This is a genomic window from Pseudomonas sp. JR33AA (assembly GCF_021378985.1).
Lineage (GTDB): Bacteria > Pseudomonadota > Gammaproteobacteria > Pseudomonadales > Pseudomonadaceae > Aquipseudomonas > Aquipseudomonas alloputida.
The window spans coordinates 169,948-285,290 of record NZ_JAJSAW010000005.1 but is presented as its reverse complement, the minus strand read 5'-3'; the positions used below and the strand labels follow the sequence as shown (position 1 = coordinate 285,290).

Below are 115,343 nucleotides of genomic sequence, written 5' to 3'. Positions count from 1 at the left end.
GAACACCGGCTGCTCGCCTGCCCGACGCACGAACGTACCGCTGCCGAAACCTTCGATCGGCTGGCTCAGACGGCACTCGAACTGGTCGCCCTCGACCTTCCAGGCAATGTTCTCCATGCGCGTCTGGAAAGTCAGTGCGCCGGCCGGCAGGCTGGCGAACAGGGTCAATAGGGCTAGGTAACGCTGGCGCACGGGCGGCTCCACAAATTCTGACGGCTTACCAGCAGGCTATCGGACGCCGCCCGGAAAACTTGATAGCCGTGCTCGCCCCAGGGTTTTCCGGTAGGATTGGGGCTTGAGTTCGACCCGCCTGGAATCCCCAATGTCCGATCGCCTGACCCTCCTGCGCCCCGACGACTGGCACATCCATCTGCGCGATGGTGCCGTCCTGCCCCACACCGTTGGCGACGTGGCGCGTACCTTCGCCCGTGCCATCATCATGCCCAACCTGGTTCCGCCGGTGCGCAACGCCGCCGAGGCCGGCGCCTACCGTGAGCGCATTCTGGCTGCCCGCCCGGCCGGCAGCCGCTTCGAGCCGCTGATGGTGCTGTACCTCACCGACCGCACCAGCCCCGAGGACGTCCGCGCGGCCAAGGCCAGCGGTTTCGTGTACGCCGCCAAGTTGTACCCGGCCGGCGCCACCACCAACTCCGATTCCGGCGTGACCAGCATCGACAACATTTTCCCGGCCATAGAGGCACTGGCGGAAGTGGGCATGCCGCTGCTGGTGCATGGCGAAGTGACCCGCAGCGAGATCGACGTGTTCGACCGCGAAAAGCGCTTCATCGACGAGCACATGCGCCGTGTGGTCGAGCGCTTCCCGACGCTGAAAGTGGTGTTCGAACACATCACCACCAGCGACGCCGCGCAGTTCGTCACCGAGGCCCCGGCCAACGTCGGTGCGACCATCACCGCCCAACACCTGCTGTACAACCGCAACCACATGCTGGTTGGGGGCATTCGCCCGCACTTCTACTGCCTGCCGATCCTAAAGCGCAACACCCACCAGGTGGCCTTGCTGGACGCAGCCACCAGCGGCAATCCGAAGTTCTTCCTGGGCACCGACTCGGCCCCTCATGCCCGTCACGCCAAGGAAGCAGCCTGCGGTTGCGCGGGTTGCTACACCGCCTATGCGGCCATCGAGATGTACGCCGAAGCGTTCGAGCAGCGTAACGCGCTGGACAAGCTGGAAGGCTTCGCCAGCCTGCACGGCCCGGCCTTCTATGGCCTGCCGGCGAACACCGACACCATTACCCTGGTCCGTGAAGAATGGACCGCTCCGGAAAGCCTGCCATTTGGCGAGCAAACCGTAGTCCCGCTGCGCGCTGGCGAAAAACTGCGCTGGCGCCTGCTGGAGAAAAACGCGTGAGCGAAGACCTTTACGAAGACGACCTGGAGACCCAAGGCAGCAGCGGTCCTCGTCACCCGATGGCCGAGCGCTTCCGCGGCTATCTACCGGTCGTGGTGGATGTTGAAACCGGTGGTTTCAACAGCGCCACCGATGCATTGCTGGAAATTGCCGCCGTCACCATCGGCATGGACGAGAAAGGGTTCCTGTTCCCCGAACATACCTACTTCCACCGAGTGGAGCCGTTCGAGGGCGCCAACATCGAGCCGGCCGCGCTTGAGTTCACCGGGATCAAGCTGGACCACCCGCTGCGCATGGCGGTCAGCGAGGAAAGCGCGATGACCGACATCTTCCGTGGCGTGCGCAAGGCGCTCAAGGCCAACGGCTGCAAGCGCGCGATTCTGGTCGGGCACAACAGCAGCTTCGACCTGGGCTTCCTCAATGCGGCAGTGGCGCGCAATGACCTGAAGCGCAACCCGTTCCACCCGTTCTCCAGCTTCGACACCGCAACCCTTGCGGGCTTGGCGTATGGCCAGACCGTGCTGGCGCGGGCCTGCCAGAGCGCTGACATCGACTTCGACGGGCGTGAGGCACACTCGGCACGCTACGACACCGAGAAGACGGCTGAGCTGTTCTGCGGCATCGTCAACCGCTGGAAAGAAATGGGCGGCTGGCGCGATTTCAACGATTGATCTGCCAAAAGCATTCGCGGGCACGCCCGCCAAGAGCCCGGCACAGGAAGGCATAAAAAAACCGGCCACGAAGGCCGGTTTTTTCATGCACGCAGCAATTACAGCTTGCCAGCGTTCTCGCTCAGGTAGGCAGCAACGCCTTCAGGCGAGGCGTTCATGCCCTTGTCGCCTTTTTTCCAGTTGGCAGGGCACACTTCGCCGTGCTCTTCGTGGAACTGCAGAGCGTCTACCAGGCGCAGCAGCTCGTCCATGTTACGGCCCAGTGGCAGGTCGTTGACGATCTGCGAACGGACAACACCGTTGGTATCGATCAGGAACGCACCACGGAAGGCCACGCCGCCTTCGGACTCGACGTCGTAGGCTTTGCAGATTTCGTGGGTCATGTCGGCAGCCAGGGTGTACTTCACCTGACCGATGCCGCCGTTGTTGACCGGGGTGTTACGCCAGGCGTTATGGGTGAAGTGCGAGTCGATCGACACGCCGATCACTTCCACGTTGCGCGCCTGGAAGTCAGGGATGCGGTTGTCCAGGGCGATCAGCTCGGACGGGCAGACGAAGGTGAAGTCCAGCGGGTAGAAGAACACCAGGCCGTACTTGCCCTTGATGGCCGAGGCCAGGTTGAAGCTATCGACGATCTCGCCATTGCCCAGCACGGCCGGAACGGTGAAATCGGGGGCTTTCTTACCAACGAGTACGCTCATTGTAATCTCCTGATGAGGGTGAAAAACCGTTTGCCGGGCCAGACGGGCTTGCCCGACATCCAACAAAGGCCAACCATCATACACGGCTTCTCATGACAGGCCGACTCCATCGACAAAGCAACCACCGGTCGCTCAGGCACAGCCCTTCCAGAAAGATCTTTGACAAGCATTCTCATTAACATTAAGCTCCAACCCATCGACCCAACCAGCGATGGTCAGCCCTTATGTATGTGTGTCTTTGTGTCGGCGTTACCGACGGACAGATCCGCGATGCGATCTATGAAGGATGCTGCAGTTACAAGGAAGTGCGTGCCGCCACCAATGTCGCCAGCCAGTGTGGGAAATGCGCCTGTGTGGCCAAGCAGGTGGTCCGCGAGACCCTGACCGAGCTGCAGGTCAGCCAGGCAGCCTTGCCCTACCCCGTCGAATTTACCGCCGCCTGAACGCAGAATTCCAAGAACCGGACCTGGTGTCCGGTTTTTTTATGCCCGAAATTCAACAAGTTAGCGTTGCAACGCGGTTCACAAACATTCTTATTCCTATTAATTTTCACTTAGTATTCAAGAACTTAGGTTTGACACACCTAAGTATCGGGCTCAAACTTCAGTGGATTGACACACTTCTACAGGGCAGGAACCCGGCATGAAAGGCGACGTAAGCGTCATCCAGCATCTCAACAAGATCCTCGGAAACGAGCTGGTCGCGATCAACCAGTACTTCCTGCACGCACGCATGTACGAAGATTGGGGGCTGAACAAACTCGGCAAGCACGAGTACAAAGAATCCATTGATGAAATGAAGCACGCTGACAAACTGATCAAGCGTATTTTGTTCCTCGAAGGCATTCCTAACGTTCAGGACCTGGGCAAACTGCTGATCGGCGAGCACACCAAGGAAATGCTCGAGTGCGATCTGAAGATCGAACAGCAAGGCCTGGTCGACCTGAAGGCAGCCATCGCCCATTGTGAAACCGCTGGCGACTTCGGCTCGCGTGACGTGCTCGAAGATATCCTCGAGTCCGAGGAAGAACACATCGACTGGCTGGAAACCCAACTGGGGCTGATCGACAAGATCGGTATCGAGAACTACCTGCAGTCGCAGATGGGCGAAGAGTAACTATTCACCCCATAAAAAAACCCGCGATCAGCGGGTTTTTTATATTTGCCGGAAAATCAGGCTTCAGAAGTCTTGGCCTTGGCAGCCGCTTCCTTGATCAGGGTTTGCAGCTCACCCTTCTCGAACATTTCCAGCATGATGTCGCTGCCGCCAACCAGCTCACCGGCTACCCACAATTGCGGGAAGGTCGGCCAGTTGGCGTATTTTGGCAGGTTGGCGCGAATTTCCGGGTTCTGCAGGATGTCGACGTAGGCGAACTTTTCGCCACAACCCATCACGGCCTGCGATGCACGCGCAGAGAAGCCGCACTGCGGGGTATTCGGCGAGCCTTTCATGTAAAGCAGAATGGTGTTGTTGGCAATCTGCTCTTTGATCGTTTCGATGATATCCATGTAGCACCTCGGCTGAACTATCCGACACAGTCGTCGGCACGGTGTCGCATTGTATCGGAAAGCCGAGCGCCGTGCTCGGCCTTGCCGTTCCTCAAGCGGCCTCGACCTGCACGGGTACGCCATTGAGCGCAGCGTTTCCGGAAACCTCGTCCCGAAAGCGTTCATCGGTCAGGTCATTGGCACTCACGCCAGGTTGCGCCTGGGCGATCTGCATGTGCACGCCCTGACGGCCATGACCATAACCATGGGGCAAGCTGACCACACCGGGCATCATGTCCTCGCAGGCCTGCACCTCGACCTCCAGTGAGCCCGTACGCGAACGTATGCGCACGCGCTGGCCATCCTGCAGTTGACGCTGCTGCAAATCTTGCGGGTGCATCAACAACTGATGCCGTGGTTTGCCTTTCACCAGGCGATGGAAGTTGTGCATCCACGAGTTGTTGCTGCGCACATGGCGGCGCCCGATCAGCAGCAGTTCGCCCGGCACGGGAGGCGTCATTTGCGCCAGACGGCGCAGGTCGTCCAGCAACACCTGAGGGGCAGCTTCGACAACCTTGCTGGCGGTCGCCAGGCGCCCAGCGAGGTTGCTGCGTAAAGGCCCCAGGTCAAGCCCGTGCGGGTGATCGTCCAGGGTTGCCAGGGAGAGCTGCCAAGGCGTTACTTCACCATAGCGCCCTTTGCGCAGGGCTTGATCAATCATCTGCGCAGGTGACCAGGTCGGCTTCAATTCCAACCCGGCACGCTTGGCAAACGCCTGGGCCAGGCCGACGAAGATTTCCCAGTCATGCAGTGCCCCCTCCGGCTTTGCCAGGATCGCCCGGTTGAAGCGCGTGACATTGCGCACTGCCAGCAAGTTGAAGGTGCTGTCGTAATGGTCGTTCTCCAGCGCTGAGGTGGAGGGCAGGATCAAGTCGGCATGGCGGGTGGTTTCGTTGATGTAGAGATCGATACTGAGCATGAACTCCAAACCCTCCAGCGCCGTATCCAGCTGGCGGCCGTTAGGCGTGGACAGCACGGGGTTGCCGGCAACGGTCACCAGGGCACGCACCTGCCCATCGCCCGGTGTTTGCATTTCCTCGGCCAGGGCCGCCACGGGCAGCTCGCCGCCGTACTCGGGCAAGCCCGACACACGGCTCTGCCAGGCGTTGAAATGGCCCCCCGAGGTGGTCGCCACCAGGTCGACGGCAGGCTCCGTGCACAATGCGCCGCCTGTGCGGTCCAGGTTGCCGGTCACCAGGTTCACAAGCTGCACCAGCCAGTGGCAAAGGGTACCGAATGCTTGGGTCGAGACGCCCATGCGGCCGTAGCACACTGCCTGCCCGGCAGCGGCAAAGTCGCGTGCCAGCTGGCGAATGTCCGCTGCAGCAATACCACAGTGGGCGCTCACGGCCTCGGCACTGAACGGCGCAATGGCCTCGCGCACCTGCTGCAGGCCGCTGACCGGCAAGTGCGAGCCCCGTGCCAGGCCTTCTTCGAACAATGTGTTGAGCAAGCCGCACAACAGGGCTGCATCACCACCAGGGCGTATGAACAAATGACTGTCAGCCATTGACGCCGTTTCGCTACGCCGCGGGTCAACCACCACCAGGCGTCCACCACGCGCCCGCAGGGCCTTCAGGCGCTTCTCCACGTCCGGAACGGTCATGATGCTGCCATTGGAGGCCAGCGGGTTGCCGCCAAGAATCAGCATGAACCCTGTATGGTCGATGTCCGGAATCGGCAGCAGCAGCCCATGCCCATACATCAAGTGGCTGACCAGGTGTTGGGGCAACTGGTCCACTGAAGTGGCAGAGAAACGGTTACGGGTCTTGAGCAGGCCCAGGAAGTAGTTGCTGTGGGTCATCAAGCCGTAATTGTGCACGCTCGGGTTGCCTTGGTACACCGCCACGGCATTTCGCCCATGGGCTTGCTGGACCGCCCACAATTTTTCGGCAGCCAGTGCGAAGGCCTCATCCCAGCCAATGGCCTGCCAATGCTCGCCTACTCGCTTGTGGGGCTGGCGCAGGCGATCGGGGTCGTTCTGGATGTCCTGCAACGCCACGGCCTTGGGGCAGACATGGCCACGGCTGAACGGGTCCAGGGGGTCGCCCTTGATCGAGCTGATCAGGGCCCGCCCGTCCTCCTCATGGCTGACTTCGATGTTGAGCCCGCAGATTGCTTCGCACAGGTGACAGGCACGGTGATGCAGGGTCTTGGTCATGGTCATGGCCGCCTCTGCCTTTAGTTGTTATCCGAAGCCGACTATGCGCCCTGCCCTTGCCCCCTGCCAGCGCGCTTCGTGGTGTGAATCCCTCGTCATCAGGCATACGATTTGCGACAGCCATTTGCCAAATCGTCTGCAAGCCGTGTACAACCCTCTGTAGCAAATAAAAAACAGCGCAGGCTTAAGGGTTAATTACACCCTTTGCAACAGACCCGCTGTTTCCCCTCTTGGTTTCAGGCGACATTTAATTATAGTATTGCGCCTTTCCCTATTTCGTCCGCCCCGTGCGGCTTACGCCGCAGGTCACTCCCGTTGTCAAAAAAAACCATACGGTCGACCTGCATACCGTTGCAGATAAGGTAGTCAATCATGAGCGCTAGGCACTTTCTCTCCCTGCTGGATTTCACCACCGACGAATTGCTCGGGGTGATCCGCCGAGGCATCGAGCTGAAGGACCTGCGCAAGCGCGGCGTGCTGTTCGAACCCCTGAAAAACCGCGTTCTGGGCATGATCTTCGAAAAATCTTCGACCCGCACCCGGGTGTCGTTCGAGGCTGGCATGATCCAACTCGGCGGCCAGGCGATCTTCCTGTCCCCGCGCGACACCCAGCTGGGCCGAGGCGAGCCGATCAGTGACAGCGCCATCGTGTTGTCGAGCATGGTCGATGCGGTGATGATCCGCACCCACGCCCACAGCACCCTCACCGAATTCGCCGCCAACTCGCGCGTGCCGCTGATCAACGGCCTGTCCGACGAGTCGCACCCTTGCCAGTTGCTGGCCGACATGCAGACCTTCCATGAGCACCGCGGCTCAATCCAGGGCAAGACCGTTGCCTGGATCGGCGACGGCTTCAACATGTGCAACTCGTACATCGAAGCTGCCCAGCAGTTCGACTTTCAGCTGCGCATCGCCTGCCCGGAAGGCTACGACCCCGATCCACGCTTCATGGCACTGGGCGGTGATCGCGTGCAGCTCATCCGTGACCCGCGTGAAGCCGTCCGCGGTGCGCACCTGGTAACCACCGATGTCTGGACTTCCATGGGGCAAGAGGAGGAAACTGCACGGCGCCTGGCGCATTTCGCGCCTTACCAGGTCACCCGCGCTCTGCTCGACCTGGCGGCACCCGACGCCCTGTTCATGCACTGCCTGCCCGCCCATCGCGGTGAGGAAATCAGCCATGACCTGCTCGACGACCCTCGTTCGGTCGCCTGGGACCAGGCTGAAAACCGCCTGCATGCACAGAAGGCCCTTCTCGAATTCCTTGTCGAACCGGCTTACCACCACGCATGAGTCAACCTCTACTGCTCAACCTGCGCGACCTCGCCTGCGGCTACGGCGACCAGCGCATCGTCCAGAACCTCAACCTGCACTTGAACGCAGGCGACATCGGTTGCCTGCTGGGCTCGTCGGGTTGCGGCAAGACCACCACCCTGCGTGCGATCGCCGGCTTCGAGCCGGTGCACGAGGGTGAGATCCAGCTGGCCGGCGAGGTTATTTCCCGCGCCGGTTTCACCCTGTCCCCGGAAAAACGCCGGATCGGCATGGTGTTTCAGGACTACGCACTGTTCCCGCACCTGACCGTGGCGCAGAACATCGCTTTCGGCATCGCCAAGCACCCTGAACAGGCGCAGGTGGTGGAAGAAATGCTCGAGCTGGTCAAGCTGGGTGGCCTGGGCGGGCGGTACCCGCACGAGCTTTCCGGTGGCCAGCAGCAGCGCGTTGCCCTGGCCCGGGCGCTGGCCCCCGAACCGCAACTGCTACTGCTCGACGAGCCGTTTTCCAACCTCGATGTGGAGCTGCGCCGGCGCCTCAGCCATGAGGTCCGCGACATCCTGAAAAGCCGCGGTACCAGCGCGATCCTGGTCACCCATGACCAGGAAGAAGCCTTTGCGGTCAGCGACCACGTGGGCGTATTCAAGGAAGGCCGCCTGGAGCAGTGGGACACGCCCTACAACCTTTACCATGAGCCGCAAACCCCGTTCGTTGCGAGCTTCATCGGCCAGGGTTACTTCATCCGCGGCCAGATGAGCAGCCACGAATCGGTCAATACCGAACTCGGCGAGCTGCGTGGCAACCGCGCCTACATCATGGCACCGGGCAGCTCGGTGGACGTGCTGCTGCGCCCAGACGACATCGTGCCTGCCGCAGACAGCGCGCTTCGGGCGAACATCGTCGGCAAGAGTTTCCTCGGCGCATCGACCCTGTACCGCCTGCAACTGCCCACCGGTAGCCAGTTGGAAGCGATATTCCCAAGCCATATCGACCACCAGGTCGGTGAAGCTGTCGGGATTGCCGTGAAGGCTGATCACCTGGTGCTGTTCCCGGTGCCGGGCAGTGTTGCGGCGCAATTGCCGCGCCAGGAGAACGGGGTTCGTCGGTACAGCTCGGCGACCTGATCATGAAACGGGGGCCGCTTTCGCGGCCCATCGCCGGCAAGCCGGCTCCCACAGGTACAGTGGTCTGCTTGAGAAAACGCACGCTTTGTGGAATCAGCCCCGGCCGATTCCGGCAAACGTGCCCTGGGTATGTGCGGCCAACACCGCAGCTGCCAACTCCACTTCCAATCCACGGCGCCCAGCGCTGACATGGATAGTTGCAAAGTTCTGCGCCGAATCATCGATGAAGGTGCGCAGGCGCTTCTTCTGCCCCAACGGGCTGATGCCCCCGACCAAGTAGCCTGTGGCCCGCTGCGCTGCTGCGGGGTCTGCCATCTCGCACCTCTTCACACCCGCGGCGTGGGCTAACGCCTTGAGGTCCAGCGTGCCCACTACCGGCACCACCGCAACCAGTAATTCGCCCCTTTCGCTACTGGCCAGCAAGGTCTTGAAAACCTGCTGCGGATCCAGCCCTAGCTTCTCCGCTGCCTCCAGGCCGTATGACGCCGATTTGGGGTCATGTTCGTAACTGTGCACGCGGTGCTCGGCGCGGGCTTTTTTCAGTAAATCGAGGGCGGGGGTCATGCAGGGCTCCGGTCTAGGACAGATCGGCTACTTTAGGACAATTCCCACAACCCAGCCAATTTATGCCCTACCCACCTGTCTAGCACGCGGACTCAGCGGCGCATATACCGTCCAGAACGTGACCGACCGTTCACTTTCGACCTTTGACATAAGCGTTTCTTGTCTATATTTTTTCGTTTCCGAATAAATGGTGCACTTATAAGGTGCGTTCCTACATCTGCCTGGGGTCAACGGGGATAGACACCAGGCTTTGCTGTCGAGCGCCCACGCGCCTCACAACAAAAAAAACGAGGTCATAATGACGACTGCTCTACGCGAACCCACGCTGTCCAGCCAATGCCTGGCCGAGTTCCTCGGCACGGCGCTGCTCATATTTTTCGGCACCGGTTGTGTCGCCGCGCTCAAGGTAGCGGGCGCCAGCTTCGGGCTGTGGGAGATCAGTATCATCTGGGGCGTCGGTGTGAGCATGGCGATCTACCTCACCGCCGGCATTTCCGGCGCGCACCTGAACCCGGCCGTGAGTATCGCACTGGCGCTGTTCGCCGGTTTCGACAAGCGCAAACTGCCGTTCTACATGCTGGCCCAGGTGTGCGGTGCGTTCTGCGGCGCGGCGCTGGTCTACACCTTGTACAGCAGCCTCTTCTTCGATTTCGAACAAACCCACGCCATGCTGCGCGGCAGCACTGAAAGCCTTGAACTGGCCTCGGTGTTTTCCACGTATCCACACCCTTCCCTCACCACGGGCCAGGCCTTTCTGGTCGAAGTGGTGATCACCGCGATCCTGATGGCGGTGATCATGGCCCTGACCGACGACAATAACGGCTTGCCCCGCGGAGCCATGGCACCGCTGCTGATCGGCCTGCTGATCGCCGTGATTGGTAGTGCCATGGGCCCGCTGACCGGCTTCGCGATGAACCCGGCCCGTGATTTCGGGCCAAAACTGATGACCTTCCTGGCCGGCTGGGGCGAAATCGCCTTCACTGGCGGCCGGGACATCCCGTATTTCCTGGTTCCGGTGTGTGCACCGATACTGGGCGCTTGCCTGGGCGCCGCGACTTATCGCGGCCTGATCGCCCGCAACCTGCCGGTGACGCAAAACGCGAACCCTGAGACAAACGACAATCGCCAGGGCGATACTCAAGCCAACTGATGCTTGCGCCCTGACCCCCTCTTTTTGCAAGGCCTACGACCATGACAGACACCCAGGATAAGAACTACATCATCGCCCTGGACCAGGGCACCACCAGTTCGCGGGCGATCATTTTCGACCGCGACGCCAATGTGGTCGGCACCTCGCAGCGCGAATTCGCCCAGCACTATCCGCAAGCGGGCTGGGTCGAGCATGACCCGATGGAAATCTTCGCCACGCAGAGCGCGACCATGGTCGAGGCGCTCGCCCAGGCCGGCATCAGCCATGCCCAGGTGGCCGCCATCGGTATCACCAACCAGCGTGAAACGACCGTGGTATGGGACAAAGAGACCGGCCGCCCGGTGTACAACGCCATCGTCTGGCAGTGCCGCCGCAGCACCGAAATCTGCGCCCAGCTCAAGCGTGACGGCCACGAAGCGTACATCCGCGAAACCACTGGCCTGGTCACCGACCCGTACTTCTCCGGCACCAAGCTCAAGTGGATCCTCGACAACGTCGAAGGCGCCCGTGAGCGCGCCGAGCGCGGCGAACTGCTGTTCGGCACCATCGATACCTGGCTGATCTGGAAGTTCTCCGGTGGCAAGGTGCATGTCACTGATTACACCAACGCCTCGCGTACGCTGATGTTCAACATCCACAGCCTGCAGTGGGACGAAAAGCTGCTGGAAATCCTCGGCATCCCACGCCAGATGCTGCCCGAGGTGCGTCCGTCTTCCGAAGTCTATGGGCACACCAAGAGCGGCATCGCCATCGCCGGTATCGCCGGTGACCAGCAGTCCGCGCTGTTCGGTCAGATGTGTGTGGAGCCGGGCCAGGCCAAGAATACCTATGGCACCGGTTGCTTCCTGCTGATGAACACCGGCAACAAGGCGGTCAACTCGTCCCACGGCCTGCTCACCACCATTGCCTGCGGCCCGCGTGGCGAAGTGGCCTATGCCCTGGAAGGCGCCGTGTTCAATGGCGGTTCAACCGTGCAATGGCTGCGCGACGAACTGAAGATCGTCAACGACGCCCTGGACACCGAGTACTTCGCCAGCAAGGTCAAGGACAGCAACGGCGTCTATCTGGTACCTGCCTTCACCGGCCTCGGCGCCCCTTACTGGGACCCGTACGCCCGTGGCGCGCTGTTCGGCCTGACCCGTGGGGTCAAGGTCGACCACATCATCCGCGCCGCGCTGGAGTCGATCGCCTACCAGACCCGCGACGTGCTCGACGCCATGCAACAGGACTGTGGCCAACGCCTGTCCGAATTGCGCGTCGACGGTGGCGCGGTGGCCAACAACTTCCTCATGCAGTTCCAGGCCGATATCCTCGGTACCTGCGTGGAGCGGCCGCAAATGCGCGAAACCACAGCATTGGGTGCTGCCTACCTCGCGGGCCTGGCCTGTGGTTTCTGGAGTGGCCTGGACGAGCTGCGCGACAAGGCGATCATCGAGCGCGAATTCAGCCCACAGCTGGACGAAACGCAGAAAGAGCAGCTTTACCGCGGCTGGCGCAAGGCCGTCGACCGTACGCGTGACTGGGAAGATCACGACGCCTGATCCAGCGTCAGGGCAGCCAATCGCCGGCGAGCCGGCTCTCACATTCACTGCATGCGGCTTGAAGCCGATGCGGTCGAAGTGGAACTGGCATGCGATGGGCCGCCTGGCGGCCCCATCGTCCACTGGCCGTCATCCGCTTCCTGCGGCATCATTGCAGAATTTGTCCGGCAGCCCATAAGGACCGCCCATGAATCTGCCCCCACGCCAACAACAAATCCTCGAGCTGGTGCGCGAACGCGGCTACGTCAGCATCGAAGAAATGGCGCAGTTGTTCATCGTCACCCCGCAAACGATCCGCCGCGACATCAACCAGCTCGCCGAACTCAACCTGCTACGCCGCTACCACGGTGGCGCGGCCTATGACTCGAGCATCGAGAACACCGCCTATGCCATGCGCGCCGACCAGATGCGCGACGAAAAGCAACGCATCGCAGATGCCGTGGCGCGGCAGATCCCCGACCATGCTTCGCTGTTCATCAACATCGGCACCACCACCGAATCCATCGCCAGGGCTTTGCTTAACCACAGCCACCTCAAAGTGATCACCAACAACCTGCACGTGGCCGCCATTCTCGCTGCCAAGGATGATTTCGAAGTGTTGGTGGCCGGTGGCACGGTGCGCCGCGATGGGGGTGTGGTCGGCCAGGCGAGTGTCGACTTCATCAGCCAATTCAAGGTCGACTTCGCCCTGGTCGGTATCAGCGGCATCGATGAAGATGGCAGCCTGCTGGACTTCGACTACCAGGAAGTACGAGTATCCCAGGCCATCATCACCAACGCCCGCCAGGTCATTCTGGCTGCCGACTCCAGCAAGTTCGGGCGCAATGCCATGGTGCGCCTGGGTTCGATCAGCCTGGTCGACTGCCTGGTGACCGACCAGCCGCCCACGCCCGCCCTGCATCAATTGCTCAACCAGTACAAGATCCGCCTGGACGTGGTTTGAGTCGCAAACGGGCCGTTTAAGCGGCCCCATATTTTCGAAATTGTTCACTTAATTGCCATATGATCAGTTTTTTCTATGAAGACTGACTGGCGACTGGCTTTCTGTTGCGTTAGTATTTTCGAAAACGAACATCAATGTTCATATTCGATGTGAACAGCCCCAGGAGGCCTTGCCCGTGTCCCAGTCCGTTTCGTCCCAGCCACCACTCGCCGACTGCTATGACCTCGCCGTGATCGGCGGTGGCATCAATGGCGTGGGTATTGCTGCCGACGCCGCCGGGCGTGGCCTGAAAGTGTTCCTGTGTGAAAAGGACGACCTTGCGCAACACACCTCGTCGGCCAGCAGCAAGCTGATCCACGGTGGCCTGCGCTACCTGGAGCACTATGAATTCCGCCTGGTGCGCGAGGCGCTGGCCGAGCGCGAGGTGTTGCTGGCCAAGGCGCCGCATATCGTCAAGCCAATGCGTTTCGTGCTGCCGCATCGGCCGCACCTGCGTCCGGCCTGGATGATCCGTGCCGGCCTGTTCCTCTACGACCACCTAGGCAAGCGCAAGCGCCTGGGGGCCTCCCGCAGCCTGCGCTTTGGCCCGGGCTACCCGCTCAAACCGGCCATTACGCGCGGCTTCGAATATGCCGACTGCGCCGTCGATGACGCCCGCCTGGTAGTGCTCAACGCCATGGCTGCGCGTGAACACGGGGCCGACATTCTCACCCGTACCCGCTGCTTGCGTGCCGAACGAGTCGACGGCCTCTGGCAGGTAGACTTGCAGCATGCCGATGGCAGCCTGCAGAGCATACGTGCGCGCGCCCTGGTCAACGCCGCTGGCCCTTGGGTGGCCAGCTTCATCAAGGATGACCTGAAGCTCCACGCGCCGTACGGCGTTCGCTTGATCCAGGGCAGCCACCTGATCGTGCCACGGCTTTACGAAGGGGATCACGCCTATATTCTGCAGAACGAGGACCAGCGCATCGTCTTCTGCATTCCTTACCTGGATCGTTTCACCCTGATCGGCACCACAGACCGGGAGTACAGCGGCGACCCGGCGAAGGTGGCGATCACCGAGCAGGAAACCGACTACCTGCTGAACGTGGTGAACGAGCACTTCAATCATCAGCTGAGCCGCGGCGATATCCTGCACACCTACTCCGGCGTGCGGCCGCTGTGCAACGACGAGTCGGACAACCCATCGGCGGTTACGCGTGACTACACCCTTGCGCTGTCTGCCGCACAGGGCGAGGCGCCGTTGCTGTCGGTATTCGGTGGCAAGCTGACGACCTATCGCAAGCTTGCAGAATCAGCCATGGTGCAACTCAAACCTTTCTTCAACCAGATGGGCCAAAGCTGGACCGCCAGTGCCACGCTGCCCGGTGGCGAGGGCATGAGCACCCCGCTGGCATTGGTCGAAGCGCTGCTTGCCCGGCATCCGTGGCTGGCACCGGCCATCGCCCAGCGCTGGGCCTCGACCTACGGTAGCCGCACCTGGCAACTGCTGGAAGGCGCGAACGGCCCGAACGATCTGGGCCAGGCAATCGGCGGCGGCTTGTTCACCCGCGAAGTCGATTACCTTCGGGCCAACGAGTGGGCTGTCAGTGCGCAGGACATCCTTTGGCGGCGCAGCAAGCTCGGTCTGTTCACCAGCACCAGCGAGCAGCAGGCGCTGGCGGATTATCTGGCGCAAGGCGACGCCCAGATCAACGCCGCCTGAGGCGGTGTTGGCGACTGCATGGGCGGTCGCCAGTCGCTCAGTTTTGGCGCAGGTAGGCAGCTCTCGCCAGTTCCAGGTACAGTGCCCGTTCCTCTGCGCTGAGCGCCTCCATCAAGGTTGCTGCCCGGTCAAGGTAATGCTGCTCGCCCCGGCTGCCCGCCTCCTGCTCGGCTTGCTCGAGCTGTTCATGATAGGGCGCGGCCAACGCCTCGAAGCGCTGCGGATAACGGTTACGCACAAAACCTTGCCAAAATTCGCGCTGGGCCAGCGACCGGCTGAGCTCTTCGGGGTTTTCGCCTGCAAGCACTTGTGCACCAGCGCGTCTTATCTGATCGGCCGTCACTCGGCTGTATTCGGCGTAATGCATATGCCGCGGTTGTGCCGGTAGGTCCAGCCGGTCCGCCAGGTTGACTCGGTAGACGAGATAGACCTCGATATCGTCCACCACGATATGAGGGTCGCGACGCATCTCCTCTATGTGCCGGGCAGCGATGGTATCCACCTGATCCAGGCGGTACAGCGACCGCCCCAGGCGTAACAAGGTCTGTTCGGCCTGCGCCATGCCGGCGCCTGCCGAATGCAGGGCAATATGCGCCCTGACCTCCAGGTTGCTGAGGATGATCAACAGCCGGTCCTCACAGGTCCGTGGCCCCTGGGTCTGCCAGTACACCGCTTCGCGTACATCGGTGTTGTCGGTACACAGCTCGAGAATTTGCCAGATCCTTGATCGGTAGTAGCGCGGGTGCCCTTGGAAATCCTCAGAACCGGCGAAATCTGCGAGAAATCGAAACAAGTCTGTCGACTGCGGGTCTTCAGACAGCTGCGTCCAGATTTGCATGCGCCGGTTGCGCAGCCCCTCTGGGGCTTCGCCCAGCCATTGTTCGCGCACATCGCCGTCCGCAATGGCATGTCGATAAGAGTTGCTGCGGGTGGCTGACGATTCACTGCGGCTTGCGTCAATCGACGCCTCACTGGCCTGATCTAGCGGATTGTCATGCAGCGACATGCGACGCAGCCGCGCATCCAGGGTGCGCAACTCGCCATTGATCTGGCGAATACGGTTCTCGCGCACGTCTATCAGGCCCCTCCACGGCATGTGGTCCTGTGCTGGCAAGCCATCCAGCCCGGTTGCCCGCAGCGTCACCTCACGCAAATGGCGCAAACCCGACAGATCGGGCACCTGGCCCAAGGGGTTGTAGTTCAGATCGAGCACCTGAAGCATCGAGAGGCTGGCGAGCCTGCCATTGGCTGCGCTGTCGATGGTGATCCGGTTACCGGACAGGCGCAGGCTTCGCAGTCCGCTCAGATGTTCGATGCCGGCCGGCAGGCGAGTCAGCTGGTTGCCGCGCAGGTCGAGCTCGCGAATAGAGCCGAACCGGCGCAGGAAGTTTTCGTCCACCTGCTCGAGCGCCATGTTACGCAGCGTCAAACGCCGAATATGGTTGAAGTCGATAGCAGCCGGCAACGTTGGCAAGCTGCCGACCTGTTCGCCCTCTATATGCAGAACGTACTCGTCGCCGGTGAGGTCTTCGGTTTTGCGGCGCCAGGCGCGGCGAATCTGGTTGGCCACACGTCGGCGCCTGAAACCGTCCAGCATACTTACACGCTGCTGCTGCCAGGTATCGAGTGCTGTGCGCAAGCTCTCCAGCTGCCGCTGCAGATCGCTCAGGTGGCGCCAGAGCCCGATTCCGCGGCCGCGGAGCTCATGCAGATAAGCGTCCAGCTCAGCTTCGGTGAAAGTCGGGAAGATCTCATGGATACCGCGCCGAATCGCCTGGCGGCTGCTTTCGCCACCACCACTGAGCGGATAGCCGACGCGGCCGTCGGCAATCCGTGGCGGCGGGCGATAGCGCCCCGCCAGGGGTGGTAGCCCGATCAACTGAGCCGTTTTTTCCCGATCTGCGCAGGCCAGGCGCGCCAGCTGCTCACCCATACTGCGGACATCAAGCTGGGGGCCGCCCAAAATAGCCCGCTGGTCCGCTTCAAACGTCTGGATCAGGCAGGGCAAAAAGCCCTGCCCCAGCACTGGCGAAGGGCTGTCTGCCAGTTGGTACCCCTGTTCGGTCTGGATGATGACTTTCGTCTGGGCGGCGTCCATGGCCCCGCTGCCTGCCACCAGACGACCCCGTACCTCACCCTGACGTAACTCGATACGCATTGAGGCCGGCCACGGGGCCTGTTGGGTGACCCACCCCAGTACCAGGCGCATGGTATCGTCATTCACCGCACCATCATGCTCGAACCCCATCAGCGCCCTGTCCAGCCGACGCTCGCGCAGGAACCAACGCGCACGCTCGGCCATGGCCAGGGGTACCCTGCCAGTGTCCAGCAGCGTTTCGACCTGCTCACCCGTGGCTTGCGCAATGATTTCTTCAGCGCCTGCCACGGGCAAGCCCGGGAAATCCCTGATCAGCAAGGCGCCTGCGGCAGAAGCGGGGGCCTGGCGAGCGGCCAGTGTTCGTTCGAACGCCGACCCGCTCAGTTCGGGATAAAGCTCATGGCACGTGTATCGAGCCAGAGCATCACGCAACCGTGCAGGCGCCTGCGCTTCTTGCACGTGCAGATGTCGTAAATGGTTCTGTTCCAGCCCGGTAATGCGCAAAACTCTGTCTGCGCAGTGGTCGGAAACCTGCGCCAGGTCTCCGCCAAACTTGCGCATCAGCGCCCCGCCACCGTCGATGTGATGGGCCGAGGCTGGCAATTGTCCCAGCCGGAATCGGCCTTCGCCTTTGTGCACAGGCGTGAGCGCATCGACGAAAGGTATCCGCTTGAGCAATCGGCCCACCCCGACCTGCCCCACCCCCACGACTACGCCGAGGGCAACGTTTTCCGCGACCCCGAACACATGTTCCAACGCTGCCTCTCGGTCACCCAACTTCCAGGCAGCGTAGCCTTCGTACACTTCGCTGACGATGTCCACCGCTGCCACGGCAAACATCACCTCCCCTACCACCGGAACGAACAGCGCTGCCAGGGTCAGCGCGTCGAGCCCCGCGCTTTTAACGATTTCCCACCACTGACGGCGTTCATCCGCGTCTTCATCGGCGGTAGGTACTGCCAGCACCCGTGCATCATCAAGCAACTTGTCGACCTGCAAGGCGCGCAGGTAGGTGAATACAGGCGTATCGATCGGGAAGTTGCGGCCATCCAGTTCCACTGGCGCCTGGTGACTGCCCGCTTCGAGCAAACGGCCAAGCGTCACTGTAAAGGCGGGCTTGTCTCGTTCACTCAGGAACCGGTTGAAAAAAGATCGGTAGTGCGGCGCGCGCAGCCTCTTGGCCGTCGACCGGTAGAGGCTATCCCAGGAGGCGTGCCTGGTGACTGGCTGATAAGGGTCCTGCGGGATCCAGCAGACGATTCCCTGCAGCGGCCCTCCGGGGTGGTCACGCATTTCCCAAGCCACAACGCCATGGATGCGCTTGCCCAGGAGGAACAATTGACGAGGTGTGGCGAGGCCGGTGACAGCCGGCACCACAGGCTTGGCTGCAAACACCGGCAGCAAACGCAGATAGTCGAGCTCATCAAGTTCGGACTTGAGCCTGGCCATGCGCAATGCAACCTCCATGTTGGCACGCAGATTTTCTTCCACCAAACGTTTGACCGCTTCGTGAGCGTACCCTTCAGGCGCTGGAGGCCGGCTTTTCGGGAACAGCTGCGCGTGGAGTAATCGCTGGTACTGCCCGCCAATATCCAATCGCCTGCAACAACGGGCAAACGCTTCGAACGACAGTGGCAAGGTGTTCCCCTGCGCATCACGCAGATGGGCGCGACGGTGGATGGTGGGCGCGATATCGATCTCGCGGAAGTTATGCAGTGCCGCCGTCAACAAAGGCAGTTGGCGGTGGACGGTCCGCCAGGGTGTATGCACGCGCGGCGCGGCGCTGGGCATGGGTAAGTCATCTTCGATGTAGACCTGCATGGTGCGCACATCCACCTGCGCCAGGCCTTCGGCTCGCAACGCCGGTACGAGCAGATCAGTGGCAAAGTTCACAAGGCTCGGAACTCCCGCCATCGCCGTTTTTACGCGTTCGGCAGCGGCCTGCTGATTGTGCAATGCCCGGTGGAAGGTCAGTAGCAGATCGACATTGGCCGCCTTCAACCAGCCCTTCAGCTGGCCGGCGATGAAGGCATCGATGGAGTCGGCGGGTATGGGAATCACGGACATGGCAGGCGCTCCTGAAAAAGAAGCAGCAAGCTCAACAGCTTCGTCTCAGGGGATGGCAGTATTTAAAGCTGGCGTGTCAGGCTCAAGCTCGCTCGCACTCGTTCGGATAACCGAACGCATGAGAAGCCTTCATTCGGAGTTCCGACGTAAAAAGGTGTGCAATAACCTTCACACAAGCGTAGATACCGCGGCTCTGCGGGAGGTTATGATCCGAAACAGAGCTTGGCACGACTCATGCTCTACACTTGGTAGCCGAATACACTCGCTTCATCCTGTATTCGTTGAACGAAAGAGTCCGCCAACGGCTCCATAAAAAAAACAAACACGTCGAGGAAAATTTGATGCGTATCGTTCGTCAATTGCTGGGCGCAGCCATCGCGGCTGCAGTCATCGCTTCGCCGGCCATGGCCGAGGAGCTCACCGGCACCCTGAAGAAGATCAAGGAATCGGGCACCATCACCCTGGGGCACCGCGACTCCTCCATTCCATTTTCCTACCTGGCCGGTAAACCCGAGCCCGTCGGTTACTCGCATGACATCCAGCTGGCCGTCGTCGACGCGCTGAAAAAACAACTGGGCACGGACATCAAGGTCCGTTACAACCTGGTCACCTCGCAAACCCGTATTCCGCTGGTGCAGAACGGCACCGTCGACCTGGAGTGCGGCTCCACCACCAACAACGTCGAGCGCCAGCAACAGGTCGGCTTCTCGGTCGGCATCTTCGAAGTCGGTACCCGCCTGTTGACCAAGGTCAAGGACGGTCAGCCTGCATACAAAGACTTCCCGGACCTGGCCGGCAAGAACGTGGTGACCACCGCCGGTACCACCTCCGAGCGCATCCTCAAGGCGATGAACGCCGACAAGCAGATGAAGATGAACGTGATTTCCGCCAAGGACCACGGTGAAGCCTTCAACATGCTCGAAAGCGGCCGCGCCGTGGCCTTCATGATGGACGACGCCCTGCTCGCCGGTGAAATGGCCAAGGCGCGCAAGCCTGCGGACTGGGTCATCACCGGTACCCCTCAGTCGTACGAAATCTACGGCTGCATGGTGCGCAAGGATGACGCTGCGTTCAAGAAAGCGGTCGACGACGCCATCGTTGCCTACTTCAAGTCGGGCGAAGTCAACAAGAGCTACGACAAGTGGTTCCAACAGCCGATTCCACCAAAAGGCCTTAACCTTCAGTTCCCGATGAGCGACGAGCTGAAAAAACTGATCGCCGAGCCGACCGACAAGGCTGCGGACGAGAAGAAGTCCTGATCCTCAGCAAATAGTGGCCTGCTGCTCACAAACACGAATCAATTCTGCAGGCCACTCATTAGTGTCTAACCTTTCATCCGAGGGCGCCTTGCGCCCCCGGATGTTCGAAGGTGCCCGTGAAACAACCGTCTGAGGGGAAATCCCGATGAATTACAACTGGGACTGGGGCGTGTTCTTCAAGTCCACCGGCGTGGGCAGCGAAACCTATCTGGACTGGTACATCACCGGCCTGGGCTGGACCATCGCCATCGCCATCACCGCCTGGATCATCGCGCTGCTGCTGGGGTCAGTCCTCGGTGTCATGCGCACCGTACCGAACCGTCTGGTATCGGGTATCGCCACCGCCTACGTGGAACTGTTCCGCAACGTGCCACTGCTGGTGCAACTGTTCATCTGGTACTTCCTGGTACCGGACCTGCTGCCAGAAGGTTTGCAGGAATGGTTCAAGCAAGACCTCAACCCGACCACTTCGGCGCTGATCAGCGTGGTCATCTGCCTGGGACTGTTCACCGCCGCACGCGTCTGTGAGCAAGTACGTACCGGTATCCAGGCGCTGCCCAAAGGCCAGGAAGCTGCCGCCCGCGCCATGGGCTTCAGCCTCCCGCAGATCTATAACAATGTGCTGCTGCCTCAGGCCTACCGGATCATCATTCCGCCGCTCACCTCCGAGTTCCTCAACGTGTTCAAGAACTCCTCGGTGGCGTCGCTGATCGGCCTGATGGAGCTGCTGGCGCAGACCAAACAGACCGCTGAGTTTTCCGCCAACCTGTTCGAGGCGTTTACCCTGGCCACCTTGATCTATTTCACCCTGAACATGGGCCTGATGCTGCTCATGCGCATGGTCGAGAAGAAAGTCGCCGTGCCTGGCCTGATCTCCGTGGGGGGCAAGTAAATGGAAATGGATTTCAGCGAAATCATCCCCGCACTGCCTGCCCTCTGGGAGGGCATGGTCATGACCCTTCAACTGATGGTCATGGGAGTCATCGGTGGTATCGTGCTAGGCACCATCCTGGCCCTGATGCGCCTGTCGTCGAGCAAACTGTTGGCGAACCTGGCCGGCGCCTACGTCAACTACTTCCGCTCGATCCCGCTGCTGCTGGTGATCACCTGGTTCTACCTGGCGGTACCGTTCGTGCTGCGCTGGATCACCGGCGAAGATACCCCGGTGGGTGCCTTCACCTCCTGTGTGGTCGCCTTCATGATGTTCGAGGCCGCGTATTTCTGCGAAATCGTCCGCGCCGGCGTGCAGTCGATCTCCAAGGGCCAGATGGGCGCCGCACAAGCGCTGGGCATGAACTACGCGCAGACCATGCGCCTGATCATCCTGCCCCAGGCCTTCCGCAAGATGACCCCGCTGCTGCTGCAGCAGAGCATCATCCTGTTCCAGGACACCTCGCTGGTATACACCGTGGGCCTGGTCGACTTCCTCAACTCGGCACGCTCCAACGGCGACATCATCGGGCGCTCCCATGAGTTCCTGATCTTCGCCGGCGTCATCTACTTCCTCATCAGCTTCTCCGCTTCGTGGCTGGTCAAGCGCCTGCAAAAAAGGATCACCGTATGATTTCCATCAAGAACGTCAACAAGTGGTACGGCGACTTCCAGGTACTGACCGACTGCAGCACCGAGGTCAAGAAAGGTGAGGTGGTGGTGGTCTGTGGCCCGTCGGGCTCGGGCAAGTCCACCCTGATCAAGTGCGTCAACGCGCTGGAGCCGTTCCAGAAAGGTGACATCGTGGTCGATGGCACTTCGATTGCCGACCCGAAGACCAACCTGCCCAAGCTGCGCTCGCGTGTGGGCATGGTGTTCCAGCACTTCGAGCTGTTCCCGCACCTGACCATCACCGAGAACCTGACCATTGCCCAGCGCAAGGTACTGGGCCGCAGCGAGGCGGAAGCCACCAAGAAGGGCCTGGCGCTGCTCGAACGTGTAGGCCTCAGCGCCCATGCCAAGAAGCACCCCGGCCAGCTCTCCGGTGGCCAGCAGCAGCGCGTGGCAATCGCCCGCGCCCTGGCGATGGACCCGATCGTCATGCTGTTCGACGAACCCACCTCGGCACTGGACCCGGAAATGGTCAGCGAGGTACTGGACGTCATGGTGCAACTGGCCCATGAAGGCATGACCATGATGTGCGTAACCCACGAGATGGGCTTTGCTCGCAAAGTCGCCAACCGGGTCATCTTCATGGACAAGGGCAGTATCATCGAAGACTGCACCAAGGAAGAGTTTTTCGGTGACCAGAGCGCCCGCGACCAGCGCACCCAGCACTTCCTCAGCAAGATCCTGCAGCACTGACCCGGCCACTGCATCCGCTGCCACGGGACCCACCGGGCAGCGGATGCTGGTCGTGACAAGGCCACTGTGATGAAATGCGACCCCTCGCTACTTCGCCCTGCCAAGCCTGCCGTGAAATCCCGCCTGATCCGCCAATTGCTGTTACCACCACTGATCATCCTGCTGATGGTCGGCTTAGGGCTGGCTGGCTACCTGATCAGCGAGAGCAATGGTATCCGCACCCTCAGCGAAAACGGCGAACGCCAGCTGGAGCTGCACGCACGCACGGTCGAAAGCGAAATCAGCAAGTACACCTACTTGCCGAGCCTGCTGGAGCTGGAAGACAGCGTCTCGCACCTGCTCACCGACCCGGACGGCGCCTCACGCCAGACAGTCAACGAATACCTTGAAGGCCTGAACCGTCGCAGTCGCAGTCGGGCCATCTTCGTCCTCGACACCAATGGCCGGGTGCAGGCCACCAGCAACTGGCGCGATGCCGACTCGTTCCTGGGGGAAGACCTGTCTTTCCGCGCCTACTTCCAGACTGCCGTGCGCGGCGAGCCCGGGCGTTTCTATGGCATCGGCAGTACCACGGGCGAGGCGGGCTATTACCTGGCCCATGGGCTTGAGGAGCACGGCAAGATCATCGGCGTTGCGGTGATCAAGGTACGCCTGGACACCCTCGAGGAGCGCTGGCAGCGTGCCCGCCTGGAGGCGTTCGTCAGCGACGAGAATGGCATCATCATCCTCTCCAGTGACCCGGCCCGGCGCCTTAAGTCGGTGCGCCCGCTGACCCCGCAAATCAAGGAGCGTCTGGCGCGAAGCCTGCAGTACTACTGGTGGCCGCTGAACGAATTGCAGCCTCTGGCCCGGGAAACCCTGGCCGATGGTGTGGAAAAGCTGACCTTCCCGGCCAACACCGAAACCGCTCATGGCACACCGCACGAGGTGGCGTACCTGGCGCAAACCAGGCGCCTGGTCGACACGCCCTGGCATTTCACCCTGCTGACCCCACTGCAAGACCTGCGTCGCGAATCCATGGTGCAGGGCATTCTGGTGGGCGTGGCCTTTGCCCTGCTGGCGATCCTCGGCATTGCCTGGAACGAACGGCGTAAAGTGATCGCCACCCGCCTGGCGGCCCGCGAAGCCCTTGAAGAAGCCAACAGTCAGCTGGAGCGGCGGATTGCCGAACGCACCGCCGACCTGCGCGCCAGCAACGAACGCCTCAAGGGCCAGATTCGCGAGCGCCGGCATGCCGAGCAGACCTTGCGCCACGCCCAGGATGAACTGGTCCAAGCAGGCAAGCTGGCCGCCATCGGGCAAATGTCCACCAGCATTGCCCACGAGCTGAACCAACCCTTGGCGGCACTGCGCACCTTGTCTGGCAATACGGTGCGCTTCCTTGAGCGCGGGGCGCTGGAAACCGCCAGCACCAACCTGCGCACCATGAATGACCTGATTGACCGCATGGGCCGCATCACCGCCAGCCTGCGCTCGTTCGCCCGGCGCGGCGATGACAGCGGCCAGGCTTCACTGGCCAAGGCGGTGGAGGCTACCCTGCAGGTGCTGGCCAACCGCGTCAGTGCCTGTCACTTGCAATTGCACCACCAGTTCGAGGACCAGCAACTGGCCATCGACCAGACCCGCCTGGAGCAGATTCTGGTCAACCTGATCGGCAATGCCCTTGACGCGATGGCCGCGCAACCGCAGCCTGAGCTGTGGCTGGAGGGCGAGTTGCAGGGCGACAAGTACCGTTTGCAGGTGCGCGACAACGGCCACGGTATCGACGCCGAAGCGCGCAAGCACCTGTTCGAACCCTTCTTTACCACCAAACCGGGCGAGCATGGCCTGGGCCTGGGCCTGACCTTGTCGGCTTCCCTTGCCGCCGCCGCCAAGGGCAGCCTCAACGTCGAGCATCCCGCCACCGGCGGCACCGCCTTCGTCCTGGCCTTGCCCCTGGTTTCTCCCCCTAGCGAATCGGCAGAGCATCCATGAACCAAGCGCCTCTTACCGTCCTGATCGTCGAAGACGACCCGCATGTGCTGCTCGGCTGCCAGCAGGCGCTGGCCCTGGAGGATATCGCCTGCGAGGGCGTGGGCAGCGCCGAACAGGCGCTGGAACGCATCGGCGACGATTTCGCCGGCATTGTCGTCAGCGATATCCGCCTGCCGGGCATCGATGGCCTGGAGCTGCTCAATCGCCTCAAGGCACGTGACCGCAGCCTGCCAGTGGTGCTGATCACGGGCCATGGCGATATCGACATGGCCGTCGGCGCCATGCGTAACGGCGCCTACGACTTCATGGAAAAGCCGTTCTCCCCCGAGCGCCTGGTCGATGTGGTACGCCGCGCGCTGGAACAGCGCGGGTTGTCACGCGAAGTGGTGGCCCTGCGCCGCCAACTGGCCGAACAGAGCAGCCTGGAGGGGCGCATCATTGGTCGCTCACCGGCCATGGACCACTTGCGCGAACTGATCGCCAACGTCGCCGACACCTCAGCCAACGTGTTGATCGAAGGTGAGACCGGCACCGGCAAAGAGCTGGTCGCGCGCTGCCTGCACGACTTCAGCCGTCGCCAGAGCCACCCGTTCGTGGCGCTGAACTGTGGAGGCCTGCCGGAAAACCTGTTTGAAAGCGAGATATTCGGCCACGAGGCCAACGCCTTCACCGGTGCCGGCAAACGCCGCATCGGCAAGATCGAACACGCCAATGGCGGCACGCTGTTCCTCGATGAAGTGGAGAGCATGCCAATCAACCTGCAGATCAAGCTGCTGCGCGTGTTGCAGGAGCGCACCCTGGAGCGACTGGGCTCGAACCAGAGCATCCCGGTGGACTGCCGGGTGATCGCCGCGACAAAGGCCGACCTCGATGCCTTGGGCCAGAGCGGCCAGTTCCGCAGCGACCTGTATTACCGGCTGAACGTGGTCACCCTGGAGCTGCCGCCGCTGCGTGAGCGCCGTGAAGATATCCTGCAGTTGTTCGAACATTTCCTGCAGCAGTCGGCCCTGCGCTTCGACCGCGAAACACCGACACTGGACAGCCAGACCCTGTCACGCCTGATGGCCCATGACTGGCCGGGTAACGTGCGCGAGTTGCGCAACGTGGCCGAACGTTATGCCCTCGGCCTGCCAGCGTTCAAGAAAGGCCCCAGCGGTGGTGCCAACCAAGGCCTGCTGTTTGCCGAAGCGGTGGAAGCGTTCGAACGCAACCTGCTCACCGATGCCCTGCAACGCACGGGCGGCAACCTGAGCCAGGCCAGCCAGGAGCTGGGCATGGCCAAGACCACGCTGTTCGACAAAGTGAAAAAATACGGCCTCGGCTGACTTGATCCCGAACTGGCAAGCCTGAGATCAGTGCAACCCCTGTGGCAGCGGGCAAGCCCGCGACGAAGCCAGCGCAGATTCAGAGCCCTGCAATGTGCGTGACTGCTTGCCTGTGCGCCTGCAAATAAGGCAACACCGCACCCAGCAACGGCGCCTTGAACGGTTCCTGGAAACGGTGCGCCAGCCCCGGGATCAAGCGCAACTGGCTGCCCTGGATATGCGCCGCCAGGTGCACGCCATGCATCACCGGCAGTAACGGATCAGCGGTGCCGTGTACCACCAGGGTCGGCACTCGCAACTGGTTGAGCAACGCGACGCGGCTCGGCTCGGCCAGTATCGCCATGATCTGGCGCTTGGCCCCGTCAGGGTTGAACGCCCGGTCGTAGGCCTGCGCCGCCTGGTGTAGCAACACTTCACGGTCGTCTCGTACCTCAGGGCTGCCCAGGGCCGCCAGCAGGTCGGCCTGCTGCTCGATAGCCACTTCACGGTTCGGTGCGCTGCGCCGGGCCAGCAACTGCACCAACGCCGGGGCCGGCGCCGGCAGCCCCGCTGCCCCTGAACTGGACATGATCAGCGTCAGGCTGCGCACACGCTCAGGCGCCATCGCCGCCAGGTGCTGGGCAATCATGCCACCCATGCTCACCCCCAATACATGAAACTGGCGCACGCCCAACGCGTCCATCAGGCGCAAGCCGTCATCTGCCATATCAGTCAGCGTATAGGGCGCCGACACGGGCAGGCCCAGCTTGTAACGCAACAGTTCGAGCGTCAGGTTGGCGTGCGGTGGCACCTGGTTCCAACGTGATAGGCCGACATCGCGGTTGTCATAGCGGACCACCCGAAAACCTTGGCGGCACAATGCCTCGACCACGTCGTCCGGCCAATGAATCAGCTGCCCGCCCAAGCCCATGACCAGCAGCAAAGCCGGGTCGCGGGGTGCACCGACGCTCTGGTACACCAGGCTGACGCCACCGAGTTCGGCACGCTGCACAGGCACCTGGGCGTCACAGCGCTGTTCGGCAAAACTCGCCGGTACGCTGAACAGGAAGAAAAGACAAAGCCAAAAAGCCCGCATGAAAGAAACACCAGAATGCAGATCCCCAGTAGAGCGCGAGTCTGATGAATTCTGTTCGGGCGCGCTGCCACAGTTCGGTGACAGTTTCATGACTCCCGCCAGGCGGTACGACGATCGCCCAGTCGACAGATGTCGCATCATGAGGGAAACTCAACTTATTTCCTGTTTCTTCAATTCCACACCCCGGAGTCATCTGTGCTGGAGATCCGTCACCTGAAAACCCTTCATGCCCTGCGCGAAGCCGACAGCCTGGTGGAGGCTGCCGAACGCCTGCACCTGACCCAGTCGGCGTTGTCGCACCAGTTCAAGGAGCTGGAAGAGCGCCTGGGCCTGCCGATTTTCGTGCGCAAGACCAAGCCGATCCGCTTCACCAGCGCCGGGCTGCGTCTGCTGCAACTGGCTGATGCCACCCTGCCGTTGCTGCGCAGTGCCGAACGCGACATCGCGCGCCTGGCCGGAGGCACAGCCGGACGCCTGCACATGGCTATCGAATGCCACAGCTGCTTCCAGTGGCTGATGCCAACCATCGACCAGTTCCGTGATGCCTGGCCGGAAGTGGAACTGGACCTGGCCTCAGGGTTTGCCTTCGCCCCGCTACCGGCCCTTGCCCGCGGCGACCTGGACCTGGTGGTGACCTCCGACCCGGTGGACCTGGCAGGAATCACTTATGTGCCGCTGTTCACCTACGAGGCGATGCTGGCAGTGGCCAACCAGCACCCGTTGGCCAGCAAGCCTTACATCGTGCCGCAAGACTTGCTCGACCAGACGCTGATCACCTACCCGGTGGAGCGCGATCGCCTGGACATCTTCACCCGCTTCCTGGAGCCGGCCGATATCGAGCCAGCCGCCGTGCGTACCTCGGAGCTGACGGTGATGATGATGCAGTTGGTAGCCAGCGGCCGTGGCGTATGCGGCATGCCGCATTGGGCGCTGCACGAGTACAGCTCGCGCGGCTATGTGAAGGGCAAACGCCTGGGCGAAAAAGGCCTGTTTGCCACGCTTTATGCCGCCGTACGCACCGACATGCTCGATGCCCCGTACATGCGCGACTTTTTGCTGACGGCCAAGGACACCTCGTTCGCCACCCTCGACGGTGTCAGCGCGGTGCGTTGAGCGCCTGGCGGTACAGCGGCAGGATCAAGTCGCGGGTCAGGGGTGCCAGTTGCACGACGGGTGCCTGATCTGCAGCCAGCCAGAGCACCTCCTCGATCTCTGCGGCCGGGACCACGGCTGCGGCGCTGTCGACACGGAACAGTTCAGCTTGCACTTCGAAGCCTGGCTCGTTGGCGGCGGGGGCACTGAACTGGCCCAGGTGCATGGCCTGAGCCGGGTCGATGCGCAGGCCCAGTTCCTCCTGCAACTCGCGCACCAGCGCCTGTACCGGCGTTTCACCGGCGTCGATCTTGCCGCCTGGCTGCATGAAGGCCTCGGTGCCACGCTTGCGCACCAGCAGCGTGCGGCCCTGAGGATCGATCAGCAAGGCGGCGGCGATGCGGATGATGTTGGGCATGAAGTGGGCTCCCTGAATAAAATGACCCGCGAGGATCCCATGGGGGCATTGGCCTGACAAGGCCGGTCATTGCTGTGTCGCCCTGACAGACGAGCGGCCCCTTGCCAACCTGCTGCACACCCTCCATAAACAACACATGAACCTGCCCGCCAAACACCACCGGGTGCTCGAGCTGTTCCACCCTGCCGTCAGCACCTGGTTCCGCCGCCACTTCGCCACGGTTACCGATGCCCAGGCACAGGCCTGGCCGTTGATCCACGCCGGGCAATCCATGCTGCTGGCCGCGCCGACCGGCTCAGGCAAGACCCTGAGCGCATTTCTGGCCGTGCTTGATGAGCTGCTGCGTGAAGGCATGAAGCACCAGGGCGAACTGCCCGCACAGACCCTGGTGGTCTACGTTTCACCTCTGAAGGCCCTGTCCAATGACATTCGTCTGAACCTGCAGGCCCCGCTCGAAGGCATCAGCCAAGCCATTGCAGAGCAAGGCCTGAACGCCCCACGCATCACCACGGCGGTCCGCACCGGCGATACACCGCAGAAGGAACGCGCCGCCATGCGCAAGCTGGCCCCGCACATTCTGGTGACGACCCCCGAATCGCTTTACGTGCTGATGGGCTCGGCGTCCGGCCGTGAAGGCCTGGCCCATGTGCACACGGTAATCGTCGATGAAATCCATGCCTTGGCCGGTAACAAGCGTGGCGCCCATCTGGCCCTGACCCTGGAACGCCTGCAAGCCTTGTGCAACAAGCCACTGCGGCGTATCGGCCTGTCCGCTACACAACGCCCGGTCGAACGGGTGGCACAGTTTCTGGTGGGCAGCGGGCGCCCCTGTGCCATTGTCGATATCGGCCATGCCCGCAAGCGTGACCTGGCCATCGAAGTGCCGCCGGTACCGCTGGGGGCGGTGATGGCCACTGATGTCTGGGGCCTGGTGTATGACCGCTTGGCCACCCTTGCCCGTGAACACCGCACCACGCTGGTTTTCGTCAACACCCGGCGTCTGGCCGAACGTATCACCCGCCACCTCAGCGACCGGCTGGGCAAGGAGGCGGTTGCCGCGCACCATGGCAGCCTGTCCAAGGCGCTGCGCCTGGACGCAGAGCAGCGGCTCAAGAGCGGCCAGCTCCAGGTGCTGGTAGCGACCGCTTCGCTGGAGCTTGGCATTGATATCGGCGATATCGACCTGGTCTGCCAGATCGCCTCGCCGGGCTCGATTGCCGCCTTTCTGCAACGGGTTGGCCGCGCTGGACACCAGGTCGATGGTGTGCCCAAGGGGCGCCTGTTCGCCACCTCACGCGATGACCTGATCGAATGCGTTGCCCTGCTTGACTGCGTTCGACAGGGCGAACTGGACGCACTGCACATCCCCCGGGCACCGCTGGATGTGCTGGCCCAGCAGATCGTCGCAGAAGCCAGCAACCAGGCCTGGCACGAACAGGATCTGCTGGATTGCCTGCGCCAGGCCACACCTTATGCCGAGCTTGACCAGCACCATTACCAGGCCCTGCTGCGCATGCTCGCCGAGGGCTACAACGGCCGCCAGGGTGTGCGCAGTGCCTACTTGCACCGTGACGCAGTGAGCGGCACGCTGCGTGGCCGACGTGGCAGCCAACTGACTGCGCTGACCAGCGGCGGCACTATCCCCGACAACGCCGACTACGCCGTGGTGCTGGAACCGCAGGCGCTGAACATCGGCAGCGTCAATGAAGACTTTGCCGTGGAAAGCATTGCCGGCGATATTTTCCAGCTGGGCAATGCCTCCTATCGCATTCTGCGCGTCGAGCCGGGCCGCGTGCGGGTAGAGGATGCTCATGGCCTGCCTCCGACCATTCCGTTCTGGCTGGGTGAAGCGCCGGGGCGCAGTGACGAGCTGTCGGCCGCCGTGGCCCGGCTGCAGGCACGAATCGACCAGCAACTGGCGCAGGCAGGCGGTGACACGGTCGAGGTGCTGGCCTGGTTGCAGGCAACCTTCGAACTGGACGAGGCCTGTGCGGGCCAGTTGCTCGACTACCTGGCCCGCACCCGTGAAGTGCTTGGCGCCCTGCCCTCGCAGGAAACGCTGGTGATGGAACGTTTTTTCGATGAGTCCGGCGGGACGCAACTGATCATTCACTCTCCCTACGGTAGCCGCATCAACCGCGCCTGGGGCCTGGCCCTGCGCAAGCGCTTCTGCCGCACCTTCAACTTCGAGCTGCAAGCTGCCGCCAGCGAGGACGCCATTGTGCTGTCACTGTCGACCAGCCACAGTTTCGAGCTGGACGAAGTGTGGCGTTACCTGAACAGCCGCAGCGCCGAGCCGATTCTCATCCAGGCCCTGCTCGATGCACCGCTGTTTGGCGTGCGCTGGCGCTGGAATGCCGGCGTGGCCATGGCACTGCCGCGCTTTGTGGGGGGACGCAAGGTGGCGCCACAAATCCAGCGCATGAAGAGTGAGGACCTGGTTGCCGCCGTGTTCCCCGACCAGATCGCCTGCCTGGAGAACATCGTCGGCGAGCGGCAGATTCCCGACCACCCGCTGGTCGAGCAAACCCTCGACGACTGCCTGCACGAGGCGATGGACAGCGAAGGCTGGCTGGCTCTGCTGCGGCGCATGGAAAGCGGTGCAGTGCGCTTGCTGTGCCGCGACTTGCCCGCCCCCTCGCCGCTGGCTTCAGCGATTCTCAACGCACGGCCTTATGCCTTTCTGGACGATGCGCCACTGGAAGAACGACGTACCCAGGCGGTACTCAACCGGCGCTGGAAGGACGTGCACAGTAGCGATGACCTGGGTGCGCTGGACGCTGATGCCATTGCTGCCGTCGCGGCCGAGGCCTGGCCACAGCCGGCCAATTCCGACGAAATGCACGAAGCATTGATGAGCCTGGGCGCCATCGGTCAGGCCGAGGTAGATGCCAACCCTGGCTGGGATTTGCTGCTAAGGCAGCTGGCCAAGGCCGGGCGTGCCTTGCGCCTGCCCGATGCCAAGCTCTGGTTGGCCCGCGAACGCCTGAGCCTGCTGCTGGCGCTGTACCCCACAGCGCACAGGGAGCCAGCGCTCGAACGGCTCGCTGGCTTCGACCAGCCCATCGAGCCCGACAACGCACTGAGCGAACTGCTGCGTGCCCGCCTGAGCGGCCATGGCCCGCAGACCCTGGCGCAGATCGCTGCGCTATTGGGCAAACCGGCCATCGATATCGAGCAGGCTCTGGCCCGCCTGGAAGCCGAAGGCTATTTGCTGCGCGGGCATTTCAGCCCAGGTGCAACTGACCTGCAATGGTGCGAACGCCACTTGCTGGCGCGCATCCACCGCTACACGGTCAAACGCCTGCGCCGCGAGATAGAACCGGTCAGCCTGCAAGACTTCATGCGCTTTCTGTTCGATTGGCAGCACCTGGCGCCTGACGAGCGCCTGCGTGGTCCGCAGGCGGTGGCCGAAGTGCTGGGCCAGTTACAAGGGTTCCCCAGCGCCGCAGCGGCCTGGGAGGCGGAACTGCTGCCGGCGCGTATCAAAGACTACAGCCCGCACTGGCTCGACGAAGCCTGCCGCAGCGGCCAGTTTGCCTGGAGCCGGCTGGCGGCAACAGTGGCGAGCAGCACGTTGACCAGTACCCCACTGGTGCTGCTGCCGCGTGACCAGTTGAACACGTGGCGCAGCCTGGCGCCGGCACCTGCTATCGACGCCCTTGGCCTACGTGCACAGCGTGTGCACGAAGCGCTGAAAACCCAGGGTGCGCTGTTCTTCGATGAACTGGCACATGAGGCACACCTGCTGCCCAGTGAACTGGAAACTGCACTGCAGGAGCTGGTGGGCTCGGGCCTGGCCGGAGCGGACAGCTTCACTGGCTTGCGCAGCCTGATCACGCCTGCAACCAAGCGCAGCTCACGTAACAGCCGCCGAGGTCACCCGCCGCTTTCCAGCAGCATGGCGCATGCCGGACGTTGGGCCCTGCTGCGCCGCAGCGATGCGCCACCGGATCACGACCAGCGCCTGGAGCACATTGCCCGCACGCTGCTGCGCCGCTATGGCGTGATCTGCTGGCGGCTGTTGGCGCGCGAGAGTGATGTACTGCCGCCCTGGCGTGAGCTGCTGCGCTGCTATCACCGATTGGAAGCGCGTGGCGAAATCCGGGGCGGGCGCTTCATTGCCGGGCTGGCCGGTGAACAGTTCGCCTTGCCCGAGGCGGTAGTATTGTTGCGGCAAGTGAGACGACGTGAACCGGACGGCACACTGCAGGTGGTGAGCGCCGGTGACCCGCTGAACCTGATCGGCTCGTTGCTGCCCGGAGCGAAAGTGCCGGCAGTGATTGGCAACCGACTTCTGTATCGCGACGGGGTACCGGTGGCGGTGCGGATGGCCGGGCGTTACGCGTATCTGGTCGAGGCGTGCGCACAGGAGCAGGAAAGCTGGCGGCAGAAACTGCTGCGCGCCCCCCTGTAGGAGCGGGTTCACCCGCGAATACGGTAGCGGCAGCAAAGGTGCACGGCGGGTGGAAAATTGGCCAGCAGGGCCGGCCCTTTCGCGGGTGAACCCGCTCCCACGCTCGAGAATGATTTTCGCTACCCCGATTTAATTTTGCAGTGCCCGGCAACTTGGCTATGGTCGGGGTTTGCCCCCAGGCCCTGAGCCTGACCGCGCCATCGCAAGGACCCTGTATGAGCCTGTCACTTCTCAGTCGTTATGCCTTCTTCGCCGCCTGTGTGCTGTTCACCCTGGCGAGCCTCCCCTTCAGCCACCACGAATGGTTGTGGCCGTTCACCCTGACCACAGGCATCCTCAGCCTGGTCGGCCTGTTCGACCTGCTGCAGCAGCGCCACGCCGTACGCCGCAACTACCCGGTTCTTGGCAATATCCGCTATCTGGTCGAGGCCATTCGCCCGGAAATCCGCCAGTACCTGCTAGAGTCCGACAGCGATGCCCTGCCCTTCTCTCGCGCTCAGCGCTCGCTAGTGTATGCCCGGGCGAAGAACGAGGCCTCGGACAAACCTTTCGGCACCCTGATCGACGTATATGAATCCGGTTTTGAATTCATCGGCCACTCCATGCGCCCGGCTCCGCTGGCCGACCCGGCCAGCTTCCGCGTCATCGTCGGTGGGCCGCAGTGCAGCCAGCCGTATTCCGCGTCGATCTTCAACATTTCGGCCATGAGTTTCGGCTCGCTCAGCGCCAACGCCATCCGTGCGCTCAACCAGGGCGCCAAGCTGGGCAATTTCCACCATGACACCGGCGAGGGAAGCATCAGCCCCTACCATCGCGAGCACGGTGGTGACCTGGTGTGGGAACTGGGCAGCGGCTACTTCGGGTGCCGCACGCCAGATGGGCGCTTCGATCCCGAACGCTTCGCCGCCCAGGCGCGCAGCCCTCAGGTGCGCATGATCGAGATCAAGATGAGCCAGGGTGCCAAGCCTGGCCATGGCGGCATATTGCCCAAACACAAGGTCACCCAGGAAATTGCCGAAACCCGTGGCGTGCTGATGGGCGAGGATTGCATCTCGCCGTCGCGCCACAGCGCCTTCTCGACACCGATCGAAATGATGCAGTTCATCGCCCAGTTGCGTGAGCTGTCCGGCGGCAAGCCAGTGGGGTTCAAGTTCTGCCTGGGCCACCCGTGGGAATTCATGGGCATCGCCAAGGCCATGCTGGAAACCGGCATCCTGCCCGACTTCATCGTCGTCGATGGCAAGGAAGGCGGCACCGGCGCAGCGCCCGTGGAGTTCACCGACCATATCGGCGTGCCACTGCGTGAAGGCCTGCTGTTCGTGCACAACACCCTGGTCGGCCTGAACCTGCGCGACAAGATCAAGCTGGGCGCCAGCGGCAAGATTGTCAGCGCCTTCGACATCGCCAGCGTGCTGGCCATTGGCGCCGACTGGGCCAACTCGGCACGCGGCTTCATGTTCGCCATCGGCTGCATCCAGTCGCAAAGCTGCCACACCAACAAGTGCCCAACCGGCGTGGCCACGCAAGATCCGCTTCGCCAGCGTGCGCTGGTGGTGCCCGACAAAGCCCAGCGGGTACTGAACTTCCATCACAACACGTTGCGTGCCTTGGCAGAAATGCTGGCGGCGGCCGGCCTGGAGCATCCGGCACAACTGGAGGCCAAGCACTTGGTACGGCGCATTTCAGCCACCGAAATCAAGCTGTTCTCGCAGATGCATGTGTTCTTGAAGCCAGGAGAGCTGCTGACCGGCGAGGTGAACGGACAGTTCTATTCGCGGATGTGGCAACTGGCGCGAGCGGACAGTTTCGAGCCGCACAGCGAAGTGGCGGCCTGAGAGAACGCTGGGGCCGCAACGCGGCCCCACGTCAGGTCAGGAGGCTGTACTGGCCACACCTTGAGCGTCTTTCGGCGCCAGGCGGAAGGTGTAATACAGCACCGTCAGCAGCACCAGGAACGCCGGGCCGATGTACAGGGCCACACGCGTATCCTCGAAGTACGCCATCAGCCCCACCACCAGCACCAGGAAGGCCAGTGCCAGATACGAGCTCAGCGGCCACAGCCACATACGGTACTTCAGTGCCTTGCGCTCGGCAGCGGTAAGGCCGGCACGGAACTTCAGCTGTGCCAGCAAGATCATCACCCAGGTCCAGATCGCACCGAAGGTGGCGATCGAGGTCACCCAGACGAAGACCTTTTCTGGCACCAGGTAGTTGGCCAGCACGCCCAACAGCAACGCGCCGATCGACAACAGCAGCGCATTGCGTGGCACGCCGTTCTTCGAGGTGCGGGCGAAGGCCGCCGGCGCCTGGCCGTTCTGTGCCAGGCTATAGAGCATGCGCCCGGTGCTGAAGATGCCGCCGTTGCACGACGACAGCGCCGCAGTGATGACCACGAAGTTGATGATGCCGGCGGCGGTCTTGATGCCGAGGCGCTCGAAGGTCATGACGAACGGGCTGCCCTGGCTACCGATTTCGTTCCACGGGTAAATCGACAGGATCACGAACAACGCGCCGACGTAGAACAGCAGGATGCGCCAGAACACCGAGCCGATGGCCTGGGGAATGGTCTTTTGCGGGTTGCGTGCTTCACCGGCAGTAAGACCGATCATTTCCACGCCCAGATAGGCGAACATCACCATCTGCAGCGACATCAGCACGCCAGTCACGCCATTGGGCATGAAGCCGCCGTTGCTCCACAGGTTGGAGATCCCGACAGCCACACCGTCATTGCCAAAACCGAAGGCAATGATGCCAATGCCGCCAAGCACCATGGCGATGATGGTGACGATCTTGATCAGCGCGAACCAGAACTCGAACTCACCAAAAGCCTTCACCGCCACCAGGTTGACCGCGCCCATGCTGCCCAACGCCGCCAGGGCCCAGATCCAGCGTGGTACGTCGGGGAACCAGATGCCCATGTAGATGGCCACTGCGGTGATTTCGGCAACACAGGTCACCAGCCACAGGAACCAGTAGTTCCAGCCGGTCAGGAAGCCCGCCAATGGGCCGAGGTAATCCTGGGCATAACGGCTGAAAGAGCCGGCGACAGGGTTGTGCACGGCCATTTCACCCAGCGCGCGCATGATCACCAGGATGGCCAGGCCACCGATGATGTAGGACAACATGATGGCCGGGCCGGCCATTTCGATCGCCTTGGCCGAACCGAGGAAAAGACCGACACCGATACAGGCGCCCAGCGCCATCAGGCGGATGTGCCGTTCGCCAAGTTCACGCTTGAGCGGGCCGCCTTCTGTGGCTTGGCCATGGGCAGAGTGGTTGCCGACTGGCATAGCAATACAACCTCATTTTGTTATTGGATTTGACCTTCGTGCAGCCGCGACCATGCCGATAGGCGTGGCGTTGGCTTGCCAGGCTGGCCTTGTGGACCGGCCCATGTGCCGGGGTAGAGCGCCCGGCAAGGCGAAGGGGGCGAGCAGTATAGGAAGACCGCTGTAGGAGTTTTCACTGTATATAGGCAGAAATTTGGCTAGAACTCTGGGGCAGCTACGCGCCCCGAAATCGCCAAGGCACCCTAGCAACTTCGTCCGTTGAAGGAACCCACACCAAAGCCGCATAGCCACACACCACTTTCCTTCTTCTTACAAATTTTTCACCCTTTCCTCTCACCGTCTAAGCTTCAGACAAGCAAGACGAAAACACTTGGCCGGATAGAAGACTATGGGCGCACTGTGGCAATCGGAACCCAGCAGAACGGAAGCACCCGAGATACCTCAGGCCGAGACGCCACAACCCAAGTCCCCCCGTCAGCGTCGGCTATGGTGGCGGCTGATCATCCTCATCCTGCTGGTGGCACTGGTAGCCATCGGTGTTGCCGCGTATGACGAATTCCGTACCTCCGAACTGCAATCGCGCGAGTTCAGCAAACTGGCCGGTACACTGACCTATTCACTGCAACCCGGTCCCAGCGATGCCATCATCTACCCCGGTGATGGGCCGTTCGACAAACGCCTGGGCTACAGTGCCCTGGGTGAATTCCTGCCACGCCTGCTCAAGCGCGACTACGTCATCAGCGAACAGGTGAAGTTTTCACCTGCCTTGATGAACTACGTCGATCACGGGCTGTTCGCGCCTTATATCGAGAAAATCCAGGCTGGCCTGTCGATCACCGACTGCCGTGGCGACACGCTGTACCAGTACAACTACCCCCAGCACCTGTACCCGGACTTTGCAGCGATCCCTCCCGTGATGGTCAACAGCTTGCTGTTCATCGAAAACCGCGACCTGTTGGATACCCAGGACCCACGTAACAACCCGGCAGTGGACTGGCCACGCTTTGCCAAGGCCGCCTACAGCCAGATCGCCAAGTACCTGGCCCTGCCCGGCCAGTCTGCCGGCGGCAGCACCCTGGCCACACAGCTGGAGAAATATCGTCACTCACCCGACGGCCTGACGGTGTCGGGCGCGGAGAAAATCCGGCAGATGATTTCTGCCAGCGTGCGTGCCTACCAGGGCGGCCCCGACACCACCGAGGCACGCCAGCGCATCGTGCGTGACTACCTCAACAGCGTACCGCTGTCGGCTGTACCCGGGCATGGTGAGGTACATGGCATGGCCGAGGGCCTACGGGTGTGGTACGGCGCCGACTTCGACCAGGTCAACCAGGCCCTGAACGCCACCACCACCGACCCCGAGAGCATGGCCGCACGTGGCCTGGCCCTGCGCCAGGTGCTGTCGCTGATGATTGCCCAGCGCCGCCCCTCGCATTACTTGTCCAAGGGCCGGATCGAGCTGGCCGAACTCACCGATTCGCACATTCGGCTGCTTGCCGCCAACAAAGTAATCGATCAGCCGCTGGCCGATGCCGCGCTGGCCAGCAAGGCGGTGTACCGCGACTGGGTCGCGCAGCCGACCATCGTGCCGATCATCACCAACAAGGGCATCAGCCTGGCGCGCAACCGCCTGTCGGCCATGCTCAATCGCCCGCTGTACGACCTCGACCGCCTCGACCTGTCAGCCACCAGTACCCTGCAGGCCGACCTGCAACTGCAGGTCAGCCAGTACCTGAAAAACCTTGCCGACCCGGAGTTTGCCGCACAGATCGGCCTGATTGGCGAGCGGCTGCTCACTGCCAAGACCACCGACCAGGTGAGCTACAGCTTCACCTTGTTCGAGCGCACCGCAGATGGCTCGCGGGTACGGGTGCAGACCGACAGCACCAACCAGCCCTTCGACATCAACGAAGGCAGCAAGCTGGAGCTGGGCTCAACCGCCAAGCTGCGGGTATTGACCACCTACCTTGAAATTATCGCCGAGCTGCACGACAAGTACGCCGGCAAACCTGCCGCCGAGCTGAAGAAGGTCGAAGTGGCCGAACTCGACCGCATCACGCAATGGTCGCTGGAATGGCTGGTGCAAAACAGCAAGAACCAGAGCCTTGACGCCATGCTCGACGCCGCGCTCGAGCGCAAGTATTCGGCCAACACCGGCGAAGCGTTTTTCACCGGTGGCGGGATGCATGTGTTCAACAACTTCCGCAAGGAAGACAACAGCCGCAACCCGACCCTCAAGGATGCACTGCGTGAGTCGATCAACCTGCCATTCATCCGTCTGATGCGAGACCTGGTGCGCTACGTGACTTACCAGCAGCCGTACAATCGCGTGCCGCTGCTCAAGGACGATGCCGACCCACGCCGCCAGGAATATCTTGCACGCTTTGCCGACAAGGAAGGCACCAACTACCTGATGCGCTTCTGGAAGAAGTATCAGCGTAAAACCTCGCAACAACGCCTGGACACCTTCCTCGACAGCATGCGCGTGACCCCACAGCGGTTGGCGGCGGTACACCGCTACCTGTTCCCCGAGGCAAGCCAAGAAACCTTCAACGCGTTCGTGCGTGCCCACCTCAAGGGCGACAAGGCCGTGTTGGGCAAACTCACCGATGGCCGTCTGTCAGAGATGTACGCAGCCTACGGCCCCGGCAAGTACGACCTGCCCGACCAGGGTTACATCGCCAAGGTCCACCCGCTGGACCTGTGGCTGCTTGGCTACCTGCTGAAGAACCCAAGCTCGACACTGCCCGAGATGATCAACGCCAGTCGTTTCGAACGCCAGGAGGTATATGGCTGGCTGTTCAAGAGCCGCCACCAGGGCGCCCGTGACAGCCGCATCCGCACCATGGTCGAGATCGAAGCCTTCCTCGATATCCACCAGCGCTGGAAACGCGTGGGCTATCCATTCGACCACCTGGTGCCCTCATTGGCCACCGCCATCGGCAGCTCCGGCGACCGCCCCGCTGCCCTCTCCGAACTGGTCGGGATCATCCAGAACGACGGTGTTCGCCTGCCTACCCTGCGCATCGACACCCTGCACTTCGCAGCCAACACACCCTACGAGACCAAGTTGATCACAGACCCGGACCGGGGCGTGCGAATTCTGCCGGTCGAAGTGGCGCGTGCGCTCAAAGGCGCCATGTCACAAGTGGTCGATGCAGGCACCGCGCGGCGTATTTCCGGCAGCTTCAAGCTGCAGGACGGCACGCCACTGGTGATGGGCGGCAAGACCGGTACCGGCGACAACCGCATCGAGAGCTTCGGCGCCGGCGGCCGGCTGATCGGCTCGCGCTCGCTGAACCGCACCGCCACCTTCGTGTTCTTCCTCGGCGACAACCATTTCGGCACGCTGACCGCCTTCGTGCCGGGCCGTACGGCAGAAGCGTTCAAATTTACCTCGGCGCTGCCGGTACAGGTGCTCAAGGGCATGGCACCGATCCTCATGCCATACCTGCAGCCGGGCAATCCGAATGAGTGCAAGCCGCCGCAGGTTGCCCTGCATACTCCGCCAGCGGCAGGGAACATATCGACGCATTAGATGATAATCATCCGCATTGAAGGGCTTGTCTTTAGATATATCTTGAGTAATATCTTACGATATATCGCAAACGACGGAGCCCTATCCTTATGCGCGAACATCCCCCTCATGATCCCTTCGAGCGGCGCCCCGCCCGCGGTGAGCGCGGCCCGCGTGTCTTCGCCCCAGGTGACCTCAAGCTGCTGATGCTGGACTTGCTGGCCGAGCAGCCCGGCCACGGTTACGACCTGATCCGCCAGATCGAAAACCTGTTCGACGGCAGCTACAGCCCAAGCCCCGGGGTGATCTACCCCACGCTGAACTTCCTTGAAGAGGCCGAACTGATCAGCGGCCAGGTACAGGGCAGCAAACGCCTCTATGCCATCACCGATGCCGGCCGCAGCGCGCTGGCCGATCAGGCAGTAGCCCTGGATGGCGTGCGCATGCGCATCGAGGTCAGCAAACGCGCCCTGCGCGGCCACGACCGCCCGCCAGAGATTCATGAAGCGGTCGGCAACCTGCGCCATGCACTGCACATGCACAGCGGCCACTGGACAGCGGAAGAAATCGCACGCGTGCGTGACCTGCTCAACCATACCGCCAAGGCCATCGCCTCCGGGCCCACCGAACCTGTCAGGGAGACGCCCCATGAGTGACACCATTCACCGCGTAAACCACGAGATCCGCCAGCGCCGTCTGCAGGTGCTGCGGGTCACCGAGCTAACCCCGCGCATGCGCCGCATCACCTTGGGGGGTGCCGAGCTGCAAGGCTTTACCAGCGTGGGCAGCGACGACCATATCAAGCTGCTGTTTGCCGAAACGCCGGAGCAACAACAGGCCATCGAGGCCCGTAATCTGGGTAAGGACGGTGGCGCGCGGCCCACCATGCGCGAGTACACACCCCGGCGCATCGACCTGGTGGCCAATGAGCTGGACATCGACTTCGTGCTGCACGGCGACGGCCCTGCCTCTACCTGGGCCGCGCAAGCCACGCCTGGGCAAACCCTGGACATCGCCGGGCCACGGGCCTCGCTGGTGGTGCCGGACATTTTCGACAACTACCTGCTGATCGGGGATGAAACGGCCATCCCGGCAATCGGCCGTCGGCTGGAGGAATTGCCGGCGGGCCGCCAGGTGCTGGCAGTGATCCAGATCGAAGACGAGCACGAGCGCCAGCCGCTGCCAAGCAAGGCGCAGGTGGAAGTGATCTGGGTACGTCGCCAAGAGGAAGACGTGTTGGAGCGGGTGCGGAACCTGAGCTTGCCGCAAGGCCGGCTGTATGCCTGGGTGGCGCTGGAAAAAGCCCTGACTCGCCAGGCCAAGGCGTTGTTGCTGGAGAAAGGGGTGCCGGAAGATGCGCTAAAGGCTGCAGCCTACTGGCGGGCCAACGGGACTGCGGACGACGAGTGATCGTGATCGCCTGATTTGCCGTCCTCGCGGGCAAGTCCGCGCCTACAGCGGCCGCGACACGTTGTTGCTTACCAACGAAGGTCTCGCTGCCCCGCCAGGGCCTGCGGCCCGAGCCATTGGGCGCCGCGCAACAAGGGCGTCAACTGCGCTTCAGGCTGCAGCTGGAACACCACCTGCGCGCGACGCCCTGGCAGGTCGGCATCCACGGCCAGTTGATGTTGCCCTTGCTGCGCCAACTGCCCGCGCAGGTGCCAGCCACTGCGGCAATCCATTTCCAGCCAGCCGTGCCCAAGGCCTAGGGACCAAGGGTCGCTCAAGGCAAGGTCGGTTACGATCACGCGGCCTTCACTGGCCTGGCATTGGCGCCCTGCCCCTTGCATCTTCAACACACCCTGCCACTGGCCGGCCAGGCGGTAGTCCGTCGAGATCGTCACCAAAGCCCCCTTGGCTGCTGCCTCCAGCCGCCAATGCCAGGGCCAGCCTTCTGCACGCAACTGCCAGGCCTGGCCCTGGAACCCCACTTGCGCAGTTGCCTGCAGGCGCCAGGGCTGCACCGTCCAGCGCAACGGCCCAACCGGCCCCCATTGCTGTGCCTGCCCTTGCCACAGGCTTCCACCGACATCGCGTACCGGCAGGCCCAACGCACGCACCAACCAATTGGCCGGTAGCTCGATAAACAGCGTGAGCACGAATACCACGAGCACCCAGGCCATTGCTGCACTGCGGCTCATGGCTGCACCACCAGATCAAATCGCAAACCCTTGCCCTGGTGTTCCAGCCCCCATTGCAACGGCAGTGCGCCTTCTGCGCGCAGGCTCTGCACCCAGCCTGGCAGGCTGCGCTCATCGGCCACCTGCCCGCGCAGTTGCCAGGCCATCCCTTGCGTATTGACTTCGGTCAGTTCGACCCCACGGGCCTGGGCCGACTGACGTAGCCGTTCCAGGTTCAAACCGGGCCCGCCTTGCAGGCTGGCCGCCTGTTCGGCCAGCACACGCCATTGGCCAAGGACACGCCATTGCGCAACGCCTTCGCGCAGGGCCAGGAAGGCCAGCAGCAGGCCGATCAGTGCCCAGGCGAACGTGAAGCGATGACGCTGTAGCCAGTTCCGGTTCATGAGGCTGCTCCCAGGTCGAAGATCACTTGGCCATCTTGAACCTGCACTGTGGCGCCAGCGGCAGCCGCCATATCACGCCATGGCGGCGCAGTGCCCTCGCCCTCCAGGCGCAAGTGCCAACGCTGACCATCGAAGCGCACCGCCTGCAGGCGCAAGCCGGGGTTGTCGCGCAGCCAGGTCTGCAAGCGAGCCTGCAGGTCGTCTAGCTGACGCGTGTGCAGTTGCTGCTGCAGTACACGCTCGCGCAGGCGCTTGAGGGCCTGTGCCGCGTGTCGAGGGCTGGCCTGCTCGCCGGTCACGGCAATGACCTGGCTGCGCCAGAGTTGCGCCTGACGCCATTGCTGGCCCACCCACAGGCCACCCCAAACGGTGGTCAGCACCAGGCAAGCTGCCAGCAGCCGCTGCTGCTGCCGGGAGGCCACCGGCAACGCACGCACCTTGCGGGCGCGGTCGAACAGGCCGGGCAATGTGTCGAGCGGCGCAAATACGGTTGGCCAACTGCCGCTCAGCAACGCCTTGTGCAGCCCTGCCCAGGGGGGCTGCGGCACTCCACCCAAGGCATCAGGCCACGCCAGCCAGTGCTCCTGTCCGTCTTCGGCCAAACCTTTGTAGAAGGACAGGCCGGGGGTGCGTTGCCATTGCCAGGCGCCTCCTGGCTCGGGCGATGGCAGCAGCTGTAGCTCCGCCCAGCAACGCACCGGCAGCAAGCCCCATTCGGCACATTGGCCACGCCAGTCATCCAGCTGCTGACGCGCCACTACCACCAGACGCAGGTACCCAGGTTCACGGGCCAGGCAGGCACAGGCCACCTCATGCGGGGCCTGCAGCAAGCAGTCCTCAAGCAGCAAAGGCCACTCTTCACGCTTGAGCCCGGGCGGGGCCGGCACGCGAAAATGGCTGCACGCCTCGGCAGGCAGAACCAGCGCAACATGGGCCTGCGGGTTGACCGGTGGCTCGCCCTGCCCCTGGCTTTGCAAAATACCGCCCTGGACCAGCGCCCAGTGCCAGATAGCACCCGGGCGCAGCAACAGCCACGTCTGGGCCGGCGTACGCCGCCGCCATTCAAATTTCATGAGCGCCCCCATGGGAGGGCGAAGGTGCAGACATAGGGGGCTCCATCACGTAGCAGTTCCAGACGCACCCCACGGCCTGGGTGCACCGGTTGGTCAGAAGGCCAGGCAAGCCACCGGCCGCCCTGGTAGTACAGAACGTTCATGGCACTGACCTGGTCGAGTCGTTCGCGCTGTACCCACCGCGGGGCGACGGCGGCGTACAAGTCCGCCGAGCTTTCCAGCAGCAGGCGTTGCTCGCGGGCTTCGAACCGCAGGCGCTGGCGTTGCAGGCGCGAGCCACCTTCGGCTGCCGGCAGGCCGGTGCTGGCGATCCACAGCAACTGGTTGCTGGCGGGCTGCCAGTCCAGCCACCGGCTGGCCAGCGGCAGACGCTGGTCGTAGACACGGCGCAGCACCGGGCTGTCGAAACGCCGCTCCAGGGCCAGGCAAAAGTCCAGCACCGAGGTTTGTCGAGTGGTGTCCTGCAGGCGTTCGCGCACCTTCAGCCAGCCGTTGACCAGGGCGGCCAGCATGATGCCGAGCACGGCAGTCAGGGCCATAGCAACCATCAGTTCGATCAGGGTCAAGCCCGCCTGCCGGTGTTTCATGGGCGCTCCAGAAACACGGTGTACTGGCCCAGTGGCAGGCGTTGGTCGCGGTCAGCGAACAGTTGCAGTTCGCCACGGCGCAGGTCGCGCACGCCGGTGCGGCGCAGTTGCAGTTGCCAGTGGCACAGCTGGCCGCCCTGGCTCAGCGCCCCACCGACCTGGTTTTCGGCCGGCCAGTACTGCTCGACGGCAAAGCGGGCTTGCAGCTCACGCGCGCATAACAAGCCAAGACGGTGTTGTTGCAGGTTGTCCTGTACTGCCAGCCGCTGGCGCAGCACCTGGCTAGTGATCACCGCCAGCACGGCAGCGATCGCCAGGGCTACGGTCACCTCCAGCAGCGTGAAACCACGCTGTGCTTGCTTCATGGCACTACCCACATGCCATCGGTGGGGCTCCAGGCCCATTGCTGACTGCCATCGGCCCAGCGCCAGCGCACACTGCCCGCCTGCGCCCAGCCATGCGGCGTGAACAGCACGCGCGGTTGCGGGCTGGCCGACCAGTCCGGGTGCAAGCCCTTGGGCCAGTCGCCGAGCGGGACCGCTTCGACCACCCAGGCATTGCCCTCGCGGCGCACGAACTCCGGGCGTTGGCCATTCCAGCGCAGCCCGCGCAGTTGCCCCGCATGCCGAGCCAGCGCGGCCTGGCCGCGGACCTCGGCCGCCAACCGTTGCAGGGCTTGGTCGACACTGACCTGGCCGTTGCCAAGGCCGGCCACCACCAGCCCGGTCATCAGCCCGGCAATGGCCAGTACCACCAACAGTTCGATCAGGCTGAAGCCGCGCTGACGACGCACCGTTACAGCGCCCAGTTACCCAGGTCGGCATCCTGGCCTTCTCCACCCGGCAGGCCATCGGCACCCAGCGAGTACACATCGACCCGGCCGTGTTCCCCGGGCATGCGGTACTGGTACGGGGTGCCCCACGGGTCCTCCGGCAGACGACGCACATAGCCATCACTGCGCCAGGCCCGAGGAAGCGGCTCCTGAGCCGGCTTTTTCACCAGCGCGGCCAGGCCCTGTTCGCTGCTGGGGAAGCGCAGGTTGTCCAGCCGGTACATGTCCAGCGCCTGCTCCAAAGTGGCCAGGTCGGCCATCACCTTCTGCTTCATGGCCTTGTCCTGGTTGCCGAGCACGCTGGGCGCGACCACGGCGATCAGCAGGCCGATGATGAAGATCACCACCATGATCTCCATGAGGGTGAAGCCGCGTTGGCGGTTACGTCGATGCTGCATGGCAATACTCCTTGTCGTCACAATTGCAGGCCCTGGTTGAGTTGCATGATCGGCAACAGCACCGCCAGCACGATGAACAGCACCACGGCGCCCATCACCAGGATCATCAGGGGTTCAAACAGCGCCATGGCGGTATCGACCTGGCGGGCAAAGCCGCGCTCCTGGTCGTCGGCCACTCGCTCGAGCATGTCCGCCAGGGTGCCGCTGGCCTCGCCGCTGCCGACCATGTTCACCAGCAGCGGCGGGAATTGCTGGCTGGCATCCAGAGCACGGTGCAGGCTGGTGCCGCCCTGCACCTGTTGGCGCACCTGCTCCATGGCCAGGCGGATACGCCGGTTGCCGATGGTTTCGGTGGCCACTTGCAAGGCTTCGAGCAGGGCCACGCCACTGCCACAGAGAATCGCCAGGCTGCGCGCCAGGCGCGCGCTTTCCAGCACCTGTAGCAGGCCGCCAATACGCGGCAGGCGCAGCAGCAGTTGGTCGCGACGCAGGCACCAGTGCGGTTTGCGCAGCAGCCAGCCGCCCAGCCCCCCGAGCAACAGCGCGCCCCCTGACAACCAGGGCCCGGCGTGCACCAGCCCCTGGCTCAGGCCGATCAGCAACGAAGTGATCAGCGGCAGGCTTTGCCCGGCGTGGGCGAATTGCTCGGTGAGTTTGGGTACGACGAACGTCATCAGGCCAATCACCACTGCCAGCGATACACCCATCAGCACAGCGGGGTAGATCAGCGCTGTGCGGGCCTTGTGTTGCTGGCGTTGCACCTGCTCCAGGTGGTCGGCCAAGCGGGTCAGCACCTGGGCCAGGTGCCCGGAACGTTCGCCGGCCTCGACCAGCGCGCAGTAAAGGCCGGTGAACGGTGCCCCCTGCCGGGCCAGGCTGCGGGCCAGGCCCAGGCCTTCGGCCAGTGAGCCGCGCAAGGTCACCAGCACACTGTGCAAGGCAGGCTGACGCAGTTGCCGTTCAAGGGTGGCAAGGGCATCGACCAAGGGAATGCCGGCCCCGGTCAAGGTGGCCAACTGACGGGTCAGCTCACACAGCTGGGCGCGGCTCAGGCGCTGGCGTCGGGGTTGCCGGCTGCCGGCTTCATGGCGCTGCAACTGGCGGGCGAACAGGCCCTGCTCGCGCAGCAGCTGGCGGGCGTGGCGCTCACTGTCAGCCTGCAGGCTGGCCTTGTGCGATTTACCGGCGAGGTCAACGGCCTGGTAGCGATAGGTCGGCATGCCTTAGCCCTGCACCACACGCAGCACTTCGGCCAGGCTGGTCTCGCCGCGGGCCAGGCAATCGCTGGCCATCGCCACCAGGCTCTGGCGCCGATCAGCCAGGTAATCCTGCATGGCCAGCTCGCTGGCGCCGTCGTACAACAGGCCGATAAGCCCGGCGTCCAGCTCGATAAATTCGTAAAGCCCCAGTCGCCCGATATAACCGCTGCCTTGGCACTGCTCGCACCCCACGGCATGATGACTGCTGCCCAGCGCCGCCAGCTCGGGCCATAGCTCGCGCTCGGCAGCCTGTAGCGGGTGCGCCACGGCACAGCCGCACAAACGCCGCACCAGGCGCTGGGCCAGGACGCCGCGCAGGCACGAGGCGATCAGGAATGGCTCGATGCCCATGTCGCGCAGGCGAGTCACTGCGCCTACCGCGCTGTTGGTGTGCAAGGTCGACAGCACCAGGTGGCCGGTGAGGCTGGCCTGCACGGCGATCTGTGCAGTCTCCTGGTCGCGGATTTCACCGAGCATGATCACGTCAGGGTCCTGACGCAGGATGGCGCGCAGGCCACTGGCAAACGTTAGGCCCGCACGCGGGTTGATGGCGGTCTGGCCGATGCCGGCGATGGCGTACTCCACCGGATCCTCGACGGTGAGGATGTTGCGGCTGCCATCGTTGAGGCTGTTCAAGCTGGCGTACAGGGTCGTGGTCTTGCCCGAACCGGTCGGGCCGGTGGACAACACGATGCCGTTGGGCCGCGCCAGGCAACTGCGCAGGCCCTGCAATACCGCTGCCGGCATGCCCAGGTTATCCAGCGCCAGCAGGCTGGCCTGCTTGTCGAGCACACGCATCACCACCCGCTCGCCGTGGATGCCGGGCAAGGTGGAGACCCGTACGTCCACCTCGCGCCCCGCCGCGCGCAAGGTGATGCGGCCGTCCTGGGGCTGACGCTTTTCAGCGATGTCCAGCCGGGCCATGACCTTGATCCGTGATACCAGCATGGCCGACAACGCACGCGGAGGGCGCAGCACCTCGCGCAGATGGCCATCGACCCGCAGGCGCACCACCAGGCTCTGCTCGAAGGTCTCGATATGGATGTCCGAGGCGCGCAGCCGCAGCGCCTGGCCGAACAGGCCGTTGATCAGGCGGATTACCGGGGCTTCGTCATCGCTTTCAAGCAGGTCTTCGATGCGCGGCATCTCGCTCATCAGGCTATCCAGGTCAACCTGGTCGCCAATGCCTTCGATCAGCGCTTCGGTGGCGGCATCGCCGGCCTGGTACAGCTGGCCAAGGCGCTCGTCGAACAGCGCAGGTTCCAGGTATTCGAGCAGGCTTGGCTGGCCATGCACACGCAGCAGCTCCTGCAACTGGGCATTGTCGGCGTCGGGCCGCAGCCATAGCTGCCAGCCCTGCTCTGCCGGGGCCATGGCCACTCCGCTCTGCCGTGCCTGGCGATAGGGCAGCATCACCAGTCACCGCCTTCCAGGCGTGCGCGGCTGGAGGGGAATACCTGCAACAGCCGTGAGCCTTCTGCAAGGTCCGGCAATTGCAGCGGTGTGGTCTGCTGCAGGGTGCGGTACTTGTCTTCACTGAGGCCCGCCAGGCTCGGCCCGTCACGCAGGATGCGCGGGCGGATGAACACCATCAGGTTCTGCTTGGTGTTCCGGGTGGCATCGGAGCGGAACAACCGGCCAAGATAAGGAATGTCGCCGAGCAGCGGTACACGCTGGTTGCTGGTACTCAACTCGTCGCTGATCAGGCCGCCAAGTATCACCAGGCCGTTGTCCTCGACCATGACCTTGGTCTTGATCTCGCGCTTGTTGGTGATTACGTCGCTGGCCGAGCGGGTGTCGGCAATCGACGACACCTCCTGGACGATGTCCAGGCGCACGCTGTTGTCGATATTGATCTGCGGCTTGATGCGCAGCTTCACCCCGACTTCCTTGCGCTCGATGGTCTGGTACGGGTTGGCGTTGTTCTGCGTCACGGAGCCGGTGACGAAGGGGACTTCCTGGCCGACCAGGATCGACGCCTCGGCGTTGTCCAGGGTCAGCAAGGTGGGCGTGGACAGCAGGTTGAAGCCGCTCTTGTCCTTCAGCGCGTTGACCAGCATGGCGAAATTGAAGCCACCGCCGAAATGGCCGATGCCCGCCGTGGCACCGGTGGTGGTGGACAACAAATCGCCCAGGGCCTCGTTATCGCCACTGGCGGCGGCCCCGGCGATGCTGGCGATATTCACCCCGTTACTGCCGAAGTTGACGATACCGGCACCGAACTTCTCGTCGGCGAAGAGCCACTGCACGCCCAGCTCCTGGGCGCTGCTGTCGGACACCTCGGCGATGATCGCTTCGACCACCACCTGGGCACGGCGAATGTCCAGTTGCTCGACAATGGCGCGGTACGCTGCCAGCTCGCTGTCGGGGCCGACCATGACCACGGCATTGGTACCTTCTTCGTACTCCAGGCGGATACCCGGGCCACCGGAGGCTGGCATCACCGGCCGGTCCTTGCCCTCTGCCTCACCCGCGCCTTCAGCCGGCACCGCACCTTCCTGGCTGAGCCCTCGCAGCACCTTGACCACTTCACCGGCATTGGCATGGCGCAGGTAGATCACCTGGGTGCTGCCGCTGCCCGGTGCCTCTTGAGGCCGGTCGAGCTGGCGCAGCAGGCTGGCGATGCGTTCGAGGTTGCTGCGCCAGTCAGTCACCACCAACTGGTGCGCCGCCGGGTACGGTGTAATAACCCCCACCCGTGGGTCGATCAGCGGTTTGAGGATACCCAGTACCTGTTCGCTGGCGGCGTTGCGCACGCTGAATACGCGGGTGGCCACGCTGTCGCTACCCTCACCCTGCTGCCCGCCCGCCTCCACTGGCACCGGCTCCAGGCGCGCGGCCTGGTCGGGCACGATTTTCACGCTGCCGTTGGGCAGGTCGACGGTGGCATAGCCCTGGGCGCGCAGTTGGGCGAGGAAGATGTCGTAGATGGCGTCGGCATCGTGCAGGTCGACGGTGCGCACGGTGACCTTGCCCTTGACCCGGGGGTCGACGATGAAGGTGGTGCCGGTGATGCGCGACACGCTGTCGATGAACTCGCCGAGTTCGGTATCGACGAAATTCACTTCATACATCGGCGTACCGTTGTCATCGAACACCGGCTCTTGGGCATAGGCCATGGACAAGGCCAGGCTCAGCGCTGCCGCCATGCAGTATCTAACAGGCATCGTTCATCCTTGCCGCTTGAAGCCGGTCACGGCGGGGCGTGGCGGCCAGGGCAGGCGTTCGCGCCGCCCCTGGTTGTTGAAAATCAGGCCATCGCTGTCGATGTCCTGCAGCACGATCCCTGGCGCCAGGCGCTGACCGCGGGCCAGGGTGCGCACTTGCTCGCCGTAGCGCAGCACCACCACACTGGCGGCCAAAGGCTGGGCCTTGAGGCCGCCGAGGTATTGCAGCGGCAGACGGGTGATGGCGATGACGCTGTCGTCGGGCGGCGGCTGCCAGTGACCCACCATCAGCCCAGGCAGCGCGCTGTCGGCCACCGCGGGCGCCGTGGCCGGTTGTGGCTGCCGGCTCAACTGCAGCACACACTGCGCAGACAACCAGCCGGCCAGGGTCAGGCCTGCGGCGGTGAGCAGACGCGAGGTGAGCATCACGAGGCCAACTGCCGTGGGTGCCAGCCTGGGTGCCCCTGCACGTAACGCACTTCGGGCAGTTGCAGCGGCGCCAGTTGCCAGTTGTCAGGCTGGCGGGCCAGCCAGGCTTCGACCCGTTGCCACAGGGGCTCGCCGGCCTGGCTTTCGAATTGCAGGCCAAAGGTGCGGCACAGGCCCGGCACCGGCTCCAGCCCGGTGATGCGTTTGCCTTGCGGGCTGTAGCTGACGCTCCAGGCCTGACCTTGCCAGCGCGGCAGGTCCTGGCTGTTGTCCAGCAGCAGTGGGTCACCGAACAGTTGTTCAGCGGCGTTTTCCAGCACTTGCTCGACCTGCCTGGCCGGTGCCTCGACCACTGGTGCCGGGTAGCCACCGGTAAGGCTGATCAGGTGTTCGCGGGTAATGGGCGCCCCCGCTGCCAGCGGGTAGTCATAACGCAGGCCCGGCAGCAACACGGGCATGCTGCTATCGTCGGCCAAGGCTTGATGCAGCAGGCGGTCCCAGCTGCCGCCACGGGTATCGCGGCGCCACAAGGCCTGGGGCGCGCGGGCCAGCGGCTGGTCGAGCCAGGCCGCGTGGCCGGCCCGTTGTTGGCGCAGTTGCGCCTGCAGTTGCGCGACACGCAGCTGCGCGGCAGGCGCCAGTTGCTGTTCAAAGGCTGGGAAAAAACGCCCGTCGAACTGCCACTGGCCAGCCACGCGCTGGCAGCGCAGGCGGAAGGCACCGCTGCCCCGGCAGCCGGCAAACAGCACCGGCACGCGGCGACCGCTGGCCTGGGTGACCTCGACCGGCGCGGGCCACAGATCCTGGCCACGGGCGCACAGCAGCACGTCGATTTGCGGCACCCGTTCAGCCAGCCACAGGCCCGGGCCCGTGCCTGCATCGGCCATGGCCACCACCAGGTCAGCCTCGTGCCGGGCTTGCTCGAATACCGGCTGCAGTGACTGGTACCATTGTTTGAGAGAGGCTTTCTGGTCCTGGGCGTAGGGGTCGGTCACGCCAACCACTGCGATACGGGCACCGCCGCGCTCGAAAACGTGCAGGGCTTGCACGCCCAGTGCCTGGCGTTGTGCGTCAGCCAGCCCGGCGCCGAGGGTAATGGCGCTGGCCTGGCGATACAGGCCCGTGCTGCGTTGTGGCCACAGCACACGCTCGTCGCTGCTGACCCGCGCGTCGATGCCCAGCAGCTGGCTGCCTTGCACACCACTTTCGCCCTGGGTCAGGTACGCCAGGCCACTGCCATTCCAGCCCTGGCCGTTTTCCAGGGTCAGGCTGTTGCCCGCACCGGCCTCGCCACGCAGTTGTTCCAGCAACGCCGCGAGCACCGCATAACCGCCCAACTGGGCCGTCGTTGCCTGGCTGGCATCGAGCAGCGGCGCCAGTTGCGGGTAGGCGATACTGGCGCTGCGGCCGGTCATCCAGGGCGCGCGGCCCAAGTGGCTGACCGGCCCCAACCGGGTAGCCGGTACCACCGCCTGGCCAGGCTGGCGGGCATCGAGGGTATCGGCGACGTACAGCAAGTCGAGCTGGGCGTTGCCGCCGTGCTGCCCGGGGAAGGCGGTGCAGGCACCGAGCAGCGGTGCCAAGGCACCGATACCCATCCAGCCGATCACTTCGCGCCTGTGCACACTGCTCGCCATCGCATCCGCCATCCTTATCCACGTCCATTCAGGGACCCGGATGTTGCGGCGTTGGCATTACAGTTTGATGGCAGAAATCCGACAGCAATTCCAATTTGATCTGTAGGACACAAATCTAAGAACCGGACGTTTTAAAACCTCGTTAACATTTCTGCCAAGGAATCATCACACTTGCGCCTTAAAGTCGCGGTTTCCTCCAACTCAGCCAACACAAGGACACCCTGATGAGTCGAGATACCGGCGACAACCTGGACCGGAACCAAAGCGGCAACCTGCCGATGGCCCACGTCATGGACGCCTACCTGAGCCGCCGCAGCGTGATGCGCGGTAGCCTGGGCGCCGCCATCGCCATGATCGCCGGTACCGGCCTGACAGGCTGCTTCGACGGTGGTGGTTCCGATCACGATGATCCGGTCACTGAGCCACCGGTGACCGAACCGCCAGTCACCGAGCCGGAAGTGCCGAAACTGGCACTGGGCTTCCAGTCCATCCCTGGCTCGCGCACCGACGCCTGTGTCGTCGCCGCCGGCTACAGCGCCTACGTGCTGGCCCCTTGGGGCACGCCACTGAACAGCAACGGCAACCCGTGGAAGTCCGACGGCAGCAACACCTCGACCGACCAGGCCAACGCCATGGGCATGCACCACGACGGCATGCACTTCTTCCCCATCAACGGCAGCTCGGAAGATGGCCTGCTGGCGATCAATTTCGAGTACATCGACACCGCTGCCCTGCACCCGGCCGGCCCCACTACCGATGTCAACGGCAAGCGCCCGGTCGAAGAAGTGCGCAAGGAAATCAACGCACACGGTGCTGGCGTTGTACGGCTGCAGAAAATCAACGGCCGCTGGCAGGTGGTCGACAACGACCCGCTGAACCGTCGCTTCACCACGGCTTCTCGCATGGAAATCACCGGCCCGCTGCGTGGCACCGACCACGTCAAGACCAAGTATTCCACTGCTGGCACTCACTGCCGAGGCACCAACAACAACTGCGGCAATGGTTATACCCCGTGGGGCACCTACCTGACCTGCGAAGAGAACTGGCCGGGCATCTTCGTCAACAAGGGCACCCGCCCCGAGGACCAGCGCCGCATTGGCGTGGGCACCTCCAGCGGCCAGTACAAGTGGGAAACCGCTGCCGGTGACGCCAGCGAAGTGGACGACGAATTCGCCCGGTTCGACGTTACCGTCAAAGGCGCCAGCGCCACCGACGACTACCGCAACGAAGCCAGCACCTACGGCTACATCGTCGAGATCGACCCGTACAACAGCAGTACCCTGGCCACCAAACGCACTGCGCTGGGCCGCTTCCGCCACGAGGGCTGCGCCCCCGGCCTGCCCGTCGCGGGCAAGCCGCTGGTGTGGTACATGGGTGACGACTCCAACAACGAGTACCTGTACAAGTGGGTGTCTACCGCCGTGTGGGACCCCGCCGACGCCACCCCGGCCGACCGCCTGGCCACCGGTGCCAAGTACCTCGACCAAGGCAAGCTTTACGTGGCCCGCTTCAATGCCGACGGCACCGGTGTATGGCTGCTGCTGGACGTGGCCACCGCCACTACCGGTGGCAGCACCCTGGGTGCGCTGTATGGTGACCTGCCGGGCATCATCCTCAATACCCGTGGTGCTGCCGATGCCGTGGGCGCGACGCCGATGGACCGCCCGGAATGGACGACGGTCAACCCGCTGAACGGGGATGTGTACCTGACCCTGACCAACAACAGTGCACGCACCCCGGACAAGGTCGACGCAGCGAACCCGCGCGGTCCGAACCGGCATGGCCACATCATTCGCTGGCACGAAAGCGACGACCAACTGAGCTTTACCTGGGACATCTTCGTGTTCGGCGCCAACGCTGCCGGTACCGCCGACATCAACCGCTCCGGCCTGACCGAACTGAACCAGTTCGCCAGCCCCGACGGCATGAGCTTCGATAGCCGAGGCGTGCTGTGGTTCGAGACCGACAACGGCGAAAGCACCTTGACCGACTACACCAACGACCAGCTGCTGGCGGTGATCCCTACCGACCTGGTGGATGCCAGCGGCAAGCAGGTGCCGGTGAACGCACAGAACCAGGTGGACCTGCGGCGCTTCTTCGTCGGGCCAAATGGTTGCGAGGTGACGGGGATTACCTTTACCCCGGACAACAAGACGCTGTTCGTCAACATTCAGCACCCGGACAACTGGCCGTATACCGACAAGGCGACCGATGCTACTCCAGCTGGGGCCAAGGTAAGGCCGCGGGCTTCGACGGTGGTGATTCAGCGCAATGATGGCGGGGAAATCGGGACTGCCTGATCGAGCTGTTTACGGGGGCCGCTTTGCGGCCCAATCGCGACGCAAGGCCACTCCCACAAGAGACCGCGCTACTTTCAGGTGCCGCGCGGTCTCTGTGGGAGCGGCCTTGTGTCGCGATGGGCTGCAAAGCAGCCCCGGATATCTCAAGCCTTACCAGGCTATAGGCTCGCGGCTGCGCACCCGCACCTGCTGCGCCGGCCCCCGGAAAACTGCCCAATCACCGACCAACCATTTCTTCAGAAGTGGAACCAGCTGAGGGCGTCAACACCAAGTCGACTGCGGATTTGGTCTGCGCGCGCTCTGATATTGGACATGTCTCGCTCATAACTCAGACGTAATTCGGTGCCTTCTGCCAAATATGGAAGATACTGACTAAAGTTTTGCTCGTGCCGATTCATGTCAATAAGTTGCAGATACAGAGACTCTGTCTGAGCGAGGTCAAGTGGCTGTAGTCCCGCAGCTTCATGGCGGGGCTGAGTTCGAGCCCCGTTGGCCAATGGCAGCTGTTGATCTGTACTACCCGCTGGTGCAAAACGGTTAGCCAGATACTCTGTACCCTGCTGCGCCATAGGGTTCCTCAGTGTTTGCGTAACAGGTTGTGTTGGCATATGGGCTTGTGTTTGTTGCCGCTCTTGTAGTCTGGCACGCAGTGCTTCCACACGCTGTTCTGCAGTCTGCCGCTGAGCCCGTTGTGCCCCTGCCCTTCGTGATTGCTGTAATAGCTTTTGCGGTACTTTACGCAGACCACTTAGATCCGCGTGACCACTTGGATCCAGCCCCATGACTGGATCTCCTGAGCAGTAGCTATAAGCATTTGGCCCGCCAGCCCCAAAAGGACTCCAGCCATCAGGTGAAAGAAATCGCCTCAGGGCTGGGCTGTAAGACCGATAACCATTGCCTAGCAGGTAGGTGCCGGAGCGGCAGTCTTCTCGCTCACCATTGTAGCCAAGCATGAATGCCGAGCTAGCTTGGTTTTGGTGGTGCCCGTAAGGGCAATAGGCACGCAGAGCTACTGACACAGGGGTTTGCCTCGCACGACGGTGAGCTGAAGTTTTGGTCTTTCCGAGGCCAGGCGCAACTAGCAAAATTATCAGTACACGCTGCTGGTTTCAGCTCACGATCACAGGTTCTGAATACCGTGCAATTCCTGAATGTGACTGGCTTGCCAGCGATTGGGCTGCAAAGCAGCCCCGGCTATCTCAAGCCTTACCAGCCCATCGGCTCGCGGCTGCGCACCCGCACCTGCTGCGCCGGCACCCGGGCATGCCATTGCACCACCCCCAGCGCCTCAACCTGGAACTCGCTGCGCATCACCCGCCCCTCTTTCTCGAACGACAACTGCAACAGAAAATGCCCGCTGTTGAGCAGCAGCCCTTCGCTCAACTGTTCGAACGTTTCGTCATCCACCGCCCCCAGCGCCTGACGCAGTGCAGCCGCGTCCACGTACCCCGACGCCGGCCTGCCGCTGACAATGCGGCTGAGCAACGAACGCGAGTAACGCCCTTCATACAGCGCGTCCAGCAGGGGCAGATGCTCCAACCCCAGCGCATTGGCGTTGAGCCGCCAACCCGTGGTCTGGGGCAAGGCGCACAGCATCGGGTAACGCGCCTGGCGGCTGGCGTCCGGCTCCAGCAACAGGTTCAGCTCGCTGGTGTCGAGCATCGGCTGGTCGGCCGCCAGCCGGGGCGGTTGCTGACGCAGGTACTGGGCGCTCTCGGCGCCCTGCAGGCGGGCATCACTGTCGGCATCGAGCCAGTCGGCCAGGGCATCGACCAGGCGTTCGGCCGCCATGTCGTCGCCCAGCAGATAACGCAGCTGGCGCTCGGCGCGTTCGCCATCGGCGCCCAGCAATGCGTTTACATTGAAGCAGGTGTGCTGGTCGCGTACCCGCAACTGCGCCTGGCCCGCGCCAAAGTCGTAGTTCAGCGGCTGCCCGCGCAAGGCTTGCCAGAACAGCGGACTGAGCCGCCAGGCGGGGTCACGCAGGGCCTGCCCGGCATAGGCCAGGCCGGCCTGCTCCATGGCCCGCACCTGCACCCGCTGCTGCAGCAGGCGCACTTCGTCGACCTGGCGTCGGCCATCTTCCACCAGCCAGGCCATGCCCGCCGCCAGCATTGCCAGCACCACCATCACCATCAACAGGGCCGCACCCTGCTGTTGCCTTCCACCCATCCCTGCGTGCCTCGCTCGCGCAATAAAGACGCCAGTCAACACGCGGGGTGTTTCAGGCAGATGGCAGGGGCCGTTCGTCATGTGCTCGTCATCTAGGCAAGGCAGGATTGCCCTTCCTTTTCATGACCTTACAGGAGTGGTCGCTATGGGTGGCATTGGAATCTGGCAACTGGTGATCGTACTGCTGATCGTGTTCTTGCTGTTTGGTACCAAGCGCCTGAAGGGCCTGGGTAGCGATGTGGGCGAGGCGATCCAGGGTTTTCGCAAGTCCATGGGCGGTGACAATGACGCCAGTGCCGCTGACCAGGCGCACGCGCAGCAACAGTGCCCGCTGAACGGCCCAGTTGCGCAGCAACCTCAAGCGGACCGCCAGGCCTGATGTTCGAGGTAGGCTTCAGCGAGTTGCTGCTGATCGGCGTGGTCGCGCTATTGGTGCTGGGCCCCGAGCGCCTGCCAGTGGCAGCCCGTACCCTCGGGCGCGGCCTGGACCAGGCGCGCCGGGCCATGCACGCCTTGCGCACGCAGGTGGAGCGCGAAATCGAGATGCCAAACCTCGACCAGGCCCCTCTGAAACGCCTGGAACAGGAGATCCGCCAGGGCATCAGCCTGAACGCGGAACCGGCCAATGAGGCGGCCACGGCCGTGCTAGCCAAGGAAAATGCTTCATGAGTAGTGCCATGGACCCTGCCGCGAGCATGCCCCTGACCGAACACCTGCGTGACCTGCGCAAACGCCTGGTGCGTTGCCTGGCGCTGGTGGCATTGGTGTTCGCCGGCCTGTTCCCCTTTGCCCAGACGCTGTACACGCTCATATCCGAGCCGCTACGGCGCTTTTTGCCGGAAGGCGCGAACATGATCGCCACCAGCGTCACCTCGCCCTTTTTGACACCGTTCAAGCTGACCGCGATGTGCGCCCTGTTCCTGGCCATGCCGCTGCTGCTGCATCAGGCCTGGGGCTTTCTGGCGCCGGGGCTGTACCGCCGTGAACGGCGCATTGCCCTGCCGCTGCTGGTATCGAGCATCGTGCTGTTCTATGCCGGCATGGCGTTCGCGTTCTTCCTGGTTTTCCCGATGATGTTCGGTTTCTTTGCCAGCGTGACGCCGGACGGCGTGGCGATGATGACCGATATCAGCCAGTACCTGGACTTTATCCTGGCGCTGTTTCTGGCGTTCGGGCTGGCGTTCGAGATCCCGGTGGCGACGTTCATCGTGGTCTGGGCGGGGTTGGCCGATGTGGCCACATTGCGGCGCAGCAGGCCCTACGTGGTCGTCGGGTGCTTTGTGGTGGGGATGATCCTGACACCGCCGGATGTGTTTTCGCAGACGATGCTGGCAGTACCGATGTGGGTGTTGTTTGAGGTGGGGTTGCTGGCTTGTGGGATGTTGAAACGGCCTGAGCAGGGCCGGGAGACGGTGGCTGGTTGATCCGGCCTCTTCGCGGGTAAACCCGCTCCTACACAGAGCCCCGTAGGAGCGGGTTTACCCGCGAATAGCCGTGATGCGTTCTAGAACTCGGCGAGCGGCCAGACTTCATAGGCTGGCGTCTCGTACGGGTGGCTCTGCTTGAGCGCAGCGACGACCTGGGCTACCAGCTCGTCAGCCACCACCAGCTCCACCTTCCATTCCTCAACCACCTCGACCTGGCCTGCTTGCCCGAGGAACGGCTGGCTGCCGTCCAACGGGCGGAACTGGCCCTGACCAAGGGTTTGCCAGGCGCAGTGGTCATAGTCACCGATGCGCCCGCCGCCTGCAGCGAACACAGCGGCCTTGACCACGTCGACATGGCTGGCGGGGACGAAGAAGGCGAGCTTGTACACGCTTTAGTTCACCCACACCCGCGCGTTGCGGAACATACGCATCAGCGCGGCATCTTCCTGCCACTCGTCCGGGCGCCAGGAGTTCTGCACAGCGCGGAACACACGCTCCGGGTGCGGCATCATGATGGTCACGCGGCCGTCGCGGCTGGTCAGGCCGGTGATACCACGCGGCGAGCCGTTCGGGTTGGCCGGGTAGGCTTCGGTAACCTTGCCGTGGTTGTCGACATAGCGCAGGGCCACGCAACCGGACACATCGGCTTCCAGCAGTGCTTCTTCGCTGGCGAACTCGGCATGGCCTTCACCGTGGGCGATGGCGATCGGCATGCGCGAACCGGCCATGCCCTGCAGGAAGATCGAGTTGGATTTTTGCACTTCGACCATGGCCACGCGCGCCTCGAACTGCTCCGAGCGGTTGCGCACGAAGTGTGGCCAGTACTCGGTGCCCGGGATCAGCTCGTGCAGGTTGGACATCATCTGGCAACCGTTGCACACGCCCAGGGCGAAGCTGTCGGTACGCTCGAAGAAGGCCTGGAAGGCGTCACGGGCACGGGCGTTGAACAGCGCCGACTTGGCCCAGCCTTCGCCAGCGCCCAGCACGTCACCGTACGAGAAGCCACCACAGGCGACCAGGCCCTTGAAGGCTTCGAAGTCGACACGGCCAGCGAGAATATCGCTCATGTGCACGTCGATGGCGGCGAAGCCGGCGCGGTCGAAGGCAGCAGCCATCTCGACCTGGCCGTTGACGCCCTGCTCGCGCAGGATGGCCACTTGCGGGCGCACGCCTTTCTTGATGTAAGGCGCAGCGATATCGTCGTTGACGTCGAAGCCCAGCTTCACCGACAGGCCCGGGTTGTCCTCCTCGAGCAGCAGGTCGAACTCCTGGTCAGCGCAGTCGGCGTTGTCGCGCAGGCGCTGGATCTGGTAGCTGGTCTCGGCCCACTGGCGCTGCAGCATGCGACGGTCATCGTCGAACAGCACTTCGCCATTCAGGCTGATGGTCACTTCAGCGTTGTTGACTGGCTTGCCGATCACCGCGACGCACTCATCACCCAGGCCAGCAGCGCTGAACTGTGCCAGCACGTCCGGGGTAGCATCCTGGCGAACCTGAATCACCGCACCCAGCTCTTCGTTGAAGAGGATGGCCGGCACTTCGCCCTTGCTGTCGGTCAGCGGGTCGAGTTGCAGGTCGAGGCCGCAGTGACCAGCGAAGGCCATTTCCAGCACGGTGGTGATCAGGCCGCCGTCGGAACGGTCGTGGTAGGCCAGCAGGTGGCCGTCGGCGTTCAGGCCCTGGATCACGGCGAAGAAGGCCTTGAGGTCTTCGGCGTCGTCGACGTCCGGTGCCTGGGCAGCGATCTTGCCGTAGGTCTGAGCCAGGATCGAGGCGCCCATACGGTTCTTGCCGCGGCCCAGGTCGATCAGGATCAGGTCGGTCTCGCCCTTGTCCATGCGCAGTTGCGGGGTAAGGGTCTTGCGGATGTCGGTGACCGGGGCAAAGCCGGTGATGATCAGCGACATCGGCGAGGTGACGCTCTTCTCGACGCCCTCGTCGCTCCACTTGGTCTTCATCGACATCGAGTCTTTGCCGACCGGAATGGTGATGCCCAGCTCCGGGCACAGCTCCATGCCGACAGCCTTGACGGTGTCGTACAGGCGTGCGTCTTCACCCGGGTGACCAGCCGCGGACATCCAGTTGGCCGACAGTTTGATGTCGGACAGCTTTTCGATGCGCGAAGCAGCCAGGTTGGTCAGGGTTTCGCCGATGGCCATGCGGCCGGACGCCGGGGCATCCAGCAGCGCCAGCGGCGTACGCTCGCCCATGGCCATGGCTTCACCGGTGTAGACGTCGAAGCTGGTGGCGGTAACGGCGCAGTCAGCCACCGGAACCTGCCACGGGCCGACCATCTGGTCGCGGGCAACCAGACCAGTGATGGTGCGGTCGCCAATGGTGATCAGGAAGCTCTTGCTGGCCACGGCCGGGTGGTTCAGCACGCGCTGGACGGCATTGTCCAGGTCCAGTTCGCTCGGGTCGAAGTCATCGCCCAGCTCGGCTTCGCGGGTAACCGAACGGTGCATGCGCGGCGGCTTGCCCAGCAGCACGTCCAGCGGCATGTCCACCGGGGTGTTGCCGAAGTGGCTGTCGCTTACGGTCAGGTGCGGTTCTTCAGTCGCTTCACCCACCACGGCAAACGGGCAACGTTCGCGCTCGCAGATGGCCTTGAAGCGCTCGAAGTCGACCGCGCTGACGGCCAGCACGTAACGCTCTTGCGATTCGTTGCTCCAGATTTCGTGCGGGGCCATGCCCGGTTCGTCGTTGGGCACGTTGCGCAGCTCGAAGCGACCACCGCGGCCACCGTCGTTGACCAGCTCAGGGAAGGCGTTGGAAATACCGCCAGCGCCCACGTCGTGGATGAAGGCGATCGGGTTGTTGTCGCCCAGCTGCCAGCAACGGTCGATGACCTCCTGGCAACGGCGCTCCATTTCCGGGTTTTCGCGCTGTACCGAAGCGAAATCCAGGTCAGCCGAGCTGGCACCGGTAGCCACCGACGAAGCGGCGCCGCCGCCCAGGCCGATCAGCATGGCCGGGCCACCGAGCACGATCAGCTTGGCACCGACCGTGATTTCGCCCTTCTGCACGTGGTCTTCACGGATGTTGCCCATACCGCCGGCGAGCATGATCGGCTTGTGGTAGCCGCGCACTTCTTCACCGTGCGGGGTGTTGATGGCTTGCTCGAAGGTGCGGAAGTAACCGGTCAGGGCCGGGCGGCCGAATTCGTTGTTGAACGCAGCGCCGCCAAGCGGGCCTTCGATCATGATGTCGAGGGCGTCGACGATACGCTCGGGCTTGCCATAGTCCTGCTCCCAAGGCTGTTTGAAGCCAGGAATGCGCAGGTTGGACACGGTGAAGCCGGTCAGGCCCGCCTTGGGCTTGGCGCCACGGCCGGTAGCACCTTCGTCGCGGATTTCGCCACCGGAGCCGGTGGAGGCACCGGAGAACGGGGCGATGGCGGTGGGGTGGTTGTGCGTTTCCACCTTCATCAGGATGTGCACCGGCTCCTGCACCGCGCCGTACTGGCGGGTTTCAGGGTTCGGGAAGAAGCGGCCGGCAACGTTGCCGACGATCACCGAGGCGTTATCCTTGTACGCCGACAGCACACCTTCGTTGTGCATCTGGTAGGTGTTCTTGATCATGCCGAACAGGCTCTTTTCCTGGGCCTGGCCGTCGATATCCCAACTGGCGTTGAAGATCTTGTGGCGGCAGTGCTCGGAGTTGGCTTGCGCGAACATCATCAGTTCAATGTCGTTCGGGTTGCGCTTGAGGCCCTGGAAGGCATTGACCAGGTAGTCGATCTCGTCTTCGGCCAGGGCCAGGCCCAGGTCGATGTTGGCCTTGGCCAGGGCGTCGCGACCGCCGGAAAGGATGTCCACCGAGGTCATCGGCTTGGGCTGGGCGTGGCTGAACAGGTCTGCGGCCTGCTCCAGCTGGCCGAGCACGCGCTGGGTCATACGGTCGTGCAGTTCGGCGGCGATCAGTTCGGCGTCAGCGTCGCTCAGGGTGCCGGCCACGTAGTAGGCGATGCCGCGCTCCAGGCGCTGGATCGACTGCAGGCCGCAGTTGTGGGCGATGTCGCTGGCCTTGCTGGCCCATGGCGAAATGGTGCCCAGGCGCGGTACCACCAGGAACAGACGACCCGTCGGCTCCTGTACCGGCACGCTCGGGCCGTACTTGAGCAGACGGCCCAGCACCTGCTGCTGGTCGGCGGTCAGCTCGCCGTCAACATCGGCGAAGTGGGCAAATTCGGCATACAAACCAGTAACAGCGGGGACTTTCTGGCTCAGTTGCTCGAGTAATTTACCGTGGCGAAAGGCAGAAAGGGCAGGAGCGCCGCGCAGGATCAACATCGTCGGGACAGCCTCAGGAAGGGGTGTGCTTAGAGGCCGTGCATTCTAGCCTAATTCGATGGCTTTCGGCACCTGCTCTAAGCCACGCCTGCCGGGCGGCGGAACCGGACTTCGGAGTCAGATTTCAGGGGTGTCCGGCTTGAGACATTCAGCGACTGTGAGATCGAGCGCCGCCAGGTGTCCGCCTCGATACATTCAGCGCCGATGAGATCGAGCGCCGCCCGCGCGGCGCTTCGCGGGTAAACCCGCTCCTACGTTTGTTTTGGGCCAATTCTTCCTGTGCCTGGCGCGCGCGACCGCCTTGTTGGTACGACGCGATATCGAGATAGGCACCAAGGCGTTCGCGCGCGAATCCCACAGGCATAATTGGCCCAAAACAAACGTAGGAGCGGGTTTACCCGCGAAGCGCCGCGCGGGCGGCGCTCGATCTCATCGGCGCTGAATATCTCAAACCGGCCACCTGGTAGCCCTGATGCAATCCCCCCTCCCCCAACCACACAACCCGCTACCAGACAAGCTAACCGTTGTCGAGATATGGCTGGGCCAGTCCTTTGCGTATACTGCAACCTATGTTCGCCCACACTGCTTTGCGCCAGCGTTGCGCCAAATGGCTCCTCGCAACCGGACTCTTTCTGCTGCTCGCTGCCTGCGTTGAAAAACCCAGCACCCTCGAGCGCGTGAAGGAGGATGGCGTGCTGCGCGTGATCACCCGCAACAGCCCGGCCACCTACTTCCAGGACCGTAACGGCGAAACCGGCTTCGAGTACGAACTGGTCCAGCATTTCGCCGACGATCTCGGCGTAAAGCTGCAAATCGAGACCGCCGACAACCTGGACGAACTCTACGATTCGCTCGGCAAGCCCTCTGGCCCGGTGCTGGCCGCCGCCGGCCTGGTCAGCAGCGAGCGGCGCAAAACACAGGTGAAATACTCCCATCCCTATCTGGAGGTGACCCCGCAGGTCATCTACCGCAACGGCCGCGCGCGCCCCACCGGCGCCAAGGGTTTGGTCGGCAAGAAGATCATGGTACTCAAGGGCAGCAGCCATGCTGACCAGTTGGCCGAGCTGAAAAAGCAGTACCCGGCCCTGCAATATGAGGAATCCGACGCCGTCGAAGTGGTCGACCTGCTGCGCATGGTGGACGAAGGTCAAATCGACTTGACCCTGGTTGACTCCAACGAACTGGCCATGAACCAGGTGTATTTCCCCAACGTGCGGGTCGCCTTCGATTTGGGCGACACCCGCGACCAGCGCTGGGCAGTGGCAGCAGGCGAAGACAACAGCCTGCTCAACGAAATCAACGAATTTCTCGACAAGGCGCAGAAGAACGGCACCCTGCAACGCTTGAAGGACCGCTATTACGGCCATGTCGACGTGCTCGGCTACGTCGGCGCCTACACCTTCGCCCAGCACCTGCAACAGCGCCTGCCCAAGTACGAGAAGCACTTCAAGAGCTACGCCAAGGTCGAGCAGGTCGACTGGCGCCTGCTGGCAGCCATCGGCTACCAGGAATCGATGTGGCAGCCGGAAGTCACCTCCAAGACCGGCGTGCGCGGCCTGATGATGCTGACCCAGCGCACCGCCCAGGCCATGGGTGTGTCCAACCGCCTGGACCCGAAGCAGAGCATCCAGGGCGGCGCCAAGTACTTCATGAAAATCAAGGAAGAGCTTGACGACAGCATCAAGGAGCCGGACCGCACCTGGTTCGCCCTGGCCGCCTACAACGTCGGTAGCGGCCACCTGGAAGACGCCCGCACCCTGGCCAAGCGCGAAAAGCTAAACCCGAACAAGTGGCTGGACGTGAAGAAGATGCTGCCGCGGCTGGCTCAGAAGCAGTGGTACCGGCAGACCAAGTATGGCTATGCCCGTGGGGGCGAACCGGTGCATTTCGTGGCCAACATCCGTCGTTACTACGACATCCTTACCTGGGTGACACAGCCGCAGCTCGAAGGCCAGGTGGCCGAGGGTAACCTGCATGTCCCCGGGGTCAACAAGGACAAGCCAGCGGATAAGTCGTCGCCGATGTAAGCCTGTAGGCCTCTTCGCGGGTAAACTCGCGCCTACAAGCATTGCGCAGCGCCTGTAGCAGCGGGCTTGCCCGCGAAGAGGCCGGTGCAGCTCAAGCCTTGGCCCGACGGGCCTTGAAGAAGTCGCTGAGGATCTGCCCGCACTCTTGCGCCAGCACCCCACCCTCCACCATCACCCGGTGGTTGAGAAAGCCTTGACCAAAGAACTGCCCCTGGCTCTGCACGATTCCCGCCTTGGGTTCCAGCGCGCCAAACACCACGCGCATCACCCGCGAATGCACAATCAGCCCCGCACACATGCTGCACGGTTCCAGGGTCACATACAGGGTGCTGCCGGGTAGCCGGTAGTTGCTGGCCGACCTGGCTGCCGCCCTGATCGCCACCATCTCGGCATGCGCGCTGGGGTCGCTGTCGATGATCGGTCGGTTGAACCCCTGGCCGATCACTTGCCCATGCTGCACCAGCACAGCCCCCACCGGCACCTCGCCCAGCGCCGCGCCTTCGGCGGCCAAGGCCAGCGCCAGGCGCATGAATTCCTGATCGCGACTGCGATCGATGATCTGCGGGCGCATCAGACCACCGCGATCGCGGCCATCAGGCCGGTTTCCATGTGGTCGATGACGTGGCAGTGAAACATCCAGGTCCCAGGGTTATCCGCCACCAGTGCTACCTGGGCGCGCTCGTTCTTGCCCAGCAGATAGGTGTCGGTGAACCACGGCTCCTTGATGTCATGACGATTGGAGGCGATCACCTTGAAGCTCATGCCATGCAAGTGGATCGGGTGCTGGTACTGGGTCATGTTCTTAAGCTCGAAGATGTAGCTCCTGCCCTTTTGCAACGTGGCGATGGGGCGGTCGGCGCAGGTCTTGTCGGTAATATCCCAGGCCTGGCCGTTGATCTGCCACATGCTCGACGGTTTGGCCGAATCAGGGGTGACGGAGACGCCGGCCGCCCACTCGAAATTGAAGTTCAGCTTTTCGGCATTCTCCAGGTCCGGCTCGGCAATCGGATTGGGCGGCAGCGCGGGCGGCCAGTCACTCGGCGCGTCGTTGCTGGCCACCGAACGCAGGGTGCCCAGGCGCACGAAACCGTCGCGCAGGGAGATTTCCTCACCGGCCTCAGGAATACGGATGGCCAGGCAGATACGCATGCCCGGGCCTAGCCAGTACTCATCCAGCGCACGCGGGGTCACCGGGTTGCCGTCGAGAGCATAGATTCTCGCCTCGCAGTTGCCCTTGAGGTTGAGGCGGTAGGTCCAGGTATTGTCCAGGTTCAGCACGCGCACCCGCACCACCTGGCCGGCCGGCAGCTCGGTGATCGAGTCAGCCTGGCCGTTGATGGTGATCAAGCGCCCGGCAGTGCCGTTGCGCGCGGCCTCTCGCGGGATACTGAAAGGCAGCCATGCGCCCTGCTCATCCACATGCCAGTTCTTCAGGCTCAACGTACGCTCATGCTGGAACCCGGTGGGTTCACGCTCCTCGACGATCAGCGGGCCGACCAGACCGCGCCCCAGCTCTTCGGAGCTGCTGACATGCGGGTGATACCAGTAGCTGCCGGCATCCGGTACGCGGAACTTGTAGTCAAAATACTCGCCCGGCTTGACCGGCAGTTGCGAGACGTAGGGCACACCGTCCATTTCCAGCGGCAGGCGAATGCCGTGCCAGTGAATAGTGGTTTCCACCGGCAGGTGGTTGATGAAGCGAACTCGCAGCCAGGTGCCCTGGCGCACGCGAAGCTCGGTGCCTGGTGCCGAAGGGCCGAAAGCCCACGCCTCGGTCTTGAAGCCTGGCACCAGCTCGACATCCAGCGGCGCTGCGATCAGCTCGTAATCATGCCCGGCGTTGTCGTCTTCGACCTTGCCCAGCCAGTAACGCGCCGCGCCACCGGCGCCCAGGCCAACCACAACCAGGCCGGTGAGGCCCTTGAGCATTTGTCGACGGGTGAAGGACATCGGTGCGGGTACCTCGTGTTCTGCGCAATCAAGCTGCCAGCATGGCTGGCGATGAAGGGCGAATACGATACACCTGCAAATGGGAAAGATTAAGTGAAGTGTTGTTTCAATGGGCTAAACCACCCTGTCCCTGGCGTTTACGCTTGTTTACAGATTCGCAAACCGTTGTACACGCACAATGGTTGTTTATTCAGCAAGGCCGACATCATGGCAGCCATTACCTTTCGCCCTGCAGTACCTGAAGACGCCGCGACCTGCATAGCCATCCGTGCCTTGACCAGGGAGAACGCATTCACGGAAGAGGACCTGCGCGCCCTCGGCATCACCGTCGACACCTGGAGCAGCGGCATTCGCGACGGGTGCTCCCCTGGGTTCGTGGCTTGCAATGCTGATGAGATAGTCGGCTACTGCTTCGCCGACAAGGACAGCGGCGAGGTCACCGTACTTGCCCTGCTACCCGCCTACGAGGGCCAGGGAACCGGCAAGCGTTTGCTTCAGATGGTTGTCGATCATCTGCGGGAGCTGGGGTTCCAACGCCCTTTCCTGGCTTGCGCCAGCGACCCGAACGTACGCTCATATGGCTTCTATCGTCACTTGGGCTGGAAACCGACAGGTGAGCAGGATGAAGCGGGAGACGAGATCCTGCAGCTCGGGTCGATGTAGCGCTAAAAAATGCAAAAGCCCGCATTCAAGCGGGCTTTTGGGTGTTTCCGGCTATTGGCGCGGGATCATTCCCACTCGATAGTCGCCGGCGGCTTGCTCGACACGTCGTAGGTAACGCGCGAAATACCGTCGATTTCGTTGATGATACGGCCGCTGACAGTTTCCAGCAGCTCGTACGGCAGGTGTGCCCAACGCGCGGTCATGAAGTCCACGGTCTCGACGGCACGCAGGGCCACGACCCAGGCGTAGCGACGGCCGTCGCCGACGACGCCGACCGACTTGACTGGCTGGAACACCACGAACGCCTGGCTGGTCTTGTGGTACCAGTCGGCCTTGCGCAGCTCTTCGATGAAGATGTGGTCGGCGCGACGCAGGATGTCGGCGTATTCCTTCTTCACTTCACCGAGGATACGCACGCCCAGGCCCGGGCCCGGGAACGGGTGGCGGTAGACCATGTCGTACGGCAGGCCCAGTTCCAGGCCGATCTTGCGCACTTCGTCCTTGAACAGTTCACGCAGCGGCTCGACCAGCTTGAGGTTCATTTCCTCCGGCAGGCCACCGACGTTGTGGTGCGACTTGATCACATGGGCCTTGCCGCTCTTGGCGCCAGCCGACTCGATCACGTCCGGGTAGATGGTGCCCTGGGCGAGGAACTGGATGTTCTCCAGCTTGCTGGCTTCGGCATCGAACACGTCGATGAAGGTGCGGCCGATGATCTTGCGCTTCTTCTCAGGGTCCGCTTCGCCTTCCAGGTTGTCGAGGAACTGCTTTTCAGCGTCGGCACGGATCACCTTGACGCCCATGTTCTCTTTGAACATGGCCATCACCTGGTCGCCTTCGTGCAGGCGCAGCAGGCCGTTGTCGACGAATACGCAGGTCAGCTGGTCGCCGATGGCACGGTGCAGCAGCGCGGCAACCACCGAGCTGTCAACGCCGCCGGACAGGCCCAGCAGGACGTTGGCCGAACCGACTTGCGCGCGCACCTGGGCGATGGCGTCTTCGACGATGTTGGACGCCGTCCACAGGGCTTCACAGCCGCAGATGTCCTGCACGAAGCGGGACAGGATGCGACCACCTTGTTTGGTGTGCGTCACTTCGGGGTGGAACTGCACGCCGTAGTAGCCGCGAGCGTCGTCGTACATGCCGGCGATCGGGCAGCTTGGGGTGCTGGCCAGAATGTTGAAGTTGCCAGGCATCTGGGTGACCTTGTCACCGTGGCTCATCCACACGTCCAGGCCCAGTACGCCGTCGTCGTCAACGTGGTCTTCGATGCCGTCGAGCAGGCGGCTCTTGCCGACAACGTCCACGCGGGCATAGCCGAACTCACGCAGGTCGGAACCTTCTACCTTGCCGCCCATCTGCTCGGCCATGGTCTGCATGCCGTAGCAGATACCCAGCACAGGCACGTTCAGGTCAAACACGGCCTGCGGAGCGCGCGGGCTGTTGGCTTCGTGGACCGACTCGGGGCCGCCGGCAAGGATGATGCCGCGCGGGTTGAATTCGCGGATCGCTTCATCGTCCATGTCGAACGGGTGCAGTTCGCAGTACACGCCGATTTCGCGCACGCGGCGGGCGATCAGCTGGGTGTACTGGGAACCGAAATCGAGGATCAGGATGCGGTGAGCGTGAATGTCGAGGGCCATGACTCAATCTCGTCAGTGGAAATCGGAAACGACGCGGGGCTGTCATGACAGCCCCGCTTTATGTTGTAGCTGGAAGCCTCAGCCTACGCGGTAGTTAGGGGCTTCTTTGGTGATCTGCACGTCATGCACGTGGGACTCGGCCATGCCGGCACCGGTGATACGCACGAATTCCGGCTTGGTGCGCATTTCTTCGATGGTTGCGCTGCCGGTGTAGCCCATGGACGAACGCAGGCCGCCCATCAGCTGGTGGATGATCGCGGCCAGGGCGCCTTTGTAAGGAACGCGGCCTTCGATACCTTCCGGTACCAGCTTCTCGGCGCCGGCTGAGGAGTCCTGGAAGTAACGGTCGGACGAGCCTTGCGCCTGCGCCATGGCACCCAGCGAGCCCATGCCGCGGTAGGCCTTGTAGGAACGGCCCTGGAACAGCTCGACTTCACCCGGGGCCTCTTCGGTACCGGCGAACATCGAACCCATCATCACGCAGGAAGCACCGGCAACGATGGCCTTGGACAGGTCGCCGGAGAAGCGGATACCGCCGTCAGCGATCAGCGGCACGCCAGTGCCTTCCAGTGCTGCGGCGACGTTGGCGATGGCGCTGATTTGCGGCACGCCGACACCGGCAACGATACGGGTGGTGCAGATAGAGCCAGGGCCGATACCGACCTTGACCGCATCGGCACCCGCTTCGGCCAGGGCCTTGGCGGCAGCACCGGTGGCGATGTTGCCGCCAATCACCTGCACTTGCGGGTAGGTTTCTTTTACCCAGCGTACACGGTCGATCACACCTTTGGAGTGGCCGTGGGCAGTGTCGACGACAACCACATCAACGCCAGCCGCCACCAGCGCAGCAACACGCTCGCCGGTGTCCTTGCCGGTGCCGACGGCGGCGCCGACGCGCAGGCGACCCTGGTCGTCCTTGCTGGCCAGCGGGTAAGCCTTGGCTTTTTCGATGTCCTTGACGGTCATCATGCCCTTGAGGTTGAACTTGTCGTCAACGATCAGGACTTTTTCCAGACGATGCTTGTGCAGCAGCTCGCGAACTTCGTTTTTGTCGGCGCCTTCGCGGACGGTGACCAGACGCTCTTTCGGCGTCATCACGTCGCGAACCTTGGCCTCCAGGCGATTTTCGAAGCGCACGTCACGGGAGGTGACGATGCCGACCAGGTCGCCGTTCGCCAGCACCGGCACGCCGGAGATGTTGTTCAGGCGGGTCAGCTCGAACAGGTCGCGCACAGTGGCATCGGCGTCGATGGTGATCGGGTCCTTGACCACGCCAGCCTCGAACTTCTTGACCTTGCGCACTTCGCCGGCCTGTTGTTCGATGGTCATGTTCTTGTGGATGATGCCGATACCGCCTTCCTGGGCCATGGCAATGGCCAGACGCGCTTCGGTCACGGTATCCATGGCAGCGGAAACCAGCGGAATGTTCAGCTCGATGCCACGGGTCAAACGGGTCTTGAGACTGACTTCATTGGGCAGTACCTCGGAATAGCCAGGTACAAGGAGGATATCGTCGAAGGTCAGGGCTTCTTGGCTGATACGCAGCATCGCGGGGGCTCCCGGGCGGGAAAAATGGAAGCGCGCCATTATACTCATGCATGGCGCGCCGCTCAATGCAAAATAAGGGCCTTCGGTCAGGCTTGTGGCAGTTTTACCTGCACCACGGCCACCGGCTGGTCGAGCCAGTCGGCGAAGCTGTCGAGAAAGGCCTGGGTGAACCCTGCCTCGCCCCAGTTGTTGAAGATGAACCCCAAGTTGGAAAAGGCACATGGCTGCAGGTAAATGAAGCCATTGATGTCGTCTTCGAAGCCGCACAGTGGGCAGGTGAAGTTGTCGCTCACTGCCGGCATCCACTCTTCCAGGCTTTCGAACAACGGCTCGCCCACCTCGCGCTGGCACTCCGGGCAACCGGCTTCTTCGAGGAAGCCTTCGGTGGGGGTATAGATGCAGCGCTTGAGCATCACTTCCAGGCCATTGACCGGCTCGCCGAAGGGCAGTTTTTCCGGGTGCAGGGCCACTTTGCGCGCCCCTGCCGCCAGGGCATGGCCCATGCGGTTGCCGGTGCGGCCACAGGTGGTCAGCTGCTCCTCGACGACCTTTTCGCGCACCAGCCAGCGCAGGATGGCGCGGGCGCGGGCTTCATGCACCGGGACGGTGGACAGCTTTGGAACGATGATGCTCTGGGTGTTCATGAACGGGACAAGCCTGAGAAACGCCGGTAAGGACACAATTCTACCGCTCAGGCGCTCAGGTAGCGACCGATCAACGCCAGCCCACTGGCCAGCACCAGCCAGGTGACCAGCCGGACAAACGCCTCGCGGGACAACCGGTTGGTCAATCTACGCCCTACCCACAGGCCAACGAACATCACAGGCAGCAGACAGGCGGCGAGCAGCAGCAGGCTTTGGTCGGCATAGACACCGGCGATCAGGAACAGCGACAGACGCACTATCGTACTGCAGCTGATCAGCGCGCTCTGGGTGGCGCGCACCTGTTCCTTCACCTCCAGCCGTGCGCTCAGGTAAAGCGCATAAAGAAACCCGCCGCTGCCGAACAAAGCCCCGAACAACCCGCCTGCCGTGCCCATAGGCACGGCCCAGAAGCCGGACAGGCTGGCCGGCCTCACTTTCACTGCCAGCCCGTAAAGTGCATAGGCAGTCACGAATACCCCCATCAACAGCAGCAACAGGTCGGACTTCAGCTGGAGCAGGAACACCACGCCCAACGTACAACCCAAGGCCATGAAGGGCAGCAGCCGCAGCAGTTCACTGCGTACCACATCCCGGCGTGACGGCAGCAGGTTGCCGAATGCGGCTACGAAATCCAGCAGCACCAGCAACGGGATGATGCGTGACAACGGCATGAAGTGAATCAATATCGGCCCCGCGATGAGTGCAGTACCGAAGCCGGCGATGCCGAAGACGATGTAGGCCGCAGCGATGGCGAACAGGATCGGCAGCCAGTCAAGGCCGGAAAACGACAGTTGGGCAAGCATGGCAGCAGTTCCTGGGAAGACAGGCAAAGGTTAGCCAGCCATGAGCCATGCCGACTAATATGCCTTTATCCCAAAAGCCATCTCGAAAAGGCATGACATGACGTCAATCCGACAGTTGCGTTACTTCGTGGAAATCGCCGAGTGCGGCAGTTTCAGCAGTGCAGCCGAGCGACTGTACGTCGCCCAGTCGGCCCTTAGCCGGCAGATCAAGGAGCTGGAGCAGCAACTGGGCACGCCGCTGTTCGAACGCACGGCGCGCCTGCCTCGCCTGACGCTGGCCGGTCAGGCCTTTCTTGAACGGGCGCGACGCTTGCTGGCTGACCTGGCACAGGCTGAGCGGGTTACCCGAGACATCGGCGAAGGGTTGCAAGGCAGCTTGCGCCTGAACCATTCCAGCACCGTGCCGCTGACCGGCGGGCTGCTGGCTCGCCTGGGGAACTACCTGAAGCACAACCCGGGGGTTTCGCTGGAGATTGCGCAGCAGTCCTCGGAGGCACAGCTGGAAGACATTGCTGCCGGACGGCTGGATATCGGCCTGTTGCGCTTGCCGGTGCTGCGCCAGCATGAAGGCGTGGTGCTGCATGAATTGTTCGACGAATCCTTGTTGCTGGCGGTCGCCGCTAGGCACCCCTTGGCGGGTACTCGGCAGGTGCAACTGGAGCAACTGAAGGAAGAACGCTTCATTTCCATCCCGCACCGGGATCGCGGTGGCTTGAGCTACCTGTCGGCCTCGTTGTGCATGGGGGCAGGGTTCTTCCCGCAGGCGGCGCAGGTACTGTCGCGCAAGACGACGCAGCTGCAGCTGATACAGGCAGGGTTTGGGGTGGCGTTGTTGCCAGCGTGCATGCGCGAGATCGCCCCCCCCTCGGTCAGTTTCGTGGCGCTGGAAGGAGATTGCCAGAGCACAGTGGCGTTGGCCTGTCGCCGCGATGCGGGGCAGATGGTGCGGCAGTTCGTGGCGACCATGCAGGGCTGAAGGCACCGGTTGCGGTCTTGTGGGAGCGGCCTTGCGTCGCGAAAGGGCTGCGAAGCGGCCCCAGGTTTTCAGCTTCGCCGCATGAAGTGCCGGGGCCGCGTTGCGGCCCTTTCGCGACGCAAGGCCGCTCCCACAATGATCGGGTCAAGCCTGGCAGTAGGGGCAAGACAGACAACCGGGGCCGATGTCATTTATGATGCCAGCCATGATCAAAGACCCTTTCGAACGACTCGGGCTGGACCGCGAGGTCCTTACCGTCAGCCAACTCAACGGCCGCGCCCGCGTGCTGCTGGAAGACGTTTTCCGCAGCGTGTGGGTGGAAGGCGAAATCTCCAACCTCGCCCGCCCGGCGTCCGGCCATATGTACTTCACCCTCAAGGACAGCGGCGCCCAGGTGCGTTGCGCGTTGTTCCGGCAGAACGCCACGCGGGTACGCCAGGCGCTGCGCGATGGCCTGGCGGTGCGGGTGCGCGGCAAGGTTTCGCTGTTCGAGGGGCGCGGCGACTACCAACTGATTCTCGACACCGTCGAGCCTGCCGGTGATGGCGCGCTGCGCCTGGCTTTCGAGGCCCTGAAGGAAAAGCTCGGTGCCGAGGGGCTGTTCAGCACCGAACGCAAAAAGCCGCTACCGGCTCACCCGCAGCGCATCGGCATCATCACCTCGCCTACTGGCGCGGTGATCCGCGACATCATCAGTGTGTTCGGCCGCCGTGCCCCGCAGGTGGAGCTGAACCTGATCCCTACGGCGGTACAGGGCCGCGAAGCCATCGCGCAGATCGTACGCGCCATCCGCCTGGCCGACAGCCTCGGCTTCGATGCGCTGATCCTGGCGCGTGGTGGTGGTTCGCTGGAAGACCTGTGGTGTTTCAACGAGGAGGCCGTGGCGCGTGCCGTGGCCGCCTGCGTCACGCCGATTGTCAGCGCCGTGGGCCATGAAACCGACGTGTCGATCAGCGACTTCGTGGCTGACGTGCGCGCGCCCACCCCGTCTGCTGCCGCCGAGCTGCTGGCCCCTGACAACAGCGGCCTTCGGCAACGCCTGGATGGCCTGCAACGGCGCCTGCTGCTGCGCATGCAGAACCGCCTGACCCACGACCGCCTGCGCCTGGAATCACTTACCCGGCGCCTGCGCCACCCAGGCGAGCGTTTGCGCCAGCAGGCTCAACGCCTGGACGACCTGGACATGCGCCTGCGCCGCGCGTTCAACCTCAACCTCAACCAGCGCCGCGAACGCCTGGCACGCCTGGACGCCCGCCTGGCCGCGCAGCATCCGGGACGTAACCTGAAACTGCTGAAGCAGCGCCTGGACAGCTTGGCCGAGCGCCTGCCACGGGCCATGCGCGAGGTGCTCAAGGACCGTCGCCAGCGGTTCCAGGCCCAGCTGCAGACCCTGCAGGTGGTCAGCCCGCTGGCCACCCTGGCCCGTGGATACAGCATTTTGCTGGACGAACAAGGCCAGGCCATTCGCAGCGCCGAACAGACCCGCACTGGCCAACGCCTGACCGCCCGCCTGAACGAAGGCGAGCTGCTGGTGCGGGTCGAAGACAACCACCTGACCCCGGTCACCCTCTCACTACTGGACTGACACATGCCCCGCCTGCTCGCGCCCCTGCTTGCCCTTTCCCTGCTGCTGCTGGCCGGCGGTGCCCAGGCCAGCTACATCACCCGCACACTGAACAAACCCGTACCCGGCGGTGTGGCAGTCGTCGACCTGGGCCCCGCCGCCAACGCACCCACCGCCCGCTTTGACGGCAAGCCGGTGCTGGTGGTGAAGGAGCAGGACAACTGGCTGGCCATCGTCGGTATTCCGCTGACCCAGAAGCCGGGCACCGCAGTGCTGAACCAGGGCGGGCGCACCCTACCTTTCAGCGTCGGCAGCAAGAAGTACCCTGAGCAGCGCATCACCCTGAAGAACACGCGCCAGGTCAACCCAAACCCGGCCGACCTCAAGCGCATCGACCGCGAGCTGGCCGAGCAGATCAAGGCCTACCGCAGCTTCAGCCCGAACCTGCCGAGCAACCTGGTGCTCGACAAGCCGGTCAACGGCCCGCTGTCGAGCAAGTTCGGCGTGCGCCGCTTCTTCAACGGCGAAGAACGCAACCCGCATGCGGGGCTGGATTTTGCGGTGCCGGCGGGCACACCGATCAAGACACCCGCCAACGGCAAAGTGATTCTGGTGGGGGATTATTTCTTCAACGGCCGCACGGTGTTCGTCGACCACGGGCAAGGCTTTATCAGCATGTTCTGCCACATGTCGAAAATCGATGTGCAGGTCGGCCAGCAACTGCGTCGTGGCGAGGTGGTCGGGCGCGTGGGCTCGACCGGGCGGGCTACCGGGCCGCACATGCACTGGAACGTCAGCCTGAACGACGCGCGGGTGGACCCGGCGATTTTCATTGGGGCGTTCCAGCCCTGAACGTTGCCCTGCCTGGGCCGGCCCATTGGCGGGTAAACCCGCGCCTACAAGGGGCGGCGTACCTGTAGGAGCGGGTTTACCCGCGAATGGGCCAGCACTGCAGGCAATAGTTCCATTGTGTTGCGCCATCGAAAAATACCGCGCAAAAGCAACGAAGCACCCAGCCAAAACAAGCCATAAAATCTCGCTTAATCGCTTTTTTTAAGCATTTCTCTCAAATTTTTCCGAACGCTTGCCATCCCCCACCCCACTGGTTAAGTTTGAAGGCATGAAAACCTTCAGCACCCTCATCCTGCTCCGACAACATCGCAGCCTCTGCCTGGTCAGCGCCCGACTACCAGGCTGAATCGCGTCGCCTCGCCTCTTCATATCGTTATCGCTCGGCAGGCCCGATCTCGGCCGCACACAAAAGGATTGCTTCCATGACCATGCTCAAAGACCCTTCGAAGAAATACCGCGCTTTCCCGACCATCGACCTGCCTGACCGTACCTGGCCGTCGAAGACCATCACCCAGGCTCCTATCTGGTGCAGCTCCGACCTGCGTGACGGCAACCAGTCGCTGATAGAGCCGATGGACTCGGAGAAGAAACTGCGCTTCTGGAAGACCTTGGTGCAGGTTGGCGTGAAGGAGATCGAAGCGTCGTTCCCGTCTGCCTCGCAAACCGATTTCGACTTCGTGCGCACCCTGATCCAGGACGGCCATATTCCGGATGACACCACTATCCAGGTGCTCACCCAGGCACGTGAAGACCTGATTGCTCGCACCTTCGAATCGCTGCGCGGCGCGAAGAAGGCCATCGTCCACCTGTACAACGCGACCAGCCCGTCGTTCCGCCGTATCGTCTTCAATCAGGACAAGCAGGGCGTGAAGGACATCGCGGTGAACGCGGCCAAGCTGTTCGTCAAGTACGCCGCCCAGCAGCCGGAAACCCAGTGGACCTTCCAGTACTCGCCAGAAACCTTCAGCGCCACCGAGATGGAGTTCGCCAAGGAAGTCTGCGACGCGGTCATCGAGGTGTGGAACCCCACCCCTGAGCACAAGATCATCCTCAACCTGCCGGCCACCGTGGAAGTGTCCACGCCAAACATCTACGCCGACCAGATCGAATGGTTCTGCCGCAACATCAGCCGCCGCGACAGCGTGATCATCAGCCTGCACTGCCACAACGACCGCGGCACCGGCATCGCGGCCACCGAACTGGGCCTCATGGCCGGCGCCGACCGTGCCGAAGGCTGCCTGTTCGGCAACGGCGAGCGTACCGGTAACGTCGACCTGGTGACCCTGGCACTGAACCTCTACACCCAAGGCATCGACCCGCTGCTGGACTTCTCCGACATCGACGGCGTGCGCAAGGTGGTCGAAGAGTGCAACCAGTTGCCGGTACACCCACGTCACCCGTATGTGGGCGACCTGGTCCATACCGCGTTCTCCGGCTCGCACCAGGACGCCATCCGTAAGGGCTTCGCCAAGCAGCAGGAAGGGGAACTGTGGGAGGTGCCTTACCTGCCGATCGACCCGGCCGACATCGGTCGCAGCTACGAAGCGGTAATCCGCGTCAACAGCCAGTCGGGCAAAGGCGGTATCACCTACCTGCTCGAGCAGGAATATGGCATCAGCCTGCCGCGCCGCATGCAGATCGAATTCAGCCAGGTGGTGCAGGGTGAGACTGACCGCCTGGGCCTGGAAATGACCGCCCAGCAGATCTACAGCCTGCTGCACAAGGAATACCTCCAGGCCAACGCGCCATATGCACTGGTCAGCCATCGCCTGCAGGAAGAGAACGGCCACAGCGCCGTGGAAGTGGAAGTTGCCGGTGAAGGCGAAACCACCCTGCACTGGCGCGGCAAGGGCAACGGCGCCCTGGAAGCCTTGGTGGCCGGCCTGCCGATCTCGGTAGAAATCATGGACTACAACGAGCACGCCATTGGTGCCGGTACCAACGCCAAGGCAGCAGCCTACATCGAACTGCGCGTGGCTGGCGGCCGCCCGGTACATGGCGTGGGTATCGATGAGAATATCACCACGGCCAGCTTCAAGGCCCTGTTCAGTGCGCTGAACCGCTCGCTGAGCCAGCAGGAAGCCAAAGCAGCCTGAAGCCTGGAATGAGGTATGAGAAAGCCCGCATCGTTTGATGCGGGCTTTTTTTGTTGGCCTGGGCTGGCCCTTTCGCGGATAAACCCGCTCCTACAACGGCCTGCGCCCAATCACCAATGTGTGTGTCCACCACCGATCAGGTGTAGGAGCGGGTTTACCCGCGAAAGGGCCAACACAACCACTGGAAATACCCCAGGCAAAAAAAGGGGCGCCGACCAAGCGCCCCACAAGCCGTAAAGCACACAACAAATTCAGTTGGCGTCCAGCAGCGCCATCGCCTCCGCGCTGCACGCTTCGATCCGCGCCCAGTCACCGTTCTTGATCCAGCTGCTGTCGAGCATCCAGGTTCCCCCCACGCACATCACGTTTGGCAGCGCCATGTAGTTGCGCACGTTGGCCGGGTTTACACCACCGGTAGGACAAAAACGAATATCGCCGAACGGACCACCAAAGGCCTTGATCGCTGCTACGCCGCCGCTGATTTCCGCCGGGAACAACTTGAACCGGCGGTAGCCCAGGGCATAGCCCATCATGATTTCGGAGGGCGTACTGATGCCAGGCAACAGCGGGATTTCACTGTCCACGCCAGCTTCGAGAATGTCCTGGGTAATGCCAGGGGTAACGACGAACTGCGCGCCCGCAGCTTCAACCGCCGCAAACATGCTGCGGTCGAGCACGGTACCGGCGCCGATACACAGCTCCGGGCGCTGGTCACGCAGCACCTGGATGGCCTTGAGGCCATGCTGTGAGCGCAGGGTCACCTCCAGGGTACGGATGCCGCCAGCGGCCAGGGCATCAGCCAGCGGCAGGATGTCTTCCTCACGAGCAATGGTGATTACCGGCAGGATGCGCGCCTTTTTGCAAATGGCGTCGATCCGCGCGGCTTTATCAGCCATCGAGAGCTTGGGCTGTGGGCGTTCAAGGGTGGTCATGACTGTGGATCCTTGGCTCATGGGCACCAGTAGATGTCCAGGGGGTCGTGAAGAAAAGCGCGAATCGGCATTTCAGTAAGGTCGTTACCCGCCAGCGCGGCGCGCAGGGTAGCCAGTTTGCTCTGGCCTTGCACAGACAGCGCGATGAAGGCCGCGCTGGCCAGCAGCGAACGGGTCATCGACAGGCGCTGGTGCGGCACGCTCGGTGCCAACAATGGCAGGCAGCGGCGTGGGCCGGCCGGGTCCAGGCCTGCTTCCAGGTTGGGGCTGGCGGGGAACAGCGAGGCGGTATGGCCATCGTCGCCCATGCCCAGCACCAGCACGTCGATTGGCGGTAGGTCAGCCAACGCCTGGTCAGCTTTGAGCGCAGCTGCGTCAAGGTTCTCCGCCTGCTGGTACAGGCCAACGAAACGGGCCTTGGCCGCTGCGCCCTTCAACAGATGGCGGGCCAGCAGGCCGGCATTGCTGTCGGCGTGCTCCACCGGCACCCAGCGCTCATCGGCGAGACTGACGGTGACCTTGGCCCAGTCCAGGTGCTCGCTGGCCAGCTTATCCAGGAACGGCACCGGGCTGCGACCGCCAGACAACACCAGGCAGGCATGCCCCTTGGCGGCAATCGCGGCACGCAGGCGCTCAGCCACATCATGAGCCAAGGACACGGACAGTGCCTTGGCATCCGCCAGTTCATGCGCCTTCACGGCCGCTGGCAGTTTCAGTTCAGATATCCCCATACCACGCCCTCCCGTCGCGTGTGATCAGTGCAATCGAGCTCATCGGCCCCCAGGAGCCCGCCGCGTATGGCTTGGGCGCGTCGCCCGCATTGCGCCAGCCGGCGATCAACTGGTCGCACCACTTCCAGGCATACTCGATTTCGTCCTTGCGCACGAACAGGTTCTGGTTGCCACGCATCACTTCGAGCAACAGCCGTTCGTAGGCATCCGGAATTCGTGCACTGCGCCAGGCATCGGAAAAATTCAGCTGCAATGGGCCACTGCGCAGTTGCATGCCCTTGTCCAGGCCTTGCTCCTTGGTCATCACCCGTAAAGAAATGCCTTCGTCCGGTTGCAGGCGGATGATCAGCTTGTTACCGATCTGCAAACGCTGTTCCGGGGCGAAGATGTAGTGCGGCGTTTCCTTGAAGTGAATGACGATCTGCGACAGTTTTTGCGGCATGCGCTTGCCGGTTCGCAGGTAGAACGGCACACCCGACCAGCGCCAGTTACGGATGTCGGCGCGCAGGGCGACGAAGGTTTCGGTGTCGCTCTGGGCGTTGGCGTTCTCTTCTTCCAGGTAACCAGGCACCGGCTTGCCTTCGCTGTAACCGGCAATGTACTGGCCGCGCACCACGCTGGTGCTCAGGCCGTCACCCGTGATCGGTGCCAGGGCCTTGAGCACTTTTACCTTCTCGTCGCGGATGGCATCGGCGGACAGTTCGCTGGGCGGGTCCATGGCGATCAGGCACAGCAACTGCAGCAGGTGGTTCTGGATCATGTCGCGCAGTTGGCCGGCCTTGTCGAAATAACCCCAACGGCCCTCGATACCGACCTTTTCCGCGACGGTAATCTCCACATGGGAGATGGAATTCTGGTTCCACTGGGTTTCGAACAGGCTATTGGCGAAGCGCAGGGCAATCAGGTTCTGCACCGTCTCTTTGCCCAGGTAGTGGTCGATGCGGTAGACCCGGCTTTCAGGGAAGAACCGCGCCACGGCATCGTTGACCCGGCGCGACGACTCCAGGTCGTGGCCAATCGGTTTCTCCAGCACTACCCGGGTGCGCGTAGCCAGCCCAACCTTGTCGAGGTTTTCGCAGATGGCCCCATACACCGCCGCCGCCGTGGCGAAGTAGGCGATCAGCGGCAGCTCGCCCGGCAGTTGCTCGGCCAGGGCCTGATAACCCTCGGGCTGAAGGAAGTCCAGGTGCTGGTAATTCAGGCGGGCGAGGAAGCGCCCTAGCGCAGCAGGCTCGATATCCGCCTCGGGCACGTGCCGACGCAGGTGGGCTTCGATGCTGTCCAGGTGCTCCTGCGCACTGCCGACCTCACGGGCGAGGGCCAGCAGGCGGGTGTCCGGGTGCAACAGGTTGGCCCGGTCGAGCTGGTAGAGCGCAGGAAACAGCTTGCGCAATGCCAGGTCGCCGAGGGCGCCAAACAGGGCAAAGGTGCAAGGTTCGACACTGATTGCAGCCATGATGTTGGTTCTTTCCTAAAGTTGGTCTAGGAATACCGCTTTCACACACGGTTTTCAAGGGAAAATGTAGTAAAAACCACAACATTAAACACAAGTGTTACAGACAAGTGGTACGCCAACCGCACCGACAGTACGATAGACGACCGTGCAAAAAGCCTGCTGCTCCCACAGCCGGCTGTCTTCCCGACCCAAGGACACACCCATGGACCGCGTGCGAAACCTCCTGGAACAGATCCAGGGCCGCCTCGACGAGCTGAACAAGGCCGAACGCAAAGTCGCCGAAGTCATCCTGCTCAACCCGCAACAAGCCACCCGTTTCAGCATTGCAGCGCTGGCCCAGGCAGCCAAGGTCAGCGAACCGACCGTCAACCGCTTTTGCCGCTCGTTCGGCGTCAGCGGCTACCCCGAGCTCAAGCTGCAACTGGCGCAGAGCCTGGCCAGTGGTGCCGCGTATGTCAGCCGCGCGGTAGAGGCCGACGATGACCCGGCCGCCTACACCCAGAAGATCTTCGCCAGCGCCATCGCCTCGCTTGACAGCGCCTGCCAGCAACTGGACCCGCAGCAGGTCAGCCGCGCCGTGGACATGATGATCCAGGCCCGGCAGATCCACTTCTTCGGCCTTGGTGCCTCGGCGCCGGTGGCCCTGGATGCGCAGCACAAGTTCTTCCGCTTCAACCTGGCCGTGTCGGCCCACGCCGACGTGCTGATGCAGCGCATGCTGGCCTCGGTCGCCCACACCGGCGATCTGTTCGTGATCATTTCCTACACCGGGCGCACCCGCGAACTGGTCGACGTGGCGCGCCTGGCACGAGAAAACGGCGCTTCGGTGCTGGGCCTGACCGCCGCAGGCTCGCCACTGGCCAATGCCTGCAGCCTGAGCCTGCACATTCCGCTGCCGGAAGATACCGACATCTACATGCCGATGACCTCGCGGATCATCCAGCTGACCGTGCTGGATGTACTGGCCACCGGCATGACCCTGCGCCGCGGCGTGGACTTCCAGCCCCACCTGCGCAAGATCAAGGAAAGCCTCAACGCCAGCCGCTACCCGATCGAGGACGACGAACTCAACTGAGCCGGTGCGCCTGCAAACGCAGGTGCGCACGCTGCCCAGGCGCCAGGCTCAGGCCTTCGCCACTGCCACTGGTCGCCTCGACGCAGACAAAACGCTGCGACTCGCGGCCAGTCACCCCCATCAGTGGGCGATTGCCAGGGTGCCAGACCACGGTGTCGTCGCTGTCACCGGTATCGATGCACAGCTCGCGCTGCCAGGCCGGGTCCTGCAATTGCACCCGTGGCGTACCGGGGTAGACCTTCTGGCAGCCGCCCCTAAGCTTCAGCGCGCCATCCTCACGGCAAGCCTGGCGGTTGAGGCGGTCGTAGCCCTCAATATCTTCCAGCCCAGACAGCGCTATCTCGGACACGTCACTGATGCGCCAGTACGCCAGCAGCGCATGGCTCAACTGGCAGGGTTCACTGTCCTGGTGCTCGGTGCTCAGGCTCAGTTCCATGCGGCTACCCAGCCGGGCATGCAGGTCGACCTGCCAGTCGCACAGGTCCAGCCGCCATTTCAGGGTCACGCCCTCCTCGTCCTCACGGCTGTCCACCAGCTTCCAGTCCAGCAGCCGCGCCCAACCGTGGGCCGGCCACAGGTCTTCGCTGGGATGACGGCCATACCAGGGCCAACACACCGGCACACCACCCCGGATCGCCCCCACCTGCGGCCACTGTTCGGCGCACCACAACCACGGCCGTTCCCCCGCTGGCTGAAAGTGCAGCAACTGCGCGCCCTGGCGGCTGAACACCGCCTGGCAACGGGGGTGATCGATGATCAGGACATCGCGCTGCTGATAACGCTCCCACTCGAATGTCGGCCGGGGCCGCTGCGAGGAGAAGAAGCGATGGAGCGGATGTTCGGGCATGGTTCAGAGCTCTTGTTGTTTGAGATAGCGCTGTCTCGGCCTATCCCCAACACCCACTGCAGACCAGTGGGTGCCGGGAACCGAAATGGATTGGCGTAAATTTACAACAAGTTGCCTCAGAATGACGACTGAATCTTCAAGCCGGCGACCAGCGCGTTATCCACCTCGTCCACCCCGCCAGGGCTCTTGATGTACTGCAGGTTGGGCCTCACCGTCAGCCAGTTGGTAACGTGGAAGCCGTAGTAGAGCTCTGCGTTGTATTCGGTACGCTGCAGCGGTACGAAACCAGGGTTGTCGTAATCGTTGATGCCGCTCTGCGCGTTGAGCAGTTCGGCGCGCTTCTTCACGTCGTCATTCACATGAATTCGTGCCACGCCGAAGCCGATGTCATCCTTGGGCCGAGCGTCGAAAGCGCCTTTGTAGACCAGCCCTACCTGCTGGTAGTTGTCGACCACGTTGGTGGCCTTGTCGTGCACGGTGAAGTTGGCGAACAGGCTGAGCCCCCGGTTGACATCGCCGCCGTGGGCAGTGACCTGCTGCTGCGCCACCACCCACCATCCGTGCTTGCTGGAGTGCGACTTGAAGGCTTCACCTGTCAGCGCCTGCGGGTTGCCGTTGACGTCGTCGTACACATCGTCAGCCTTGGCCGTGCTGTAGTAGTAACCCAGGCGGTACTCGCCCGGCAGGCCATTGACCTTGGGCGACCACACCGCTTCCACCGGCAAGATCGCCCCCTTGGTGCCACTGCCGCTGAGCTTGAAGCCGTTGCCGGTTTCCAGGTTGGAGGGGTTCTGCTCGAAGGCGCCTACCTGCACGAAGAACTCCGGGGTGATGTTGTACTTCACCCGTAGCGCCCACTGGCTGACCGGCCAGTTGTACCAGATACCGCCCACCCAGTTGCCCACCTGCGAGCCGCAGAAGGCCAGGTTCTGGAAGTCGCAAGGGAAGCTGTTGAAGTCCTCCCCCTCGCCGAAACGGCCAAATTTCACGTCCAGCGCGCCGTCGAAGTACTTCTGCTTGATCCACATCTGGGTCAGGCGCCAGGTCTGGCCACGGCCCCACACCTCCTGCACCGAGCTGAACTGCCCGGCGCGCGGGTCGCTGATGCGGTCGTTGGATAGGTTGCGACCGCTTCGCTCGGTGATCGCCAGCTTGAACTCGGCATCATGCCAGCCAAGTATCTTCTGCAAGTCCAGATGCGCGCCGAGGGCGAACTGGTCGCTGTAGCGCGCCGTCTTGTCGTCGTTGTAGCCGCCATGCAGGTTGCCGGCCACCTCGCCCACATAATCGAGGGTGAAGTCGTACCCCTTGTCCAGCAGCTCGGTCCGGGTGCCGCCCCAGTCGCCGGTCATCCATTTGGATTCGCTGGAAAAGGCCTCGGCAGCCTGTGTACCACTGCTGCCTACAATTGCAAGCAAGGCCAGCGATCCCAGTGTCTTGATACGTTTGCGCTGTTCCATCCCTTTGCGTCCTCTTTTTCTTATTGATGGTGTAGACGAGTCAACGGCCTTTGAAGTGAGCCACGTTGTCCTTTGCAGTTGCGCCAGTGCTGGCCAGGTGCAGGCGCTCGCCATTGGCGGCGTCGAACAGCAGCACCCGGGCCGGGTCAAATTGCAGGTTGAGGGTGTCGCCCACCCGGCACGCCACATCTGGCGCCAGGCGGCAGCACACCTTGGTCTGGTTGAGCGTGACGAACACCAGCAGGTCCGGCCCGGTGGGTTCTGTAACCTGCACCTCGGCGCGGATAGCCGGCAAACCATTGCCGTCAGCCGCGCCCAGGGCGATCTGCTCAGGGCGGATGCCGAGGATGATCTCGCGCCCCTCAAGCGCGTCAGCAGCCATCCCCAAGGGCAGCTCGCAGCGCGCCTGGCCGCTGTCGAGCAGCGCCAGCAAGCGGCCATCCTGCCTGGCCAGACGCACCGGAATGAAGTTCATTGGCGGCGAACCGATGAAGCTGGCCACGAACTGGTTGGCAGGGTCGTTGTAGATCTGCTGCGGGGTGCCGAACTGCTGGATGATGCCGTCCTTCATCACCGCCACCTTGTCGCCCAGGGTCATGGCCTCGATCTGGTCATGGGTGACGTACACCGTGGTGGTCTTCAGGCGCTGGTGCATCAACTTCATTTCGGTGCGCATCTCGACCCGCAGCTTGGCGTCGAGGTTGGACAGGGGTTCATCGAACAGGTAGATCTTGGGTCGCCGCGCCAGCGCCCGGCCCATGGCCACACGCTGCTGCTGGCCGCCGGACAGCTGGGCCGGCTTGCGCGCCAGCAAGTGTTCGATCTGCAGCAACTTGGCCACACGCGCCACTTCCTCGTCGATGGCGGCCTGGGGCAGCTTGCGGATCTTCAGGCCGAACTCGATGTTCTCGCGCACGCTCATGGTGGGGTACAGCGCATAGGACTGGAACACCATGGCGATGTCGCGGTCCTTGGGGCTCATGCCACTGACGTCCTGCTCGTCGATGAGGATGGCGCCGCCGGTGATCTGCTCCAGGCCGGCGATGCAGTTCATCAGGGTCGACTTGCCGCAGCCCGACGGCCCCACCAGGATCAGGAACTCGCCGTCCTGGATCGACAGCTGGATGTCCTTGAGGGTGTCCGGCAGACCGCTGCCGTAAGTCTTGTTCACATTGCGAAGTTCGAGCGTTGCCATGGCTTACCCCTTGACCGCGCCGGCCGTCAGCCCGCGCACGAAATATTTGCCTGCCACCACGTAGACCAGCAGGGTTGGCAGGCCAGCGATCATTGCTGCCGCCATGTCGACGTTGTATTCCTTGGCCCCGGTGCTGGTATTGACCAGGTTGTTCAGGGCGACGGTAATCGGTTGCGAATCGCCGCTGGAGAACACCACGCCGAACAGGAAGTCGTTCCAGATCTGGGTGAACTGCCAGATCAGGCAGACCATGATGATCGGCGTGGACATCGGCAGGATGATGCGGCGGAAGATGGTGAAGAACCCGGCACCGTCCAACCGGGCGGCCTTGACCAGCGCGTCGGGGATGCTCACGTAGAAGTTGCGGAAGAACAGCGTGGTGAAGGCCAGGCCGTAGACCACATGCACCAGCACCAGGCCGCTGGTGGTGCTGGCCAGGCCAAGCTTGCCGAGGGTGAACGAGGCCGGTAGCAGCACGGTCTGGAACGGCAGGAAACAGCCGAACAGCAGCAGGCCGAAGAACAGCTGCGAACCTCGGAAGCGCCACATCGACAGCACATAGCCGTTCAGTGCGCCAATAGCGGTGGAGATCAGCACCGCTGGCACGGTGATCATGATCGAGTTCCAGAAGTAACCGCTGACCGCTCCCCAGGCCTTGACCCAGCCTATGCCGGTAATCACTGCAGGCCAGCTCAGCAGGTTGCCGGTGCTGATGTCTTCGGGGGTCTTGAAGCTGGTCAGCAGCATCACCACCAGCGGCACCAGATACAGCAGCACGGCAATCAGCAACACGGCATGGATGGCCATACGGCTGAGGCTGAGCACCGGCTTGTCGACAGGACTATGCATGGCGTTTGCTCCGCAGCTCCGAGTACAGGTAAGGCACGAGGATCGCCAGGATTGCCCCGAGCATGAGGATGGCACTGGCCGAGCCCATGCCCATCTGGCCGCGGCTGAAGGTGAACGAGTACATGAACATTGCCGGCAGGTCGGACGAGTAACCCGGGCCCCCAGCCGTCATTGCCGCCACCAGGTCGAAGCTCTTGATGGCAATGTGCGAGAGGATCATCAGTGCACTGAAGAACACCGGGCGCAGGCTGGGCAGCACCACGGTCCAGTAGATACGCGGCAGACTGGCGCCATCCATCTGCGCAGCACGGATGATCGACGGGTCAACGCCACGCAGGCCAGCAAGGAACATCGCCATGATGAAGCCCGAAGCCTGCCACACGGCCGCAATCACCAGGCAGTACACGACCCGGTCAGGGTCGATCAGCCAGTCCAGGCGAAAACCCTCCCAGCCCCAGTCGCGCAGCAGCTTGTCCAGGCCCATGCCGGGATTGAGCAGCCACTTCCAGGCGGTGCCGGTGACGATCATCGACAACGCCATGGGGTACAGGTAAATGGTGCGGATGAAGCCCTCACGACGGATGCGCTGGTCCAGCAGCACCGCCAGCAACACACCGATGGCCAGGCTGATGGCAATGAACAGGCCGCCGAACAGCAGCAGGTTCTTGCTCGCCACCCACCAGCGGTCGTTGTCGAACAGACGGGCGTATTGCGCAAGGCCCGCCCATTTGTAGGTGGGCAGGAAGGTCGAGGTGGTGAAGGACAGCACGAAGGTCCAGAGGATGTAGCCGTAGAAGCCCACCAGGACGATGAACATGCTCGGGGCCAGCACCAGCTTGGGCAGCCAGCGCTGAAGCGCGTCCAGGGGTGAGGCCCGCAGTTGGGCGGTGGTCGTGGTCATGTATTGGATCCCGAGGTAGTGGCGGTGCTACGCACCGCTTCGCGGGCAAGCCCGCTCCCACAGGCCCGGCGTCATGACCAGGAACTGTGGTGAGCAGGGCCCATGTGGGCGCGGGCGTGCCCGCGAACAGCCGTTACTGGGCAGCCTTGATAGCCGCCGCCAGCTTCTTCGCCGCATCGGCCGGGTCGGCCTTGGGGTCGTTGATGTAGTTGGTCACCACATCGAAGAACGCACCCTGCACAGCCAGGGTGGTGGCCATGTTGTGCGCCATGCTCGGCTGCAAGCCGCCGGTCTTGGCATCAGCAAGGAAGTCCTTGGCGGAGGTTTGCGCGCAGGCATCGAAACCGTGCCTGCCCATGTCGGCGAGCATGTCGTTACGCACCGGGATCGACCCTTTGTTGATGCTGAAGACCTTCTGGAAGTCCTCCCCCAGCACCTTGCGCGCGATGTCCTGCTGCCCGGCAGAGGTGCCGGCGTTGTTCTGTTTGAACACTACCAGCGAGTCGATGTTGTACAGGAAGGCCTTGTCAGTACCGGGGAACGGCACGCACTGGTAATCCTTGCCGGCGGTTTTCTTTGCCAGGGTCCATTCGCTCTTGGCCCAGTCGCCCATGATCTGCATGCCGGCCTTGCCGTTGATGACCTTGGCGGCTTCCAGGTTCCAGTCCTGGCCCTTGCCGTCCGGGTCCATGTAGGTGGCGACCTTCTTCAGCTCGGTCAGCGCCTTGACCATCTGCGGCCCGGTCAGCGTTGCGCTGTCGAGGTCGACCATGGCTTTCTTGTAGCCGTCGGCGCCCATCACCGCCAGCACCACGCTCTCGAACACGGTGCTGTCCTGCCACGGCTGGCCACCATGAGCCAACGGGATGAAGCCAGCCGCCTTGAGCTTGTCGGCGGCGGCGTAGAATTCGTCGAGGGTGGTGGGCGCCTTGTCGATGCCGGCTTTTTTGAACACCTCGGGGTTGATCCACAGCCAGTTGATGCGGTGGATATTCACCGGTACGGCAACGTAGTTACCGTCGAACTTCACGGTGTCGGCCACTTTCTTGTCGAGCAGCGAGTCCCACTTTTCGTCCTTGGCCACATCCTTGAGCACATGGGCGTCGAGCAAGCCGGTGGCCGCCCAGTCCTGGATGTCGGGGCCTTTGATCTGCGCGACACCCGGCGGGTTGCCTGCGACGGCGCGGCTTTTCAGCACGGTCATGGCCGTGGCACCACCACCACCGGCAACAGCGCCGTCCTTCCAGGTGAAGCCGTCTTTCTCGACCTGCGCCTTGAGCACATCGACCGCAGCTTTTTCACCACCGGAGGTCCACCAGTGCACCACTTCGACGCTGCCTTTGGCGTCAGCAGCCTGGGCACCCAAGGGGATTAACGAGGCAAAGGAAATTGCGGCAGCGAAACGTAGCGTGGAATTCATCGAAGCACCTTTCTTGTTGTTATGCCGTGCAAGTCGATCGCTTGCGTTGCATGAAGTCTAAACAGCGCGCCCGCCTCGTCAGGTAACGAAGCGATGCGTGAATGTCATCGTTTGGTTACATTGCCGGCCAGGTTGCTGGCCAGGCTGGGCGCCAGAGGCAAACCTGGCAGCAGCAGCGCCTGGTAGGCGTGATAGAGGTCGGGCTTGCCCGGCCACAGGGTGCCGGCCGGCCGGTTGTGCGCATCGAGTTCGTGGTGCCAGCTGCCGCCGACGGTGTCGATGAAATGATTGGCAATAAAGCCCCAGCAGCGTCGGTACCACTGTTCGTAATGCGCCTCGCCGGTGCGTTGCAACAGGGCCGCCGCAGCGGCGCAAGCCTCGGCGTGCACCCAGTGCAGCCGTGCATGCACCACCGGGCGATCAGCCCAGTCCAGGGTGTAGACGAAACCCGGTTCGCCATCGACGCCCCAAGCCTGTTGGCAGGCGGTGTCGAACAATGCGCGGGCACACGCTTGCAGCCATTGCGGCGCATGCAGACCGGCCTGCTCCAGAGCGGCCTCCAGATGCAACAGCAAGCGGGCCCACTCCAGGGCATGCCCGGGAGTGGTGCCATAAGGCCGGAAGTGGTCGGCGGGGTGTTCGCGGTTGTAATCCGGCAGCGGCTGCCAATGGGCATCGAAATGTTCGATCACCCGATAACCATTGGCGGCGGCATGGGTACGGATGATGCGTTCGGCAATGCGCAGGGCGCGTTGCAGCCACAGGCTGTTGCCGGTGGCATCTGCCAGGGCCAGGAAGGCCTCGGTCGCGTGCATGTTGCTGTTGGCGCCCCGGTACGGCTCAGGGAGCTGCCAGGCGCGGGAGAAGGTTTCCTGCAGGGCACCTTCGTCTTCGCTCCAGAAATGCGCGTCGATCACCTGGATTGCATCTGCCAACAACGTGGCGGCATCGACAGCGCCCGCCACCACGGCCGAGCTGGCGGCCAGGGCGACGAAGGCATGCCGGTACGCCGCCTTGCCGCTACCGTCGAGGCCGCCGGGGTGGGCGAACCAGCCGCCGTGGGTGGCATCCTGCATGGCACCGCGCAACGCTGCCACACCGTGCTCGGCATAGGCCAGGCTCCCGGGGATGCCCTGCAGATGGGCCAAGGCGAAGCAATGGGTCATGCGGGCGCTGTTCATGGTTTCGGCACGGGCACCGGGGGCGAGTTGCCCATTGGCATCCAGATTGCCGAAACCGTCGGGTAGTTTCGCGGCCTTGGCAAAGGCCAGCAGGCGCTGTGCTTCGGCCAGGCGCCAGGCGGTGTGGGCCGGGGCATTGAGCCAGCTGTGAGCGGACAGGTTGAGGGGGGTCATGGGCCAGCTTGATCCTTGCCAGTCGTCTGCGAATTCTAGCCAGTGGGGGCATGGCGGAGGTCACGAAGGACGACGGAAATGTCACTGACCAGTGACATTTCAGGGACAGCCCAACGTGTCAGGTTGCCGCCGTACCTGTAGGAGCGGGTTCACCCGCGAAGAGGCCCGCACAGGCACCCCAAAATCTCAATCCAGCCCCCGCGGCAGATACAGGGTCACCCGCAGCCCGCCCTCACGCAGGTTCAGCAAGCTCACCTCACCCCCATGGCTATGGGCGATGTTGCGCGCAATGCCTAACCCCAGCCCATACCCCTGCTGCTGCCCGGCCAGACGGAAATGCGGCTCGAACACCTGTTCCAGCTGCTGTTGCGGCACCCCGGGCCCTTCGTCATCCACCTGCAGCACAAAGCCCTCTGCCCCGTCGATGATGCGTAGCCGCGCCCGTTCGCCGTACTTGATGGCGTTGTCGATCAGGTTGCCGATGCAGCGGCGCAATGCCAGCGGCTTGCCTGGGTAAGGCGCCAGTGCCTGGCCTTCGACGGTGATACGACCATCGCCCAGGTAAGGCTCGGCCAGAATCTCCAGCACCTGGTTAAGGTCGACCGGCTCGATGTTTTCGTGGATGTCAGTGTCCTTTACGCACTGCAAGGCACCTTTGACCAGCAACTCCAGCTCGTCGAGGTCCTGGCTGAACTTGGCCTGCAATCGCTCGTCTTCCAGCAGTTCGACGCGCAGGCGCAGGCGAGTGATCGGTGTGCGCAGGTCGTGGGAAATGGCGCTGAACAGCTGGCTGCGTTCGGTCAGGTAACGACTGATACGCTCGCGCATGCTGTTGAATGCCCGGCTCACCTCGACCACTTCACTGCCGCCAGCTTCAGCCACTGGCGCCACATCGGCACCCAGCGACATCTCTCGGGCGGCCCGCGCCAGGCGCTTCAGTGGCCAGCTTTGCCAATGCACCAGCAAGCCGATGAACAGCAACAGCAAGGCCGTGGTCAGCACGATGAAGCCGATCTGCTGGCGCGGCAGGCGCTCGGCTTCCAGCCCCGTGTACGGTTCGGGCAACAGTGAGGCGATGTACAACCATTCGCCCTCGCCCAGGCGGATCTGCGTGACCAGTACCGGGGGTTTCAGCGGTTCCAGGGTCAGCGAGTAATGCGCCCATGAGCGCGGCAGTTCGTCGAGTTTGAGGCCGCTGTTGAAGATGCGCAGGTCGTCAGGCCCGACAAACTCCACGGATATTTCCATCTGCGAACCCAGGCGCTCGTGCAGCACCTGCTGGAACACATCGATCACCGCCTGCTTGCGAGGGGTGACGGGCAGTGCCTGCATGTCCAGCGGCGTGGCGTTGAGCGACACGAAGAAACGCGTGCCGCCCATGCTGCGCAATTGGTCGAGCACCAGCGGCCGGTAGGCCACCGGCAGCGAGCGGAAGTAACTGACGCTGGCACTCATGGAGTGGGCCAGGCTGCTGGCGCTGGCACGCAGCCCCTGAAGCTGGCTGGCGCGCAGCTGGGAAACCCAGATAATGCTGGACAACCCCTGGGCCAGCAGGACAACCAGCAAGGTCAACAGCAGCATGCGCCCCAGCAAAGAGCGCGGCAGCAGGCGCCAGCGCCGCTCAGGGCGCACAGCAGACATGCGCCGCCAACAGGTAGCCACTGCCACGCACCGTGCGGATCAGCCTAGGGGGTTTGTCGGTGTCGCGCAGGCGCTGGCGCAGACGGCTGACCGCCATGTCGACGATCCGGTCCAGCGGCATCGGTTCGCGGCCACGGGTGGCGTTGCCGATGGTGTCGCGGTCGAGGATTTGCTGCGGGTGATCGAGGAACAGTTTGAGCAGGGCAAAGTCAGCGCCGGAGAGGATCACCTCCTCTCCATCACGGTGGAACAGGCGGTGGCTGACCGTGTCCAGGCGCCACTCGTCGAAGGCCAGCACGGCGCTGCCCGGCGCCGTCTGGCTGAACTCGGTGCGGCGCAACAAAGCCTTGATTCGCGCTTGCAGTTCGCGGGGGCTGAACGGCTTGCCCAGATAGTCGTCAGCGCCAAGCTCCAGGCCGATGACCCGGTCGGCCTCGTCGGAGCTGGCGGTGAGCATGATGATAGGTACGCGCGCCTGGCGTGGGTGCTGGCGCACCCAGCGGCACAAGCTGAAGCCGTCTTCGTCGGGCAACATGACGTCAAGAATGACCAAGTCGCAGGGCGTGGTTTCCAGCGCGTGGCGAAAGCCTTTGCCGTCAGCCTCGGCATGTACCTGAAAGCCGGAGCGGCTCAGGTAGGTTTGCAGCAGTTCACGGATTTCCTGGTCGTCGTCGACCATCAGGATCGATTTGCCGGCAGTGCTCAAGGTGGTCCTTCCTTTTGTTGATTGCAGGTCTTTTTGCCTGCTGTCGGGTATTGCCATTGGCGCCGCAAAGCGGCCCCATCAGTGATCCAACGCCTGCTGCAACGCTACCCCTGCCCCCTCCAAGCCGGAAAACTCCGCCGTCACCAGCCACACCGGCACCCCGGTAAAATAGCCACTCATACACCCCTTGTCGGCAAAACTCGCGGCAAACCCGCTACGCAGGAACAGCTCTGCAAAGCGCGGAATCACACCGCCCACAATATAGACCCCGCCTCGCGCGCCCAGCGTCAGCACATTGTTACCTGCCACTCGCCCGAGGAAACGACAGAACTGCTCGACCACCGCCAGCGCCTGCGGCTCACCGCCCAGTGCGGCATCGGTGATATGCGCCGGGGTCTTGTGCCTGGGCGTGTCGCCGTCCAGCGCACAGATCGCCTGGTACAGCCGCACCAGGCCCCCCCCGCTGAGCACGGCCTCGGCACTGACATGGCCGATCTGACTGTGGATCTGCTGGTGGATTGCCGCTTCGCGAGCATTGCCTACCGGCAAGTCAACGTGCCCGCCTTCACCCGGCAGGGCCCGCCAGTGCTGTTCGCCCAGACGCAGTAACGAGCCCACACCCAGGCCAGTACCTGGCCCGATCACCAGTGCCGGCCTCAAGGGGTCGGCCTGGCCGGGGCACACCTCGCGGAACTCCCCTTCGCGCAGACGCGTCATGCCCAGCGCCATAGCGGTGAAATCATTGATCAGCAGCAGTCGCTCGACCTGCAAGGTCTTGCAAAATGCCGTGCGACTCAGGCGCCAGTGGTTGTTGGTGAAACGAAATTCATCGCCATCGACCGGGCCGGCCACCGCCAGACACACCGCCGCCAGGCCACCACGGGCGATACCTTGGCTTTCCAGGTAGGCCTCGATGGCCTGCTCGGGGTTGGTGTAGTCCGCGGTGGCGAAAACGTTTACCTCATGCAGCTGGTTGTCACGCCATAGCGCAAAACGGGCATTGGTGCCACCAATATCACCCACCAGCAGGTGCTTCATTTGAGGTGCTCCAGGGCCGAGGTAAAGGCACTGGCGCCCTGCTCTGCCGGGCTGAACGCCATGCGCATGAAGCCGAACAGCTCGCGCCCGCAACCCAGGTCGTTGCCCTGGGGCGCCGGCGGCAGCTCGCGGCTGGCCAGTTCTTCGGCCGACACCATGATCCGCAACGTGCCTTCGACACCGTCGACCCGCACGATATCACCATCGCGCACCCGCGCCAGCGGGCCGCCGTCGTAAGCCTCCGGGCAAACGTGGATGGCCGCGGGGATCTTGCCCGAGGCACCGGACATGCGCCCGTCGGTCACCAGCGCAACCTTGTAGCCACGGTCCTGCAATACACCGAGGAACGGGGTGAGCTTGTGCAGTTCCGGCATGCCATTGCAACGCGGGCCCTGGAAGCGCACCACCGCGACAAAGTCACGCTCCAGCTCACCGGCCTTGAACGCGTCGGCCAGCGACTGCTGATCCTGGAACACCCGCGCCGGGGCCTCGACCACCTGGTGCTCGGGGGCGACGGCAGACACTTTCATCACGCCACGGCCCAGGTTGCCTTCCATCACCCGCAGGCCGCCTTCGGCCGAGAATGGTCGCGACACCGGGCGCAGAATGCTTTCGTCCAGGCTTTGTAGCGGCCCTTCGCGCCACACCAGCTTGCCATTGTCGAGGAAGGGTTCCTGGGTGTAGCGGCGCAGGCCATGGCCGGCCACGGTGTTGACATCTTCGTGCAACAGGCCGGCATCGAGCAGTTCACGAATCAGGAAGGCCATGCCGCCGGCAGCCTGGAAGTGGTTGATGTCGGCCTTGCCGTTGGGGTACACGTGCGACAGGGTCGGCACCACTTCGGAGAGGTCGGCCATGTCCTGCCAGGTCAGCTGGATACCTGCAGCCTGGGCAATCGCCGGGATGTGCAGGGTGTGGTTGGTCGAGCCGCCGGTAGCGTGCAGCGCGACGATGGAGTTGACCAGCGCCTTCTCGTCGACGATTTCGCCCAGCGGCATGAAGCTGCCGCTGGCCTTGGTCATGCGCGTCACCTGCCGCGCAGCCTCGGCGGTGAGTGCGTCGCGCAGCGGCGTGTACGGGTTGACGAACGAGGCGCCCGGCAGGTGCAGCCCCATCACTTCCATCACCAACTGGTTGGTGTTGGCGGTGCCGTAGAAGGTGCAGGTGCCGGGGCTATGGTAGGAATTCATCTCGGACTCCAACAGCTCTTCGCGGCTGGCCTTGCCTTCGGCATAGCGCTGGCGCACATCAGCCTTCTGCTTGTTGGAGATGCCGGAAACCATTGGCCCACCCGGGACGAAGATGGTCGGCAGGTGGCCGAAGCGCAGCGCGCCCATCATCAGGCCGGGGACGATCTTGTCGCAGATGCCCAGCATGAGTGCCGCGTCGAACATGTTGTGCGACAGCGCTACCGCCGTGGACATCGCGATCACTTCACGGCTGGCGATAGCCAGTTCCATGCCCGGCTCGCCCTGGGTCACCCCGTCGCACATGGCCGGCACGCCACCAGCGAACTGGCCGACCGAGCCGACCTCGCGCAGGGCCTGCTTGATCTGCTCGGGGAAGTGCAAATAAGGCTGATGGGCAGACAGCATGTCGTTGTAGGCCGAGACGATGGCCACGTTGGCCGCGTTCATCAGGCGCAGCGTCTGCTTGTCTTCGCTGCCGCAACCGGCCACGCCATGGGCGAAGTTGGCGCACTGCAGGCTGGCACGCATGGGGCCTTCACTGGCCGCACCGCGAATCAGTTGCAGGTAGCGTTCGCGGGTGGCGCGGCTGCGTTCGACCAGCCGCTGGGTGACCTCAAGGATGCGCGGATGCATGTACAGGACTCCAGGCTAATTGTAAGGGCGGTTTACCGGGCATTTCCCCTCCAAACGATTGCGGCCTAGGCTCATGGTGAGGAGCCCGCTGCATCGGTGGAGGCACGTTGCCCAACCACTCGTTGTATATTTAAACAAAATACTGCCACTAAAAAGGCTTGTTTTCTATCAGCCAGTGAATAATCTTGTAATTCCAACAACAAAACCGTTTCAGTGAAGCTCCTTTGTGCCACAGGTTTCACTCGAACTGCCAGAGGTACTGCCATGACCCTTCGCATCGCCATCAATGGATTCGGCCGAATCGGGCGCAACGTCCTGCGCGCACTGTATACCCAAGGCTACCGCCAGGATCTGCAGGTCGTCGCCATCAACGACCTGGGCGACAGCGCCATGAATGCCCACCTGCTCAAGTACGACAGTGTCCACGGCACCTTCGACGCGACCGTCGAGGCCGACCACGAAAGCCTGACGGTCAACGGTGACCGTATCGCAGTCAGTGCCATTCGCAATCCGGCCGAACTGCCCTGGAAGGCCGAGGCGATCGACGTGGTGTTCGAGTGCACCGGACTGTTCACCGACCGCGCCAAAGCCGCGGCGCACCTGGCCGCCGGGGCGGGCAAGGTGATTGTCTCCGCACCGGCCAAGGGTGCCGATGCCACTGTGGTGTACGGGGTCAACCACGACATCCTGCGGGCCTCGCACCAGGTCATTTCCAATGCCTCCTGCACCACCAACTGCCTGGCGCCGATCGCCCAGGTGCTGCACCGAGAGTTCGGCATCGAGCAAGGCCTGATGACCACCATCCACGCCTACACCAACGACCAGGTGCTGACTGACGTTTACCACAGCGACCCGTACCGCGCGCGTTCAGCCACCCAGTCGATGATCCCGAGCAAGACCGGCGCCGCCGAGGCCGTGGGCCTGGTGCTGCCGGAGCTGGCCGGCAAGCTGACCGGCATGGCGGTGCGGGTGCCCGTCATCAACGTGTCGTTGGTGGACCTCACCGTCAACCTCAAGCGCGAGGCCACGGCCGAGCAGGTCAACCAGCTGTTCCTCGAGGCCAGCAAGCATTCCAAGGTATTGGGCTACAACGCCCTGCCATTGGTTTCCTGCGATTTCAACCACAACCCGCTGTCGTCGATCTTCGATGCCAACCACACCCGGGCCAACGGGCGGATGCTCAAGGTGCTGGCCTGGTATGACAACGAGTGGGGGTTCAGCAACCGGATGCTGGATAACTGCCTGGCGCTGCACAGGGCTGGCTGAGCATGACAAGGCATTTTCGGCGCCTATGAAATCGAGCGCCGCCCGCGCGGCGCTCGATTTCAAATACACAGAAAATCCTCCGCCAAGCGCCTGCAGACTCACAATCTTTACCTTTTCCTGATATTTCCACACTTGACCTGAAGCAAGGATGATAAGCATTATCATTAACCTTTCGTCGGCCAGGTCCCCCCGTGAGTCAGTCCCGGTTCAACTCCGTCTTCCTCGTTCAGCGCCTCACCCTGCTGCGTACCCTGCAGCGCATGGTCGGTAACCCCAGCACGGCCGAAGACCTGCTGCAGGAAACCTACCTGCGGGTGTCCCGCGCGCTGGGAGAGCGGCCCATCGAGCACATCGAGCCGTTCGTTTTCCAGACCGCGCGCAACCTGGCGCTGGACCACCTGCGTGCACGCCGGGTGCAGGCACGCATGCTGGTCGACGACGTGCCCGACGAAGTGCTGCACAGTGTTGCCGCGCCCGCCACCAGCAGCGAGGATGCCGCACACGCCGAGCAGTTGCTCAAGCACCTCAGCGTCAGCCTCAATCAACTGAGCGAGCGCCAACAACGCATTTTCATCCTTAGCCGCCTGCATGGCGCCACCTATCTGGAAATCGCCGAACAATTGAGTGTTTCGCCCAGCACGGTACAAAAGGAACTGAAACTGATCATGGCAATCTGCATGGGTGTTGCCGAACGACTCAAGTAAGCTGACCGCCGGCGAACGGCAACGCAAAGCCCTTGCCACGCCACGCCTTAGTCTTGATCATTCGCAAAAAACCCTTCAAGGATTCACCGTGACCGACAGCCCTGCCCCTCGCCCGTCACCTGCCAGGCCTGATGCCCGTGCTCGTGCCATGGACGAGGCGCTGGACTGGCTGGTGCGCCTGCAATGCGCAGATGCCGAGGACACCCAGGCCTTTGAAGCCTGGCTGAGCGCCGCGCCAGAAAACGCCGAGGCCTATGTGGAGGCTGAGGCACTGTGGAACGGTGCGCCGTTGCATCAGGTGGCCACGCACATGCACCAGCAGCAGCGCCGCTCATGGCGCAGGCGCCTGCGCAGTCACTGGAAACCCCTGGCCACCGCAGCGCTGCTGCTGGTCGGGTTGTTCACCGTCGGTAACCTGCCCATTCGCCTGCAGGCGGACCACCTTACTGTGGTCGGCGAGCGCCAGCGCCTGCAACTGGAAGACGGCGCAAAGGTGCTGCTCAACACCAATTCAGCCTTTGCCAGCGAACGCCAGAACGGCCGCCAGATTGCTCGCCTGCTTCAGGGCGAGGCTTACTTCCAGGTCCCCGAGGGCGCGCAGCTGCCGCTGGAGGTGGAAGCCGGGCCGTTGCGCGCACAGGTGCGCGACACCGACTTTGCCGTGCGCTACCTTGACGGCGAGGCTCAGGTACGGGTGCAACGCGGCGATGTCGACCTGCAGGGCGAGCGTGACCAGCGCATCCGCCTGAGTGCCGGCGACAGTATCAGCGTCGGCCCCCAAGGCTTTGGCCAGCGCCAGCGCCCCGACATGCACAAGGACCTGGCTTGGATCGACGGCCGCCTGGTGTTCGAGAACTGCCCGTTGAGCCAGGTGCTGGCCGAAGTGCAGCGGTACTACCCGGGCTGGATCATCAACCGCAATGCGCAGTTGGAGAACGTTGCCGTCACCGGCAACTACCGCCTCGACCAGCCGCTGGAAACCCTGCGCGCACTGGCCCACATCACCTCGGCGCAATTGCATGAGTACCCGGCGCTGGTCATCCTGAACTGACCCCCTGAATTATTTTTACGCGATCGCACTCGCCCGCCCGTCTCGTTATAGCCAATGCAACTGATTCTTGTTTAAAAACAAGAACAGCCATCACCTATAACAGCCCGCGCGTCTGGGAGCGCTTCCGATGTCCACTGGTCCTACCCGCTCGTCCAACCTTCCCCGCCGTACAGGACAACTGTCCCTGTTGACCCTTGCCCTGCTCGCCAGCGGCGCCTGCAGCCTGCCGGCGCTGGCCGCCGAGCCGGCCCAGGCCAGCAGCCCGCGCATGGGCGACTACCGCTTCAGCATCGGCCAGCAGCCACTGGTGTCGGCGATCAACGCCTTTAGCCAGGTCACCGGCTGGCAGGTCGGCTTCAGCGCCGAGCTGGCCGACGGCGTGGCTTCGCCAGGCGTACAAGGTTCACTGCCGCCAGATGCTGCCCTCAAACGCCTGTTGCGGGGTACCGGGCTGAGTTTTCGCAAGATCAGCAAAGGCAATGTGGTACTTGAGCGCCAAACCGCAAGCAACGTGATCGCTCTGCAACAGGTGACCGTCAGCGCCACCCGCAGCGCACAGGACGTCAGCCAGGTGCCGAGCACTGTCAGCGTACAGACCCGTGAGCAACTGGACCGGCAGAACGTGAACAATATCCAGGATCTGGTGCGCTACGAGCCGGGGGTGTCGGTATCCGGAACCGGCCAACGCAGCGGGCTGAACGGCTACAACATCCGTGGTATCGACGGCGAGCGAATTCTCACCCAAGTCGACGGCGTGTCGATCCCCGACAGCTTCTTCTACGGCCCTTACGCCCAGACCCAGCGCAACTACGTCGACCCGGAAATCGTCAAGCGCGTGGAAATCCTCCGCGGCCCGGCCTCGGTGTTGTATGGCAGCAACGCCATTGGCGGCGCGGTGAGCTACTTCACCCTCGACCCGGACGACATCATCAAGCCCGGCAAAGACGTGGGTGCACGCCTGAAAACCGGTTACAGCTCGGCCGACGAAAGCTGGCTGACTTCCGCCACCGTCGCCGGCCGCCAGGGTGATTTCGACGGCCTGCTGCACCTGAGCCAGCGCAACGGCCACGAGACCGAAACCCACGGCGGCCACAGTGGCGACGGCCTGGCGCGCACCGAAGCCAACCCGATGGACGTGCGCACCACCAACGTGCTGGCCAAGCTGGGCTGGAACTACGCCGACGACGCGCGCCTGGGGTTCACCTACGAGCACTACAAGGATGACCGCGACCAGAACATCCTCAGCGCGGTGGGTGGGCCGTTCATCCCCGGCTTCGGTGGCATGAACTCGTACCGCATGCGCCAAGGCAACGACACGATCACCCGAGAACGCTTCGGTCTCAATCATGAATTCGGCCTCGATAGCGTGGTCGCAGATCACGTCAAATGGAGCCTCAACTATCAGATCGCGAAGACCGACCAACGTACCGATGAGCTGTATGTCGCCTCGGGACGCCAAGTGCTTCGGGACCGGCAGACTACCTACAAGGATCGCCAGTGGGTATTCGACGCCCAGTTGGACAAGGCCTTCAGCATCGGCCAAACCGACCACCTGTTCACTTACGGCACCACACTCAAGCAGGAGAAAGTCACCGGCTCACGTAGCGGCACCGGCACTTGCCTGAACATCGGTGGTACCTGTACAGCCATCGGGCAGGACAGCGCGCGTGACGGGCAGGCCTTGGTCAGCGACTTCCCGGACCCGACCGTGAATACCTACAGCCTGTTCGTACAGGATGAAATCCGCTGGAACAACTGGACCTTCATGCCCGGCGCACGCTACGACTACACCCGTATGGCGCCCAAATTCACCGAGGCTTTCCTGCGTGGTCTGGAGTCCAGCGGCACGGCGCCTACCTCCCAGGACGATTCGGACAAGAAGTGGCACCGCGTCTCGCCCAAGTTCGGCCTGACCTACGCCTTCAACGACCATTACACCTGGTACGGCCAATATGCAGAGGGCTTCCGCACACCGACCGCCAAAGCCATGTATGGCCGCTTCCAGAACCTGGACCAAGGCTACCGCGTGGAGGGTAACCCGAACCTTGAGCCCGAAAAGAGCAAAAGCTACGAAACCGGCCTGCGTGGCAACTTCGACGCCGGCAACTTCGACGTGGCGGTGTTCTACAACAAGTACCGTGATTTCATCGACGAAGATGCCGTGCAAAGCGCCAACCTGGAACAGACCTTCCAGGCCAACAACATCAAGCACGCCACCATCAAGGGTGCCGAATTCAAGGGCCGCCTGAACCTGGACCACTTCGGCGCACCGCAGGGACTCTATACCCAGAGTTCGATTGCCTACACCTATGGTCGTAACGATGACACCGGTCAACCATTGAACAGTGTCAACCCGCTCAAGGGCGTGTTCGGCCTGGGCTACGAGCAGCAGAACTACGGTGGCTTGCTGAGCTGGACACTGGTCAAGCGCAAGACCCGTGTCGACGACAGCACCTTCTATTCGCCTGACGGTTCCACCTCCAAGTTCCGCACCCCGGGCTACGGTGTGCTGGACCTGACCGGCTACTACAAGGTCACCGACGACGTCACCATCAATGCCGGGCTGTACAACCTCACCGACAAGAAATACTGGCAGTGGGATTCGGTACGCAGCTACGACGGGCAGGGTGAAGCGGCTGTGACCCAGCCAGCCAACATCGACCGGCTTACCATGCCGGGGCGCAATTTCGGTATCAATGTGGTTTGGGATATCTGACCTGAGCTGCCACTGGTAGATGTGTTCCGTCAGTACCGGCCCCTTCGCGGGTAAACCCGCTCCTACACACAAGGCCTCGTAGGAGCGGGTTTACCCGCGAAGGGGCCGGTACTGGCAACGCAAATACCGGTTTTTTTACTGTCCCGCCCCCGCTGTTTCGTCTTGTCTCTAGACGCCCTCTTTCCAAGGACTGCCCCCATGACCGAACGCCCAGCCCTGCGCTCCCAGCGCCTGAACCAGATCACCCACGCCCCGCACGCCGAACTGGATGCCCTGGTCAAATCCCACGCGCCTTTCGACAGCCGCGAAAGTTTCGCCCGCTTCGTCGTCGCGCAGTATCTGTTCCAGTCCGAGCTGCAGGCCCTGTACAACGACCCTCAACTGATCGCCATCGTCCCTGACCTGGCTGAGCGCTGCCGTGCCGACCAGGCCCGTCTGGACCTCGCCGACCTCGACACCGAAGTACCGGCCGCCGTGCCGGGTGCCGTGGACACGCCGAGCCTGGGCGAGGCAATGGGCTGGATCTTCGTCTCCGAAGGCTCCAAACTGGGTGCTGCGTTTCTGATCAAGCGTGCCGTGGCCCTGGAATTGTCCGACACATTCGGTGCCCGTCACCTGGGAGAGCCCGCCGGTGGCCGTGCCGAAGGCTGGAAACAGTTCACCCGCATCCTCGATGGCCTGGCGTTCTCGCCTGAAGAGGAAGCGGCTGCCGAACGCGGTGCAGTGGCCGCCTTCGAGCGCTTCACCGAGTTGCTCAAGCACGCCTACGCTGCGGATGCCGCGCTGGCCTGATATCGCCGTAGACGGCCGCCCCTCCGGTGGCCGAACCGTTTTATGCAGTGAGAACATGACCCTACCAGCCCGCTCGAAACTCGCTCGCCTGTTGTATGGAATCCTGGCCTACGTGAGCCTCGGGGTGGGCCTGGTCGCCATCGTGATTCCGGGCTTGCCGACCACAGAGTTCATCCTGCTGGCCGCCTGGGCCGCCACGCGCAGCTCACCGCGCCTGTCGGCCTGGCTGGAGAACCATCGGCTGTTCGGGCCGATTCTGCATAACTGGCGCAACGGCAAGGTTATCCAGCGCCGGGCCAAGGTCAGTGCCACCATCAGCATGCTGTTGTGCGCGGGCCTGATGCTGACCTTTCTGGAACACCACTGGCCGGTATTCCTGGCAATCGTCGGCATGACCTTGGGCAACCTGTGGATCTGGTCACGCCCGGAACACGCCTGCGCTGCCCCGTCACAAGCTCAACAGCCCTGAATACAGGGCGTAGGCCGCCAGTGCGGCACCCACCAGCACGGCGGCGAAAATCAGCTTTTCCCAGGCCGTGAACAACGTCTGCCCCTGCTCGTGCTTGGCCCTGGCGAACAGGATGACGCCGGGGGCGTACAGCAGCGCCGAAAGCAACAGGTACTTGAGCCCGCCGGCATACAACAGCCACATGGCATACAGCAGGGCAACCAGCGCCACCAGCAAGTCCTTGCGCCGCAACCTCGGCTGCCCGGCATAGGTTTCTGCGCGCACCGCCAGCAGCACGGCATACGCCGCAGACCACAGGTAGGGCACCAGGATCATCGACGAGGCGAGGTAGATCAGGCTGGTGTAAGTACCGGCGGAGACCAGCGTAATCAGCAGGAAGCCTTGAATCATGCAGTTGGTCAGCCACAGGGCGTTAGCCGGCACATGGTTGGCGTTTTCCTTGGCCAGAAAGCGCGGCATGGTCTTGTCCCGCGCCGTGGCGTAAAGGATTTCGGCACACAGCAGCGCCCATGAAAGCAAAGCACCAAGCAGCGAGACCGCCAGGCCGAGACTGATCAGCAAGGCCCCCCAGGGGCCGACGATATGCTCCAGCACCGAGGCCAGTGAGGGGTTCTGCAGCCCGGCCAGTTCCGGTTGGGTCATGATGCCCAGCGACAACACGTTGACCAGCACCAGCAGCGCCAGCACACCCAGAAAACCGATGACCGTGGCCTTACCCACGTCTGACCGACGCTGTGCGCGCCCGGAATACACGCTGGCACCCTCTATGCCGATGAACACGAATACGGTCACCAGCATCATATTGCGTACCTGCTCCAGCACGCTGCCGAATTGTGGGTTGCTCAAGCCCCAGATATCCCGGGTGAAGATATCGGCGCGGAAGGCAAATGCAGCGATCACCACAAAAATCAGCAAAGGCACCACCTTGGCCACGGTGGTGAACTGGTTGATGAAGGCCGCCTCCTTGATGCCGCGCAACACCAGAAAATGTACCGACCACAGCAGCAGCGAGGCACAACCGATGGCGATGGGTGTGTTGCCTTCGCCGAACACCGGGAAGTACAAGCCCATGGTGCTGAACAGCAGCACGAAGTAACCGACGTTGCCCAGCCAGGCGCTGATCCAGTAGCCCCAGGCCGAGGAAAAGCCCATGTACTCGCCGAAGCCGGCCTTGGCGTAGGCATATACCCCCGAGTCCAGTTCCGGCTTGCGGTTGGCCAGGGTCTGGAACACGAAGGCCAGGGCCAACATGCCGACTGCGGTGATCCCCCAGCCGATCAGCACTGCGCCCACATCAGCCCGCGCGGCCATGTTCTGCGGCAGCGAGAAGATCCCGCCGCCAATCATCGACCCGACCACCAGCGCGATCAGCGCGCCCAGGCGCAGCTTTTGTCCCGGTTCGCTCATGAGCCTCCCTTTTCTTCCAGCCCTGTCATGCGTTTGAAACAGTCGTGCGGGCTATATAAATATCGTTACTTATACTAAAGACGTGCGTCCAAGCTCTATCCCTAATAACTGCTCTGTCTATGTACCCGCTCTGTCAAAACTAGCAGCAGTCCGGCAACTAGAAAAGAAACTGATAAAACTCGAAATTCCTGTGAAAAATTTGCGAAAGCGGCAAAAGCGGCTAATTTCAAGCTTCGCAGGCTGAACAGAGCGTTTGCTCTAGAAAGACATGGAGGTGCCAGCACGCAAGGCCTGCAGCTCAAGCTGTCGGCACTCTCCAGGAGCACCCGTGAAGGAAATTTCCTACCTTCACGTCGCCTTAAACTGACGCAAGTCAGGTCAAGGCAACGGCGTCAGACCTATTCTGTCGTCAACTTTCTCCTGGCAGGAGTTGTTAAATGTCTGATTCATCCGGAAAACTAAAGCTCGGCGCATTAGTTGCACTTGTCGTCGGCTCGATGATTGGCGGCGGTATCTTCTCGCTGCCGCAAAACATGGCCGCCAGCGCAGGGGTTGGGGCCGTGCTGATCGGCTGGGGGATCACCGCGATCGGCATGCTGACCCTGGCCTTCGTGTTCCAGACCCTGGCCAACCGCAAGCCTGACCTGGATGGCGGGGTGTATGTCTATGCCAAGGCTGGTTTCGGCGACTACATGGGCTTTTCCTCGGCCTGGGGCTACTGGATCAGCGCCTGGCTGGGCAACGTCGGCTACTTCGTACTGCTGTTCAGCACCTTGGGTTACTTCTTCCCGATCTTCGGTGAAGGCAACACCCCAGCCGCCATCATTGGCGCGTCGATCCTGTTGTGGGCGGTGCACTTCCTGGTACTGCGCGGCATCAAGGAAGCGGCCTTCATCAACCTGGTCACCACGGTGGCCAAAGTGGTGCCGCTGGTGCTGTTCGCCCTGATCTGCCTGTTCGCCTTCAGGCTCGACATCTTCACCGCCGATATCTGGGCCGTAGGCACGCCAGAGCTTGGCAGCGTCATGAACCAGGTGCGCAACATGATGCTGGTCACCGTGTGGGTGTTCATTGGCATCGAAGGCGCGAGCATCTTCTCGTCCCGTGCGGAAAAACGCTCTGACGTGGGCAAGGCCACGGTCATCGGCTTCATTACCGTGCTGCTGTTCCTGGTGCTGGTCAACGTGCTGTCGCTGGGCATCATGACCCAACCGGAGCTGGCCAAACTGCAGAACCCGTCGATGGCTGCCGTGCTGGAACACGTAGTCGGCCACTGGGGCGCGGTGCTGATCAGCGTCGGCCTGATCATCTCGCTGCTGGGGGCCCTGCTGTCGTGGGTGCTGCTGTGCGCCGAGATCATGTTCGCCGCCGCCAAGGACCACACCATGCCGGAGTTCCTGCGCCGCGAGAACGCCAACCAGGTACCGGCCAACGCCCTGTGGCTGACCAACGCCATGGTGCAGATTTTCCTGGTCATCACGCTGTTCTCAAGCAGCACCTACCTGTCTCTGATCTACCTCGCCACCTCGATGATCCTGGTGCCCTACCTGTGGTCGGCAGCCTATGCGTTCTTGCTGGCACTGCGCAGCGAAACCTACGAACAGGCCCTGGCCGAACGCAAGAAGGACCTGATCATCGGTGGCATCGCCCTGTTGTACGCCATCTGGCTGCTGTACGCCGGCGGCGTGAAATACCTGCTGCTCTCGGCCCTGCTCTACGCACCTGGCGCCATCCTGTTCGCCAAGGCCAAGCGTGAGGTGGGCAAACCGGTCTTCACCAACGTGGAAAAACTGATCTTCGCAGCCGTGGTCATTGGCGCCCTGGTGGCAGCCTTTGGCCTGTATGACGGCTTCCTGACCCTTTGACCCACGTCTTCGCTCAATTGGAGGAATGAAACCATGTCCGCTGAAAAACAGAAGTACGGTGTCCACTCCGAAGCCGGCAAGCTGCGCAAAGTAATGGTTTGCGCCCCGGGCCTGGCGCACAAGCGCCTGACGCCGAGCAACTGTGACGAACTGCTGTTCGACGATGTGATCTGGGTCGACCAGGCCAAGCGTGACCATTTCGACTTCGTCACCAAGATGCGCGAGCGTGGTGTGGATGTGCTGGAGATGCACAACCTGCTGACCGATATCGTGCAGAACAAAGAGGCCCTCAAGTGGATCCTCGACCGCAAGATCACCCCTGACACCGTCGGCGTAGGCCTGACCAACGAAGTGCGCAGCTGGCTCGAAGGCCTGGAGCCACGCCACTTGGCCGAATTCCTGATCGGCGGCGTGGCAGGCCAGGACCTGCCGCAGAGCGAAGGCGCCGAAGTCGTGAAGATGTACAACGACTACCTGGGCCATTCCAGCTTCATCCTGCCACCACTGCCCAACACCCAGTTCACGCGCGACACCACCTGCTGGATCTACGGCGGCGTGACGTTGAACCCGATGTACTGGCCAGCGCGTCGCCAGGAAACCCTGTTGACCACCGCCATCTACAAGTTCCACAAGGCGTTCACCGAGGCCGACTTCCAGGTGTGGTATGGCGACCCGGACAAGGACCATGGCAATGCCACGCTCGAAGGCGGTGATGTGATGCCGATCGGCAATGGCATCGTGCTCATCGGCATGGGCGAGCGCACCTCGCGCCAGGCCATCGGCCAACTGGCACAGAACCTGTTCGCCAAGGGTGCCGTCAAGGAAGTGATCGTCGCCGGCCTGCCAAAGTCCCGCGCCGCCATGCACCTGGACACGGTATTCAGCTTCTGCGACCGCGACCTGGTCACGGTATTCCCGGAAGTGGTGAAAGAGATTGTGCCCTTCATCATCCGCCCGGACGAAAGCAAGCCTTACGGAATGGATGTACGCCGCATCAACAAGTCGTTCGTCGAAGTGGTGGGCGAGCAACTGGGCGTCCAGCTGCGCGTGGTCGAGACCGGCGGCAACAGCTTCGCCGCCGAGCGCGAACAGTGGGATGACGGTAACAACGTGGTGGCCATCGAGCCGGGCGTGGTCATCGGCTACGACCGCAACACCTACACCAACACCCTGCTGCGCAAGGCCGGCATCGAGGTCATCACCATCAGCGCCGGCGAACTGGGCCGGGGCCGTGGCGGCGGCCACTGCATGACCTGCCCGATCGTGCGCGACCCGATCGACTACTAACGACCATTACGCCCGGCCGCACCTATGAAGTGGCGGCCGGGACATCACCGAATTCAAGGAGAATCTGTCATGGCGTTCAACATTCACAACCGCAACTTGCTCAGCCTGGAACACCACACCACCCGCGAGTTGCGCTACCTGCTGGACCTGTCCCGCGACCTCAAGCGCGCCAAGTACACGGGCACCGAGCAGCAGCACCTGAAGGGCAACAACATCGCCCTGATCTTCGAAAAAACCTCCACCCGTACCCGTTGTGCCTTCGAAGTCGCAGCCTATGACCAGGGCGCCAACGTCACCTACATCGACCCCAACTCCTCGCAGATCGGCCACAAGGAAAGCATGAAGGACACCGCCCGTGTGCTCGGGCGCATGTATGACGCCATCGAGTACCGTGGCTTCAAGCAGGAAATCGTCGAAGAGCTGGCCAAGTTCGCCGGCGTACCGGTGTTCAACGGCCTGACCGACGAATACCACCCAACCCAGATGATCGCCGACGTGCTGACCATGCGTGAGCACAGCGACAAGCCGCTGCATGACATCAGCTACGCCTACCTGGGCGATGCCCGCAACAACATGGGCAACTCGCTGCTGCTGATCGGCGCCAAACTTGGCATGGATGTGCGCATCGCCGCGCCCAAGGCACTGTGGCCGCATGACGACCTGGTCGAGCGCTGCAAGCAGTACGCCGAAGAAAGCGGCGCACGCATTACCCTCACCGAAGACCCGAAAGCCGCAGTCAAGGGTGTCGACTTTGTCCATACCGACGTGTGGGTATCGATGGGCGAGCCGATCGAAGCCTGGGGTGAGCGCATCAAGCAGCTCAAGCCTTATCAGGTGAATGCCGAACTGATGAAGTCCACCGGTAACCCGCGGACCAAGTTCATGCACTGCCTGCCGGCATTCCACAACTCCGAAACCAAGGTAGGCAAGCAGATCGCCGAACAATACCCGGACCTGGCCAACGGCATCGAAGTGACCGATGACGTGTTCGAGTCGCCAGCGTGCATCGCCTTCGAGCAGGCGGAAAACCGCATGCATACGATCAAGGCGATCCTGGTATCGACCCTGGCTGATCTGTAAGGGCTGTCTCGATAGCGCGGCCACCCCGGCCTTGTGTGTGTAGGAGCGGGTTCACCCGCGAAAGCGTCGGCAGCTCCAAGAGCTTTACCTGGGCTGACGCATTCGCGGGTAAACCCGCTCCTACACCTGGGAGCGGGGCGGTCCGAGAGCAGCGTCCCCTCTTTCATCAAAGGACATTCCCATGCGTATCGTTGTTGCATTGGGCGGCAACGCCCTGCTTCGTCGCGGCGAGCCCATGACCGCTGACAATCAGCGCGCCAATATCCGCACCGCCACCGAACAGATCGCCAAGATTCACCCTGGCAACGAGCTGGTCATCGCCCACGGCAACGGCCCGCAAGTGGGTCTGCTGTCGCTTCAGGCCCTGTCGTACAAACCAGACGAGGCGTACCCGCTAGACGTGCTGGGTGCCGAAACCGAGGGCATGATCGGTTACATGATCGAACAGGAACTGGGCAACCTGCTGGCCTTCGAGGTGCCATTCGCCACCTTGCTCACCCAAGTGGAAGTGGACGCCAACGACCCGGCCTTCAAGGATCCGACCAAGTTCATCGGCCCGGTCTACAGCAAGGAAGAGGCCGAGCGCCTGGCCAAGGACAAGGGCTGGGTGGTCAAGGCCGACGGCGACAAGTACCGCCGCGTGGTGGCCAGCCCGAAACCCAAGCGTATCTTCGAAATTCGCCCGATCAAGTGGCTGCTGGAAAAAAGCAGCATCGTGATTTGCGCAGGCGGTGGCGGCATCCCCACCCTGTACGATGAAAACCGCAAGCTCAAAGGCGTCGAGGCGGTGATCGACAAAGACCTGTGCTCGGCGCTGCTGGCCGAGCAATTGGAAGCCGACCTTCTGATTATCGCCACCGACGTCGATGCAGCCTACATTGACTGGGGCAAACCGACGCAGAAGGCCATTGCCCAGGCCCACCCGGACGCGTTGGAAAAGCTGGGGTTCGCCGCCGGTTCCATGGGGCCGAAGGTGCAGGCCGCCTGCGACTTTGCCCGCAACACCGGCAAGGTGGCGGTGATCAGTTCGCTGGAGAACATCGAAGACATCGTCAAAGGCACGGCCGGCACTCGGGTTTCCACCGCGAAGCCGGGGATCAGCTACCGTTGAATGCAGTCGGCGGGCTTACGCGGCCCGCCATTTTCGACCTTCCAAAGGAGATAGCCATGGCCCAGTATCACTCCGGTCATGTACACATCGAGCGCACTGCGCTGAACAACGCCGACCACAGCTATGACCTGAACATCGAGTACGAGGCCGTGTCGGACCCCAAGGAAGGCAGAGGTATTCAGTTCCACATGCATGGCAGCATCGAAGGCAAGACGGTGGAAGAAAAGTTCTTCCTGGCCAAGGACCAGGTCTTGCCCAGCTTCCTCATGCTGCTGACCCGCAAGGCGCAGTCGTATCTGGCGCCGCCTAAGAAATTCGAGACCCTGAGTTCGCCGCACAAGCTCTATGACCATATGTTTGCGGACATTCGCGAAAAGCTCGATGTGAAATCGGGCGACCCGATCAAACCTGAACATCTGGAGTGACCCTCTTCGCGCGCAAGCCCGCCCCCGCATGACCGCAGCAACCCTGCGGGAGCGGGCGCCCCCGCGAATGCGCCACCGCCGACCTTGGGCCTGAACCCCGTCTCAGGGCATACTGGCGGCCTCCGTCGCCAACTGTTCGAACCCCATGCGCATCCACGTCAGCTTCATCGACCGCGTCGGCATCACCCAGGAAGTCCTCGCCCTGCTCGGTGCCCGCAACCTCAACCTGGACGCCGTGGAGATGGTCCCGCCGAACGTCTACATCGACGCCCCCACCCTCAGCCCCGCCGTGCTCGAAGAACTGCACGACGCGCTGTTCGAAGTACACGGCGTGCAATCGGTGGACGTGGTCGACATCCTCCCCGGCCAGCGCCGCCACCTGCAGCTCGATGCCCTGCTGGCCGCCATGAGCGACCCGGTGCTGGCGGTGGACAGCGCAGGCGTGGTGCTGTTGGCCAACCCGGCGCTGATCGCACTGTGCGGCCGCGAATCTGCCGGACGCTCGGTGGGCGAGCTGTTTGGCGACCCGGCGCTGCTGCAAGCCCTGCTGGACAACAACTTCCACCTGCCCATGCGCGAGATGCAGCTGAACGGCCATAGCCTGCTGCTGGACGCCATGCCGATTACCAACGCTGGTGGACTGCTGACGCTGTACCCCCCCTCGCGCATGGGCGAACGCCTGTCGGCCTTGCACCACGACCACGCCGAAGGCTTCGATGCCTTGCTTGGCGAATCGCCGGTCATCCGCACCCTCAAGGCCCGCGCCTTGCGCGTGGCTGCGCTGGATGCGCCGCTGCTGGTGCATGGTGAGACCGGCACCGGCAAAGAACTGGTAGCCCGCGCCTGCCATGCCGTCAGCAGCCGCCACGCGGCCCCGTTTTTGGCCCTGAACTGCGCCGCGCTGCCCGAGAGCCTGGCCGAAAGCGAACTGTTCGGCTACGCGCCCGGGGCCTTTACCGGCGCTCAACGGGGTGGCAAGCCTGGGCTGATGGAACTGGCCAACCAGGGCACCGTGTTTCTCGATGAAATTGGTGAAATGTCGCCATACCTGCAAGCCAAGCTGCTGCGTTTTCTCAGCGATGGCAGCTTCCGCCGGGTGGGTGGCGACCGTGAAGTGAAGGTAGATGTGCGCATCATCAGCGCCACCCACCGCGATCTGGAGCGCATGGTCGCCGAAGGTAGCTTTCGCGAAGACCTGTTCTATCGTCTGAACGTGCTTAATCTGGAGGTACCGCCGCTTCGCGACCGTGGCCAGGACATCCTGATGCTGGCGCACTTCTTCATGCAGCAGGCCTGCACACAGATTCAGCGCCCAGCCTGCCGCCTGACGCCGGCCACCCATTCGGCACTGCTGGCCAACCCGTGGCCGGGTAATGTGCGCCAACTGCAGAACGTGATCTTCCGCGCCGCGGCCATCTGCGAGGGCAACCTGGTGGATATCGGCGACCTGGACATTGCCGGCACCTCGGTAGCACGCGGGCAGGATGGCGAAGTGGCCAGCCTGGAACAGGCCGTGGGTGATTTCGAGCGTGAGCTGCTGCAACGGTTATATGCCAGCTACCCCTCGACACGGCAATTGGCCGGGCGCTTGCAAACTTCGCATACTGCTATCGCCCAGCGGCTGCGTAAATATGGAATCCCGGGCAAGGCCTGATATTAGCGGAAATAACGCAGTTGCTATTCAGGCTTTTCCTACGTCAGTGAAAGATACTCTCCCACATATGCCTCGTAGAATGGTGACAGTGTAATTCCACCTGTCATCCCACGTATCCGCCCCCAAGGCGGGGAGTGGTTCGCTACTGGATAGAACGAGAGCACCTGATGTTTGAACTCGATTTTTACGGGACACTTGTAGCCGCCTCTTTAGTCCTGTTACTGGGTCGCGGCCTGGTCGCGCGCATGGGTTTCCTGCAAGCCTACAATATTCCGGAACCTGTTGCCGGAGGCCTGGTAGTCGCCATTGCACTGCTGGCGTTGCGCAGTTTCGATGTCCACGTGCAGTTTGATACTTCGTTGCAAACCCCTCTGATGCTGGCATTTTTTGCCACCATTGGTCTGAGCGCAGATTTCGCCAGCCTGAAAAAGGGTGGACGCGTAGTGATTGTGTTCTTGCTGGTAGTGACCAGCCTGCTGCTGGTGCAGAACGGCATGGGTATCGGGCTGGCCACGGCATTGGGGCTCGACCCGCTGATGGGCCTGTTGGCAGGGTCGATCACCTTGTCGGGTGGTCACGGTACCGGTGCTGCCTGGGGCGCAACGTTCAGCGAAAAATTCGGCCTGGCCTCGGCCTCCGAACTGGCGATGGCCTCGGCCACCTTTGGGCTGGTGCTCGGAGGCCTGATCGGCGGCCCAGTGGCCCGGCTGTTGATTAAACGGGTAAAAACACCGGGCCCTGAGCAAGAAATGCCGCAACTGCCCAAAGGCTTCGAGCGCCCAGACAAAGAGCGGCTGATTACCCCGTTTTCATTTGTTGAAACACTTGCGCTGATTGCAGTCAGTTTGCTTGCCGGGTCGTTACTCAATGGCGCGCTCAAAGGTACTGCATTCGAGTTGCCTACCTTCGTTTGTGTGCTGTTCGTGGGTGTATTGTTGCGCAATGGCCTGTCGGCGTTCGGCTTTTACCGAGTGTTCGAACGGGAAGTTTCGGTACTGGGCAACGTCAGTTTGTCGCTGTTCCTGGCCATTGCCCTGATGTCGTTAAAACTGTGGGACCTGGCAGCACTGGCGCTGCCGTTCTTTATATTGCTGGCCGCGCAGACATTGGTCATGGCTCTGTTTGCCATCTTCGTGACGTTCAGGGTGATGGGCCGCAACTATGATGCCGCTGTGCTGGCTGCCGGGCATTGTGGCTTCGGCCTGGGGGCTACGCCTACGGCGATTGCCAACATGCAAGCAGTCACCCAGCGCTACGGGGCCTCGCACCTCGCCTTCCTGGTGGTGCCGATGGTAGGCGCGTTCTTCATCGACATCATCAATGTGATCGTGATCAAGCTGTACCTAGCGCTGCCCTTGTTCATCACAGGCTAAGCCATTCGGCGGCTCTGTCGACACGGCCTTGCGTCACGCAAGATCAGCCAGCCCCGGGCATGGCTAGCTCGGAGCTGACGTACATCTTGGTTCAGGGACGAACCGCTGTCACTTCGATCTCGACGCGCCAGGCAGGGTCGGCCAGGCCGGCAATCTGGAACGCGGAGCGCGCAGGAAGGACCGGCTGCTTGGCAGCGGGCCCAAAGAACTGGGTATAGCCGGCCATGAAACCGTCGAAATCCATCTTCCCGCCGTTCTCCGGCCCGCCCACCAGGAACACCTGCATCTTCACCACGTCGGTGAGGCCAAGGCCAAGCTCTTTCAACTGCTGCTGAATGTTCTGCAGCACACTGATGGTTTGTGCCTTGGTATCCCCGTAGGCTTCCAGCGAGTTCTTGGGCGCATCAGGATGGATCACCGACGGGACGGAACCGCTCAGGTAGACGACCGTCTTCCCTGCGGGCACCTCTACAGCCGACGAGATTGGGAAACTGCCGGCGCCATGGCGCACGATCTCTTGTGCCTGGGCGCTTGCGGCACCTGCGAGTGCCATAGCCATTGCTGCTGCGGTGTTGATAGCGACTTTCATGCTGTTCTCCTGATGATTGCCAAAAATGTGCACGCATCTTCGATACGCGCAGGGGTCATTCCATTGCGCCAGGCGGCTTAGAATCGGTACAGGCTGAAGGGTTTCGGGTCCAGCACCGGCGCCTTGCCAAGCAACAGATCGGCCGACAGTTCGGACGACACCGGGCTTTCCGTCATCCCCCACCCGGTTGCGGTGTTGAGGACCAGCCCCGGGTACTCCTTGACCTGCGAAATGATGGGGTTCTCATCCGGAGCAATGGCCATGGCTCCGCTCCACTGATCGATCAGCTTCGCATCACTGAAGGCTGGGAACTCGACCTTGAGTTTTTCCAGAGATGCGTTCAGCTCCGGAAGGTCCGGGGCCGCCGTCATCAGCCGGTTTTTCTCGAAAGGCGAAACTTCGTCCAGCTTCCAGTGCGTTGGCTGGATGAACGAATCAATCAGCTGCCTGTTGAGCGAGATGTGCACCGGGAAGTCCGGTATGGCCAGCAGAGGCAGGTACTTGTAGCCGTACATGAACGACTCTTTTACCACCGGGGCAACCACGACACGCGGCGATGTGGCATAGGTGCCGTCGGCCTGCTCACGGAAGTAGATATTGCCTGGCAATGCCACGTTGCCACCGGGCGCACGGGGGGCCGCACTGATGATTTGCTGGGACTGGTAAGCGGGCAAGGTAGGTACATCCACGCCCAGGTTTTGCATGAACAACCTGGACCAGGCGCCGCCCGCCACGATCACCCGCGAAGTGCGGATGGCGCCTTTCTCGGTCACCACATCAGAGATGGCGCCAGCCTGGGTCTCCAGGCCCCTTGCGGCACAGTGGGTATAGATACGCACGCCCATTTGCTTGGCGTACTCCGCCATGACGAACGATGCGCGCTCGGCATCCAGGCTACCGGAATCTTCTTCGAAACCCGCGACCGTCCAGTTCGACGATGCTCCACGCAGGCGCTGTTCAAGTTCATTGCCCTGGATGATTCGCGTCTTGAACGGTATATCCGCTGAAACTTCACGGCTTTTGATATCGATCCATTTTCTGACGCCTTCCAGGTCTTCTTCATCGAACGGCACTTCAACCCGGCCTTGCGTGCGATAACTGGTATCGGCACCCACTTTGGCATTCATTTCGCGCCAACGTTGCTTGGCAAGATGGTGCAACTGGAACGTTGCGTCCGGCATCTTGTAGGTCATGACCTGGCCATAAAACCTGCACGACTGCTCGCCGGCAATCTCACCCTTTTCAACGACAACGACCGACAGGCCACGCTCGACAAGGTTGATTGCAGTCATGAGCCCAAGGATGCCAGCCCCCACGACAACGACGTCTGCCTGCCCAGGAAGCGCACCCGCGGTGCCTTCAACATAGCCAAACCGCGGTTTGCCGGGGATCAACCTGCCTTCGCGGGTCAGCAAGGGGGTCAGGACCCCGGCGCCACCCGCCACAGCCAAGACGCCGCCCCCGATCAAAAAATTACGCCTCGTCATTCCCATGACAGTTCCCTTTCCTGGTATTCGATGTTGTTTGCCATAAGCCCAGCCAGCAAGGCACATGCTTGCGCCGACCGCCGTTGAAGGCGGCTATTTTGGTGAGCCTCGGTGGCCTGACACATCGCTGAGGGCAAATACTTAGTTCAGGCATTTGAAAACTATCGCGGAGGGGACGTGCCACGCACTGTATCGATTTAAATACACCGTATTTAAATCAATACACTTCCCTGCGGGCGCTGCTGTGCAAGGGTTTGATCGCCAAATGCTTTTTGCCTGCTGTCATTGCGTAGCGTTTTCGCTACAGAAACGCCGCCACGTGATCAGAGACAAGTCTTAACTCGTTGTTTTATATAAATATTTATAGGTTGGCCGTGTTTTTGCTATAGGAATCCCAACCCTAAGCGTGCGGGTCACCGCGCCCTGCTTCCCGAGGATTCCCCATGAGCGAGTTGCGTTTCACTGAAGATCACGAATGGCTGCGCGTCGAAGCCGATGGCAGCGTCACCGTGGGCATCACCGCCTACGCCCAGAATGCCCTTGGCGACGTGGTTTTCGTGCAACTGCCAGAGTTGCAGCAGTATGAGAAAGGCAGCGAAGCGTCCACCGTTGAATCGGTCAAGGCCGCCAGCGGCGTTTACATGCCACTGACGGGTGAAGTGGTCGAGGTCAACGGCCAGCTCGAAAACAGCCCCGAACTAGTCAACGAAGACCCGATGGGCGAAGGCTGGTTCTTCCGCTTCATCCCTGCCGATGCAGAAGCCGTGACCGCTCTGCTTGACCAGGACGCCTACGACCGCCTGCTCAAAGCCAACGACGACGCCTGAGGAATCCCGCCATGACCATCAACCTCGGCACCGCCAACGAATTCATCGCCCGTCACATTGGCCCGCGCACCGCTGACGAACAGGCCATGCTCACTGCACTGGGCTTCGACTCGCTGGAGGCCCTGACCGCTGCGGTCATCCCCGACAGCATCAAGGGCACCAGCGTGCTTGGCTCGCACGATGGCCAGAGCGAGGCCGACGCGCTCGCCGCACTCAAGGCCATCGCCGGCAAGAACCAGTTGTTCAAAAGCTACATCGGCCAGGGCTACTACAACACCCACACCCCGGCACCGATCCTGCGCAACCTGCTGGAAAACCCAGCCTGGTACACCGCCTACACCCCGTATCAGCCAGAAATCTCCCAGGGCCGCCTGGAAGCGCTGCTGAACTTCCAGACGCTGATCAGCGACCTCACCGGCCTGCCGATCGCCAACGCCTCTTTGCTCGACGAAGCCACTGCTGCGGCCGAGGCCATGACCTTCTGCAAGCGCCTGTCGAAGAACAAGTCCAGCCATGCCTTCTTCGCCTCCGTGCACTGTCACCCGCAAACCCTCGACGTGCTGCGCACCCGCGCCGAGCCGCTGGGTATCGAGGTTGTGGTTGGCGACGAACGCGAACTGGGTGACGTCAGCGCCTTCTTCGGCGCCCTGCTGCAATACCCGGCCAGCAACGGTGAAGTGTTCGACTACCGCGAGGTCGTGCAGCGCTTCCACGCGGCCAATGCTCTGGTCGCCGTAGCGGCAGACCTGCTGGCCCTGACCCTGCTGACCCCACCGGGCGAATTCGACGCCGACGTGGCCATCGGCAGCGCCCAGCGCTTCGGCGTGCCACTGGGCTTCGGTGGCCCGCACGCGGCTTACTTCGCCACCCGCGACGCGTTCAAGCGCGACATGCCTGGCCGCCTGGTCGGTGTGTCGATCGACCGCTTCGGCAAAACCGCCCTGCGTCTGGCCATGCAAACCCGCGAGCAACACATCCGCCGCGAAAAGGCCACCAGCAACATCTGCACCGCCCAGGTGCTGCTGGCCAACATCGCCAGCATGTACGCCGTGTACCACGGCCCTGCCGGCCTCAAGCGCATTGCCGAGCGTACCCATGCCCTGACCGCGATCCTCGCCGCCGGCCTGAAGGTGCTGGGCGTTCAAGTGGTGGGCACAAGTGCCTTCGATACCCTCACCCTGGCCACCGGCCCTGCCACCGCCATCCTGCATGACAAGGCACGCGCCCAGGGCATCAACCTGCGCCAGATCGATGCCGCCCATGTGGGGCTGTCGCTGGACGAAACCAGCACTCAGGCTGACGTCGAGTCGCTGTGGCAACTGTTGGGTGGCGAGCAGGCACAGCCTGATTTCACCGCACTGGCCGCCAGC

General features: G+C 62.8%; 97 protein-coding genes (2 of these 97 only partly in view). 48 read left to right on the top strand and 49 right to left on the bottom strand.

Features of this window, described 5'->3' with window-relative positions; translation table 11 throughout:
* Window positions 1-192, bottom strand: partial view of a flagellar protein MotY gene (locus LVS58_RS11240; RefSeq protein WP_233691119.1) — the beginning only. The gene continues 750 nt to the left of window position 1, outside the view; only the first 192 of its 942 coding nucleotides appear in the window; it begins with the start codon at window positions 190-192; its stop codon lies off the left edge, out of view.
* A gap of 130 nt (window positions 193-322) precedes the next feature.
* On the opposite strand from LVS58_RS11240, the gene pyrC reads away from it, so the two are divergent.
* Together pyrC and rnt are read left to right on the top strand one after the other, a co-directional pair.
* On the top strand, window positions 323-1,369 hold the full coding sequence (gene pyrC / locus LVS58_RS11235; protein WP_233691118.1) for a dihydroorotase: 1,047 nt from the start codon (window positions 323-325) through the stop codon (window positions 1,367-1,369).
* Between the two features lie 59 nt (window positions 1,370-1,428).
* On the top strand, window positions 1,429-2,040 hold the full coding sequence (gene rnt / locus LVS58_RS11230; protein WP_010952252.1) for a ribonuclease T: 612 nt from the start codon (window positions 1,429-1,431) through the stop codon (window positions 2,038-2,040).
* A gap of 98 nt (window positions 2,041-2,138) precedes the next feature.
* On the opposite strand, the gene LVS58_RS11225 is transcribed toward rnt, so the two are convergent.
* Window positions 2,139-2,741 (bottom strand): peroxiredoxin, encoded by a 603-nt coding sequence (locus tag LVS58_RS11225; RefSeq protein WP_003254945.1) that lies wholly within the window; start codon window positions 2,739-2,741, stop codon window positions 2,139-2,141.
* Window positions 2,742-2,965: 224 nt separating this feature from the next.
* On the opposite strand from LVS58_RS11225, the gene LVS58_RS11220 reads away from it, so the two are divergent.
* A complete protein-coding gene (locus LVS58_RS11220) occupies window positions 2,966-3,184 on the top strand; it encodes a bacterioferritin-associated ferredoxin (RefSeq protein ID WP_003254947.1) in 219 nt (72 codons plus the stop codon).
* Between the two features lie 199 nt (window positions 3,185-3,383).
* Window positions 3,384-3,857, top strand: a complete 474-nt coding sequence (gene bfr / locus LVS58_RS11215) for a bacterioferritin (protein WP_003254948.1) — start codon at window positions 3,384-3,386, stop codon at window positions 3,855-3,857.
* Window positions 3,858-3,913: 56 nt separating this feature from the next.
* On the opposite strand, the gene grxD is transcribed toward bfr, so the two are convergent.
* Together grxD and LVS58_RS11205 are read right to left on the bottom strand one after the other, a co-directional pair.
* Complete coding sequence (gene grxD / locus LVS58_RS11210) at window positions 3,914-4,249, bottom strand: Grx4 family monothiol glutaredoxin (RefSeq protein ID WP_233691117.1); 336 nt, start codon at window positions 4,247-4,249, stop codon at window positions 3,914-3,916.
* Between the two features lie 91 nt (window positions 4,250-4,340).
* Window positions 4,341-6,449, bottom strand: a complete 2,109-nt coding sequence (locus LVS58_RS11205; RefSeq protein WP_233691168.1) for a molybdopterin-dependent oxidoreductase — start codon at window positions 6,447-6,449, stop codon at window positions 4,341-4,343.
* A 372-nt stretch (window positions 6,450-6,821) separates the two neighbouring features.
* Here LVS58_RS11205 and argF point away from each other — a divergent pair, with 372 nt between their 5' ends.
* On the top strand, window positions 6,822-7,742 hold the full coding sequence (gene argF / locus LVS58_RS11200; RefSeq protein ID WP_233691116.1) for an ornithine carbamoyltransferase: 921 nt from the start codon (window positions 6,822-6,824) through the stop codon (window positions 7,740-7,742).
* Complete coding sequence (locus tag LVS58_RS11195; protein WP_233691115.1) at window positions 7,739-8,848, top strand: ABC transporter ATP-binding protein; 1,110 nt, start codon at window positions 7,739-7,741, stop codon at window positions 8,846-8,848. The genes argF and LVS58_RS11195 overlap by 4 nt, the downstream gene beginning before the upstream one ends.
* 93 nt (window positions 8,849-8,941) lie before the next feature.
* Here the strand turns inward: LVS58_RS11195 and ybaK are convergent, their stop codons facing one another.
* Entirely contained in the window at window positions 8,942-9,412 is a 471-nt protein-coding gene (gene ybaK / locus LVS58_RS11190) for a Cys-tRNA(Pro) deacylase (protein WP_233691114.1), read from the bottom strand.
* Between the two features lie 298 nt (window positions 9,413-9,710).
* On the opposite strand from ybaK, the gene LVS58_RS11185 reads away from it, so the two are divergent.
* The 4 genes from LVS58_RS11185 to glpD all read left to right on the top strand — a co-directional run bounded on the left by LVS58_RS11185 (window position 9,711) and on the right by glpD (window position 14,751).
* Window positions 9,711-10,562 (top strand): MIP/aquaporin family protein, encoded by an 852-nt coding sequence (locus LVS58_RS11185; protein ID WP_233691113.1) that lies wholly within the window; start codon window positions 9,711-9,713, stop codon window positions 10,560-10,562.
* Window positions 10,563-10,603: 41 nt separating this feature from the next.
* Window positions 10,604-12,103, top strand: a complete 1,500-nt coding sequence (gene glpK, locus LVS58_RS11180; protein WP_233691112.1) for a glycerol kinase GlpK — start codon at window positions 10,604-10,606, stop codon at window positions 12,101-12,103.
* 187 nt (window positions 12,104-12,290) lie between these two features.
* Window positions 12,291-13,046, top strand: coding sequence for a DNA-binding transcriptional repressor GlpR (gene glpR, locus LVS58_RS11175; protein ID WP_233691111.1), 756 nt, complete (start codon window positions 12,291-12,293; stop codon window positions 13,044-13,046).
* Between the two features lie 175 nt (window positions 13,047-13,221).
* Window positions 13,222-14,751, top strand: a complete 1,530-nt coding sequence (gene glpD, locus LVS58_RS11170) for a glycerol-3-phosphate dehydrogenase (protein WP_233691110.1) — start codon at window positions 13,222-13,224, stop codon at window positions 14,749-14,751.
* Window positions 14,752-14,788: 37 nt separating this feature from the next.
* Here glpD and LVS58_RS11165 read toward each other — a convergent pair whose 3' ends face one another.
* On the bottom strand, window positions 14,789-18,916 hold the full coding sequence (locus LVS58_RS11165; RefSeq protein WP_233691109.1) for an NEL-type E3 ubiquitin ligase domain-containing protein: 4,128 nt from the start codon (window positions 18,914-18,916) through the stop codon (window positions 14,789-14,791).
* 341 nt (window positions 18,917-19,257) lie between these two features.
* On the opposite strand from LVS58_RS11165, the gene LVS58_RS11160 reads away from it, so the two are divergent.
* The 6 genes from LVS58_RS11160 to LVS58_RS11135 all read left to right on the top strand — a co-directional run bounded on the left by LVS58_RS11160 (window position 19,258) and on the right by LVS58_RS11135 (window position 25,769).
* Complete coding sequence (locus LVS58_RS11160) at window positions 19,258-20,175, top strand: glutamate/aspartate ABC transporter substrate-binding protein (protein ID WP_019438136.1); 918 nt, start codon at window positions 19,258-19,260, stop codon at window positions 20,173-20,175.
* 145 nt (window positions 20,176-20,320) lie between these two features.
* The gene (locus tag LVS58_RS11155; protein ID WP_012051388.1) at window positions 20,321-21,067 is read left to right on the top strand and encodes an amino acid ABC transporter permease; all 747 of its coding nucleotides are present in this window, start codon (window positions 20,321-20,323) and stop codon (window positions 21,065-21,067) included.
* Window positions 21,068-21,739, top strand: coding sequence for an amino acid ABC transporter permease (locus LVS58_RS11150; protein ID WP_233691108.1), 672 nt, complete (start codon window positions 21,068-21,070; stop codon window positions 21,737-21,739).
* Window positions 21,736-22,470: an amino acid ABC transporter ATP-binding protein gene (locus LVS58_RS11145; RefSeq protein WP_020190711.1), complete on the top strand. Its 735-nt coding sequence runs from the start codon at window positions 21,736-21,738 to the stop codon at window positions 22,468-22,470. The genes LVS58_RS11150 and LVS58_RS11145 overlap by 4 nt, the downstream gene beginning before the upstream one ends.
* A 69-nt stretch (window positions 22,471-22,539) precedes the next feature.
* Entirely contained in the window at window positions 22,540-24,444 is a 1,905-nt protein-coding gene (locus tag LVS58_RS11140; RefSeq protein WP_233691107.1) for a sensor histidine kinase, read from the top strand.
* Window positions 24,441-25,769: a sigma-54-dependent transcriptional regulator gene (locus LVS58_RS11135; RefSeq protein WP_267954391.1), complete on the top strand. Its 1,329-nt coding sequence runs from the start codon at window positions 24,441-24,443 to the stop codon at window positions 25,767-25,769. Before LVS58_RS11140 ends, LVS58_RS11135 begins: the two co-directional genes overlap by 4 nt.
* A gap of 79 nt (window positions 25,770-25,848) precedes the next feature.
* Here LVS58_RS11135 and LVS58_RS11130 read toward each other — a convergent pair whose 3' ends face one another.
* Window positions 25,849-26,844, bottom strand: a complete 996-nt coding sequence (locus LVS58_RS11130; RefSeq protein ID WP_233691106.1) for an alpha/beta fold hydrolase — start codon at window positions 26,842-26,844, stop codon at window positions 25,849-25,851.
* A gap of 195 nt (window positions 26,845-27,039) precedes the next feature.
* Between LVS58_RS11130 and metR the strand changes: the two genes are divergently transcribed.
* Window positions 27,040-27,957 (top strand): transcriptional regulator MetR, encoded by a 918-nt coding sequence (gene metR, locus LVS58_RS11125; protein ID WP_003254981.1) that lies wholly within the window; start codon window positions 27,040-27,042, stop codon window positions 27,955-27,957.
* Here metR and LVS58_RS11120 read toward each other — a convergent pair.
* Complete coding sequence (locus tag LVS58_RS11120; protein ID WP_233691105.1) at window positions 27,941-28,354, bottom strand: NUDIX hydrolase; 414 nt, start codon at window positions 28,352-28,354, stop codon at window positions 27,941-27,943. The genes metR and LVS58_RS11120 overlap by 17 nt on opposite strands.
* Before the next feature lie 136 nt (window positions 28,355-28,490).
* Between LVS58_RS11120 and LVS58_RS11115 the strand changes: the two genes are divergently transcribed.
* A complete protein-coding gene (locus LVS58_RS11115; RefSeq protein ID WP_233691104.1) occupies window positions 28,491-32,771 on the top strand; it encodes a DEAD/DEAH box helicase in 4,281 nt (1,426 codons plus the stop codon).
* A gap of 215 nt (window positions 32,772-32,986) precedes the next feature.
* Entirely contained in the window at window positions 32,987-34,606 is a 1,620-nt protein-coding gene (locus LVS58_RS11110) for an FMN-binding glutamate synthase family protein (protein ID WP_021781950.1), read from the top strand.
* A gap of 36 nt (window positions 34,607-34,642) precedes the next feature.
* Here the strand turns inward: LVS58_RS11110 and LVS58_RS11105 are convergent, their stop codons facing one another.
* The gene (locus tag LVS58_RS11105) at window positions 34,643-36,061 is read right to left on the bottom strand and encodes an amino acid permease (protein ID WP_233691103.1); all 1,419 of its coding nucleotides are present in this window, start codon (window positions 36,059-36,061) and stop codon (window positions 34,643-34,645) included.
* 388 nt (window positions 36,062-36,449) lie between these two features.
* On the opposite strand from LVS58_RS11105, the gene LVS58_RS11100 reads away from it, so the two are divergent.
* The 3 genes from LVS58_RS11100 (at window position 36,450) to LVS58_RS11090 (ending at window position 40,988) form a co-directional block, all read left to right on the top strand.
* Entirely contained in the window at window positions 36,450-39,599 is a 3,150-nt protein-coding gene (locus LVS58_RS11100) for a transglycosylase domain-containing protein (RefSeq protein ID WP_233691102.1), read from the top strand.
* An 89-nt stretch (window positions 39,600-39,688) separates the two neighbouring features.
* The gene (locus tag LVS58_RS11095; protein WP_233691101.1) at window positions 39,689-40,234 is read left to right on the top strand and encodes a PadR family transcriptional regulator; all 546 of its coding nucleotides are present in this window, start codon (window positions 39,689-39,691) and stop codon (window positions 40,232-40,234) included.
* On the top strand, window positions 40,227-40,988 hold the full coding sequence (locus LVS58_RS11090) for a siderophore-interacting protein (RefSeq protein ID WP_233691100.1): 762 nt from the start codon (window positions 40,227-40,229) through the stop codon (window positions 40,986-40,988). Before LVS58_RS11095 ends, LVS58_RS11090 begins: the two co-directional genes overlap by 8 nt.
* Window positions 40,989-41,056: 68 nt before the next feature.
* Here the strand turns inward: LVS58_RS11090 and LVS58_RS11085 are convergent, their stop codons facing one another.
* Genes LVS58_RS11085 through LVS58_RS11030 form a run of 12 tightly spaced genes read right to left on the bottom strand, consistent with a single transcriptional unit; the run spans window position 41,057 to window position 51,484 of the window.
* Window positions 41,057-41,719, bottom strand: coding sequence for a type II secretion system protein N (locus tag LVS58_RS11085; RefSeq protein ID WP_233691099.1), 663 nt, complete (start codon window positions 41,717-41,719; stop codon window positions 41,057-41,059).
* Window positions 41,716-42,102, bottom strand: coding sequence for a type II secretion system protein GspM (gene gspM, locus LVS58_RS11080; RefSeq protein WP_233691098.1), 387 nt, complete (start codon window positions 42,100-42,102; stop codon window positions 41,716-41,718). The genes LVS58_RS11085 and gspM overlap by 4 nt, the downstream gene beginning before the upstream one ends.
* Complete coding sequence (locus LVS58_RS11075; RefSeq protein WP_233691097.1) at window positions 42,099-43,175, bottom strand: type II secretion system protein GspL; 1,077 nt, start codon at window positions 43,173-43,175, stop codon at window positions 42,099-42,101. Before LVS58_RS11075 ends, gspM begins: the two co-directional genes overlap by 4 nt.
* Window positions 43,172-43,762, bottom strand: coding sequence for a type II secretion system protein (locus tag LVS58_RS11070; RefSeq protein ID WP_233691096.1), 591 nt, complete (start codon window positions 43,760-43,762; stop codon window positions 43,172-43,174). The genes LVS58_RS11075 and LVS58_RS11070 overlap by 4 nt, the downstream gene beginning before the upstream one ends.
* Window positions 43,759-44,127 (bottom strand): type II secretion system protein GspI, encoded by a 369-nt coding sequence (locus LVS58_RS11065; RefSeq protein ID WP_233691095.1) that lies wholly within the window; start codon window positions 44,125-44,127, stop codon window positions 43,759-43,761. Before LVS58_RS11065 ends, LVS58_RS11070 begins: the two co-directional genes overlap by 4 nt.
* On the bottom strand, window positions 44,124-44,555 hold the full coding sequence (gspH, locus tag LVS58_RS11060; protein ID WP_233691094.1) for a type II secretion system minor pseudopilin GspH: 432 nt from the start codon (window positions 44,553-44,555) through the stop codon (window positions 44,124-44,126). The genes LVS58_RS11065 and gspH overlap by 4 nt, the downstream gene beginning before the upstream one ends.
* Before the next feature lie 2 nt (window positions 44,556-44,557).
* The gene (gene gspG, locus LVS58_RS11055; protein ID WP_233691093.1) at window positions 44,558-44,992 is read right to left on the bottom strand and encodes a type II secretion system major pseudopilin GspG; all 435 of its coding nucleotides are present in this window, start codon (window positions 44,990-44,992) and stop codon (window positions 44,558-44,560) included.
* 17 nt (window positions 44,993-45,009) lie between these two features.
* Window positions 45,010-46,212, bottom strand: a complete 1,203-nt coding sequence (gene gspF / locus LVS58_RS11050; protein WP_233691092.1) for a type II secretion system inner membrane protein GspF — start codon at window positions 46,210-46,212, stop codon at window positions 45,010-45,012.
* 3 nt (window positions 46,213-46,215) lie between these two features.
* Window positions 46,216-47,664 (bottom strand): GspE/PulE family protein, encoded by a 1,449-nt coding sequence (locus LVS58_RS11045; RefSeq protein ID WP_233691166.1) that lies wholly within the window; start codon window positions 47,662-47,664, stop codon window positions 46,216-46,218.
* Window positions 47,664-49,400 carry a type II secretion system secretin GspD gene (gene gspD, locus LVS58_RS11040; RefSeq protein ID WP_233691165.1) on the bottom strand — a complete coding sequence of 579 codons (1,737 nt, stop codon included), beginning with the start codon at window positions 49,398-49,400 and terminating at the stop codon, window positions 47,664-47,666. Before gspD ends, LVS58_RS11045 begins: the two co-directional genes overlap by 1 nt.
* A 21-nt stretch (window positions 49,401-49,421) precedes the next feature.
* Window positions 49,422-49,844 (bottom strand): pilus assembly protein PilZ, encoded by a 423-nt coding sequence (locus LVS58_RS11035; protein ID WP_267954389.1) that lies wholly within the window; start codon window positions 49,842-49,844, stop codon window positions 49,422-49,424.
* Complete coding sequence (locus tag LVS58_RS11030) at window positions 49,844-51,484, bottom strand: lipoprotein UxpA (RefSeq protein WP_233691090.1); 1,641 nt, start codon at window positions 51,482-51,484, stop codon at window positions 49,844-49,846. The genes LVS58_RS11035 and LVS58_RS11030 overlap by 1 nt, the downstream gene beginning before the upstream one ends.
* Window positions 51,485-51,708: 224 nt before the next feature.
* Here LVS58_RS11030 and LVS58_RS11025 point away from each other — a divergent pair, with 224 nt between their 5' ends.
* The gene (locus LVS58_RS11025; RefSeq protein ID WP_233691089.1) at window positions 51,709-53,784 is read left to right on the top strand and encodes a PhoX family protein; all 2,076 of its coding nucleotides are present in this window, start codon (window positions 51,709-51,711) and stop codon (window positions 53,782-53,784) included.
* A gap of 236 nt (window positions 53,785-54,020) precedes the next feature.
* Here the strand turns inward: LVS58_RS11025 and LVS58_RS11020 are convergent, their stop codons facing one another.
* Together LVS58_RS11020 and gspK are read right to left on the bottom strand one after the other, a co-directional pair.
* Entirely contained in the window at window positions 54,021-54,803 is a 783-nt protein-coding gene (locus LVS58_RS11020) for an RHS repeat-associated core domain-containing protein (RefSeq protein ID WP_325175977.1), read from the bottom strand.
* A 187-nt stretch (window positions 54,804-54,990) separates the two neighbouring features.
* Window positions 54,991-55,956: a type II secretion system minor pseudopilin GspK gene (gene gspK / locus LVS58_RS11010; protein ID WP_233691088.1), complete on the bottom strand. Its 966-nt coding sequence runs from the start codon at window positions 55,954-55,956 to the stop codon at window positions 54,991-54,993.
* 145 nt (window positions 55,957-56,101) lie between these two features.
* On the opposite strand from gspK, the gene tatA reads away from it, so the two are divergent.
* From tatA to tatC, 3 genes are read left to right on the top strand one after another with little or no spacing between them, the layout of a single operon-like run.
* Window positions 56,102-56,335, top strand: a complete 234-nt coding sequence (gene tatA / locus LVS58_RS11005) for a twin-arginine translocase TatA/TatE family subunit (RefSeq protein WP_233691087.1) — start codon at window positions 56,102-56,104, stop codon at window positions 56,333-56,335.
* Window positions 56,335-56,625 (top strand): Sec-independent protein translocase protein TatB, encoded by a 291-nt coding sequence (tatB, locus tag LVS58_RS11000; RefSeq protein ID WP_233691086.1) that lies wholly within the window; start codon window positions 56,335-56,337, stop codon window positions 56,623-56,625. Before tatA ends, tatB begins: the two co-directional genes overlap by 1 nt.
* Window positions 56,622-57,380 carry a twin-arginine translocase subunit TatC gene (tatC, locus tag LVS58_RS10995; protein ID WP_233691085.1) on the top strand — a complete coding sequence of 253 codons (759 nt, stop codon included), beginning with the start codon at window positions 56,622-56,624 and terminating at the stop codon, window positions 57,378-57,380. Before tatB ends, tatC begins: the two co-directional genes overlap by 4 nt.
* Before the next feature lie 80 nt (window positions 57,381-57,460).
* Here tatC and LVS58_RS10990 read toward each other — a convergent pair whose 3' ends face one another.
* Window positions 57,461-57,772 (bottom strand): NGG1p interacting factor NIF3, encoded by a 312-nt coding sequence (locus tag LVS58_RS10990; RefSeq protein ID WP_233691084.1) that lies wholly within the window; start codon window positions 57,770-57,772, stop codon window positions 57,461-57,463.
* A gap of 3 nt (window positions 57,773-57,775) precedes the next feature.
* Window positions 57,776-61,675, bottom strand: a complete 3,900-nt coding sequence (gene purL, locus LVS58_RS10985; RefSeq protein ID WP_233691083.1) for a phosphoribosylformylglycinamidine synthase — start codon at window positions 61,673-61,675, stop codon at window positions 57,776-57,778.
* Between the two features lie 569 nt (window positions 61,676-62,244).
* Between purL and mltF the strand changes: the two genes are divergently transcribed.
* Complete coding sequence (gene mltF / locus LVS58_RS10980; protein ID WP_233691082.1) at window positions 62,245-63,702, top strand: membrane-bound lytic murein transglycosylase MltF; 1,458 nt, start codon at window positions 62,245-62,247, stop codon at window positions 63,700-63,702.
* A gap of 91 nt (window positions 63,703-63,793) precedes the next feature.
* On the opposite strand, the gene tadA is transcribed toward mltF, so the two are convergent.
* Window positions 63,794-64,273 (bottom strand): tRNA adenosine(34) deaminase TadA, encoded by a 480-nt coding sequence (gene tadA, locus LVS58_RS10975; protein WP_012051365.1) that lies wholly within the window; start codon window positions 64,271-64,273, stop codon window positions 63,794-63,796.
* Window positions 64,273-65,652, bottom strand: coding sequence for a multicopper oxidase family protein (locus tag LVS58_RS10970; protein WP_233691081.1), 1,380 nt, complete (start codon window positions 65,650-65,652; stop codon window positions 64,273-64,275). The genes tadA and LVS58_RS10970 overlap by 1 nt, the downstream gene beginning before the upstream one ends.
* A 207-nt stretch (window positions 65,653-65,859) precedes the next feature.
* On the opposite strand from LVS58_RS10970, the gene LVS58_RS10965 reads away from it, so the two are divergent.
* Window positions 65,860-66,315 (top strand): GNAT family N-acetyltransferase, encoded by a 456-nt coding sequence (locus tag LVS58_RS10965; protein WP_233691080.1) that lies wholly within the window; start codon window positions 65,860-65,862, stop codon window positions 66,313-66,315.
* 65 nt (window positions 66,316-66,380) lie between these two features.
* Here LVS58_RS10965 and guaA read toward each other — a convergent pair whose 3' ends face one another.
* The 4 genes from guaA to LVS58_RS10945 form a co-directional block, all read right to left on the bottom strand.
* Window positions 66,381-67,958, bottom strand: coding sequence for a glutamine-hydrolyzing GMP synthase (gene guaA, locus LVS58_RS10960; RefSeq protein WP_233691079.1), 1,578 nt, complete (start codon window positions 67,956-67,958; stop codon window positions 66,381-66,383).
* A gap of 78 nt (window positions 67,959-68,036) precedes the next feature.
* A complete protein-coding gene (gene guaB, locus LVS58_RS10955; protein WP_217840081.1) occupies window positions 68,037-69,506 on the bottom strand; it encodes an IMP dehydrogenase in 1,470 nt (489 codons plus the stop codon).
* An 86-nt stretch (window positions 69,507-69,592) separates the two neighbouring features.
* Window positions 69,593-70,150: a sugar ABC transporter ATPase gene (locus LVS58_RS10950; protein WP_233691078.1), complete on the bottom strand. Its 558-nt coding sequence runs from the start codon at window positions 70,148-70,150 to the stop codon at window positions 69,593-69,595.
* Between the two features lie 47 nt (window positions 70,151-70,197).
* Window positions 70,198-70,953, bottom strand: a complete 756-nt coding sequence (locus tag LVS58_RS10945) for a sulfite exporter TauE/SafE family protein (protein ID WP_233691077.1) — start codon at window positions 70,951-70,953, stop codon at window positions 70,198-70,200.
* Between the two features lie 97 nt (window positions 70,954-71,050).
* On the opposite strand from LVS58_RS10945, the gene LVS58_RS10940 reads away from it, so the two are divergent.
* The 4 genes from LVS58_RS10940 (at window position 71,051) to leuA (ending at window position 76,441) form a co-directional block, all read left to right on the top strand.
* Window positions 71,051-71,929 (top strand): LysR substrate-binding domain-containing protein, encoded by an 879-nt coding sequence (locus tag LVS58_RS10940; RefSeq protein ID WP_233691076.1) that lies wholly within the window; start codon window positions 71,051-71,053, stop codon window positions 71,927-71,929.
* A 205-nt stretch (window positions 71,930-72,134) separates the two neighbouring features.
* Window positions 72,135-73,514: an exodeoxyribonuclease VII large subunit gene (gene xseA, locus LVS58_RS10935; protein WP_233691075.1), complete on the top strand. Its 1,380-nt coding sequence runs from the start codon at window positions 72,135-72,137 to the stop codon at window positions 73,512-73,514.
* 3 nt (window positions 73,515-73,517) lie between these two features.
* Complete coding sequence (locus LVS58_RS10930) at window positions 73,518-74,345, top strand: M23 family metallopeptidase (protein WP_233691074.1); 828 nt, start codon at window positions 73,518-73,520, stop codon at window positions 74,343-74,345.
* A 422-nt stretch (window positions 74,346-74,767) separates the two neighbouring features.
* Window positions 74,768-76,441: a 2-isopropylmalate synthase gene (gene leuA / locus LVS58_RS10925; RefSeq protein ID WP_233691073.1), complete on the top strand. Its 1,674-nt coding sequence runs from the start codon at window positions 74,768-74,770 to the stop codon at window positions 76,439-76,441.
* 251 nt (window positions 76,442-76,692) lie between these two features.
* On the opposite strand, the gene LVS58_RS10920 is transcribed toward leuA, so the two are convergent.
* Genes LVS58_RS10920 through zwf form a run of 3 tightly spaced genes read right to left on the bottom strand, consistent with a single transcriptional unit; the run spans window position 76,693 to window position 79,560 of the window.
* Window positions 76,693-77,373, bottom strand: a complete 681-nt coding sequence (locus LVS58_RS10920) for a bifunctional 4-hydroxy-2-oxoglutarate aldolase/2-dehydro-3-deoxy-phosphogluconate aldolase (protein WP_233691072.1) — start codon at window positions 77,371-77,373, stop codon at window positions 76,693-76,695.
* 17 nt (window positions 77,374-77,390) lie between these two features.
* The gene (gene pgl, locus LVS58_RS10915) at window positions 77,391-78,104 is read right to left on the bottom strand and encodes a 6-phosphogluconolactonase (RefSeq protein ID WP_233691071.1); all 714 of its coding nucleotides are present in this window, start codon (window positions 78,102-78,104) and stop codon (window positions 77,391-77,393) included.
* Window positions 78,091-79,560, bottom strand: a complete 1,470-nt coding sequence (gene zwf, locus LVS58_RS10910) for a glucose-6-phosphate dehydrogenase (protein WP_233691070.1) — start codon at window positions 79,558-79,560, stop codon at window positions 78,091-78,093. The genes pgl and zwf overlap by 14 nt, the downstream gene beginning before the upstream one ends.
* A 211-nt stretch (window positions 79,561-79,771) precedes the next feature.
* Between zwf and hexR the strand changes: the two genes are divergently transcribed.
* Complete coding sequence (gene hexR, locus LVS58_RS10905) at window positions 79,772-80,635, top strand: DNA-binding transcriptional regulator HexR (RefSeq protein ID WP_172830949.1); 864 nt, start codon at window positions 79,772-79,774, stop codon at window positions 80,633-80,635.
* Here hexR and LVS58_RS10900 read toward each other — a convergent pair.
* The 12 genes from LVS58_RS10900 to LVS58_RS10845 all read right to left on the bottom strand — a co-directional run bounded on the left by LVS58_RS10900 (window position 80,628) and on the right by LVS58_RS10845 (window position 94,136).
* On the bottom strand, window positions 80,628-81,482 hold the full coding sequence (locus LVS58_RS10900; protein ID WP_233691069.1) for a D-hexose-6-phosphate mutarotase: 855 nt from the start codon (window positions 81,480-81,482) through the stop codon (window positions 80,628-80,630). The two genes, hexR and LVS58_RS10900, sit on opposite strands and share 8 nt — an antisense overlap.
* A 116-nt stretch (window positions 81,483-81,598) precedes the next feature.
* Window positions 81,599-82,942: a carbohydrate porin gene (locus tag LVS58_RS10895; protein ID WP_233691068.1), complete on the bottom strand. Its 1,344-nt coding sequence runs from the start codon at window positions 82,940-82,942 to the stop codon at window positions 81,599-81,601.
* Window positions 82,943-82,982: 40 nt separating this feature from the next.
* Window positions 82,983-84,137, bottom strand: a complete 1,155-nt coding sequence (locus LVS58_RS10890) for an ABC transporter ATP-binding protein (RefSeq protein WP_233691067.1) — start codon at window positions 84,135-84,137, stop codon at window positions 82,983-82,985.
* Between the two features lie 3 nt (window positions 84,138-84,140).
* On the bottom strand, window positions 84,141-84,986 hold the full coding sequence (locus LVS58_RS10885; protein ID WP_087534812.1) for a carbohydrate ABC transporter permease: 846 nt from the start codon (window positions 84,984-84,986) through the stop codon (window positions 84,141-84,143).
* Window positions 84,979-85,887, bottom strand: coding sequence for a carbohydrate ABC transporter permease (locus tag LVS58_RS10880; RefSeq protein ID WP_003255050.1), 909 nt, complete (start codon window positions 85,885-85,887; stop codon window positions 84,979-84,981). The genes LVS58_RS10885 and LVS58_RS10880 overlap by 8 nt, the downstream gene beginning before the upstream one ends.
* A 133-nt stretch (window positions 85,888-86,020) precedes the next feature.
* Window positions 86,021-87,307 (bottom strand): ABC transporter substrate-binding protein, encoded by a 1,287-nt coding sequence (locus LVS58_RS10875; protein ID WP_233691066.1) that lies wholly within the window; start codon window positions 87,305-87,307, stop codon window positions 86,021-86,023.
* Between the two features lie 104 nt (window positions 87,308-87,411).
* Window positions 87,412-88,662, bottom strand: a complete 1,251-nt coding sequence (locus LVS58_RS10870; protein WP_233691065.1) for a D-mannose isomerase — start codon at window positions 88,660-88,662, stop codon at window positions 87,412-87,414.
* A gap of 186 nt (window positions 88,663-88,848) precedes the next feature.
* Window positions 88,849-90,303 (bottom strand): ATP-binding protein, encoded by a 1,455-nt coding sequence (locus tag LVS58_RS10865; RefSeq protein ID WP_233691064.1) that lies wholly within the window; start codon window positions 90,301-90,303, stop codon window positions 88,849-88,851.
* Window positions 90,284-91,009 (bottom strand): two-component system response regulator GltR, encoded by a 726-nt coding sequence (gltR, locus tag LVS58_RS10860; protein ID WP_233691063.1) that lies wholly within the window; start codon window positions 91,007-91,009, stop codon window positions 90,284-90,286. The genes LVS58_RS10865 and gltR overlap by 20 nt, the downstream gene beginning before the upstream one ends.
* Before the next feature lie 78 nt (window positions 91,010-91,087).
* Window positions 91,088-92,047, bottom strand: coding sequence for a glucokinase (locus tag LVS58_RS10855; RefSeq protein WP_233691062.1), 960 nt, complete (start codon window positions 92,045-92,047; stop codon window positions 91,088-91,090).
* Window positions 92,044-93,870, bottom strand: a complete 1,827-nt coding sequence (edd, locus tag LVS58_RS10850) for a phosphogluconate dehydratase (protein ID WP_233691061.1) — start codon at window positions 93,868-93,870, stop codon at window positions 92,044-92,046. Before edd ends, LVS58_RS10855 begins: the two co-directional genes overlap by 4 nt.
* A gap of 71 nt (window positions 93,871-93,941) precedes the next feature.
* The gene (locus LVS58_RS10845; protein ID WP_233691060.1) at window positions 93,942-94,136 is read right to left on the bottom strand and encodes a hypothetical protein; all 195 of its coding nucleotides are present in this window, start codon (window positions 94,134-94,136) and stop codon (window positions 93,942-93,944) included.
* Here LVS58_RS10845 and gap point away from each other — a divergent pair.
* The 6 genes from gap to LVS58_RS10815 all read left to right on the top strand — a co-directional run bounded on the left by gap (window position 94,135) and on the right by LVS58_RS10815 (window position 100,868).
* Entirely contained in the window at window positions 94,135-95,136 is a 1,002-nt protein-coding gene (gene gap, locus LVS58_RS10840; protein ID WP_003255058.1) for a type I glyceraldehyde-3-phosphate dehydrogenase, read from the top strand. The genes LVS58_RS10845 and gap overlap by 2 nt on opposite strands.
* Before the next feature lie 191 nt (window positions 95,137-95,327).
* Entirely contained in the window at window positions 95,328-95,840 is a 513-nt protein-coding gene (locus LVS58_RS10835) for an RNA polymerase sigma factor (protein ID WP_003255059.1), read from the top strand.
* An 88-nt stretch (window positions 95,841-95,928) separates the two neighbouring features.
* Window positions 95,929-96,891 (top strand): FecR family protein, encoded by a 963-nt coding sequence (locus LVS58_RS10830; RefSeq protein WP_233691059.1) that lies wholly within the window; start codon window positions 95,929-95,931, stop codon window positions 96,889-96,891.
* Window positions 96,892-97,018: 127 nt separating this feature from the next.
* The gene (locus LVS58_RS10825; RefSeq protein ID WP_233691058.1) at window positions 97,019-99,607 is read left to right on the top strand and encodes a TonB-dependent receptor; all 2,589 of its coding nucleotides are present in this window, start codon (window positions 97,019-97,021) and stop codon (window positions 99,605-99,607) included.
* A gap of 198 nt (window positions 99,608-99,805) precedes the next feature.
* Complete coding sequence (locus tag LVS58_RS10820) at window positions 99,806-100,399, top strand: biliverdin-producing heme oxygenase (RefSeq protein ID WP_233691057.1); 594 nt, start codon at window positions 99,806-99,808, stop codon at window positions 100,397-100,399.
* A gap of 55 nt (window positions 100,400-100,454) precedes the next feature.
* Window positions 100,455-100,868, top strand: a complete 414-nt coding sequence (locus LVS58_RS10815; RefSeq protein ID WP_233691056.1) for a YbaN family protein — start codon at window positions 100,455-100,457, stop codon at window positions 100,866-100,868.
* Here LVS58_RS10815 and arcD (LVS58_RS10810) read toward each other — a convergent pair.
* Window positions 100,848-102,275 (bottom strand): arginine-ornithine antiporter, encoded by a 1,428-nt coding sequence (arcD, locus tag LVS58_RS10810; RefSeq protein WP_233691055.1) that lies wholly within the window; start codon window positions 102,273-102,275, stop codon window positions 100,848-100,850. The genes LVS58_RS10815 and arcD (LVS58_RS10810) overlap by 21 nt on opposite strands.
* A 437-nt stretch (window positions 102,276-102,712) precedes the next feature.
* Here arcD (LVS58_RS10810) and arcD (LVS58_RS10805) point away from each other — a divergent pair, with 437 nt between their 5' ends.
* The 7 genes from arcD (LVS58_RS10805) to gltS all read left to right on the top strand — a co-directional run bounded on the left by arcD (LVS58_RS10805) (window position 102,713) and on the right by gltS (window position 111,070).
* Window positions 102,713-104,140 (top strand): arginine-ornithine antiporter, encoded by a 1,428-nt coding sequence (arcD, locus tag LVS58_RS10805; RefSeq protein ID WP_233691054.1) that lies wholly within the window; start codon window positions 102,713-102,715, stop codon window positions 104,138-104,140.
* Between the two features lie 33 nt (window positions 104,141-104,173).
* Entirely contained in the window at window positions 104,174-105,427 is a 1,254-nt protein-coding gene (gene arcA, locus LVS58_RS10800) for an arginine deiminase (protein WP_233691053.1), read from the top strand.
* A gap of 69 nt (window positions 105,428-105,496) precedes the next feature.
* A complete protein-coding gene (locus tag LVS58_RS10795) occupies window positions 105,497-106,507 on the top strand; it encodes an ornithine carbamoyltransferase (RefSeq protein ID WP_010952185.1) in 1,011 nt (336 codons plus the stop codon).
* Between the two features lie 181 nt (window positions 106,508-106,688).
* Window positions 106,689-107,618, top strand: coding sequence for a carbamate kinase (arcC, locus tag LVS58_RS10790; protein WP_233691052.1), 930 nt, complete (start codon window positions 106,689-106,691; stop codon window positions 107,616-107,618).
* A 56-nt stretch (window positions 107,619-107,674) separates the two neighbouring features.
* The gene (locus LVS58_RS10785; protein WP_233691051.1) at window positions 107,675-108,043 is read left to right on the top strand and encodes a DUF5064 family protein; all 369 of its coding nucleotides are present in this window, start codon (window positions 107,675-107,677) and stop codon (window positions 108,041-108,043) included.
* A gap of 145 nt (window positions 108,044-108,188) precedes the next feature.
* Window positions 108,189-109,697, top strand: coding sequence for a sigma-54-dependent transcriptional regulator (locus tag LVS58_RS10780; protein ID WP_233691050.1), 1,509 nt, complete (start codon window positions 108,189-108,191; stop codon window positions 109,695-109,697).
* A gap of 167 nt (window positions 109,698-109,864) precedes the next feature.
* Entirely contained in the window at window positions 109,865-111,070 is a 1,206-nt protein-coding gene (gltS, locus tag LVS58_RS10775) for a sodium/glutamate symporter (RefSeq protein WP_233691049.1), read from the top strand.
* A 91-nt stretch (window positions 111,071-111,161) separates the two neighbouring features.
* Here the strand turns inward: gltS and LVS58_RS10770 are convergent, their stop codons facing one another.
* Window positions 111,162-111,659: a RidA family protein gene (locus tag LVS58_RS10770; protein ID WP_233691048.1), complete on the bottom strand. Its 498-nt coding sequence runs from the start codon at window positions 111,657-111,659 to the stop codon at window positions 111,162-111,164.
* A gap of 77 nt (window positions 111,660-111,736) precedes the next feature.
* The gene (locus tag LVS58_RS10765; protein WP_325175979.1) at window positions 111,737-113,128 is read right to left on the bottom strand and encodes an NAD(P)/FAD-dependent oxidoreductase; all 1,392 of its coding nucleotides are present in this window, start codon (window positions 113,126-113,128) and stop codon (window positions 111,737-111,739) included.
* Window positions 113,129-113,589: 461 nt separating this feature from the next.
* Between LVS58_RS10765 and gcvH the strand changes: the two genes are divergently transcribed.
* Window positions 113,590-113,973, top strand: coding sequence for a glycine cleavage system protein GcvH (gene gcvH, locus LVS58_RS10760; protein ID WP_233691046.1), 384 nt, complete (start codon window positions 113,590-113,592; stop codon window positions 113,971-113,973).
* 11 nt (window positions 113,974-113,984) lie between these two features.
* Window positions 113,985-115,343, top strand: partial view of an aminomethyl-transferring glycine dehydrogenase gene (gene gcvP / locus LVS58_RS10755; protein ID WP_233691045.1) — the beginning only. It continues 1,497 nt past the right edge of the window; 1,359 of the gene's 2,856 nt are visible here — the first part of the coding sequence; the start codon lies at window positions 113,985-113,987; its stop codon lies beyond the right edge, outside the window.

Bases quoted from the DNA above. Each gene is read 5' to 3' on its own strand.
- pyrC (WP_233691118.1), top strand. From the start codon at position 323: ATGTCCGATCGCCTGACCCTCCTGCGCCCCGACGACTGGCACATCCAT.
- rnt (WP_010952252.1), top strand. From the start codon at position 1,429: ATGGCCGAGCGCTTCCGCGGCTATCTACCGGTCGTGGTGGATGTTGAA.
- LVS58_RS11225 (WP_003254945.1), bottom strand. From the start codon at position 2,741: ATGAGCGTACTCGTTGGTAAGAAAGCCCCCGATTTCACCGTTCCGGCC.
- LVS58_RS11220 (WP_003254947.1), top strand. From the start codon at position 2,966: ATGTATGTGTGTCTTTGTGTCGGCGTTACCGACGGACAGATCCGCGAT.
- bfr (WP_003254948.1), top strand. From the start codon at position 3,384: ATGAAAGGCGACGTAAGCGTCATCCAGCATCTCAACAAGATCCTCGGA.
- grxD (WP_233691117.1), bottom strand. From the start codon at position 4,249: ATGGATATCATCGAAACGATCAAAGAGCAGATTGCCAACAACACCATT.
- LVS58_RS11205 (WP_233691168.1), bottom strand. From the start codon at position 6,449: ATGACCAAGACCCTGCATCACCGTGCCTGTCACCTGTGCGAAGCAATC.
- argF (WP_233691116.1), top strand. From the start codon at position 6,822: ATGAGCGCTAGGCACTTTCTCTCCCTGCTGGATTTCACCACCGACGAA.
- LVS58_RS11195 (WP_233691115.1), top strand. From the start codon at position 7,739: ATGAGTCAACCTCTACTGCTCAACCTGCGCGACCTCGCCTGCGGCTAC.
- ybaK (WP_233691114.1), bottom strand. From the start codon at position 9,412: ATGACCCCCGCCCTCGATTTACTGAAAAAAGCCCGCGCCGAGCACCGC.
- LVS58_RS11185 (WP_233691113.1), top strand. From the start codon at position 9,711: ATGACGACTGCTCTACGCGAACCCACGCTGTCCAGCCAATGCCTGGCC.
- glpK (WP_233691112.1), top strand. From the start codon at position 10,604: ATGACAGACACCCAGGATAAGAACTACATCATCGCCCTGGACCAGGGC.
- glpR (WP_233691111.1), top strand. From the start codon at position 12,291: ATGAATCTGCCCCCACGCCAACAACAAATCCTCGAGCTGGTGCGCGAA.
- LVS58_RS11165 (WP_233691109.1), bottom strand. From the start codon at position 18,916: ATGTCCGTGATTCCCATACCCGCCGACTCCATCGATGCCTTCATCGCC.
- LVS58_RS11160 (WP_019438136.1), top strand. From the start codon at position 19,258: ATGCGTATCGTTCGTCAATTGCTGGGCGCAGCCATCGCGGCTGCAGTC.
- LVS58_RS11155 (WP_012051388.1), top strand. From the start codon at position 20,321: ATGAATTACAACTGGGACTGGGGCGTGTTCTTCAAGTCCACCGGCGTG.
- LVS58_RS11150 (WP_233691108.1), top strand. From the start codon at position 21,068: ATGGAAATGGATTTCAGCGAAATCATCCCCGCACTGCCTGCCCTCTGG.
- LVS58_RS11145 (WP_020190711.1), top strand. From the start codon at position 21,736: ATGATTTCCATCAAGAACGTCAACAAGTGGTACGGCGACTTCCAGGTA.
- LVS58_RS11140 (WP_233691107.1), top strand. From the start codon at position 22,540: ATGAAATGCGACCCCTCGCTACTTCGCCCTGCCAAGCCTGCCGTGAAA.
- LVS58_RS11135 (WP_267954391.1), top strand. From the start codon at position 24,441: ATGAACCAAGCGCCTCTTACCGTCCTGATCGTCGAAGACGACCCGCAT.
- LVS58_RS11130 (WP_233691106.1), bottom strand. From the start codon at position 26,844: ATGCGGGCTTTTTGGCTTTGTCTTTTCTTCCTGTTCAGCGTACCGGCG.
- LVS58_RS11120 (WP_233691105.1), bottom strand. From the start codon at position 28,354: ATGCCCAACATCATCCGCATCGCCGCCGCCTTGCTGATCGATCCTCAG.
- LVS58_RS11115 (WP_233691104.1), top strand. From the start codon at position 28,491: ATGAACCTGCCCGCCAAACACCACCGGGTGCTCGAGCTGTTCCACCCT.
- LVS58_RS11110 (WP_021781950.1), top strand. From the start codon at position 32,987: ATGAGCCTGTCACTTCTCAGTCGTTATGCCTTCTTCGCCGCCTGTGTG.
- LVS58_RS11105 (WP_233691103.1), bottom strand. From the start codon at position 36,061: ATGCCAGTCGGCAACCACTCTGCCCATGGCCAAGCCACAGAAGGCGGC.
- LVS58_RS11100 (WP_233691102.1), top strand. From the start codon at position 36,450: ATGGGCGCACTGTGGCAATCGGAACCCAGCAGAACGGAAGCACCCGAG.
- LVS58_RS11095 (WP_233691101.1), top strand. From the start codon at position 39,689: ATGCGCGAACATCCCCCTCATGATCCCTTCGAGCGGCGCCCCGCCCGC.
- LVS58_RS11090 (WP_233691100.1), top strand. From the start codon at position 40,227: ATGAGTGACACCATTCACCGCGTAAACCACGAGATCCGCCAGCGCCGT.
- LVS58_RS11085 (WP_233691099.1), bottom strand. From the start codon at position 41,719: ATGAGCCGCAGTGCAGCAATGGCCTGGGTGCTCGTGGTATTCGTGCTC.
- gspM (WP_233691098.1), bottom strand. From the start codon at position 42,102: ATGAACCGGAACTGGCTACAGCGTCATCGCTTCACGTTCGCCTGGGCA.
- LVS58_RS11075 (WP_233691097.1), bottom strand. From the start codon at position 43,175: ATGAAATTTGAATGGCGGCGGCGTACGCCGGCCCAGACGTGGCTGTTG.
- LVS58_RS11070 (WP_233691096.1), bottom strand. From the start codon at position 43,762: ATGAAACACCGGCAGGCGGGCTTGACCCTGATCGAACTGATGGTTGCT.
- LVS58_RS11065 (WP_233691095.1), bottom strand. From the start codon at position 44,127: ATGAAGCAAGCACAGCGTGGTTTCACGCTGCTGGAGGTGACCGTAGCC.
- gspG (WP_233691093.1), bottom strand. From the start codon at position 44,992: ATGCAGCATCGACGTAACCGCCAACGCGGCTTCACCCTCATGGAGATC.
- gspF (WP_233691092.1), bottom strand. From the start codon at position 46,212: ATGCCGACCTATCGCTACCAGGCCGTTGACCTCGCCGGTAAATCGCAC.
- LVS58_RS11045 (WP_233691166.1), bottom strand. From the start codon at position 47,664: ATGCTGCCCTATCGCCAGGCACGGCAGAGCGGAGTGGCCATGGCCCCG.
- gspD (WP_233691165.1), bottom strand. From the start codon at position 49,400: ATGGCGGCAGCGCTGAGCCTGGCCTTGTCCATGGCCTATGCCCAAGAG.
- LVS58_RS11035 (WP_267954389.1), bottom strand. From the start codon at position 49,844: ATGCTCACCTCGCGTCTGCTCACCGCCGCAGGCCTGACCCTGGCCGGC.
- LVS58_RS11030 (WP_233691090.1), bottom strand. From the start codon at position 51,484: ATGGCGAGCAGTGTGCACAGGCGCGAAGTGATCGGCTGGATGGGTATC.
- LVS58_RS11025 (WP_233691089.1), top strand. From the start codon at position 51,709: ATGAGTCGAGATACCGGCGACAACCTGGACCGGAACCAAAGCGGCAAC.
- gspK (WP_233691088.1), bottom strand. From the start codon at position 55,956: ATGGGTGGAAGGCAACAGCAGGGTGCGGCCCTGTTGATGGTGATGGTG.
- tatA (WP_233691087.1), top strand. From the start codon at position 56,102: ATGGGTGGCATTGGAATCTGGCAACTGGTGATCGTACTGCTGATCGTG.
- tatB (WP_233691086.1), top strand. From the start codon at position 56,335: ATGTTCGAGGTAGGCTTCAGCGAGTTGCTGCTGATCGGCGTGGTCGCG.
- tatC (WP_233691085.1), top strand. From the start codon at position 56,622: ATGAGTAGTGCCATGGACCCTGCCGCGAGCATGCCCCTGACCGAACAC.
- purL (WP_233691083.1), bottom strand. From the start codon at position 61,675: ATGTTGATCCTGCGCGGCGCTCCTGCCCTTTCTGCCTTTCGCCACGGT.
- mltF (WP_233691082.1), top strand. From the start codon at position 62,245: ATGTTCGCCCACACTGCTTTGCGCCAGCGTTGCGCCAAATGGCTCCTC.
- tadA (WP_012051365.1), bottom strand. From the start codon at position 64,273: ATGCGCCCGCAGATCATCGATCGCAGTCGCGATCAGGAATTCATGCGC.
- LVS58_RS10970 (WP_233691081.1), bottom strand. From the start codon at position 65,652: ATGTCCTTCACCCGTCGACAAATGCTCAAGGGCCTCACCGGCCTGGTT.
- LVS58_RS10965 (WP_233691080.1), top strand. From the start codon at position 65,860: ATGGCAGCCATTACCTTTCGCCCTGCAGTACCTGAAGACGCCGCGACC.
- guaA (WP_233691079.1), bottom strand. From the start codon at position 67,958: ATGGCCCTCGACATTCACGCTCACCGCATCCTGATCCTCGATTTCGGT.
- guaB (WP_217840081.1), bottom strand. From the start codon at position 69,506: ATGCTGCGTATCAGCCAAGAAGCCCTGACCTTCGACGATATCCTCCTT.
- LVS58_RS10950 (WP_233691078.1), bottom strand. From the start codon at position 70,150: ATGAACACCCAGAGCATCATCGTTCCAAAGCTGTCCACCGTCCCGGTG.
- LVS58_RS10945 (WP_233691077.1), bottom strand. From the start codon at position 70,953: ATGCTTGCCCAACTGTCGTTTTCCGGCCTTGACTGGCTGCCGATCCTG.
- LVS58_RS10940 (WP_233691076.1), top strand. From the start codon at position 71,051: ATGACGTCAATCCGACAGTTGCGTTACTTCGTGGAAATCGCCGAGTGC.
- xseA (WP_233691075.1), top strand. From the start codon at position 72,135: ATGATCAAAGACCCTTTCGAACGACTCGGGCTGGACCGCGAGGTCCTT.
- LVS58_RS10930 (WP_233691074.1), top strand. From the start codon at position 73,518: ATGCCCCGCCTGCTCGCGCCCCTGCTTGCCCTTTCCCTGCTGCTGCTG.
- leuA (WP_233691073.1), top strand. From the start codon at position 74,768: ATGACCATGCTCAAAGACCCTTCGAAGAAATACCGCGCTTTCCCGACC.
- LVS58_RS10920 (WP_233691072.1), bottom strand. From the start codon at position 77,373: ATGACCACCCTTGAACGCCCACAGCCCAAGCTCTCGATGGCTGATAAA.
- pgl (WP_233691071.1), bottom strand. From the start codon at position 78,104: ATGGGGATATCTGAACTGAAACTGCCAGCGGCCGTGAAGGCGCATGAA.
- zwf (WP_233691070.1), bottom strand. From the start codon at position 79,560: ATGGCTGCAATCAGTGTCGAACCTTGCACCTTTGCCCTGTTTGGCGCC.
- LVS58_RS10900 (WP_233691069.1), bottom strand. From the start codon at position 81,482: ATGCCCGAACATCCGCTCCATCGCTTCTTCTCCTCGCAGCGGCCCCGG.
- LVS58_RS10895 (WP_233691068.1), bottom strand. From the start codon at position 82,942: ATGGAACAGCGCAAACGTATCAAGACACTGGGATCGCTGGCCTTGCTT.
- LVS58_RS10890 (WP_233691067.1), bottom strand. From the start codon at position 84,137: ATGGCAACGCTCGAACTTCGCAATGTGAACAAGACTTACGGCAGCGGT.
- LVS58_RS10885 (WP_087534812.1), bottom strand. From the start codon at position 84,986: ATGCATAGTCCTGTCGACAAGCCGGTGCTCAGCCTCAGCCGTATGGCC.
- LVS58_RS10880 (WP_003255050.1), bottom strand. From the start codon at position 85,887: ATGACCACGACCACCGCCCAACTGCGGGCCTCACCCCTGGACGCGCTT.
- LVS58_RS10875 (WP_233691066.1), bottom strand. From the start codon at position 87,307: ATGAATTCCACGCTACGTTTCGCTGCCGCAATTTCCTTTGCCTCGTTA.
- LVS58_RS10870 (WP_233691065.1), bottom strand. From the start codon at position 88,662: ATGACCCCCCTCAACCTGTCCGCTCACAGCTGGCTCAATGCCCCGGCC.
- LVS58_RS10865 (WP_233691064.1), bottom strand. From the start codon at position 90,303: ATGTCTGCTGTGCGCCCTGAGCGGCGCTGGCGCCTGCTGCCGCGCTCT.
- LVS58_RS10855 (WP_233691062.1), bottom strand. From the start codon at position 92,047: ATGAAGCACCTGCTGGTGGGTGATATTGGTGGCACCAATGCCCGTTTT.
- edd (WP_233691061.1), bottom strand. From the start codon at position 93,870: ATGCATCCGCGCATCCTTGAGGTCACCCAGCGGCTGGTCGAACGCAGC.
- gap (WP_003255058.1), top strand. From the start codon at position 94,135: ATGACCCTTCGCATCGCCATCAATGGATTCGGCCGAATCGGGCGCAAC.
- LVS58_RS10845 (WP_233691060.1), bottom strand. From the start codon at position 94,136: ATGGCAGTACCTCTGGCAGTTCGAGTGAAACCTGTGGCACAAAGGAGC.
- LVS58_RS10825 (WP_233691058.1), top strand. From the start codon at position 97,019: ATGTCCACTGGTCCTACCCGCTCGTCCAACCTTCCCCGCCGTACAGGA.
- LVS58_RS10820 (WP_233691057.1), top strand. From the start codon at position 99,806: ATGACCGAACGCCCAGCCCTGCGCTCCCAGCGCCTGAACCAGATCACC.
- LVS58_RS10815 (WP_233691056.1), top strand. From the start codon at position 100,455: ATGACCCTACCAGCCCGCTCGAAACTCGCTCGCCTGTTGTATGGAATC.
- arcD (WP_233691055.1), bottom strand. From the start codon at position 102,275: ATGAGCGAACCGGGACAAAAGCTGCGCCTGGGCGCGCTGATCGCGCTG.
- arcD (WP_233691054.1), top strand. From the start codon at position 102,713: ATGTCTGATTCATCCGGAAAACTAAAGCTCGGCGCATTAGTTGCACTT.
- arcA (WP_233691053.1), top strand. From the start codon at position 104,174: ATGTCCGCTGAAAAACAGAAGTACGGTGTCCACTCCGAAGCCGGCAAG.
- LVS58_RS10795 (WP_010952185.1), top strand. From the start codon at position 105,497: ATGGCGTTCAACATTCACAACCGCAACTTGCTCAGCCTGGAACACCAC.
- arcC (WP_233691052.1), top strand. From the start codon at position 106,689: ATGCGTATCGTTGTTGCATTGGGCGGCAACGCCCTGCTTCGTCGCGGC.
- LVS58_RS10785 (WP_233691051.1), top strand. From the start codon at position 107,675: ATGGCCCAGTATCACTCCGGTCATGTACACATCGAGCGCACTGCGCTG.
- LVS58_RS10780 (WP_233691050.1), top strand. From the start codon at position 108,189: ATGCGCATCCACGTCAGCTTCATCGACCGCGTCGGCATCACCCAGGAA.
- gltS (WP_233691049.1), top strand. From the start codon at position 109,865: ATGTTTGAACTCGATTTTTACGGGACACTTGTAGCCGCCTCTTTAGTC.
- LVS58_RS10770 (WP_233691048.1), bottom strand. From the start codon at position 111,659: ATGAAAGTCGCTATCAACACCGCAGCAGCAATGGCTATGGCACTCGCA.
- gcvH (WP_233691046.1), top strand. From the start codon at position 113,590: ATGAGCGAGTTGCGTTTCACTGAAGATCACGAATGGCTGCGCGTCGAA.